This window comes from Arthrobacter sp. P1_B3 (genome assembly GCF_056406615.1).
Genome location: NZ_JBFTZV010000001.1, coordinates 338,354 through 451,066, shown reverse-complemented (window position 1 = coordinate 451,066; position 112,713 = coordinate 338,354). Strand labels below are relative to the sequence as shown.

The window sequence follows — 112,713 nt, the reverse complement described above, 5'->3', positions numbered from 1 at the left end:
GGAATTCCGGACACCTGCAAGGCCGACGTCGGACTTCTCCTAGGGCGACTTCCGAGGCAAGGCAGCAAGCCGCGCGTGCCTGTGGCTGGCGCAGGGGCTTTCAGTCAAATGACAGTGGGGCAATAAATCCAAACAAGTCTCCCCCGGGTGTTCCTTTTGGCCCTTCCCCCGAGCCAAAACACCGGATTACCGTTGAGTCGGCACCACGGCCCGCGGAACCACGGGCGTCAGGGCCGGGATCAGGCGAACAGGCATCGAGGGACTATCGGCGATGGGCTTCACGCAGCGGGTTGAGGACACTGGCGGCGACGACGTCGCGACCGCAGGAGGCAGGGGCGCCAACCTGGGAGAGCTCACCCGTGCAGGCTTCCCCGTCCCGCCCGGATTCGTCATCCTCACTGGCAGCGGCCGGTCCGGTACCTCTACGGCTCCGAATCAGTCTCAGCGACGTTTAGAGACTAGGACCAGGAAGTGACTATGAGTGTTCAACACGAATCCGGCCGCAATGGAGCGGCCACGCTGCGGCGGCACGTCCTTCCGACGGAACTGGGCTCCTGCACGGTGCGGGTCCAGCAGGGCACCGGAAGCCGGTGTCCCGCGCCCGGCACAGCGGATGTCTACCTTCACGGCGCCGCGGGATCCTGGACTTCCTTCCCGCCGTTATTATCCGCGGCGCCAGCCCATGACCGTGTGCTGATTGATCTGCCGGGCTGGGGCGAATCCACGAAGGGTGCCCGGCTGGAGCATTTCAGCATCGAGGCGATGGCACAGGTTGTCACCGAAGTTTTGAACTCGCTCGGCTACCGGCGGTGGAACCTGGTGGGCCACTCCATGGGAGGCTTCCTGGCATTGCACATTGCCGCGGCCTGGCCGGAGAGGACGGCCAGCGTCGCCACCATTTCGGCCACTACATTCGGCGTGTCCGAGGCGGCCCGGCGGCCTCTGCACAGCCTTTCAAGCTTCCCGACGTTTGTCGGCCTGCTGCTGCTCATGCGCTCCATGGCGGCCCTGGGCCCGGCGGGGCCGGCGCTGGTCCGTGCAGTCGGCAGCACACCCGTGACGGGACTGGTATTGTCCCCCTTCTTCGCAGAACCCGCAACCATCCCGGCGGGCGTGCTTCGCGGGCTCGGCGACGACGCCCGGCCGGCCAGCTTCTCCGCAGCAGTCCGGGCCGCGGCGCACTACGACTTTGGCCAGTGGCGCGGCATCAGCTGCCCGGTACTCGCGACGCGCGGGGACAGCGATTTGTTCACGCCTCCTTCTGACCTGAACCGGCTGGCCGAAATAGTCCCGCACGCCCAGCTCGTCACGATCCCGCGTTGCGGACACTTCGCCAATATCGAGCGGCCCGAGTACCTGCAACGGCTGCTCGATGACCTGCGGTCGCCATGAAGTGTCCGCTAAAGATGAATGCCCTGGGCCCGGGAGGGGTCCGCGGAGGAAGGTAGCGAAGGCATGGTTGCAGCGTTGTCGGGCAAGGTCGCCTTGGTAGCAGGGGCCACGCGCGGCGCGGGCCGCGGCACCGCCGTCGCCCTCGGCGAGGCGGAAGCGGTGGTGTACTGCACCGGCCGCACGACCTCCAGCCACCGCTCCGACTACAACCGGCCCGAGACGATCGATGAGACGGCCGGCCTCGTCAGCGCCGCGGGCGGCACCGGGATCGCCGTCGCGGTCGACCATCTCGTACCGTCCGAGGTCGAAGCCCTGGTCCAAAGGATCGACGAGGAACAAGGCCGGCTGGATATCCTGGTCAACGACATCTGGGGTGGCGAGGACTTCATTGAATGGAACACGCCGCTCTGGGCGCACAATCTGGACGCCGGGCTGCAGATGCTCCACCTTGGCCTCGACACCCACCTCATCACCAGCCACTTCGCGCTCCCGCTGCTCGCCCGCCGCCCCGGCGGCCTGGTGGTGGAGATGACCGACGGCACCGGCGAGTACAACGCGCGGCACTACCGGGTGTCGGTGTTTTACGATCTCGTCAAGACCGCGGTGCTCCGCCTGGCGTTCAGCCAGGCCGAGGAGCTGAAGTTGTCCGGGTGCACGGCGCTGGCACTGACGCCCGGCTGGATGCGCTCCGAGATGATGCTCGAACACTTCGGCGTCACCGAGGCGAACTGGCGGGAAGCCGCCAGCACGCAACCGCATTTTGCCGCGATCTCGGAAAGCCCGCTGTTCGTCGGGCGCGCGGTCGCGGCCCTGGCGGCGGACCCCAACGTGCTCAGCCGCACGGGCGGCTCATATTCCTCCGGAGCGCTGGCGCGCGAGTACGGTTTCACCGACACCGACGGCTCGCAGCCGGACTGCTGGAGATACCTCGTCGAAGTCCAGGAAGCGGGACTCGACGCCGATGCCGCCGGCTACCGCTGACCGCTGACTCCGGGCCCCCACCCTCGTGCGCCGGCGGCAGCCAGCCCGGGCACAGCGCGGGCGGACAAGGCCCCACCCCGGCGGAAGGACTACGATCTGGAGCATGAAGCAGACGTGGGAACCATCCCAGGACGGCGTCCTGGTTCTTCCGTCCGGCCGGAGCGTCCGCGGCCGGGGGCTGCACTACGCGCTGCCCGAGGGCCCGCTGCCTGATTTCGGCCTCTACCTGCTGGGCAAACAGCCGCCCCGGGTGGAGTGGGAGTCCAGATGGCTGCTGTGGCCCGACCTGCGGCTGCCGGCCGACGAGCATGACGCCTTCGACGCATTCCGCGAGGCCTGGCGCCGGGCGGCGGCCGAGCGGGTTGAAGTGGCCTGCTGGCGCGGCATCGGCAGGACCGGAACCGCACTGGCCTGCATCGCCATCCTGGACGGAGTCCCGCCCGCCCAGGCGGTGTCCTACGTCAGGCGCAAGTACCGGCGTCGGACGGTGGAGACTCCGGGGCAGCGGCGGTACGTCGCCCGCTTTCACGCGGACACGCCGTAGGCCGGCTCAGTAGGCCAGGTCAAACAGTGACGACGGCCTTGCCGCGGAGGTGGCCATCGCGCAGGTCCCGGATTGCCGCCGGAGCGTCCGCCAGGGCATAGCACTTGCCGATAACCGGGGTCACCGCGCCCGCCTCGATGAGCCCGGTCAGGAACCGGAGGTCCTCCGCGCGCTCTGCGGACATGACGCCCGTGAGCCGCTGGCCGACAAACACGGAGAGCAGAGCCGCGCCGAGCGAGCGTCCAATGCCTCCGGCCAGCCGCCCTCCGCCTTCCCCGCCGACGATCGCGAGCGTTCCCTTCGGCTTGAGCGCCCGCCGGAGGACGGCGACCGGGCGGTTGCCGGCGGTGTCGACAATGAGGTCGAACTGCCTGGCCCCGTCCGCGAAGTCGTCATGTTTATAGTCGATGACATGGTCCGCGCCGATCGAGCGGACCAGATCGGTTTTCGCAGTACTGCACACCCCCGTCACCTGCGCCCCGAACGCCTTGGCGAGCTGCACCGCATACGCGCCGACACCGCCGGCCGCGCCGATGACGAGGACCTCCTGCCCGGCCTGGACCCTGCCGGCGTCCCGGAGCGCCTGGAGGGCCGTGACGGCGGAGATCGGGACGGCGGCGGCCTGCTCGAAGCTGAGGTTCTTGGGCTTCAGCGCGAGCCGGGCTTCCTTTGCGCACGCGTATTCGGCGAAGGATCCCTCGCAGGTGCCGTACACCTCATCCCCCGCGCGAAAGCCGACGACGTTCCGGCCGACAGCCTCCACCTGGCCCGCCACGGCCCGGCCCCGGATGCGGGTCTTCGGTTTCCTCAGCCCGTAGCCGACCGCACGGGTCAGGTACGGAAGCCCCGTCATGAGGTGCCAGACGCCCTGGTCGACGCCGGCGGCCCGTACCCGGATCAGCACGTCGTCATCGCCGGGCACGGGGGCTTCGGTCTCGCGCAGTTCCAGCACTTCAACGGAACCGTAAACATCCTGAACGATCGCTTTCATGGTGTTTCTCCTTCAAAGTCGGGGTATTGGAAGACGTCATCGAGCGGAACTTTGAGAACGTGGGCGATCTGGAACGCCAGTTCAAGCGACGGCGAGTAGCGGCCTTGTTCAATCGCGATGACCGTCTGGCGGGTCACACCGATACGTTCGGCGAGCTCCGCCTGGGTCAGCTCGCCGCTTTCGAAGCGCAGGCGCCGGATGGAGTTGGTGACCCGGGTCGGCTTCACCACGGCTGGAAGCCCTTGCGGTAGGCGACCACCTTGGCCACGGATCCCAGGATTGCCGAAAGGACGAAGGCCAGGTAGATGACGTTGGCGATCCAGAAGTGGTCGAGCTCGGCCATGGCCAGGAGGAGCGCCGTCACGGCCCCGACGACGAGGAAGGACTGGCCGATGTACTCGCCGAAGCGGTAGATCTCCTTGTCCCGCTGGTCTTTCATGCCGGCGTCCTTGGCGGACAGGGCCCGGATCGCCAGATGGAGCACGATCGAGAGGCCGATCGAAGCGCCGACCGTCCACAGCAGCGGCGCCACGTACGGCACTTCCGTGAGCGGCATGGTGCCGGCCAGACCAAGAACGACGGCGAGGTACGCGGTGTAGGTTGCGGCCGCAAGCACCCCCATGATCCAGGCGCTCTTTTCTTCAAATGACATCTGCCGCTCCCGCGCAACCAAATCGATGTAAAACAAACCTGACATCCTAAAAGTAAAGAAAACCTGACATGGTGTCAAGAGTTTTCGACTCGCTTTAGGTTTGGGTCCGACGGCGGCGACCGTGCCGCCCTCGATCCGACCGCGCTTGGTCCCCGCGCGGAGTTTCCCCACCTTTGCCACCACGACGCCGGCACGCGCCGCCATCGCGGGACCACACGCCGCAAGGCCCCGCCAAAGGTGGGGAATCCCGGCGGCGGGGACGCCGCACAGTCTGAAATCAAAGACACGAAGTACCCGTGAGACTCATCACAGCAAGGCCGGACATGGTCTGCTGGATAGCGATCCCCCTCCCAATGACGAGAAGGTATTCGCATGCAACAAGCCCAAACCGCCACGAAGCCGGCACCTGACGAAGCAGGCACCGGCAGCGCCGTCACCACCGTCGGCGCAGCCGTTGACTCCGTACTCAGCCGGGGACTCAACGTCCGCCACATCCGCTTCATGGCGCTGGGATCGGCGATCGGCACGGGGCTTTTCTACGGCTCCGCCTCCGCCATCCAGAAGGCCGGGCCCGCCGTCTTGCTTGCCTACATGATCGGCGGCGCCGCAGTCTTCATGGTGATGCGGGCCCTGGGCGAAATGGCGGTGCGGCACCCGGTATCCGGGTCCTTCGGCCAGTACGCGAGCCGTTACCTGGGGCCGCTGGCCGGGTTCGTGACCGGCTGGACCTATGTCTTCGAGATGGCGATCGTGGCCATCGCGGATGTCACGGCCTTCAGCATCTACATGGGATTCTGGTTCCCCGACGTGGAGCGCTGGGTCTGGATCCTGGCCATCATCTTCTTCCTGGCGGCCCTGAACCTGCTCAGCGTCAAGGTGTTCGGTGAGCTGGAATTCTGGTTCTCCCTGATCAAGGTTGCGGCCATCATCGCCATGATCGCGGGTGGGGCGGCGATCATCGTCTTCGGTTTCCAGGCCGGCGGCGCCACCGTGGCGCCCGGGCTTGGCAACCTCGTGGACCACGGGGGCGTGTTCCCCAACGGGTTCGAAGGGCTCCTGGCCTCCTTCGCCGTCGTGATGTTCGCGTTCGGCGGCATAGAAACCCTCGGCATCACCGCCGGTGAAGCCGCCGACCCGAAAAAGGTCATCCCCAAGGCAGTCAACACCGTTCCCGTCCGGGTCCTGCTGTTCTATGTGCTGACCCTCGGCGTGCTGATGAGCCTGTTCCCGTGGGATGAAATTGGCAGCAACGGCAGCCCCTTCGTGCAGATCTTCAGCGGTCTGGGCATCCCGGCAGCGCCCCACATCCTCAACGCCGTCGTGATCACGGCGGCGCTCTCGGCAGTCAACAGCGACATCTTCGGCGCCGGCCGGATCCTCTTCGGCCTTGCCCGGCAGGGCCACGCCCCGGCGAGCTTCGGCAAGGTCTCCCGTCACGGGGTGCCGTGGATGACCGTGGTGATGATGACCGGCATCCTGCTGGTGGGAGTGGTCCTGAACGCCGTGATCCCGGAGGACGTCTTCCTGCTGATCGCCTCGATCGCCACCTTCGCCACCGTGTGGGTCTGGGCCATGATCCTGGCCTCCCATGTCGCCATGAAACGCGAGATCGCCCGCAAGTCCCTGCCGGCGTCGGAGTTCCCCTCACCGTGGTGGCCCGCCGCCTCCGTGCTGACCATCGCGTTCATGGCCCTCGTGATCGTGATTCTGGGCGTCTTCGAGGACACGCGCGTGGCGCTGTACGTGGGCGCCGTCTGGCTCGGCGTCCTGGTACTCGCCTACCGGCTCTGGGTCCGCGGCCACGGCCGGGCGCGGGCGGAACTCGTGGATGAAACGGCCCAGCTCCCGCAGGTTCCCGCCGGGCGGTAAACGGCGCCTCCCCCTCAGGGGCCGCTCCCGGGAGTGGCCCCGCGGGGTTAAGATCAGGCATGGTCCCCGTGCCCAACGTCCTCGCCTTTGCCCTCGCCTCCCTCGTGCTCATCGCCGTCCCGGGGCCCAGCGTGCTGTTCGTGATCGGACGGACCCTGGCCCTGGGACGCAGGGGCGGGCTGTTGAGCGTCCTGGGGAACGCTGCCGGCGAGGTGGTGCAGATCGCCGCCGTGGCCCTGGGCGTCGGCGTGGTGCTGGCCCAGTCCGTGCTGCTGTTCAGCGTGGTGAAATTCGCGGGCGCCGCCTATCTTGTCTACCTCGGGATCCAGGCGATCCGGCACCGGGGCGGCGGACCGGCGACGGCATCGTCCTCGAACCCGTCCTCGACCGCCCGCGTGCTCCGGGAGGGCTTCATCGTGGGTGCGACCAACCCCAAGTCGATTGTGTTCTTCGTGGCCGTGCTTCCGCAGTTCGTGGACTACTCCGCCGGCGCGATTCCGGTGCAGCTCGGAACCCTGGGGGCCATCTTCTTGCTGATTGCCCTGGTCTCAGACAGCACGTGGTCCCTCGCGGCGGGAACGGCCCGGCACTGGTTTGCCCGCTCGCCCCGGCGGATCGCCGCGCTCAGCACCACCGGCGGCGTGATGATGATCGGCCTGGGCGGCACGCTCGCGCTCGTGGGCAACTCTGCGGAGTTCCAGCCGGGCAATTAGCCGGGCAACCCGGCCGGCAAGCGAGCCGCAACCCAGCCGTGCCGGCGACCGGCTACCGCGCGGACCAGCCGCCGTCCATCGTGTAGCTGGCGCCGGTGACCATGCCGGCGTCGTCCGATGCCAGCCACGCCACGAGGGACGCCACTTCCTCGGGTTCCACCAGCCGCTTGACCGCCGATTCGGTCAGCATGATCTTTGCGAGGACCTCGGACTCCGGAATGCCGTGCACCTTGGCCTGGTCCGCGATCTGCGACTCCACCAGGGGTGTCCGGACGTAGCCGGGGTTGATGCAGTTGGACGTGACTCCGTGCGCCCCGCCTTCGAGTGCCGTCACCTTACTCAGGCCTTCCAGTCCGTGCTTGGCCGAAACATAGGCGCTCTTGAACGGCGAGGCCCGCAGCCCGTGCACGGAGGACAGGTTGATGATCCGGCCGAAGTTGTTGGCGTACATGTGCGGCAGCGCGGCCCGGATCAGCAGGAACGGCGCCTCGAGCATGAGGGTGATGATGCGGCGGAAGTCGGCCGGATCGAACTCCTCGATGGGGCTGATGCGCTGGATTCCGGCGTTGTTCACCAGGATGTCGCAGTCCAGGCTGAGCGTCTGGAGGGATTCAACGTCAAGTAGGTTGACGGCCCACACAGTGCCGCCGACCTCGTCGGCGAGTGCTGCGGCGGCGGACTCGTCCACGTCCGCGATCACCACTTTGGCCCCGCGTGCCGCCAGGGCGCGGACGCTGGCTGCGCCGATCCCGCCGGCGCCGCCGGTGACCAGGGCCTTGCGTCCGTTCAGCGTGTTTTCCATAACTCAGCCTTCCATATCTAAAGATTCGATGAGGCGGCCGGCTCCAGCGKGGCTGGAGCCGGCCCAAACTCAAGCGGCCCAGTTACTCAAGCAGCCCAGTAACGCAAGCGGCCCAGTTACTCAAGCAGCCCAGTAACGCAAGCGGCCCAGTAACGCAAGCAGCTCAGCGCATGGCTGCTACGGGCAGGCCTTCGCGTTCGGCGTCGGCCCGGTCCACGTCCTCCAGTGCGATGCCCTTGGTTTCCTTCAGGCTAAGCACTGCCACGGTGGTGATGGCGCAGGCGACCACCAGGTAGATCGCGGTGGGCAGCCACGAGCCGGTGTCCTTGAGCCACTGGGTGGCCAGGAGCGGCGCCAGCGAACCGGCGAAGATCGAGGTGACCTGCGAGCCCAGGGAGACCCCGGCATAGCGCATCCTGGTCGGGAAAAGCTCCGACATCAGGGCCGGCTGGCCGGCATACATGAAGGCGTGCAGGCACATGCCGATCGTGACGGCCAGGACGATGATCACCGGATTGCGGGTATCGAACATCGGGAAGGCGAAGAACGGCCAGGTGGCGCCGGCGATGGCCCCGACAAGGTAGACCGGCTTCCGGCCCCAGCTGTCCACGAGGCGCCCGACCTGCGGGATGACCAGGAAGTGGATGACGTGGGCGATCAGCAGGGCCAGCAGCAGCGAGGAGGTGTCGTACTTGTGCACGGACTTCAGGTAGACGATCGCGAAGCTGACCACGAGGTAGTACATGATGTTTTCCGCGAACCGAAGGCCCATGGCCTGCAGGATGCCCTTGGGGTATTTGCGGATGACTTCACGGACGCCGTAGCTGACAGACTGCTCTTCCTCCAGCTGGGCCTTGGCCTCGAGGAAGATGGGCGATTCGGAGACGTGGGTGCGGATGTAGTAACCGACGAACACGATCACGGCGGAGAGCCAGAACGCCACACGCCAGCCCCAGCTGAGGAAGTCGGCGGCGCTGAGCACGTTGGACATGATGAACAGGACCAGGGTGGCCAGCAGGTTGCCCACGGGAACGGCGGCCTGGGGCCAGCTGGACCAGAAGCCGCGGGACTTGTTGGGGCTGTGCTCGGCGACGAGCAGAACAGCGCCGCCCCATTCGCCGCCGAGGGCGAAGCCCTGGATGAAGCGCAGGAAGACCAGCAGCGCCGGGGCCAGGTAGCCGATGGAGGCGAAGCCCGGGAGGCAGCCCATCAGGAAGGTGGAGACACCGATGATGATGATGGTCAGCTGCAGGGTGGGCTTGCGGCCGAGCTTGTCGCCGATCTGGCCGAAGACAATGCCGCCCAGCGGGCGGGCCACGAAACCGACGGCGTAGGTCAGGAACGCCTGGATGATGCCGTCCAGCTCGTTGCCGGTGGCGGGGAAGAAGTACTTGCCGAACACCAGGGTGGCGGCGGTGGCATAGAGGAAGAATTCGTACCACTCGACGACGGTTCCCACCATCGAAGCTGCGACGATTTTCTTGAGCCCGGAACCCTTGGATGCGGGTGCTGCGGGGGTTGTTGCAGAGCGTTCGTTTACGCTCATCTGGTTCTCCTTAGTGTCATCGGTGACACGCGCTGTGACGCACAGCACTGAAATGGCTCCATTGAGTATTGCCGCACATTTACGGCGATTCAATGGCCAAACTGGCACCCGGCATGTGCAGAATTGCAGATATGAACGCCAATCCCGATGACCTGTTGGTCCTGCTCGCGGTGTCCCGTTCGGCGAAATTTACGACGGCGGCCCAGACTCTCGGACTGAACCACACCACCGTCTCCCGGCGGATCGCTGCGCTGGAGAAGGCGCTGGGCGGCCGCGTGCTCTCGCGCGCGTCCGGCGGCTGGGAGCTCACCGAGCTCGGTGCCGAGGCCGTGCGGGTGGCCGAGCAGGTCGAGAGTGCCGTGCGCACCCTGGAGCAGCCCGGGCACACCCCGGACCCCATCACCGGCGTCGTCCGGATGACCGCGACGGACGGCTTCAGCGCCTACATCGCCGCCCCGGCCGTGGCCCGGCTCCGCCGCGACCATCCCGGCCTCAGCGTGGAGATCATCACCGTGACGCGCCGGGCGCTCCAGCAGCGTTCCGGCCTGGACATCGAAGTGGTGGTCGGCGAGCCGCAGGTGCACCGGGCAGAGGCCGCGCAGCTCGGCGAGTACATGCTGGGAATGTACGCCTCCCGCGGCTATCTGGCCGAGTACGGCACCCCGGCCAACGTGGAGGAACTGACGGCCCACTCGCTGGTCTATTTCGTGGATTCGATGCTGCAGGTGGACGATCTGGACGCCCCGCGTCGGCTGGTGCCCACAATGCGGGACGGGCTGAGCTCCACCAACGTCTTTGTCCACGTGGAGGCCACCCGCGCCGGCGCCGGGATCGGGTTCCTGCCCTGCTTCGCGGCCGACCTGCATCCGGACCTCGTCCGGCTCCTGCCCGAGGAATTCGCGGAGCTGCTCCCCTACTGGATGGTGCTCCGGCCCGATTCGATGCGCCGGCCGGCAGTGGCAGCCCTCGTGCAGGCACTGCGGGAACAGACCGCGGCGCACCGCGATGCCCTGCTGGGGCGGGGAGCCACCACATCGATTGCTCCGTAGGCGCCGTTATGGTGCCGCAAAAAGGGCGTTACGGAGCAGTCGGCGGCTCAGCAAGGGTCTCAGCAGGCGGTTCAGCCGGGGTTGAACGTGCCGGGTCGTGGCGGACGGCGGCGCCTGCCGCGAACGCCCGCACCTTCCCGTCGTTCCAGATGTGGGCCGGCACCGCTCCGCCGAGCAGGCGCCGCGCGAGGCCGGGATCGTCGTCGAACGGGCTGTCGCTGCCGGCCATGATCATGTTGCCGTAACGCCGGCCCTTGAGCATGGCCGGATCCGCGATGATCACGGTGTGGGCAAAGGCGTCGGCGATGGTGGCGGCGTCTTCGCGGGCATTCCTGAGGTCAGGGGCGTCGCCGGAGTTCACCACGTAGATCCCGCCGGGTGCCAAGACGCGCTTGGCGTGCTCGGTGAATTCCCGGGTTGTCAGCGGCCGCGGGGTCAGCGAGCCTGCGAAGACGTCGCGGATGATCAGGTCCCGGGTCTGCGGGGTCAGGCTCTCGGTGACTTCCCGGGCTTCTCCCACGCGCAGGCGCAGCAGCGGGGCCTTGGGCAGGTCAAACCAGCCACGGACGTAGTCGGCGAGCTTGCCGTCCAGCTCCACCACCACCTGGCGGGCGTCCGGATAGGCGGCGTGGAAGTAGCGGGCCAGTGAGCATGCTCCCCCGCCGAGGTGCAGGGCGCGGAGCTTTGGCTTCGAATCGCGCGGCCAGCGCGACTCGACAAGGGCGGCGATCCAGCGCATGTATTCAAAGTCCAGGAACAACGGGTCTGCGAGATCAATGTGCGAGCTCATGACCCCGTTGATGCGCAGGAGCCAGCCGGTGGAATTGTCCTGGTCCGGGATCAGCTCGCAGTCCCCCGTGTCGATGTAGTACACCCCGGCCACAGGACCGGCCGGCCGGGAACCTTTGGGCACTTCCACCACTCCGGGTTCCGCGGTTCCGGTGCTTCGCCCCCTGCCCCGCTTGGCCATCAGCTATCCCCCGCATTGTGCATGTTTCAACCCTAGTTCACCGGCAGTGGTTCACCGGCAGGGGTGCCCCGGACCCCGATCCCCGGCTGGAGTGGCCCCGCGCGGCCGGACGCTGGCCGTCCGCTGGCCGTCCGCGGGACCAAAGCCCCTACCCATTCCCGGATCGCAGGGTTCTACTGGGGCTGCACATACTGCCGGGCGAGGGGGTGCGTCCGCCGAGCCGGGAGGAAAAATGTCGGCACCCGCAGGGCAGCAGGGCGGCATCGTGGCGGTCGGCTACGGCGGGTCCGAGGCCGCCCAACTCGCCGTTCGCTGGGCCGCCGGCTACGCGGCCGCCGCCGGCCTGAACCTCCGGGTGGTCCATGCCTGGGTGTGGCCGGTCTTCACCAAGAACCTGGGCCCTGTCAAAGGCGTGGCCGGCAGCGGGCTGCGGCACTCCGCGGAAGCCATCCTCGCCGAGGGCATCGAACTGGCCCGCGCCACCGCCCTCGAAGCGGCCGGAGCCGCGCCGCCCGGCGTCGAGGGTGCCGTTCCCGATCGTGCCGTTCCCGAAAATGCGACGGAACACGCGGCCCCCGCCGTCGACGGCGTCATGGAGGCCGGGCTCCCGGCACCGGTGCTGCGCGACGCTGCCCGGGACGCACGGCTGCTGGTGGTGGGCAGCCGTGGCCTTGGCGCCGTCCTGGGCCAGGTGGCCGGCTCGGTCTGCATCGATCTGGCCGGATCGGCACCCTGCCCGGTGATGGTGATCCGGCGCCCGCGCCGCCCGCATCACCCGGTCGTCGTGGGAGTTGACGCCTCGCCCCGCAGCCCAGCCACCGTGGCCGAGGCCATCGCGCTGGCCGAAGTCCTCGGCGCCCCGCTGCAGCTCGTCCACGTGGATCCGCTCCGGGCCGGGGCACGGGAGGAGCACGGCCGCCATGCCCGGCTCCACGGCCAGGAGCTGCTGGACCGGGCCGTCGCTGAGGCCCGCGGGCTGGCATCCGGCCTGGAGGTTTCCGGGGCCCTGCGCGAGGGCCATGGTGCCAGGGAGCTGCTCGACGCCGCGGACGACGCCGACGTCCTGGTGCTCGGGACCCACAACCCCTCGGCAGGACCGGGGAACACGGTCTCCGCCGTGCTGCACAAGGCGCACTGCAACGTGCTGGTCACCCGCTAGCCGCCGCAAATGTAACCAATTCGGACCTGGGGATGCTGCAGAGAAGGAGGCCGCGGTGCGAGCCTGGCGAGTTGGACTTCCGGGGCCCATGTCCAGCGGTCCCCTCGTCGCCGCCGACTGCCCGGATCCTGTGCCGGGACGCGGAGAGGTCCTGCTGAAAGTGCGCGTCTGCGGTGTGTGCCGCACGGACTTACACCTGGCCGAGGGCGACCTCCGGCCGCGGCACCCCGGGACCATCCCGGGACACGAGGTGGTGGGTGAGGTGATCGGACAGGGACCGGGGGCGGCCAGGTTCGGCCTCGGCGAACGGGTGGGCGTTCCCTGGCTGGGCGGCACCTGCGGCGCCTGCCGGTTCTGCGTGCGCGGCCAGGAAAACCTCTGCCTTTCCCCCACCTTTACCGGCTGGGACCGCGACGGCGGCTACGCCGAGCTCATCACGGTGGCCGAGAACTTCGCCTACCGGATCCCGGAGACGTTCAGCGACGAGGAGGCCGCGCCCCTCCTGTGCGCAGGCATCATCGGCTACCGTGCCCTGAGCCGGGCGGAGCTGCCGATCGGCGGCCGGCTGGGCATCTATGGCTTCGGCGGATCCGCGCATCTGGCAGCACAGATTGCCCTGTACCGGGGTGCCCGCGTCTACGTCATGACCCGGTCCGCGGAGGCGCGCAAGCTGGCCCTGGATCTGGGCGCCACGTTCGCCGGCGGGGCCGAGGAGCAGCCGCCGGATCCGCTGGATGCCGCGATCCTCTTTGCCCCCGCAGGCGGGCTCGTGCCGATTGCGCTGCGCGCCCTGGACCGCGGCGGGACGCTCGCCGTCGCGGGCATCCACCTGAGCGACATCCCGCCCCTGCACTACACCGACGAGCTCTTCCAGGAGCGCCAGCTGCGCAGCGTCACGGCCAACACCAGGGCCGACGGCGAGGAGTTCTTCCGGATCGCCGCCGAGATCCCGCTCCGTCCCACCACCGTGGCCTACCCGTTCGAGGCCGCGGACCAGGCCCTGCGGGACCTCGCGGAGGACCGGATCACGGGGGCGGCCGTGCTGCACATGGAGCCGACCTAGCCCGGGTGGTCCCGCGCCCGCCGCCGTCGAAATCGCCGGAACGGTGCGGGCTCGCCTGACACACAGGGACGTTGCGGCGATCTGGCAGGTATCCGGCGAACTCGCGGCGACGCGGGCGCAAAGAGCGTCGAAGTAGGATTCAGTAGTGAAGGACAGGCCGTCGAAGGCAGAACTTTCGTGAAATTCGTGCTGCGGTATCCGCTCGTCACGGGGACATTCCTTGCGCTGCTGGCGGTGGTGGCCATGTTGGCCGCTGGCCACGAAGGCATAGCCCGGGTCGCCGCGAGCGCCTATGCCCTGACCGTGGCGGCCTACCTCGCCGTCGGGATGGCGCGCCGGCTGGCAGGTGGGCAGTGGGGCATCGACATCCTGGCCGTGACCGCAATCGTCAGCACGGTGCTGGTAGGTGAGTACATCGCCTCGATGATTATCGTCCTCATGCTCGCCGGCGGTACGGCCCTCGAAGACTACGCCGCCGGGCGGGCCAGGGGCGAACTCACCGCGTTGCTCGAACGCGTCCCGCAGACGGCACACCGGGAGCGCAACGGCAGCGCCGCCGCCGGAACCCCCACAGACGGCCAGAACGAGGACGTCGCCGCCACCGACGTCGAGATCGGGGACATCCTGCTGGTCAGGCCCGGCGAGGTGGTCCCGCTGGACGGCGTCCTGCTCTCCGATTCCGGGTCGTTCGATGAATCCTCACTCACAGGGGAAAGCCTGCCGGTGGAACGGTCCGCCGGGGACGGCCTCATGAGCGGGTCGTTGAACGGTGAGGTCGCGGTCCGAATGCGCGTCACGGCACGCGTGGAGGATTCGCAATACAGCAGGATCGTCGCCCTCGTTAAGGAGGCGGCGGATAGCAAGGCTCCCATGGTCCGGCTGGCCGACCGCTATGCCGTTCCGTTCACCGCCCTCGCGTACGTTCTCGGCGCCGTGGGCTGGATCGTCAGCGGCAGCCCGGAACGATTCGCCGAGGTCCTCGTTGTGGCCACCCCGTGCCCCCTGCTGATCGCCGCGCCGGTGGCGTTCCTCGGCGGGATGAGCCGCGCCGCGCGCTCCGGCATCATCGTCAAGTACGCCGGAGTGCTCGAACAGCTAAGCCGGATCAAGACGGCCGCCTTCGACAAGACTGGAACCCTCACGTACGGCCGCCCGGCCCTGGTCGGCATCCGGACCGCCGGGAGCCGCACGGCCGACGAGGTCCTCCAGTTGGCGGCGTCCGCTGAACAGTATTCTTCGCACGTCCTGGCCGCATCGGTGATGGACGCGGCCAGGAACCGCGGGATGGCCTTCTCGTCCGCCACCGAGGCCACGGAAGTCGCCACCCACGGGGTGCGGGCCCGGTTCAACGGCCGGGACGTCGTGGTGGGCAAGCCGGCGTTCGTGGCGGAGTGGGCATCCGGCGTGACGGAGGCGAAGCTCACCAGCGGCGAGCTCGCCATTTACGTCGGTGCCGGCGGCGAATTCGTGGGCTCGCTCGTGATGAGCGATCCCATCCGCAAAGAGGCCCGCCGCACCCTCGGCGAGCTCAAGGCGCTGGGCGTGGGCCGGACGGTCATGCTGACCGGCGACGCGCTCGCCACGGCCCGGCACATCGCGGAGGAGGCCGGGCTCTCAGACATCCGCGCCGAGTGCCTCCCGCCGGACAAGGTCGAGGCCGTCAAATCGCTGCCGGACCGTCCGGTCATGATGGTCGGCGACGGCGTCAACGATGCCCCGGTCCTGGCGGTCGCCGACGTCGGAATCGCCATGGGCGCCCGCGGCTCGACGGCGGCCGGCGAATCCGCCGACGTCGTGATCATCCTCGACGACCTCTCCAAGGTGGCGTCGGCCGTCCGGATCGGACGGCGCACCGTGCAGGTGGCCCTGCAGAGCATCTGGATCGGCATCGGGCTGAGCGTGGTCCTCATGCTGGCCGCCGCCGCGGGGTACGTGCCGGCCATCGCCGGCGCACTGACCCAGGAACTGGTGGATCTCGCCACGATCCTGAACGCCCTGCGCGCCCTCGGCCCCGGCCGCCGTCGAAATCGCCGGAAAGCTGCGGGTTCGCCGGGACGTTACGGCGATGTGGCCGGTATCCGGCGAACTCGCGGCTACCGGGACACTGGAGCTAGTCGTTGGCGGCGCTGATCCCGAACTGGCTCTTCAGCCGCACGCGGGCGCCGCGCTCAACCAGCGTGGGTATGTATGTCCTGATCCGGCCTTCGTTCAGGGCGTCGAATTCCTCGCCTACAATCCCGGCGATGTGCATCCGCGGAACGTGCGGAAACCGGGCGGCCAGGCGGTCGACAACCTGATCAATGCTGGGTTCTTTCGCATCGTCAGTCACTCCTTCAGTGTGGGGCGGAGCGGTCCCGGCGTCAACGAAATCCTCAGCCGGCAGGCGGAGGCGGCAACGGGCCCAGGCTCCGCAGGTACGTGCCAAAGCCGTGCGGTGCCCGGGCGTGGGTCCGGCCGGAGGTCAGGACCCGGGTGCTGTCCGTCGCCGTGACCGTAAAGGCGCGGCTGCGGAGGCTGTGCACCAGGGTCCGGTCTTCTTCGGACGTGACCCGTGCGAACCCGCCGGCGGTCAGGTAGGCCGAGGCCCGGACCCCGAAATTCGCGCCGTAGATGTGGGGATGGTCCTCGTGGAAGGGGTGACGTTCGCGCCAGCGCCGGAGCAGCTCAGGGTCCATCCCGGCGGGGTCCGGTTCCACGGATCCAAGCACAGCGTCGGCCCCGGCTTCGGCGAACTCTAGCTGGCGCACCAGCCAGTTCTCCGGCACCCGGGAATCGGCGTCGGTGTTGGCCAGCCAGGTCCGGCCTGCCCAGGGCGGCGGCGTCCAACGCTCGCCGGGCGGCCGCCGCCGTGGCACGCCGATGCCGGAGGCCCGGACGCCCGCGGACCGGCTGGCGCCGGCGCTGCGGCAGCTGACCTCCAGCGCGCTGATACGCGGGTCCGTGGCAGCGTAGGCAGCGGTGATGGCGGCGGAGCCATCCGTACAGCTATCCAGCACCACGGTCACGCGGGTGTCGACGTCGGGCCGGACCTTCTGCAGGGCGTCCGCGGACCGCTGAACGGCCTGCAGTGCCTGCCCAAGGTGGTCTTCTTCGTCGTGCGCGGGCATGACGACGGCGACCCGGTCGATGCGGTGCCCGCGCGGCAACGGCAACGCCGCCATCCGGGTCACCCCGTCCGTTCGGGGGCGCGGTCCGGCTCAGTGTGAGGCGCGGTGTCCGGGGCGGTGCCCGGCTCGGTGTGAGTCGCGGTGTCCGGTGCGGTGTCCGGTGCGGTGTCCGGTGCGAGGAACACTTCGAGGACGAAGTCGCGTTCCTTGTAGATCCCGCCGCCGGTCCAGCCCAGGTGCCGCCGGGCCGCTGCGTGGACCGAGTCGCCGTCGAGTTCCCAGCCGGAAACGGGGTGCCGCCAGTGGCACAGCGCGAGGGTCCCGCCAGGCATGAGAGAGCCCTCAATCCGGTCGAACAGTCCGGCGAGCTCTGCCGGCGAGAGGTAGTAACCCACCTCTGAGACCACGATCAGATCGAATGATCCGTCCGGCCACTCGTGCGGGACTGTCAGGTGCCGCGTCGTTGCCGCGGGCAGGTGGGCGAGCCGCCGGGCGGCGCGGTCCAGGGCGGTGCCGCTGGCGTCAACGGCGAGGAAGCTTCCGCACCGCGGCGCGAGCTCCGCGCTCAGGGTCCCGATCGAGCAGCCGATCTCCAGCCCGGCCGTGTAGCTGTCGCCCGGCAGCGCGGCCAGCGTGAGGGAACGCTTTCGCTGCTCGTACCAGCTCGAGGTGTACTGCCAGGGATCCTCGTCCCTGGCGTGGACCGCATCGAAGAGCCGCTCCGCGTCCCCCGCGGCGTAGGGGCGTGCGGATCCGCCCTCGGCCGGGGCTTTCGCCTCAGCGCCGGATCCGCCTTCGGCCGGGCCGTCCGCCGGATGCCAGGCAAATGTCTCCCAGGTCCGCTCAAAGTGCGCCAGGAAGTCCGGAGGCAGGAGCACCTCGTCGCCCGGCAGCCCGGAGAGCGGCTGCACCTGGGACGTATGCGCCGCCATGGCGGCAACCTTGGCCTGCAGCTCTGCCGGGCGCAGCGGCAGCCGGAACCAGCCCCGCCATGCCCCGCCGGCCGGGTCTTCCGGTCCATCTGGTGCCGCCCACAGCCAGTACCAGATAGGGTATTCGAGCAAAGCGTAGCCCGCCGCGGCGCTGAGCTCTGCGGCAACGGATCCGAGGACGTCGTGGTCGGAGTGAGCGTCGGAGCGGTACGGCGCCACGAGAACTGTCTTGTCGGCGGTGCGCCCGCACGCGGCCGACGCCTCGCGGACCGCGGCCCGGATCTGCTCCCGGTGCCCGGCGAGTTGTCCGTCGGGCAGGCCAAGGCACTGCCAGTTCCGGTCCCCACCGCCGCCCCCGGAAAGGCGTTCCAGGGCATCACCGAACTCCTGCAGCCGGACCGCGGCGAGCTGTTCCGGCGTCGTCGTTGGCGAGCCGGGATGCGATCCTTCCCCTGCCGTGCACAGCAGCACGCGGACCGTGGCGCCGACGGCGTGCAGCCGGGCCAGCAACCCGCCGGCCCCGAGCGATTCGTCGTCCGGGTGCGCGGCCAGGACAATGAAGGCCCGGCCGGCGAGTGCAGCGTCATCCAGCGGCAGTTCCGGCAGCCCGGCGGCACGGCTGCCGGCCCACGCGGCCTCGCTGGTCCCGGCATCGTTGTGGGTGAAATTCACCATGGGTTGCTTCCTGTCAGCGTCAGGGTGCCCAGTTGCGCGTCGTCGCGCATGGCGTGGTGCTGGCGGATGTACAGGGCGAGATCGGCCATCCGTTTTCCGTAGCGCTCGTCGAAGGCGAGCGGGGCCGGCCCCAGATTTTGGCTCACGAGCGTCTGGACGCGTTCGACGGCGGCGGCCACGCTTCCCCGCACGCGCAGGGCTTCCTTCCACGCGCCGCGGTCCGAGAGCTCCCCGGCGTCGATCCTCGCGGCCGTTCCGGCCAAGTAGGCGGTCAGTGCGGCAAGCGTCCGGTCAATCTCGCCGAGATGGGCCAGGGCTATCTGGTCCGGCTCCCGTCCGCCGTCGGCTGCTTGCTGCAAGGAGGCGGTGAAGCTGCGCGCCACCGCGACGGCGCCGCCCAGCCAGCAGGCGGCCACGCCCATGCCGCCCCAGGCGAAGCCCGGGCGCCGGTAATACCAGCCGGCGCCGCCGAGGGGCACGGCGGGGACGGCCTCGAAGTGGACGGTGCCGCTGGGAATCTCGCGCAAGCCCCGGCTGGTCCACTCCGGATTCGCGAAGCTCACGCCGTGCGCGTGGAGGTCGACGGCGAAGGCCGCCCGGTCCCCGTTCTCCAGATGGGCCGTCAGCACGGCATGGTCCAGCTGCGCGGCGAGCGAGCACCAGGGCTTGGACCCTTGGAGGATCCACCCGCCGGCGGATTCCTTGGCCTCAAGCCGCAGGGCGGGCGCCTCGGCGGCGAACACCCCCCAGGTCCCCTCGAACTCGGCGCCGTCGGGATTCGGGAAGTCGCCGCCGTCCTGTGCCGCCTTGCCTGCGGCCTGGGCGAGGATCGCCACGGCGTCCAGTTGCGGTTCCAGCACGCGTCCGGCAGCGACGTCGACGGCGGTCACGGAGGCCAGAATCTCCCACAGGAACGCGGTCCGGCCGTCCCCGGGCTTCGGCGCCGTCGCCGCTGCCGCCTTGGCCAGGTCCAGCAGCGCCGGGACATCGCCGACGGCGGCGTGTGCCTCGGACAGCAGGGGGCTGAGCGCGTCCAGGGCGGCGGCCGCGGAGCTGATCCTGACAGGTAGGGGGTAGTGGGCGGTGGGGATCCCGTTCATTGCGACTGCCTGTGTTCCTTCGGACTGGGCGGATTCGGGCTGTGCGGAAGGCGTGTGGGCTGGCTACGTGGCTGGAGTCCTGCGCGTCCGCGGCCGCGCCGCCATCGCTGGCGCCGTCGACAAGCAATCTAAGCATACTTAGCACTTGTTGCTGGCCGGCCGGCCCCACGCATGCGATGCCACCGGCGCTCGTGCGCCCTGGCGGACAACCTCCTGCACCTAGCGGACGATCGCGAGGGCGAAGCCGTCCCAGCCTTTCGAACCCACGGTCTGCATGACGGTGCCGTCCAACCGCGGGTCATCGCCCAGCATCTGGAGCGTGCTGATGATTCCGGGGGCGTTCACCGGGTCCATCGACGCGTCCAGCACGGCGCCTTCCCACACGACGTTGTCCACCACGATGGTGGTGCCGGGCCGGCCAAGCCGGATGGCCCAGTCCAGGTAGTGGGGGCTGTTTTCCTTGTCGGCATCGATGAACACGAAATCGAAGGGCGGTCCCGCCTCGCTTTCCAGCTCCTGCAGGGTGTCCAGTGCCGCGCCGACCCGGATGTCCACCTTGTGGCCCAGGCCGGCGTCGTCAACGTTCGCGCGCGCAACGCGGGCGTGCAGGGGGAGGTACTCGCAGGTGACCAGACGGCCGTCGTCCGGCAGCCCCTGGGCCATCCAGATGGTGCTGAAACCGGCCAGCGTGCCGATCTCCAGGACGCGGCTGGCACCGGAGAGCTGGACCAGCAATTTCAGGAGTTTGCCGGCGTTGGGGGCCACTTCGATTGGCGGCATGCCGGCCTCGAGGGCGCTGGTCACGGCGCGCTTGAGCGAACTATCCGGGCGGACCACCGCGTCGGAGAGGAAGTTCTCCACGGCGACCCAGCCGGGGGTGGACTGATGCTCGATCATGTCCCCAGTGTTCCAGCCGCCCGCGCCCGGCGGTAGTCTCCGGGCGCGGTTTCCGTCCGGTTTTGGGCCGGATTCCGGCGTGCGGACCGGCGCTAGGTTTCCGGCGTGGTTGGAATTTGCGGCCCGGTGCCGCCGGGGCCCTGCCCGTCGATGGCGTTTTCGAGCCGCTCCACCTTGCCGGTCAGCTCGCCGCTGTAGCCGGGCCGGATGTCCGCCTTGAGGACCAGCGAGACGCGGGAACCATAGGCGCCGACCGCGTCTGTGGCCCGCTTGACCACGTCCATGACCTCATCCCACTCGCCCTCGATCTCGGTGAACATGGAACTCGTCCGGTTGGGCAGACCCGACTCGCGGACGATCCGCACCGCGGCCGCGACGGCGTCATGGACCGACGCGTCGCCGGGCGCCTGTCCGTTGGCGGGGTCACCGGAGGGTGCTACGGAGAATGCGACCAGCATGTGGTGGTTCCCTTCACTCAGTTCGGACAGCGGGGCGAAAATTCCAGGGCTGTCCGACACTAGTCTTTCACGGGATTCCGCCCCGACAGCGCCCGGGCGAACCGTCGAAACCGTCACATAAATCACTACCCGCCGGTAACAGGTTCGCGCACCCGTCGCGTTGCTAACCTAGGCAAATGAACCGGGCAGTAGATCGCAGGCCGCTCCGCGCAGATGCCGCGCGCAACGTGGACAAAATTATCGCCGCGGCCCGGCAGTGCTTCCGCGAACACGGCCCCGAGGTGCCGTTGCAGACCATTGCCGTCACCGCCGGGGTGGGTCCGGCCACCCTCTTCCGGAACTTCGCCGACAAGGAAGAACTGGTGCTCGCTGCCCTGAACAGGCAGCTCCGGCTTCAGGTGGATCCGGCCATTGATGAGGCGCTGGCCGATCCGGACGCCGCAGCCGGACTCTTTCGGGTCATCGATGCCACGATGCGTGTTGCCAGCGAAGAGGCCAACCTCCTGGGAGCTGTTGCCGGCCGGCGCGGCCTGCTGGCGGGGATCACCGGCGGCCTGGTTGAATCCATCGCGGTGCTGCTGGGCCGTGGCCAGGGCCAGGGCACCCTGCGCAACGATATTTCCATGACAGACATGATCCGCCTGCTGGCCATGCTGATCGGCGCCGTCGACACGATGGAGCCGGGCTCCGACGCCTGGCGGCGCCCCGTGGCGCTGGTCGAGGACGCCATCCGGACGGAGCGGCCGGACCGGGCATTGCCACCGCAGGCCCCGCTGCCGGGCACCGCGTTCGACTCCGTTCTCGGCTAGGGCCGCCGTTCTTGGCAGAGTGGATAGGATCTAGCCCATGGGATGGGAAACCCTTGCCGGGGTAGTCGGCGGTGTACTGGTGGTCTATGCGGTCCTGCTGTTGCTGCTGTGGGGCTATGCCCGCCGGCACCCCGAGACCGTCACCATGAAGGATGCTTTGCGGCTGCTGCCGGACCTTCTTCGGCTCATCCGGCGCTTGCTGGCCGACCGTTCGGTGGCGGTGGGGGTCCGGGTCCGGCTGGCGCTCCTGCTCGTCTACCTGGCCTCCCCGATCGACCTCGTACCGGACTTCATACCGGTGATCGGCTACGCGGACGACGTCGTGATAGTGGCTCTGGTGCTGCGCTCGGTGGTAGCCCGCGCGGGGGGCGACGCCGTCCGGCGCCACTGGCCTGGAACCCCGGAGGGCCTGGCCGTCATGCTGCGGCTCGCCGGGCTCGGGACGCCAGTCTAAGCGTCCTCGGCCGGCTTTTCCTTGGCTTCGAGAAGGTGGTGCTGCAGCTTCTCTTCGGCTTCCCGGCGACGGCGGGACATTTCGCGCATTTCCCTGGTGGACTCAGCCCCTCCAGAAACGAACGGCTCGTGCTGCTTGGACCTCTGATCCTTGCGTGGCTCCGCGACCTCCTGCTCCGCAGCTTCATGCTCCGCAGCTTCATGCTCCGCAGCCGGCTGGTCGGCAGCCGCCTGCTCGCCGTCGTGTTCGCTCATGTTCGAATGCTCCCACGCGATCCCCGCGCCAAGTAGGGACTAAAGACCATTCCGGCCGTACCGCAATCGGATCGCCGAGCAGCACCGCTAGGGGTCCCCTGGGCGGGTCAATCCCAGCCCAGCAGCCGGAGCCCGGCGGCCGCCGCCGCGCCGGCGATCACCACCACCAGGAACGGCGCCCGCAACCACAAAGCGATGCCCGCCGCCGCCAATGCACCCAGCCGCGCGTCCAGGACAAGCGACTGGCCCGAGGCGACGGCATTGACCACCGTCAGGGACGCCAGCAGCCCGATCGTCATGGTGCCGGCAATCCTGGACATCCGCGGGTTGCGGAGCAGGCTGGCTGGCACCAGGTAGCCCAGCAGCTTCCAGGTGTAGGCGAGCAGGCAGGAGAGCAGCAGCCACATCCAAAGGTTCATGCGTCGTCTCCAGTGCGATCGCGGTGGTCGCCGGCGGGGTCGTGGTGGTGGTGCACGTGGTTCTCCGCGTAGGGATCGACGTCCGGTTCCAGGCCCTCGTCGCTGCGGCCGTGGCTGAACCAGCCGATTCCGGCCGCGACGACGGCGGCGACGAGGATCGGCACTCCCGGGGGCACGAACGGCACGGCCAGCACGGTGGCCAGCGCACAGACAACCGCGATGGCGACAGGCTCCCTGCCTTTCAGGCGGGGCCAGAGCAGGCCCAGGAAGGCCGCCACGGCGGCGCCGTCGAGCCCCCACTGTTTGGGATCCCCGAGTGCCCCGCCGGCCAGTGCGCCGAGGGCCGTGAACAGGTTCCAGAGGACGAAGACACCGATTCCGGCTGTCCAGAAGCCGCGCTTCTGCTCGTCCGGGTCCGTCTGCCCCGTGCTGGTGGCGGTCGACTCGTCGATGGTCAGCTGGGCGGCGGCAAACTTGCGCCACCCGCGCGGCTGCAACAGGGCGTTGATCTGCATGCCGTAGATGCCGTTGCGCATGCCCAGCAGCGTCGCGGCGCCCATCGCGGCGATTCCGGACCCGCCGCCGGCCACCACGCCGATGAAGGCGAACTGGGATCCGCCGCTGAACAGCAGCAGGCTCAGGGCCATGGTCTGCCAGAAATCCAGGCCCGAGGTGACGGACAGTGCGCCGAAGGAGACGCCGTAGAGACCGGTGGCAATGCTGATCGACAAGCCGATCCGCACTGCCGGCGACTGCAGGATTTTCACGGGCGCGGGTTCCGCCGCGTCAGAGTCCAGGCCCACGCGATGAGGGGCGCCTGGAGCGGGAGCCGCAAGGTATGCACGCGTCGCGCGCGCGGCGTGCCGTCTGCCCCGTAGGCCCGGCGCAGGGCGTCCACGTGGCCGGAAAGAAACGCGGTGAACAGTGCCGTGACGGCGCCGGCGGCGGCCCTCCGGGTGGCCGGGATCAGGAGCCCGACGGCGACAGCGGCTTCCAGCAGCCCGCTCGCCGCCACCCATTCCTCCCGGGACAGGACGGCCAGGGGGCCGTTCGGCTGCTCACCGGAGTCGTCCCGGCACAGGATGTCGGGAACCACCGGGTGGAAAAATTCGGGTTCGCGGAAGTGCTTGGCGGCGCTCGTGAGCAGCAGCGCGCACATCGCTGCCGCGGACAGGGTCTGGAGGTCCGGGCCGGACCAGCGAAATGGCATGCAACCACTCAACCACAGCGGTCACTCCGGCCGTAATCCGCCGGGGCGCGCAACGGTTTCCGCAGGAATCCGCCCCAGCTCCGCAGCGCGGCCGGGCTCTTAGCGGAGGGGCGGACTGACCGACATCAGCTGGGACAGGACCTGGGCCGGCCAGTTTGTGGTGATCTCGTGGATCCCCAGTTCCCGGCACCGTTCGACGTCGTCCTCGGCGTCGACCGTCCACACCCGGAACCGGAGCCCCGAGGCGAGCCAGCGCTGAACGGTGGGGGCGTGCGCGCGGACGTACCCGATTCCGGGGCCGGCAATGCCCGCCTCAGCCCCATCCAGGATCCGTTCGCCCTCCGCCTGGGCGGCCTTCATCACGTTGGCCAGGGCTCCGCCGGTCAGGGCACCGAGGCCCAGTTCCTCCCTGATGTCCGCCACATTGACGTTGTCCACGAGTTGGCAGACGGCCCCTGCCGGCACGGACTCGAGAAGGTGCTTGACGGAGTCGGGGCTAAAGCTCATGAAGGAAACGACGATCTTGTCCAGCATCGACGTCCGCGGATTCCAGCCTTCGTCCCTCAGGACCTCGAGGACGCGGTCCTCGAGTCCGAGCTGGTACGGGCTCGGGTGCTTGAACTCGATCGCCAGTCCGATCCCGCGGCCCGCCCCGCGCAGGATGTCGATCAGTTCCGGCAGGGTCAGGAGCTGCTCGGACTTGGCACCGTAGGCTTCCGGGATCCGGGCTCCCTTCCAGGAGGAGAAGTCCAGCGGCCGGAGCTCTTCCAGGGTCCGGTCGGCCACCTGGCCGGTGCCGTCCGAGGTGCGGTCCAGGGTGGCATCGTGCAGGAGCACCACGTGCTGGTCCCGGGTCAGGTGGACATCGCATTCCACACCGTCGGCGCCGTCGGCGATTGCCTGCAGGTACGCGGCCCGGGTGTGCTCGGCGAAGGCTCCGCTGGAGCCGCGGTGGGCATAGACCAGAGGACGGGCGGCGGCGGACTCGTCAGTCGTCATGGTGCCACGTTAGCGGACGGCCCGTTTCCGTGGCGGGACTAGGCTGGGCTCATGCAGGTGAATACTGAGCCAACATCCCTGACCGGTGCCGCGGGACTTCCGGGCGGTGTCCGCCCGGATGGTCCCCCCGGACAGCGTGCCGCTGCGTCCAGCGACGCCGAGAAGGCCGCGGCGCTGCGCCGGATGAAGCTCCTGGCCCTGGCGCTCCTGATCGTCATGGCCGTGATCTTCGTCGTCGCGTTTGCCCTGCAGAAGCAGTATCCGGGGCTCGAGTACGTCCGCGCCGCGGCCGAGGGCGGCATGGTGGGTGCCCTGGCGGACTGGTTTGCCGTTACGGCCCTGTTCAAGTACCCCATGGGAATCAAGATCCCGCACACCGCGATCATCCCGCGCCGCAAGGACCAGATCGGCGCCTCGCTGGGCGAATTCGTGGAGACCAATTTCCTCTCCGAACAGGTGGTCCAGGAAAAGCTGGCGTCCGCGGACATTGCGCGCAAGGCCGGCGCCTGGCTCTCCAGCCCCGGCGGCCCGGACCGCGTCGCCAAGGAGGGTGCCGCCGTCATCCGCGGCGCGTTCAAGGTCCTCAACGACGACGACGTCAAGGCCGTGATCGAATCCATGGTCCGCAAGCACCTGCTCACCCCGCCGTGGGGGCCGCCCGTGGGCCGGCTCGCTGAGCGGATCTTCGACGACGGGCACCACCACGCACTGGTGGACGTGCTCGTGGACCGGACGGTGGACTGGGTGCGGGACAACCAGGAGACGGTCAACAGGTTGGTCACCGACCGGTCCCCGACGTGGGTACCGTCGTTCGTGGACGGCCTGGTTGGGGACAAGGTGTACGTGGAGATCCTCAAGTTCACCCGCGCCGTACAGTCCGATCCGCAGCATCAGGTCCGCCTGTCGATCGATAAGTACCTCAAGGACCTGGCGCAGGATCTGCAGCATGATCCGGTGATGATCGCCCGTGCCGAGGGCATCAAGGCGCAGGTGCTCGGCGACCCCGAGGTCCGGGAGCTCGCCTCCCGCACCTGGGACACCATCAAGACGGCCCTGCTCACCGCCGTCGATGACCCGCACAGCGAACTGACCGTCAAATTCAAGGCAGCCATACATGACTTCGGCACCCGGCTGGTGGTCGATCCCGAGCTCGCCGGCAAGGTGAACGCCTGGATCGGCGACGCGGCGGGCTACCTCGTAAAGACCTACCGCTCGGACATCGCGGGGGTCATCACGGACACCGTGGCCCGCTGGGACGCCGAGGAAACGTCCCAGAAGATCGAACTGCAGGTGGGCAGGGACCTGCAGTTCATCCGGATCAACGGCACGGTGGTGGGCGCCTTGGCCGGGCTGGCCATCTTCACGGTGGCCAACATGCTGTTCGGCTAGCTACCCTCCGGTCCCGGCTCCGGTCAGGCAGCGGCGACCTCCGCCTTGGTCCGGCCCTGCATGGCGAAGATCGTGAAGGCCAGCGCCCCGAGCGCTGTCACCACGAGCAGCAGCAGCCCGATCGCGTAGCTGTGCGCTGCGGCGTCGTAGGTGGCACCCATGATCAGCGGCGGGAAGTAGCCGCCGAGTCCTCCGGCGGCGCTGACCACCCCGCTGATGCTGCCCACTTTGCCCTGCGGCGCGAGCACACCCACCCAGGCGAACACCCCGCCTGTGCCCAGGCCGAGCGCGCCGGCCATGGCGACGAACGTCAGGCCGGCGGGGACGTCGCCGTCGGGCTGCAGGTTCACCACCCAGGCGAGCGCCGCGACGCCGGCGAGCGCTACGATCACCACTGGCTTGGGGCCGACCTTGTCCGCGAGCACCCCGCCCAGGGGCCGCGCCAGCACGGCGGCCAGCGCAAACCCTGCGGTGCGGGCGCCGGCCGCGCTGGGATCGAAGCTGTAGACATCCCGGAGGTAGGTGGGCAGATACGTGGCGAAGGAAACGAAACCCCCGAAGAGGACGGCGTAGAGAAAGCACAGCTTCCACGTGACCGGGGTCTTCACGGCGTCGAGCAGCTTGGGCATCACGGGCGCGTTGCTGCGGGTCCAGCCCGGCGCCTCCTTCATTCGGAACCAGATGAGGGCGGCCATGCACGCCAGGATCGCGGCGATCAGCACGTGCGTGGGAACGTAGCCGATGCTCGCGACAAGCCGCGGGTTCAGGAAGGCCGCCAGCGCCGTTCCGCCCATGCCCGCGCCGAAGACACCGGTGGCAAAGCCCCTCCGGGCGGGCTCGTACCAGGCGCTGACGAAGGGGATCCCGACGGCGAAGACCGTGCCGGCGACCCCGAGCAACAGTCCGGCGCCCAGCACCAGCGCGAAGGAGTCGATGGTGCCGCCCACCGCCACCAGCAGGATCGGGATGATGGAGGCCAGCAGGACAAAGGTGAACATGGCGCGCCCGCCGTACTTGTCCGTCAAGGTGCCGACGACGATCCGTCCCAGCGAGCCAACGAAGACGGGCATGGCCACCAGCACCCCGGTGGTGGCCGGATTGAGGTGCAGGTTCTGGGTGTAGTACGCGCCGAGCGTGGCGATGGAGTTCCAGGCCCAGAAGCACGCCACCGACGCCGAGGTGGCGAGTGCCAGGTTGAGCGTCCGGCCGGCGGGGGCGGCGACGAAAGGGGACACTGCTCCGGCCACGGTGGTCTCCTTTTCGGTTCGGCAACGTTCGGTTCGGCAACGTTCAGTTCAGAATGCAGTTCAGCAGTGCAGGTCAGGAATCGCAGGTGTTCACCGGTTCCTGGTGTCGCGGTCCCGGGTCCCGACGGCGGACCAGCCCCGCCGCGCGCCGACCGGGTTCCGGGCACCGGCGGCGCCGGCTGTCCCTTTGGCTCCGGCTCCGCCGGTGTCCCGGTCCCTCGAGCGGTAGACGATGTAGGGGCGGAAGAGGTAGTGGAACGGTGCCGTGAAGGCGTGGACCAGCCGGGTGAACGGCCAGATCACGAACAGCGCCATGCCCACCAGGGTGTGCAGGTGGAAGGAAAACGGCGCCCCGGCCATGGCCGCGATGTCGGGCTGGAAGATGAACAGCGAGCGGAACCACGGGGCGACGGTCTCGCGGTAATTGTGCCCGTGCTCGCCCTCAAAGACGCTGGCCAGCGTGGTCCACAGCCCGAAGACGATCGCCGCCGTCAGCACCACGTACATGGTCTTGTCATTCCCGGTGGTGGCCATGAAGACGGGCCCGGTGGTGCGGCGGCGGTAGATCAGCAGGATGATCCCGCCCAGGGTCCCTACCCCGGCCACACCGCCGACGAACAGAGCGTTGAAGTGGTAGAACTCCTGGCTCATCCCAGCCGCTTKGGTCCACGCCATCGGAATGACGAGACCGAAGAAGTGGCCGGCGATCACGGCGAGCAGGCCGAAATGGAACAGCGGGGACGCGATCCGCAGCAGCCTGGACTCGTACAGCTGGGAGGACCTCGTGGTCCAGCCGAACTGATCGTATTTGTAACGCCAGACCAGCCCGCCAACAAGGACCACCACCATGACGTACGGCAGCACGCCCCACAGCAGGATATCCAGTGCGGAGATGTCGACGGCGGATCCGGTCTCGGCTTCGAATGCCAGCATGGTCAGGCCCCCTTCACGGGCAGCAGCCGCGGATCGTAGGGGTCCAGGCCCACGGCCTCGGTGGGTGGGCCGTAGCCGGCCATCCGCATGACGGCCTGCTCGTCGGCCGGTGATTTCCCCGACAGGGTGGCGCAGACGGCCTGCAGGATCCGGGCGTGCGGGAGCTCGTCCCGGAGCAGCCCGAAGCGGAGCATCTCAAGGCTCGCCCGGAAGCGCGTCAGCAACTCGCGGCCGGCCGCGAGGTCCACCAGCGCGGCGTATTCGAGGACCATCGGGAGGTAGTCCGGCAGTTCGCCGTGCGTGTCCACCAGGATGTCGCTTTGCCGATAGGTCTTCTTGAAGTTGCCCAGGACCTCGCCGCGGCGCCGGGTGTCCCCGTCAGTCCAGTAGGACAGGTGCAGGGCGTGGCGCTTGCCGAGGTCGAACTCGCGCACATACTGGGCCTGGATCTGAATGGGCGGTGTGGACTCCAGCCGGTCCAGGACCTCCACGAAGTCCGCCGCGGCCCCCGGGAACTCGGCCAGCGCGGCCCGCATCAGCGGAACCCGGCCGATCAGTTCCTCATCCGGGTAGGACAGGCACCACGCCGCGGCGAGGTAGAGGACCTGCTGGCGGCGGGTCATGGCTGTTCCCCCGCCGGAGGAGAGTCCGGGGAGTCCTCGGGGGCCGACGGTTTCATGGGAGGCGGTTTTTCCGGAAACAGCCCGGAGGGGGCGCCTGTGCCGTCCCAGTTCAGCAGGTTCACCCTGCCGCGCAGGGTGCTTTCGCCGGGCGCGGAGCCGGAGGTCTGCCGGTCGCGGAGGGCGTTGAAGGTTTCCACCGCCACCGGGACGGGCCTGCCGCTGGCTTCGCCGAACGGGGCCGAATCCTGCATGCCGGGCCCGCCCTCGAAATCGAGCGAACAGCCCATCTCTTCGAGGTCGTGGGCCTGCTCCACATGCGCCTTCGGGATGACGTAGCGCTCCTCGTACTTCGCGATCGCCATCAGCCGGTACATCTCGTACATGCTCTGGCTGTCCATCCCCACGGCCTCGGGGACGGCGTCGTCCGGGTCGTTGCCGAGGCTGATGCCGCGCATGAAGGACCGCATGGCCGCGAGCTTCCTGAGCACCGCGGCGACCCGTTCAGTGTCTCCGGCGGTGAAGAGTTCGGCGAGGTATTCCACCGGGATGCGCAGCGCGTCGATGGCGCCGAAGAGGTTGCCGGCGTCCTCGCCGTCGTGCCCCTGGTCGCGCAGCAGGTCCACAACGGGCGAGAGCGGCGGCACGTACCAGACCATCGGCATGGTCCGGTATTCCGGGTGCAGCGGCAGGGCCACCTTGTAGACCTTGGCCAGGGCGTAGACCGGCGAGCGCCGGGCGGCGTCGATCCAGTCTTCCGGGATATTCTGGGCCCGGGCCTCGGCCTGGACGGCTGGGTCGTTCGGGTCCAGGAGCACGTCCATCTGGGCGTCGTAGAGTTCCTGGGGGTCAGTGACGGACGCCGCAGCGGTGACGGCGTCGGCGTCGTACAAAAACAGCCCCAAATACCGCAGCCGTCCCACGCAGGTCTCCGAGCAGACCGTCGGCAGCCCCACTTCCACCCGCGGGTAGCAGAAGGTGCACTTCTCGGCTTTGCCGGTCTTGTGGTTGAAGTAGATCTTCTTGTAGGGGCAGCCCGTGACGCACTGGCGCCAGCCGCGGCACTTGTCCTGGTCCACCAGCACAATCCCGTCCTCCACGCGCTTGTAGATCGCTCCCGAGGGGCACGAGGCCATGCAGGAGGGGTTCAGGCAGTGCTCGCAGATCCGGGGGAGGTAGAACATGAAGGTTTGTTCGTAGGCGAACTTGATCTTGTCTTCGGATTCCCGCCGGACCTTTTCCACGATCGGATCCAGGTGGCCGTTCTCGGCGGAGCCGCCCAGGTCGTCGTCCCAGTTCGCGGACCAGGTGATCTTGGTGTCCTCCCCGGTGATCAGGGACTTGGGCCGGGCGACCGGGAAGTCGTCGCCGAGCGGCGCGTCCACGAGGGTTTTGTAGTCGTAGGTCCAGGGCTCGTAGTAGTCCTTGAGCTCGGGCTGGACGGGGCTGGCGAAGATCCCGAAGAGCTTCTTGACCCGGCCGCCGGCCCTGAGCACCAGCTTGCCGCGCTTGTTCAGCGCCCAGCCGCCGTGCCACTTCTCCTGGTCTTCGTAGCGGCGCGGATAGCCCTGGCCGGGGCGGGTCTCGACGTTGTTGAACCAGACGTATTCGGTGCCCGCACGGTTGGTCCAGGCCTGCTTGCAGGTCACCGAACAGGTGTGGCAGCCGATGCATTTGTCCAGGTTCATGACCATGCCCATTTGAGCCATGACACGCATCAGTACTGCACCTCCTGGGAACGACGCCGGACGGTGGCCACCATGTCGCGCTGGTTTCCGGTGGGGCCAAGGTAGTTGAACGCGTAGGCCAGCTGGGCGTAACCGCCGATCAGGTGCGAGGGTTTGACCAGCAGCCGGGTCACGGAGTTGTGGATGCCGCCGCGCCGGCCGGTGGCCTCGGACTTCGGCACGTCGATGGTGCGTTCCTGCGCGTGGTGCACGTACACCACGCCGGCCGGCATCCGGTGGCTGACGATCGCCCGGGCCACCAGGACGCCGTTGATGTTCAGGCACTCCACCCAGTCGTTGTCCTTGACCTCGATGGTTGCCGCGTCGGCGGGGCTCATCCAGACCGTGGGTCCGCCGCGGGAGAGCGAGAGCATCAGCAGGTTGTCCTGGTATTCGGAGTGGATGGACCACTTGGAGTGCGGGGTCAGGTAGCGGACCACCACCTCCATGGAGCCGTCCTGGCCGAGTCTGGGCTCGCCGAAGAGCCGGTGCATGTCCAGCGGCGGCCGGTAGATCGGCATGGCCTCGCCGATGTCCCGGATCCAGTCGTGGTCGAGGAAGAAGTGCATTCGCCCGGTCAGGGTGTGGAAGGGCTTGAGTCGTTCCACGTTGATGGTGAAGGGTGCGTAGCGCCGGCCACCGGTCTCGGAGCCGGACCATTCCGGCGAGGTGATCACCGGCACCGGGGCGGCCTGGGTCTGGGCGAAGGTGATGAATTTTTCCTCGGAGCCCTCGGCCAGGTCCGCCAGTTTCTTCCCGGTGCGGACTTCCAGGTCCTTGAAGCCCTGGACTGACAGCGCGCCGTTGGTGGTGCCGGAGAAGGCCAGGATGGCCTCCGCCATTTTCGCGTCAGTGTCGATCGCCGGCCGGCCGTCCGCGGCGCCGCCGAGCATCACCCCGTTGGAGCGGCTGAGCCTCTCCAGCGGCCCCTGGAGTTTGTAGGTGACGTTCTTGACGGTGAAGCCGAGTTTGTCAGCCAGCGGCCCGACGGCGGCCAGCTTGTCGGCGATGGCGGTGTAGTCGCGCTCCACGACGGAAAAAATGGGCATGTTCTGCCCCGGGACCGCGGGAATGGACATGTCCCGCCAATCCCGCACGATCCCGCCCGGCTGGGCGAGCTGGCCAGGTGTGTCGTGCTGCAGCGGCACGCTCACCAGGTCCCGGCGGACGCCCAAGTGGGTTTTGGCCTGCCGGGAGAACTCCTGGGCCAGCAGGTGGAAGGCGTCGAAGTCCGTTTTGGTCTCCCACGGCGGGTCGATCGCGGGGCTGAACGCGTGGACGAACGGGTGCATGTCGGTGGAGGACAGATCGTGCTTCTCGTACCAGGTGGCGGCCGGGAACACGACGTCGGAGAGCAGGGTGGTGGAGGTCATCCGGAAGTCCGCTGAGACCAGGAGGTCCAGTTTCCCTTCCGGTGCCTGCTCGTGCCATTTCACGTCCTTGGGCCTGAGCCCCTCGGCATGGTCCGGGCCCAGGACATTGTTGTGGGTGCCCAGCAGGTTCCGGAGGAAGTACTCGTTGCCCTTGGCCGAGGAGCCAAACAGGTTCGAACGCCACAACACGAGGGTCCGCGGCCAGTTTTCCGGGGCGTCCACGTCCTCGATTGCCGGATTCAGGGTACGGTTCTTCAGCGCGTCAGCGATGTAGCCGGGAGTATCCTTCGCGGTGCCGGCGCCGACGGCGGCTTCCGCCTCGTCCGCGAGGTCCAGCGGGTTCCGGTCGAACTGCGGGTAGAACGGCATCCAGCCCAGCCGCGCGGACTGGGCCAGCGCGTCCGCGGTATGCATGCCGTCCAGGCTTCCGGTGGAGAGCGGGGACTTCAGCGCGTCCGCGGAGTAGCCGTCCTGCCGCCACTGGTCCGTGTGCATGTACCAGTAGCCGGTGCCGATCATGGTCCGCGGGGGCCGGGACCAGTCCAGTGCGTTCGCCAGCGACAGCCAGCCCGTGACGGGCCGGGTCTTTTCCTGCCCCACGTAGTGTGCCCAGCCGCCGCCGTTGCGGCCCATGCAGCCGGTCAGCATCACGAGGGCCAGCACGGCGCGGTAGGTGGTGTCGCCGTGGAACCACTGGCAGATCCCGGCGCCCATGATGATCATGGACCGGCCCTTGGACTGCTCGGCGTTGCGGGCGAATTCGCGGGCCACCCGGATGCAGGCCTGTGCCGGGACGGAAGTGATCTCCTCCTGCCAGGCCGGGGTGTAGGGCGTCGCGGCGTCATCATAGCCGGCGGCCCACTCCCCCGGGAGCCCGTCCCGGCCGACCCCGTACTGGGCAAGCATGAGGTCGAACACGGTGGTGACCAGCTGGCCATCCAGTTCCAGGACGGGAACACCGCGGCGGAGCACGCTGCCGTTCCCGCCGGCGTCCTCGAAGCACGGCAGCAGGATCTCGGCGCTGTCCCCGGAGACCTCGCGGAGCGACAGGGCCGGTTCGATCCCCTCAAGGTCCAGGTTCCATTTGCCCTCGCCGCTGCCGGAGTAGCGGAACCCCAAAGAGCCATTCGGCACGGCCGGACGGCCGGTGGCTTTGTCGAACAGGACGGTGCGGAAGGCCGCGTCCTCGGCCCCGGCCTCGTCCGGAAGATCCTTGGCGGTGAGGAACTTGGCCGGGGTGAGGGAGCCGTCGTCGCGCCGTTCCAGCCGGACCAGGAACGGCAGGTCGGTGAACTGGCGGACGTAGTCGGTGAAGAACGGCACGTCGCGCTCGACGAAGAATTCCCTGAGCATCACGTGCCCCATGGCCATCGCCAGCGCGGCGTCCGTCCCGGCCTGGGCGGGCAGCCATTCGTCGGCGAACTTCGTGTTGTCCGCATAGTCCGGGCTGACCGTGACCACCTTGGTGCCGCGGTACCGCACCTCGGCCATCCAGTGCGCGTCCGGGGTGCGGGTCACGGGGACGTTGGAGCCCCACATCATGAGGTACCGGGCGTCCCACCAGTCCCCCGATTCCGGGACGTCGGTCTGGTCCCCGAACACCTGCGGGCTGGCCACGGGCAGGTCCGCGTACCAGTCGTAGAAGGACGTCATCACCCCGCCGATCAGCTGGATGAAGCGGGTCCCGACGGCGTGCGAGACCATGGACATGGCCGGGATGGGCGAGAAGCCGGCGCAGCGGTCCGGCCCGTAGGCCTTGATGGTGTGCACGTGCGCGGCGGCGGCAATTTCGATCGCCTCCTGCCAGGAGACGCGCACGAGGCCGCCCTTGCCGCGGGCCTGCTGGTAGCGGCGGCGCCGCGCCGGGTCCCCCACGACGTCGGCAAAGGCCAGCACCGGGTCACCCAGCCGCGCTTTGGCCTCGCGGTACATCTCGACGAGGACACCCCGGGCATAGGGAAAGCGCACCCGGGTGGGCGAATAGGTGTACCAGGAGAAGGCCGCCCCGCGGGGGCAGCCCCGCGGCTCGTATTCCGGGCTGTCCGGGCCCACCGAGGGGTAGTCGGTCTGCTGGGATTCCCAGGTGATGATGCCGTCCTTGACGTACACCTTCCAGGAGCACGAGCCCGTGCAGTTCACCCCGTGGGTTGACCGGACCACCTTGTCGTGGCTCCACCGGTCCCGGTAAAAGATGTCGCCCTTGCGGCCGCCTTCCCGGAACACCGCCCTGCCGTCGTCGGTCTGGTCCCATTTCGTGAAAAATCGGCCCAATTTCAACATTGCATCCGAGGCGGGTCCGTCCAACCCCGCGGCGCCTCCGGCAGTCATGCCTTCAAGCTAGGATGCACTTTCTGGCCCGGATAGGGCCTTAGGACACGGTGCGCACGCCGGCCGGTGCCGGTTTGGGGGCTGCCTGGCTGCGGGTCAGGCGAAACTCTCCAGCTCCACGCCGGCGGCCTCCAGCGCGGCCCGCACGGCGGCGGCAACGCTGACGGAGCCGGGTGTGTCCCCGTGCAGGCAGAGCGAATCCGCCCTCACCGCGATCACCGATCCGTCCACCGCCTCGACCTCGCCCTTCGTGGCGAGCCTGACGGCCCGCTCGGCGACCTGTCCGGCGTCGAGCAGCACGGCGCCTTCCTCCGTGCGCGGCACGAGGGTGCCGTCCGGGAGGTAGGCGCGGTCGGCGAAGGCTTCGGCGAAGACGGGGTGTCCGGCGTCCCGGGCGATTTGCAGCAAGGCTGAGCCGGGGAAGCCCAGGACGGGCAGTCCGGGATCGTAGGCCTGGATGGCGGCGATCACTGCGGAGGCCTGCTCGGCGTCGCGCACGGTGCGGTCATAGAGCGCCCCGTGCAGCTTGACGTAGTCCACCGAGGCGCCCACGGCATGGGCAACGCCGTCGAGCGCGCCGAGCTGGTACAGCACCGCGCCGAACAGGTCATCGAAGGTCATGTCCAGCGAGCGCAGGCCGAAGCCGGCCAGATCCGGGTAGCCAAGGTGGGCGCCGACGTTGACGTCGAGCTCGTAGGCGGCCCGGCAGGTGTCGAGCATGGTCACAGGGTCGCCGGCGTGCATCCCGCAGGCCACGCTGGCGCTCGTGACAAGCGGAAACATCGCGGCGTCGTCGCCCATGGTCCAGGTCCCGAAGGACTCCCCCAGATCAGCGTTCAGATCCAAAACGTGCCGCCGCCCTTCGTTGGGGTGTTCGGGGTGCCGTTGTTCGGGGTGCCGCTGTCCGGCGTCGTCCCCGGTGGCGTGTCCAGGGAAGTTTCGTAGAGCGCGAGCGGCCCGGTGGTTTCTGCCAAGGCCTGCAGTTCTCCCGGGATCGTGTCCGGGATGGGCCCGAAGGCTTCCTTGGCGTTCGCCACGACCGCATGGCCCATCACCCGGTTGCCCACTCCGCCTACGACGGCGCCGATGCCGAAGGGCAGGGCACGGCCCAGCCAGGCTGTGCCCTGGGTCTTGAGCAGGGAGCGCAGGAACATCGTCTGGATCTTGGCCCGCACGGCACCGAAGCCGGCGAGGGGGACGCGCCGGGTGAAGGCCGCGGTCCAGGCCTGGGTGGGCCCCTTGCCCCGGCCCGCCGCCTGTCCGCTCAGCGAGCTCAGCAGCTGGGTGCCTTCCTCTCCCAGCATGATCGCCATGACCAGGGTGCTGGCTCTGTCCGGATCCACCATCCGCACGCCGTGCAGTTCAGCGAGCGCTGTGGAATACAGCGCGGTGGCTTCGAGGAACCCGACGGCTGCGGCGGCCGAGAGACCGAGTGCGGCGGCAGTTCCGACGCCCGGAATCACGGCCGCCCCGCCCACCAGCGCGCCGCCGCCGGTGACGGCCAGCAGGTAGTCGCGTTCCAGGATGGCGGCGAGCTGCGCCGCGGTGGCGTGCGGGTGCCTGCGCTGGAGCCTGYGGATATTGGCCAGCACCAGGGGCCGCTGGACTTCAACCGCGCGCAGGAGCACCTTGTGCAGGCCGGGCCGGGGCTGGCCTGCGGCGTCGAACATCGCGCTGTGGGCTGTTTCCTGGGCAATCTTCATTGCCGGGTTGCTGCGCTTGGCCATGATCGCCTCTCGTCGGAACCATAAAACTAAGTGCACTTAACACTACACACGGGCCGGCCAGACCCAGCCCCGGGGCCGGCGCACCCCTCCGGTCCGGCCAGGTGGCCGGCTACTAGACTGGGCCCATGCCCGCCCTGCGAGCCCTCAGCCCCTTCGCGCACCAGGAGTACCGCGTGCTGATCACGGCGCTGGCCATCTCCATCTTCGGTTCCGGGATGTGGGCCGTTGCGATGGTCTACGAGGTGATCTATCTCGGCGGCGGTCCGCTGGAACTCTCGCTCGTGGCCGCGGCGGGCAGCGTCGGGCTCGTGGCGTTTCTGCTGGCCGGCGGCATCGCCGCGGACCGCGTCCCCCAGCGGCTGCTGATCATCGCGGTCGAGGGCGCCAACCTCGCCGTCATCGCCAGCATCAGCGCGCTGGCCATGGCCGGTTTGCTGCAGCTCTGGCATCTGGCGGTGGGGGCCTTCGTGCTCGGCGTCGGGGCGGCGTTCTTCTTCCCCGCCTATTCCGCCATCCTGCCGCGGATCCTGCCGCCCGAGGACCTGCTGGCGGCCAACGGCCTGGAGGGGACCATGCGGCCGATCCTGCAGCAGGCCGCCGGGCCGGCCGTTGCCGGGGTCCTGGTGGCGGCCATGTCCCCCGCGTACGCCGTCACCGGTGTGGCGGTCTGCCACCTGCTGGCTTTCTGCATCCTGAACTTCCTCCACCGCCAGCCCGCGGCAGGGGCGCCGGGCACAGTGGGCACCGAGGGTACGGCCAGCGGCGGGGCCAACGTTTCAGGCCAGACGCGGGCCAAGAAGTCCTTGCGCCACGACCTCCGCGAGGGCGTCAGCTATACCGTCCGCACGCCCTGGCTGCTGTGGACCCTGCTCTGGGCCTGCATTTCAGTGCTGTTCCTGATAGGCCCCATCGAGGTCCTCATCCCGTTCGTGGTCCGGGACCAGCTCGGCGGGGACGCGCGCATGTTCGGCTTCCTGCTCGCCATCATGGGCGTCGGCGGCGCCGCAGCCTCGCTGGCCACGGCCTCTTTTCCCCTCCCGCGCCGCTACCTCACCGTGATGATGGTGTCATGGGGATTGGGAAGCCTGCCGATCGCCGCCATCGGAATCATGGACAGTTTCTGGGCCGTGGCCGCCGCACTGTTTGTCTTCGGCGCCACCGGCAGCGTGGGCATGGTGATCTGGGGAACCCTGCTGCAGCGCCGTGTCCCGCCGCATCTGCTGGGCCGCGTCTCGAGCCTGGACTTCTTCGTGTCGCTGGCCCTCATGCCGGTCTCCATGGCACTGGCCGGACCGGCCGCCGAAGTCTTGCCGCTGTGGCTGATCTTCCTCGTCGCGGGAACCGTGTGTCCGGTGATGGCCGCCGTCGCGATGGTAGTGGCGCGGATGCCGGCCGACGAGCTGGCCCATCCGCTCGCCGGCGGCGCCGAAGAGGCCCGCGAAACAGAACAATCCAGCGGCGCGGAAGAACCCGCCGAGGACGGCCTGGCGGGCAGTTAAGGGCGGATCGACGCCGCCGATCCGCCCTCATCTGCCCCCGCGGCGACCGCCGCAAACCGGACGCCCGCACCGTCAGGGCACCGGCGCCTCAGGCCGCGGGGGCTCAGACCGCGGCGCGCACCACCGGGATCGACGCCGTGGGAAGGCCGCTGGGGAAGATGGTGGGCTCCGGGTCCGTGACGGGCGCCAGCGGAACCCGGGCCGGGTTGCCGTCGACGGTGAGCAGTTCCCCGCGCACGTCGACCTCCAGCGGCGCGCCCTCACGGACGGTCAGGCTGATCGAGCCCTGCTCCAGCCCGATGTGCAGGAGCCTGCCCTGGATCTTCAGGTGGAACTCGAGTCCGTCCCATTCTGCCGGCAGCCGCGGATCTAAGTACGGTACCGCGCCCTGGTCCCGCAGACCGGCGAAGCCGCTGACCAGCGAGCTCCACACCCCGCCGGTGCTGGCGATGTGGACGCCGTCGATCGTGTTGCCGTGGGTGTCGTCGAGGTCGATGAACAGGGCGTGGGTGAAGTGGTCCAGCGCAGCCTTGCCGTAGCCGACCTCGGCCGCCATGATGCCCTGGACACAGGCGGACAGCGTGGAGTCGCCGGTGGTGATGGGGTCGTAGAAGTCGAACGCTCGGCGCTTTTCCTCGGCCGTGAAGTCCTGCCACTGCAGGAACATGGCCAGCACGCTGTCCGCCTGCTTGAGGACCTGGTGCCGGTAGATCACCAGCGGGTGGAAGTGCAGCAGGAGCGGGTACTTGGACCGTGGCGTGGTCCAGTCCCACGGCTCCAGGGTCATAAAGTCGTTGTCCTGGGAGTAGACCTGGAGGTCTTCGTCGTAGGGCAGCTGCATCCGGTTGGCGGCCTGTTCCCAGAACTCGCGTTCGGCGTCGTCGATCTCCGGGTGGTCCAGCGCCGCCGCGGCGCGCAGGTTAAACCGCGCCATGACGTTTGTGTACAGGTTGTCGTTGACGACGGCGGTGTACTCGTCGGGGCCGGTGACGCCGTGGATGTGGAAGAGCCCGTCCTTGCCGAAGAAGCCCAGGGACGCCCACATCCGGGCGGTCTCTATCAGCAGCTCGGAGCCCAGGGTGTCCTGGAACTCGGTGTCCCCGCTGGCCCAGATGTACCGGTTGGTCGCGAACGCGATCGCGGCGGCGATGTGGAACTGCGCGGTGCCTGCCGCGTAGTAGGCGCTGGCCTCGAGTCCGTTGATGGTGCGCCAGGGGAAGAGGGCGCCGTCCACGCTGAGCTCCTTGGCGCGGATCTTCGCCTCGGGCAGCAGGTCGTGGCGGAATTCCAGGACCTGGCGGGCGTTGCCCGGGTTCGTGTAGGTCAGGTAGGGCAGCAGGTACACTTCCTGGTCCCAGAAGTAGTGGCCGTCGTAGCCGGAGCCGGATACGCCCTTGGCCGGGATGCCGGCCACATCGGCGCAGGCAGTGGCCTGTGCGAGCTGGAAGAGGTTCCACCGGATGCCCTGCTGGAGCTCGGTCTGGCCCGCCACCACGATGTCGCTTGTGCTCCAGTAGCCGCGGTAGTAGTCCTCGCTCTGGGTGAAGATCTCGCTGACCGGCTTGAGGCTGGCTTCGGCGCTGTCCGCGAGGTCCTCGGCGGCCTGGCCCACGGCGTAGCTGACGCTCTTCTCCAGCACGAACGGTACGTCCGCGCTGACGGCGAGCACGTAGCGGACGCTGCTGTCGTCCTGGTCCACCTGGGTGTCGAACGGCTGCACCCCGGCCGAGGTCCAGTGGTCCACGGCCATCCCGAGCCGCTGCTTGGATTCGGAGGCTTCCCAGGACAGGCGCAGGGAGCCGTCCCCGCCGTCGAGCCTCAGCGGCAGCAGCACGCGCCCGGCGTGGCGGCCGGCGCGGCGCGGATCGTGGGCGGAGTGGTCGTCCACCGGCTGGTCCTGGCGGTTGATGACCGAGGACGTGACGTCGGCGGAGATATCCCGGTCCGCCGCCACTTCGAGGCTGATGCCCAGCGCGCCGCGGGATTCGTAGCCGACGGCACGGCGTTCGGTGGTGGTCACGGCCGCGCCGGAGCGGCACTGCCACGTGATCCGGCACTCGTAGATACCCGTGGCGAAATCGACCGAGCGGCGGTAGTCCAGCACCGTGGACTCGTCCAGGCTCAACGGCTCGCCGTCGATGATGACGGTGAAGTTGTTGGCATCCGGGACGTAGAGGATCCGCTGGCCGGTGCGGGCGAAGCCGTAGGCGTTTTCCGCGTGCTTGATGTCCCAGGTCTCGTGGAAGCCGTTGATGAAGCTGCCGGGAAGTTCGGCATCAGCGGCGCCCCAATGCGCGCCGCGGATGCCCAGGTGCCCGTTGCCGAGGCTGAACAGGGTCTCCAAGGTGCCGGCATTGCCGGGGAGATGGACGGTCTCGACCAGCTGCCAGGGATCGTTGGGGAACCGGGCGCGGTCCGAGGTGATGAGAGCCATGGTTTTAGGGGGTTCCTTCGGCGGGAGTGGGCAGTGGGCTAGGCGGTGGGAGCCGGGAGGGATGAGGTGTTAGGCGGCGGAAGCCGTCGCAGAGCTAGAGCAGTTCGGCGAGGTCGTTGACCACAACCGTGGCCCCGGCGTCGAGCAGCGTCTGCCGGCCGGCTCCGCGGTCGACGCCGATCACCGAGCGGAAGTCTCCCGCGCTGCCGGCCTGGACGCCGGAGACGGCGTCCTCCACCACGACGCAGTCCTGGCTCGGCAGATCCAGGAGCCGGGCGGCGTATTCGTAGGTGGCCGGGCTGGGTTTGCCGGGCAGCCCCTGGGTGACGGCGATGACGCCGTCGACCACCACCGGGAAGTAATCGGAGAGCCCGGCAGCCTTGAGCACGGCAGGGGCATTGCGGGACGAGGAGACGACGGCGAGCTTGAGTCCGCGGGCCAGTGCTGCGTCGACAAGCCGGACGGAGCCCTCGTAGGGCTGGACTCCGCCGGCCTCGACGATGTCGTTGAAGACCTTGTTCTTGCGGTTGCCCAGCCCATGGACGGTGTCATGCGCGGGCTCGTCGTCCGCCGGACCCTCGGGCAGCACAATCCCGCGGGAGGCCAGGAAGTCCCGGACGCCGTCGAAGCGCGGCTTGCCGTCGATGTGGTCGAAGTAATCGCTCTCACGGTACGGCGCAGCCTCAGGGACCGAGGCCAGGAAGCCGTCGAAGAGCTGCTTCCAGGCCTGCTCGTGCACCACCGCGGTGGGCGTCAGGACGCCGTCGAGGTCAAAAAGGATGGCGGATGCGCCGGAGAGCGCACCGGCGAGGCCGGAGGTGTCGGGAACTACAGTCATGAGTCAAAGTCCTTTCAGACAACGGGCAGGCAAGACGGTTTGATCAAAGTTATGGTCTAAGGCAGTCAGTGCAGGGCAGTCGGTCCAAGCGCTGTCCGTTGCGACGGCGGCCCCGGCCTTTGCTGCTGTGTTTGGGTCCGTTCCGGCGGCGGGCACCGTCCGGATCAGCGGCGGCGCGTGCTGGTGCGTTCCAACAGTTTGGCGTCCAGCAGATGGTTCGACGGCGGACCGGCAAGGGGCGGATTGGGAAGTCCCGAGCAATGAAGTCTTTCAATCAGCAGGGTGGCCGCGAAAGCGCCCTGGTCGGCCACTGGCTGGGCAATAGTGGTCAGGCCCAGGAACCAACTCATCTGATGATCGTCTATTCCTATGATGGACACGTTTTCCGGCGCTGACAAACCGAACTCCCGCATCGCCATGAGCGCTCCGAAGGCTGTCTCGTCGCAGCCGGCGAAGATCGCGGACGGCATTCTGCGGTTTTCCACGAGCTCCACCATGGCCAGCCGGCCGCCTTCGATGCTGGAGCCGGCGTCGAGCACGAGGTCCGGATCGACCTCGAGGCCGTGGCCGGCCAGGGCCTGCTCGAAGCCCCGCCGCCGCTCGCTGGCGGTCACGAGGGAGGGCGCACCGGTTTCGCTGCCAGCGAGGATTGCAATGTCCCGGTGGCCCAGTTCCAGCAGGTGGTTGGTGGCGGCGCGGGCGGCTTCCGCGTTGTCGATCCCCACGTTGTCCCACGGCACGCCGTGCATCCCGACGCTGGCCACGGCGAGGCCCGACCCTGCGAGCGCGGCCATGTCGGCCTCACCGAGGCCGATGTTGAGCAGCAGCACACCGTCCACGCGCTGCGCCAGGCCCGCGAGGTCGCCGAAAAGCTTCTGCTGCACGCTGGGCCGGTTCCGGAGGCTGATCAGGACGGTGTCATAGCCGCTGTCGGCAAGGACTTCCTCGGCCGCTTCCACCGCCCGGGCAAAGAACCATGCCGTGGCGGTCGGGGCGATGATGGCCACGGAACCGGTGTTGCCGCCGGCCAGCCGGGATGCTGCCGCCGAGGCCTTGTAGCCCAGCTGGGCTGCCGCGGCACCGACCCTTGCCTTGGCTTGTGCCGAGACGTTGGGAAGCTGCCGGAGTGCACGGGAGACGGTGCAGATGGAGAGCCCGGAGAGCGCGGCGACGTCCTGGATTCTCACACGCGAGGTCTTGGCCTGCGGCACGGGCTCGACCCTTTCTCCCCCCGAAGTAGTGGGCCCGGTGTTCATGGCCGAGGTCGATTGTAAGCGCTTACAAATTTGGCATGCAAGTGGATGGTCCCATGTCGGGTGGGTGTTTGGGCGGCCGGCGGGACGGCGTCCAGGGCTGCGGGCGGGCGGCGGCTGCTCAGCGTCTGGTCAGCGCAGGACGTAGTGCCGCAGGAACGCACTGACGTCCACGAGTTCGGCCTTGGAAATCGAATGTCCCATGCCGGGGTACGTCCGGGCCGTGAGCTGGGTGTTCTGCTCCAGCCACTCCTCGGTGTGTTCGGCGGCGGCGTCGTTAATCACGACGTCGGCCCTGTCCCTGCCCCAAAAGAACGGCGGGCGGGAGGTGAAGGATTCGCTCATAGTCAGGAGTTCGTTGTCCAGGACAAAACCCGAGAGCCCGACCACCGCGCGGAACTGGTCAGGCCGGAGCCGCAGAAGCGTGCTGGCCATGGCCATCCCCTGCGAAAATCCGAACAGGCTGACGCTGCTGTGCCGGGACTTGACGGACTCGATCCAGGCGAAGACCGCGTTCGTGGAGGCGATGACGTCGGCGAAGTCGTGGGTGAGGAAGTAATCCAAAAGGAACCAGCCGTGGTGGTCTCCGATGTCCTTGGGCCCGCGCAGGGCAGCGCAACTGAACTCCGGCGGCAGGGAACCGAACAGCTTGGACATCCGCAACTCGTCCGTGCCGTAGCCGTGCAGCATCACCAGCAGCGGCGTGCCGGCGCGTTCGTGTTCGGGTTTTGACCAGACGACCGTCTCCATGGGCCCAGCCTATCCAGCGCGGGCTCGGGCTCCGCGCAGCATGCTTGGCGCAGCGTCCTTGACCGGCCCCGAGTTCCGCCGCGGAAGCGGACTTCTGCCCCCCGGATCCGCGGCGCGGCCGTCCGATTACGGGCCGGATGTCCGGAATCGGCGCGGAAATATCCCGGCCGGTCCGGGGGTGATTCATTGAAACAGCAGGGTCGGGGTTGTAGCGTGACGCTGGACAGCATGCTTAGCATCACCAAACTGCCCCTGCAGGCACCAAGGAGATCGTCTTGAGAATCGGTTCCGCAATCTTCCTCATCGCCATCGGCGCTATCCTTGCCTGGGCCGTCGCCCCGGGGCTGATCCCCAACGTGAACCAGGCCATGATCGGCTACATCCTGATGGCGGTCGGCGTGATTGGGCTCATCGCCTCGCTCGTCCTCGCCTCCCCCGGACGCGGCCGCACGCGCCGGGTCAGCGAAAGCCGCACGGTCGTGGACCCCAACACCGGCGAAACCATCACCCGCAATGAGAGCCGCGACGCGGGCCTCTGAGACTTTCCCGTGCACCCTTCGCGGCGCGGAATCCAACGACCCGGAAGCCGGGCCGGACCTTGAGGTCGGGCCCGGCTTCCGCCATGCGGGCTGTTTGTTCCCACCGCTGGACATGTCCCACGGCCCCACCCCAGGGAACACATGCCCAGCCCGGAGGCGCCCAGCCCAACGCAGCACATGCCCAGCCTTTCAAGCGAGCCGTGGACATAGTGCCATCATGCCCACTCCCCGCCCCAACCACTGGACATGTCCCGCAGAACCCGCCCCGCAGCCACCCCGGGCGGAGCACATGTCCCGCCCCCCGGAGGAGCCATGGACATAATCCCAACCTGCCCACTCCCCGGCCCGAACACTGGACATGTCCCGCAGAACCCGCCCCGCAGCCATCCCCGAACAATGGACATGTCCCCCGCCGCGGACACAACTTTCTGCGTTCATGTGGTTTTTCATTGACAAACCAACACGAACGAAGATAAAGTCAAACAATTCCACTTCATGTGACGGGAGTCACCGAAGCGGCGGGAACGGGTTTTCGAAATACGGAAGCCCGGGCAAGAACAAAAACCAAGTCAGACGCAGTACGCAATGGAGGGTAAGTGTTCGCCGAAGAGCGCCAGCAGCTGATCGTGGGGCTCATCTACGCCAGCGGCCGGGCCAGCGTCACGGACCTGGCCGAACGCTTCAGCATCACCACCGAAACCGTCCGCCGGGACCTCGCCGCCCTGGAAGCCGCCGGCAGCGTCCGCCGGGTGCACGGCGGCGCTGTTTCCCCCGACCGCTTCAGCACCACGGAGGAAAGCATCCTCGAGCGGACCGTTCAGCGGCAGCCCGAGAAGATCCGGATCGCCGAGGCCGCTCTTGCCCTCATGCCCCCGGGCCTCACCGGCAGCATCCTGATCGACGCCGGCTCCACCACGGAGGCCCTCGCCGAGCTCCTGTCCGCCCGGGCCGCCGGAGCCGCCGCAGCCGGCAGTCTGCCCGGACCCGGGTCCGACGCCGAACTCGTCGTCATCACCCACTCCCTGCCCATCGCATCCAGGCTCTCCGGCGAACCCGGCATCGCCCTGCACCTGCTCGGCGGCAAAGTCCGCGGCCTGACCCAGGCCGCTGTCGGCCAGTCCACGGTGGAGGCCGCGCGCCGGATCCGCCCGGACATCGCCTTCATCGGCACCAACGGCATCCATGCAGCCTTCGGGCTGAGCACACCCGATCCTGAAGAAGCCGCTGTCAAGGCTGCCTTCGTCCAATCAGCGCGCCGCATAGTGGTGCTGGCTGATTCCTCCAAGCTGGACGCGGAGACGCTTGTCCAGTTCGCCTCGTTAAAAGATCTGGACACCGTGATCACAGACACGCAACCCAGCCGGGAACTCGCCGACGCCCTTGCGGAAGCCGGAGTGGAGGTGGTGGTCGCGTGATTGTCACCCTCACCGCCAACCCCAGCCTGGACCGCACCGTAGCGCTGCCCGGCCCGCTCCTCCGCGGGGAAGTTCAGCGGGCCATCTCCGTCCGCCAGGAATCCGGGGGCAAGGGAGTCAATGTCTCCCGCGCCCTCGTCGCCTCGGGGCTCAAGACAATTGCTGTCCTCCCCGGCTCGGAGGCCGACCCTGTCCTCACGGGCCTGCGGGAGACCGACGTTCCGTTCGCGGCCCTCCCGATTGGCGAGCCGCTGCGCAGCAACGTGGCCCTCACGGAGCCCGGCGGCGTCACCACCAAGATCAACGAACCCGGACCGGTCCTCAGCGCGGATCAGCAGGAGGCCCTGATCAGCCTGTTGCTGGACCACGCACGCGGTGCCGCCTGGGTGGTCCTGGCCGGCTCGCTCCCACCCGGGGTTCCAGCCGACTTCTACGCGACCGTCACGCGGCGGCTGCGTTCCCTGTTCGACGGCGAGACCGCACCTCGGGTCGCCGTCGACTCATCCGGCGAACCCCTCGCCGCAGCGGTCTCCGGCGACACCTCGGGAAAACCGGACCTCTTGAAACCCAACGCCGAGGAACTGGTGGAACTGGCTGCCGCAGCCGGGTTCGCCACGAACAAGTCCGCCGAGGAGCTCGAAGCGGACCCGGAGGCTGCAGCAGCGGCCGCCTCCGCCGTCGTGCGCTCCGGAGTGGGTGCTGTACTGGCCACCCTCGGTTCCAAGGGCGCCGTTCTTGTGACGGCCGACGGCGCGTGGCTGGCCACGCACCCGCCGGTCACCGCGGTCAGCACTGTCGGCGCCGGCGATTCCTCGCTGGCCGGATACCTGCTCGCATCCAGCCAGGGCGCCGCCCCGGTCGATTGCCTCCGTCAGGCGGTGGCCCATGGTGCCGCCGCCGCTTCCCTGCCTGGCTCCACTGTCCCGGCAGTCAACCAAACCACCCCTGATGCCGTAACCATCACGGCCCTCCGGAAGGATTGACAGTGACACAGCTCATTACTACCGAACTGGTCGAGCTCGACCAGAATCTGGGCAGCTCGCCCGAGGACGTGATCCGGCATCTGGCAGGCAGAGTTGCAGCCACCGGACGCGCCACCGAGGCCGAAGGCCTCTTCGCCGACGCCTTTGCCCGGGAATCGAAGACCGCCACGGGAGTCCCGGGCGGCATCGCGATCCCGCACTGCCGCTCGACGGCGGTCACCGAACCCACCCTGGCGATGGCGCGGCTGTCCCAGCCGGTCGACTTCGGCGCCAAGGACGGGCCCGCGGACATTATCTTCTTCATCGCCGCTCCTGAAGGCGCGGACCAGGACCACTTGAAGCTGCTGTCGAAGCTGGCGCGGTCACTGATCAAAAAGGACTTCACGGCCAGCCTGCGCGCCGCGACCTCCCAGGCGGAGATTGTCGAGCTCGTCGACGCCGCCTTGGCGGACAAGCCGGCCGCCCACACCCCTGCCGAAGCGACCGGCGCCGCTTCCGCGGCCGCCGCCTCAGCCACTGTCGCGGGTGCTGAGGGAGAAGGTGCCGGCGCAGCGAAGGCCAAGAGGCCCAAGCGCCTCGTCGCCGTCACAGCCTGCCCCACCGGCATCGCCCACACCTACATGGCCGCCGACTCGCTGGTTGCCGCGGCCAAGGAAGTCGGCGTGGACCTGCAGGTGGAAACCCAGGGATCCTCCGGCGCCAAGGCCCTTGACCCCGCCGTGATCGCGGCCGCCGACGCCGTGATCTTCGCCGTGGACGTGGATGTGCGCGGCAAGGAGCGCTTCGCCGGCAAGCCGGTCATCAACGCGCCGGTCAAGCGCGGCATCGACGAACCGGACAAGATGGTCGCCGAAGCACTCGCCGCCGCGGACAATCCGCACGCCCACCGCGTGCCGCACTTCGGCGCCGAGGAGCAGGCCGAGCTCGCGGCCGAGGAAAAGAGCGAACACATCGGCACGAAGCTGAAGAAGGCCCTCCTGACCGGTGTCAGCTACATGATCCCGTTCGTGGCCGGCGGCGGTCTGCTGATCGCCCTAGGCTTCCTGTTGGGCGGCTACGACATCACCGCCTTCGCGGACAAGATCCTGGCGGAAAACAGCCTCTTCAACCTGCCCACCGTGTATCCGGAACTGGCGTGGGGCCCGCTGGGCGCATACCTCGGTGCCGTGATGTTCAAGATTGGCGCCCTGTCCCTGGGCTTCCTCGTACCCGCACTGGCCGGCTACATCGCCTACGCCATCGCTGACCGGCCCGGCATCGCCCCGGGCTTCGTGTCCGGCGCTGTTGCCGTCTTCATGGGCGCAGGGTTCCTCGGCGGCATCGTGGGCGGCCTGATCGCCGGCTACGTGGCACATTCGATCGGCAAGCTCAACGTGGCCCGCTGGCTGCGCGGCCTGATGCCGGTGGTCATCATCCCGCTCATAGCGTCGCTCGCGGCTTCCGGCCTGCTGTTCGTGTTCCTGGGCGCCTACATCGCCCGGGTCACTGTCGGGCTCAACGAATTCCTGTCCGGCCTCACCGGTGCCAGCGCCATCGCCCTGGGCGTCATCCTGGGCCTGATGATGTGCTTCGACCTCGGCGGTCCGGTCAACAAGGTGGCCTACTCCTTCGCCGTCGCCGGCCTGGGTGCAGCCTCCATCACCAACCAGGCCCCGTGGCAGATCATGGCAGCCGTCATGGCCGCCGGCATGGTCCCGCCGCTGGCCATGGCACTTGCTGCGACCGTGCTGAACAAGAAGCTCTTCAGCCTCGCGGAACAGGAAAACGGCAAGGCCGCCTGGCTGCTGGGCGCCTCGTTCATCACCGAAGGCGCCATCCCGTTCGCCGCCGCCGACCCGCTGCGCGTCATCCCCGCCAGCATGCTCGGCGGAGCCGTGACAGGCGCCATCTCGATGGCGGCGGGCGTGGGGTCCAAGGCCCCGCACGGCGGAATCTTCGTCTTCTTCGCGATCGATCCCTTCCTGATGTTCGTCGTCGCCATTGCGGCCGGTACCGTCGTGAGTGCCTTCGCCGTGATCGCGCTCAAACGCTGGGCAGTCAAGAAGCCGGTTGATACGGTGGAAACGGTTCCCGTAGCCGCCTGAACCAGTGCATGATTCTTTCAAGCAAACACCCACAGCTGATAAACACAGAAGCTGACTTCAAGGAGCAGAAATGACCGAACGTAACGCCACCATTGCCAGCCGCGTTGGGCTGCATGCCCGTCCGGCAGCCATCTTCGCCGAGGCTGCAGGCGAGTTCGACAACCTCGAGATCACGATCGCCCGCCTGGGCGAGCCGGAGGACGAGGCCATGGACGCCGCCAGCATCCTGTCGCTGATGAGCCTGGGCGCCTCCCACGGCGAGGTTGTGGTGTTGCGTGCCAAGGGCGAAGGCGCCGACGCGGCACTGGACCGCCTCGTGCAGATCCTTGAGACGGATCACGACGCCGAATAGCCTCACCTTCCGGCCCCGCGCCGGAACACCGGCAGCTTCAGAAGGCCCGGCCGCCCCCGATGAGGGGCCGGCCGGGCCTTCGCGTTGCCGGGCCACCCCTGTGGCTGCGCCGGCTTGAACTGGCTGGATTGGCTGAATTGGCTGGGCTGGCTGGGCTGGCTGCGCGGGAGACCGTGATTTTTGTCAGTGAGCTTAGTGAATGCTTGTCACGGCTCCGCGGCGCGGCTAGTTTGGAATCCCCGGCGGCACCGTCCGCGGGCCGCCGCCCAAGTGGTTCCCGGCCGAAGGAGATGATCGCGCAGCCATGCCAACAAAGAAGGGCGAGCCCCGCGGCTCAGAAAGCCCCAGCATCAAGGACCCCGAGCTCTACGAGAAGCTGCTCGAGGACGGCGCCTCCAAGCAAAAAGCCGCCAGGATCTCCAACGCCGCCGCCAAACGGGGCCGTTCCTCAGTCGGCCGCAAGGGCGGCAAGGCCGGAGACTATGAGGACTGGACAGTGCCGCAGCTGAAGGCACGCGCCAAGGAGATCGGCCTCACGGGCTACTCTGCCAAGAAGAAGAGCGAGCTCATCTCCGCCCTGCGGAACTCCTGATTAGCGTGCGCGACGGCGCCAGCCGGCTTCCGGGCTCAGGCACCCTTTCGGGCCGTCTTCGCGGCCGTCGCTGTGGGAGCCGCCGCCGTCTTGGAAGCCGCAGTCTTGGCAGAACCAGCCCTGGTGGAGGCCGCCTTGGTGGCTGTGGACTTGGACGCCGGCGTCTTCGCGGCTGCCTTGGGGGCGGCCTTGGCCGCCGGTCCGGAAGCCCCGGCCGGCGCCTCCGCGGCACCTCCCCCTCCGCCGCGCTTTTTCTCGATGCTGCGTTTGAGGGCTTCCATCAGGTCGATCACTTCGCCCTCGCCGGCCTCGGCAGGGGCGCCGAAGGTCTCCTCCGTATCCAGCGACTCCCCCTTGTCCAGCTTCGCCTCGATCAGCTGGCGCAACTGCTCCTGATAGTCGTCCGTGAACTGGTCCGGCTCAAAGTCGGAGGCCATCGAATCGACCAGGGCGGCGGACATCTCGCGTTCCTGCGCCGAGATCCGGATGGAGGTCTCGAGTGCGGGAAAGCTGGCTTCGCGGACTTCGTCGGCCCACAACAGCGACTGCAACACCAGGACCTCATCGCGAATCCTCAGCGCGCCCAGCCGCGTCTTGTCCCGGAGCGCGAACTGCACAACTGCCACACGGTCCGTGTCCTCCAAGGCCCGCCGCAGCAGCACATAGGCCTTGGGCGACTTGGAGTCGGGTTCAAGGTAGTAGCTTTTTTCAAACATCATGGGATCGAGCTGATCGGCCGGAACGAACTGGACCACTTCGATTTCGTGGCTGTTTTCCGCCGGGATGGACTTGAGCTCGTCGCGGGTCAGGACCACCGTGCGGCCATCGTCCTCATACGCCTTGTCGATGTCCTCGTAGTCGATGATCTTGCTGCAGACCTCGCAACGGCGCTGGTAGCGGATCCGGCCGCCGTCGGCGTTGTGGACCTGGTGGAGGCTGATGTCGTGGTCCTCGGTGGCGCTATAGACCTTGACCGGCACGTTGACCAGCCCGAACGCTATTGCGCCTTTCCAGATGGCTCTCATGGATCAAGTGAACATCACAGTTGCGCGGAGGTGAAGGGTTTTGCCCAACGGTAAAGAGCGCGTCCGGGTGGACGGACGCGAACTGGTGCTCACCAACCTGGAAAAAGTCATGTACCCGGAGACGGGCACCACCAAGGCCGACGTCCTGGCCTACTATGCCGCCGTCGCACCAGTGCTGATCCCCGCGGCCCGCAACCGGCCGGCCACGCGGAAGCGCTGGGTCCACGGCGTCGGGACCGCCGATGCCCCCGGGGAGATGTTCTTCCAGAAGAACCTGGACCATTCAACGCCCGGCTGGGTGCCCCGCGCCGCCATCACGCACAAGGACCGGACCATCCAATATCCCCTGGTCAATGATCCCGCCACCCTGACCTGGCTGGCCCAGATCGCGGCCCTGGAGATCCACGTGCCGCAGTGGCGGGTGGACTCCCACGGCAATGCCTTGCCTCCCGACCGGCTGGTGCTGGACCTGGACCCCGGCGAGGGTGCGGGACTGGCGGAGTGCGTGGAGGTGGCCCGGCTGGCCCGCACCATCCTGCAGGACGTGGGCCTGGATCCCGTGCCCGTAACGAGCGGCAGCAAGGGCATCCACCTCTACGCCGCCCTGGACGGATCCCAGAGCTCGGACCAGATTTCCGATTTCGCCCACGAACTGGCCCGCTCGCTCGAAGCAGACCACCCGGATCTGGCCGTCAGCGACATGAAGAAGACCCTGCGCGCCGGCAGGGTGCTCGTGGACTGGAGCCAGAACAACGCCGCCAAGACCACCATCGTGCCGTACTCGCTGCGCGGCCGGCCCCGGCCTACGGTGGCCGCACCGCGCACGTGGCGGGAACTCGGCTCCCCCTCGCTGCACCACTTGGACTTCCAGGAGGTAATGAAACGCGTCGCCGCCGGCAAGGATCCGTTCGCTCCCGTCTCCGGCGGCCGGCACGACGGCGGAGCCGCCGCGGCCCACGCGGCGGAACACCCACCCGGAGGACGGACCGAGACATCTCCCGAGCAGGCCGGCAACGGCGGCGACACCGACCCGCGGCTGGACGAGTACCGCACCAAACGGGACCGGGCAGGCACGCCAGAGCCCTTCACGGCGGAACGGCACCAGGCCGGGGACGACGGCGGGACACGGCAGGAGAAATTCGTCATCCAGGAGCACCACGCCAGGCGGCTTCACTACGACTTCCGGCTCGAACGCGACGGGGTGCTGGTGTCCTGGGCACTGCCCAAGGGCGTCCCCACCAGCAAGGCCAAGAACCACCTCGCGGTCCAGACCGAAGACCACCCGATGGACTACGCCGACTTCGAAGGTGACATTCCCCAGGGCCAGTACGGCGCCGGGACGGTCAGCATCTGGGACCGCGGATACTACGAATGCGAAAAGTGGATCGCCGGCAAGGAGGTCATCGCCACCCTGACCGGAGCGGAGGGCGGCGGCCTTGGCGGGCCCCGCAGGTTCGCCCTGATCCACACCGGTCAGGCCAACGACCAATGGCTCATCCACCTGATGGACCCGGCGGGCTCGGCCAAAGGCCACCCCGGCGCGCGGCGCCCGTCCGGCACAGCGGACGACGCCGACGACGGCGGCGGCGGCCACGTCGAGGGCGAAGTCGAGGGCGACGACGGAGCGGACGCCGGCACCGGCGCCGAACCGGCCCCCGACGCCTCCGGGTTCAGTCCGATGCTGGCCACGTCCGGGACCCTGGCGGACCTGCCGGACCTGGACTGGCAGTACGAGCTCAAATGGGACGGCGTGCGGGCCCTGGTCATCGGCGACGCCACCAGAATCCGGCTCATCAGCCGGAACGGCATCGACATGTCCGTGAGCTACCCCGAACTCACGGACCGGGCCCGTTGGCCGGAACAGGGCTTCGTCGCCGACGGCGAGATCATCGCCGTCGGGCGCTCCGGCCGGCCGGACTTCGGCCTGCTGCAGAGCCGGATGAAACTCAGCAAGGCCGCCGACGTCACCAGGGCGCAGGAGTCGACGCCTGTGCGGCTGATGCTGTTCGATCTGCTCTTCGACGCCGGCCAGGACCTGCGCCGCCTGCCGCTGAGTGAGCGCCGGCACCGGCTGGAGCAGTTCTTCCGCCCTTCCGCCGGCCCGGTGGAACTCTCCGGCGTGATTGAYGGCGACGCCGCGCACATCCTGGAAAGCGTCGCCGAGCTGGGGCTGGAGGGTGTCATGGCCAAGCGGACAGACGGGCGCTATGTCGGCCAGCGCAGCCGGTCCTGGCTGAAGCTCAAGATTGAGCGGACCCAGGAGGTGGTGGTGGGCGGCTGGCGGCCCGGAAAGGGCGAACGCGGGGATTCCGTTGGCTCGCTGCTGCTGGGAATACCGGACGGCTCGAAGCTACGGTACGTGGGGCGGGTGGGCAGCGGCTTCAGCGACCGTGAACTCAAGGAACTCAGGCAACAACTGGACGCCCTGCCGCGGAAGACCTCCCCGTTCCGGGAGGTGCCCCACGCCGACGCCGCAGACGCCAACTGGGTGAGTGCAAAACTCGTCGGCGAGGTCACCTTCGGGGAATGGACCGGCACCGGGAAGCTCCGGCACCCGGTGTGGCGCGGCTGGCGCCTGGATAAGACGCCAGCCGACGTCGTGGTCGACCCTGCCGCCGGCCCCTAGTTAGGGGGCCGGTTGTGATGGGGCTAGTCGTGGTGGGGCATCTGTGGACGGCTTTGCCGGTGCATGGCTCCAGTGGCCACCTGCTGGCCTTGCCGCCCGCGGGCGGTATCGCGGTCCTTGGGGTGACGCTGCTTGCCACTGCCGTCCGGCCATTGCTGTCCTTGGCCCGCCCCGGGGGGAGCATGGTGCAGGGTCTCCGGTCCGGGCGCGTCAGCCATGGACTGCGCCAGATGGCCCGCGACCTCGGGCTCGATTTCTTCTCCGAATTGATGGTCCGCCATTGATCTTCCTTTCCGCTGTAATAACCGCTGTGAAGTGAAGTGTCCATCAATCGTAGGACTGCACGGATGAGATGTCTGTAGTGGCTGTGGCTGACTCTCCATTGGCCCGAATTCCGCCCAAAAATCCGCGTTTGCAAGGGCTGGTGCGGAAAATTTTGGCCGCGGCGCCGCCGGGATCGCCGGTTCCCAGTAATCGCGCGGCGAAACGGGGCAAAAGAAAATAGCGGAGTGGCCCCAAATGCCACCCGAAATGAGCGATCATACGGCACCAAACTCGGAAACTCCAGAGAAATCCCGTAAAATTGAAAGCCTGCCCAGAGCGGGGCAGCTACAAGTCGCAAGCAAATGACCTCCATAGGAGTGGCCCAAATGCCCACAGACCGAAGCACGACCGACTCTTCAGCAGGCGTTATTAACGCCAGCGGAACCAACCAAGGCGCGCCCAAGGGTGTGAAGAAACCAAAGCTACGTCGCCGTCGACTCCGCGAGTCCGACGTCAACGTTGTCGACCAGCCGATGCTCAAGAAGGCGCTCGGCGGCACCATCGTGGGTAACACCATGGAGTGGTACGACGTCGGCGTGTTCGGCTACCTGATCACCACCATGGGACCGGTGTTCCTGCCGGAGGCGGACAAGTCCGTCCAGACCCTGTTCCTGCTGGGAACCTTCGCCGCCACCTTCATCGCCCGCCCCCTCGGCGGAGTCGTGTTCGGCTGGCTTGGCGACAAGATCGGCCGCCAGAAGGTCCTTGCCACGACCCTGATGATCATGGCCGCCAGCACCTTTGCTGTCGGGCTCCTGCCCGGCTACGCGCAGATCGGCATCTGGGCTGCGGTCCTGCTGGTCCTGTTCAAAGTTATCCAGGGCTTCTCTACCGGCGGTGAATACGCCGGCGCCACGACCTTTGTGAGCGAGTACGCCCCTGACAAGCGCCGCGGATTCTTCGCCAGCTTCCTGGACATGGGCAGCTACCTCGGCTTCGCCCTTGGCGCAGCCCTCGTGTCGGTGCTGCAGCTGACCCTCGGCCAGGACACCATGGAGCAGTGGGGCTGGCGCATCCCGTTCCTCATTGCCGGCCCGCTCGGCCTGATCGCCGTGTACTTCCGGAGCAAGATCGAGGAATCGCCGCAGTTCCAGGCAACCCTGGATGCCCAGGAGAGCCTCGCCAAGGACGCAACCGCCTCGGACACCGCAGCCTCCAAGGGCCCGGTGGGCATCGTGAAGGCGTACTGGCGCTCCCTCATCGTCGCGATGATCCTGGTAGCGGCAGCAAACACCGCCGGCTACGCACTGACCTCCTACATGCCGACGTACCTCACGGAGTCCAAGGGCTACGACGAGCTGCACGGCACGCTGCTGACCATCCCCGTGCTGGTCATCATGAGCCTCTGCATCCCGCTGACCGGCAAGCTTTCTGACCGGATCGGCCGCCGCCCCGTGCTGTGGATCGGCGCCATCAGCACGGTGGTCCTGGCCACCCCCGCGTTCCTCCTGATCGGCATCGGCGAAGTCTGGTCCACGTTGGCCGGCCTTTCCCTGATTGCATTCCCGGTGACGTTCTACGTGGCCAACCTGGCTTCGGCCCTGCCGGCCCAGTTCCCGACGGCAAGCCGCTACGGCGCCATGGGCATCGCGTACAACTTCTCGGTGGCCATCTTCGGCGGCACCACTCCGTTCATCGTTGCTGCCCTGATCACCGCAACCGGCAACGACATGATGCCGGCCTACTACCTGATGGCCACCTCGGCGATCGGCGCCGTAGCGATCTACTTCCTCAAGGAATCCGCCCAGATGCCGCTGCCTGGCTCCATGCCGAGCGTGGACACCCAGGCCGAGGCCCGGGAACTGGTCGCGACGCAGGACGAGAACCCGCTGATCGACCTTGAGCACATGGATATGCCCATGGTCGCACCGGCCACCGCAGGGCGCGGGGAAGCCGAGAAAGTTCCGGCCTCAGTCTGACCTGCCCGGTCCGACCGGTCCCGGCAGCGGTAGCCCAGGCTACGTAGCTGACAGCCCCGCCCTTCGAGGCCTGTTCCGTATGTTTACCCGTTGGGGGAGCATCCGGAACAGGCCTTAGGCGTGTCCACACCACTTTCAGTCCCCGGGGACCCGGGGCCCCGGGGACCCGGGGAAAAACACCGAAAACGGAGAGGCAGTTGTGATGACCCTGCTGCACCACATCCGTTCGCTGCACAGCCTGGCCCCGGCCAACAAGGACCACGTGTCGGCCTGGCGGGTGGCGATCAGCGTGGCCGTTCCGTCGTTGGTGCTGTTGGCGGCAGGGCGCCCCGAGCTGACCGGCTACGCCGTTTTCGGCGCGCTGACGGGCATGTACGGCCGCACCGAGCCCCATCAGCTCCGGCTCCGCCACCAAGGCCAGGCGGCTGTCCTGCTGCTCAGCGGTGTGGGGGTCGGCGTCTTCCTCTCCGTCCATCACATTCATTCGTGGGCCCTGGTGATCGCGGAGGCCGCGTTTGCCGGCGTGGCTTCGCTGTTCACGGACAGGACGGCCCTAAAACCGGCCGGCCCCTTCTTCGGGATCCTGGCCCTGGGCGCGTGCGCTTCTGTTCCGGCCGCAGTCCCTTGGCAGACGGCTGTTCTCATCGCCGCGGGATCGGCCGCGTTCTCGATCGTGATCGGCTTTGGCGGCTGGTTCCGGGGCCGCACCTGGCAGCGAGGTTGGCGGCGGGACGTCACGGTGCTGAGCGGGGCAGGCCGCCGGGCGGTGTGGCTGCATGCCGCCCGTTACGTGAGCGCTGTCGCCGCCGCCGGGACCCTCGGGGTCCTCAGCGGCAGCGGCCACCCGCATTGGGCCATGGCCGCGGCGGCGGTGCCGCTTTCCGGCGCGGACCTGCCCAGCAGCGTGTACCGCGGCGTCCACCGGATTGTCGGCACCCTCGTGGGCCTGGTGGTGGTTGCAGCCATCCTGTTCCCGTGGCCGGGCTCGCCGCTGCTGGCCTTCCCCGGACAGGAGGCCGCCGTCTTGGTCTGCCTGGTGATCGTCCTGCAGTTCAGCACCGAACTGTTCATGACCCGGCATTATGGCCTGGCCATGGTGTCCTTCACCCCGGTGATCCTGCTGGTCGGACAGCTGGCGGCGCCGACCGATCCCGGCGTCCTGATAGCCGAACGGGCCGTAGAGACCGGCGTGGGCGCCGCCGTCGGGATTCTGGTGGTCGTGCTCGGCGCGGGCGCCTGGCTATGCCCTGATGTGCCCGGCGCCTACTTGGCGCGCCGCGCCGGCCCGGCGACGAGCTTTGACGGCAGCACCCGTGAAACCGAGGTCAGGACCTTGTAGCGCTTGCTGGGGATGGAGACGGCCTTGCCCTTAGCGTTGTCCGCCAGGCCCTCGCTGACCACTTGCCGCGCCTCGAGCCACATCCAGCGCGGCGTCACGGTCTTGTCCATCCCCATCCGGTCGTGGAACTCGGTGTGGGTGAAGCCGGGGCACACGGCGGTGACCTTCACCCCGCGCGCAGCGTAGGCCATGTTGGACGAGCGCGAGAAACTCAGCAGCCAGGCCTTCGCTGCGGAGTACGTTCCGCGGGGCAGGAAGGCCGCCACGCTGGCGACGTTGATGATCCTGCCGGACCGGCGCGCGAGCATGCCCTGCAGGGCGGCGTGGCTGAGCTCCATGGCGGTTTCGACATGGAGTTTCAGGTGCTTCTTCTCCTCGGCAATGTCGTTGTCCTCGAAGGACCGCAACAAACCGATTCCCGCATTGTTGACCAGGATCTCCACCGGCCGTGCGGGATCGGTGAGGCGGGCGACGACGGCGGCAATCCCGGCGTCGTCGGTCAGGTCCGCGGCGATCGTCTCCGCCCCGGCCCCGTAGCTGTTCTCCAGCTCCGCCGCAGTGGCCGCGAGGCGGCCAGCGTCCCGGGCCACGAGCACCACGCGGTGGCCCTGTTCGGCCAATTGGCGGGCGAACTCGGCGCCCAGGCCTGCCGTGGCGCCCGTAATGAGAGCGGTGGTGTCCGGAGTGGACGCTGTTTGTGGATTCATAGCGACAGCCTAGCGGTGTACCGGCTCAGGCAAAGGCCGTGTCCGACGCCACTTCGTCCCCCGTCTGGCCGTCGCCCTCCGCCAGGCCGTCACCATCGGCCAGGTGGCGGTTCTGAAGCTCTTCGGCCGCGAGTTCATACCAGGTGTGCGCTCCGTACGACGGACTGCTGGTGTCGAGGTGGCGGTACAGGGCGTCGGCGAGCCGGCACAGGGCAGTGTCGGACAGGGCCCGGACCGTGGCCGCCGGATCCAGTGTGTCCTCGAAGTACTCCGAAAGCGCCAGCCCGTCCATGGCGCCAAGGTCACTGACGATGCCGGCCTCCGTGGCCAGCGGAATGTTGGCAGCCCCAAGCCCGGAGTCCAGGCCGGAGTCCAGGCCCGTGTCGAGCCCGGAGTTGAGACCGGCGTCGAGTCCGGCGAGGACTTCGGCGTCGGCGCCGACGTGGAGGAGGCAGATAGGCAGCTCAGCCGGTTCCTCGAGGGTGAGGCGGAATGGCACGGCCGCTCCGGGGTCCACGGCATCCTGGGGCTCCGGAAACGGCAAGGGGCTGGCATCCGCGAGCCGCCGGAGGTCCAGCAGCACATCCGGGTCCAGGTGGGACGTGCCGTGGAGGTCGACGATCACCTCGTCCCCGGCACCGATGCGGCCGGCGCGACGCACGATATGCATGAGGGCAGCCGAATCCGACGGGGCGACGCAGCCGGTAATTTCGAGCGTGACACGGGCGGGATCGATGTCCATCCGGACAAACACACGCAGTTTATGGTTCATGGGGTTCTCCAAAGGGACCTGTCCAAGAGCCAACTGCATAACTCTGCTCAAACTTTACGAGGTTGTTCTCCGGCTCACAAGCGGGCCCGGCACCCGTACAGATCCGGGCCTGCCGGATCAGGCGTTCAGGCCCCCTCAGGTACCCGCTCGGGCCAGTCCACATACTGGTGGTACGACTCATGTTTGCGCAGGTAGCGGTACATGAACGGGCAATTCGGGATGATCCGCTTGCCGGAGGCAACGACGTCATCGAGGGCGAAGTGCGCCAGCACCTTGGCGAGCCCCTGGCCCTGGAACTGCTCAGCCGTATCCGTGTGGATGAAGTCGATATGGCCCGGCCTGTCGATGAAACGCACCTGGACGGCCAGCTTGCCGCCGACACGGAGTTCGTAGCGGTGCAGCTCGTCGTTTCTGATGGTGGAGACGTCCGGGGCGAAGGTGTCTTCCGTGGTTGCCGAGTTCTCCGTCATGGTTCGACATTGGCACTTAATGGCGGGCGTGGCAATGGCGGTTCAGATCCGCTCTGCCCGTCATGTGGGGTGGTCAGCCGGATAGGAATCCGTCCCAGGAGCACGACGGCGAGCGCGAAGCAGGCGGCACCCCCGCCGAGGAGCCCAAGCATGAGCCCGTTGAGCGCCGCGTTGACCGCCGGGACAAAAACGGCGACCGCGGCCAGCAGCACGGCGGCCGCCGGGCGGCTCTGCGCCGGGCCGGACGCCGTCGGCCGCTCCTCCAGCCTGCCAAACAGCGCCAGCACCGGCAGCAACAGCGCGATGACGCCCATCAGCACCAGGGGCCGCCCCCACCACCAGGCCGCGCTTCCTCCGGCCGGCTGGGGAAAATCCGTCAGCAGCAGCAGCCCGGACATCGCCGCCAGCAGGGGCAGGTGCCACAAGTAGACGGTCATGGACCGCCGGCCGGCCACGCCCATCATCCGCCGCACGCCGGCCAGGGACGCGATCCGGGACAACCCCGGCCGGAAGAGCTGGAGGGCGGCGGCCTGGGAGATGCCCAGGAGCAGCAGCGTCACGTTGGGCGGATTGAGGTTCACCAGCATGTTCCCGGAGTACAGCCGCAGCAGCACTATCAGCCCCAGCAGCATGTTGCTGGCAACCATGATGCCAAAATGCGCCGGCCGGCCCGGCAGCAGCCGCTCGCCGTCTGCCACGATGAATCCGAGCTGCTGCACGGCGCACCACACGAACACCATGTTCAGGTAGGCCAGCGGCGGCAGCACTCCCCGCAGGCAATCGACCGCCACCACCAGGGAGGTCAGCCCGGCGAGGGTCAGCCACGGCGCGCGCGAGTGGAGAGCCGCCAGCCAGGGAAGGTTGAGTTGCGCGGCGAGGTACGCGGCCAGGAACCACAGCGGCATTCCGGCTCCGCTGGTCAGCAGCTCGATGACCTGGGCGTCAACCCCTGCCAGGCGGGCCGCCGACAGAGCGATGAACATGACAGCCAGCAGGACGGCAGCCGGACGGATCAGGCGCAGCAACCGGCCCTGCATGAAATCGAAGGCGTTGCCGCCCCTGGCGCGCAGCCGCTGCCAGGAGTGCAGACCGGTGATCCCGCCGGCCACAAAGAACAGCGGCATGATCTGGAAGACCCACACCACCGGCTCAAACCAGTGCTGATCGCCCAGGATGTTCTCGGTGGTCACGGTGCCGTCCGGGTGCAGGACCGGGCTGACCATCATCGTGTGCGCGACCACCACCAATGCCAGGCAGAAGAACCGGACAAGGTCGATCACCGGGTCGCGGTCCGGCATCGGGGCCGGGCCGCCGGCTGACCGCTGCTGTGGAACCATGGCGCCCCCTGGGAAGGCCGGCTGTGTCGCATCATTGTCGGCCCTGGGGCGCCTTGACGGCCAGAGCAGTTTGGCCCAGTTCCGTGCCGGTGTTCAGGCGCTAAGCAGCTCCAGCATGCCGAGGGAGGCCAGGATCATGGTTCGATCCCAGCCTCCCGTTCCGCCGGTTGCGGGTTGAACAGGCCGTCAGCGGGAGAGTGTGGCCAGGGCAGTTGCGGCGAACGTCCGCGCTGATGCATCCCAGTGGCCCAGCAGCGCCTGGAGGTTCTCGCCGTCGGCCCGGTGGGCGGCGGTCTGTTCCTCAAGGACCGCCAGGACGCCGGTGCGCAGCTCGGTGTTGAAGTTGACCTTGCCCACGTTCATGGCGGCGGCCTTGACCAGTTCCTCGGCCGGGATGCCCGAGGCGCCGTGCAGGACCAGCGGAATCCGGGTCCGCACGGCGATGTCCTGCAGCACGTCCCAGCGCAGCCGGGGCTCCCCCGTGTACTTGCCATGGACGTTGCCCACGGCTACGGCGAGCAGCTGCGCCCCGGTGCGGGCCACGAAGTCCTCCACCTGGGCGGAGTCGGTGAGGCCGGCGGGTTCCTCCGCCACGTCGGTCCCGAAGGCCCGGTCCTCGTCACCGGCGAGTCCGCCAAGTTCGGCTTCAATTACGACGTCGGCGCTGCCCTGCGCCGCCAAGGCCGCCCGGACGCCCTGGACCAGGGCGATGTTGTCCTCATAGGGCAGCGAGGACCCGTCGACCAGCACCGAGTCGGCCCCGGCGCTGACGGCGTCGGCGATCACCTGCGGGTCGGTGGCGTGATCGAGCTGCACGGCAATCGGAACGCCGGCGGCGTCGGCGAGTCCGCGGAGAGCGGCGATCAGCCGCAGCCCGTTGGGCGTGGCCGCGGTCTTCGGCGCGACCAGCAGGATGGCGCCCCGGCCGGATTCCTCGGCCGCCGCCACCACGGCGAGCGCGGTGGTGAAGTCGTAGCAGGTGAAGGCAGGGACAGCGGAGCCCTGCTGGAGGGCTGAGGCCACAAGGTGATCGAGTTGGGTACGCATCAGGCGCTCAAGCCCCCCACCAGGATCCAGGCCACGAACGTCAGCGCGAAGCCGGCGAGCCCGAGAATAGTCGTCAGCACCGTCCAGGTCCTGAGGCCGTCGGAGACGGTCAGGCCGTAGTAGCGCACGACGGTCCAGAATCCGGCGTCGGTCACGTGGGACAGGCCGAGGGCACCGAAGCCGATGGCGATCACAATCACGGCGATCTGGGCCGGCGAGTAGCCGCCGCCGGCAACGGCGGAGGTCAGCAGGCCGGTGGTCGTGACGATCGCGACAGTGGCTGAGCCCTGGGCGGCGCGGAGGGCAAGGGAAATGATGAAACCAAGAACGATGACCGGCAGGCCCAGGTGGTCCAGCGTCTGGGACAGGGCTGCACCGATACCGGAGGTCCGCAGGACCTCGCCGAACACACCGCCGGCCGCGACGACCATGAGGATGGACGCGATGGGAGGCAGCGCGCCTTCGAAAATTTCGCCGGTTTCCTTCAGTGACCAGTTGCGACGGACGGCCAGCAGGAAGAAGGAGAGTGCCACGGCCACCAGCAGGGCGAAGAACGGGTTGCCGATGAAGGCGGCCAGGCCGTACCAGCCGTTGTCCTTGGGAATGGTGAGGGTGCCCAGGGTGCCGATCAGGATCTGCACGATCGGGGCAGCGATGAGGAAGATGATCAGGGCCGGACGCGGCGGGGCAACGGCGTGGGCACCTGGACCTTCGTGGCCCACGCGCACCAGGGAGTCTGAACCGTACTCGTCCACCTGGGCTTTGACGGCGGGCAGCAGCTCGTAATCCCTGCTGTTCATGATGCTGGCAACCCAGTAGGACAGGAAGCCGAGCGGGATGCAGATGAGCAGCGAGATGAGGGTGATCAGTCCGATGTCGGCGCCGAACACCCCGGCACCGGCCACGATGCCCGGGTGCGGAGGCACAGCCACGTGAATGGACAGCATGATGCCGGCCATGGGGAGGCCGAACTTGACCGGGTGCACGTTGGCGATCTTCGCGAAGGCGTAGACGATCGGTACGAGCACGATGATGCCCACCTCGAAGAACACCGGGATTGCCACAAGGAAGCCAACCCCGGTGAGGGCCACGGCCACTCGCCGGGCGCCGAGCTTGGCGGTGAAGTGCGCCGCGAGGGACTGCACGCCGCCGGAGACCTCGATCATCCGCCCCAGGATCGCGCCGAGCGCGATCAGGAGGGCGACCTTGCCCATGGTGCCTCCCACTCCAGCGGCAACCACGGTGAACACGTCTTTGAGCGGGATCTGTGCGGCCACGGCCACCAGGATGCTGACGGTCAGCAGGGCCACGAAGGCCTGGATCTTGAACCGGATGATCATCATCAGCAGCAGGGCGACGCCGGCAGCCGCGATTGTCAGCAGCAGCGGAGTTCCCAGCTCCACGGCCGGCTTGATGACGGGCGCGTCGGCCGCGCGCACCATCAGGGAATTGAGCAGGGGGGTCATGAAGAGGCGTCTCCTTCGACAGGAAAGTCGCCCGACGAGTCAGTCGTCGGGACCAGGGGCGGGGAGGGGCCCGACGACGGCGGAGGGGGGACCGCCGTCGTCGGGGGTGGGATGGCTGGTTAGGCGGTGCGCTTGGTGGGCGCGAGGACCTTGATCACGGCGGAGTCATCCGCGGCGGCCAGGCCCTGGGCCTGGCCCAGGAGGTAGAGCTGCTCCGCGGCGGCGGCCACCGGGGCGGCGAGGCCGGCCGCGCGGGTGGCCTTGCCGACGATCCCCATGTCCTTGACGAAGATGTCCAGGCGGCTGAGGACCTCGGCGCCGTTTTCCGTGTAGGCCTCCAGGATGCGCGGGCCGCGGTTGGAGAGCATGAAGGAGCCCGCCGCGCCGGCTTCGAGGGCGGCGAGGGTCTTGGCCTGGTCCAGGCCGAGGGCGTCGGCCAGGGCCATTGCCTCGGCGGCGGCGGCGATGTGGATGCCGCAGAGCAGCTGGTTGACGGTCTTGAGGGCCTGGCCGTCGCCGGGCTTGTCGCCGACCACGGTCAGGGTGGAGGCCAGCAGCTCGAGGGCCGGGCGGGCCTTTTCCTGGGCCTTGGGCGATGCGCCCACCACGATCAGCAGGTCGCCTTCGCCGGCACGCTTGGGGCCGCCGGAAAGCGGGGCATCAACCAGCTCGACGCCGTATTCGGCCAGGCGGTCCACCGTGGCGGGGATGGCGTCGGTGCCCACCGTGCTGCCCAGGATCACGACGGAGCCCGGTTTGAGCACGGAGGCCACGCCGTTCTCGCCGAAGAGGACATCGTTGAGCTGCTCGCCGTTGCGCACTGCCAGCAGCAGCGCATCGGCGCCTTCCGAGGCTTCCCGGGCGGAGGCGAACGTGCGGATGCCGGCCTCTTCAGCCAGCTTCAGGCGCGGCTCGGCGATGTCGAAGCCGTGGACGGTGAGCTGGCTTGCCAGGCGCGTGGCCATCGGCAGGCCCATGGCGCCAAGGCCCAGGACGGTGACGGTGTAGTTGCTGGTCATGGTGTTCTCCATCGAATGACGTGTTGTGGCGTGCGGTGTTGAGCAGAAGATGTTGGTCAGAAGGTGTTGCTGAGCTTGCGCGTGACATCGGCGAGGGACTGGTCATCGCCCACGTTGCCGGCGAAAACGATGTAAGGGATGCCCTTGGCCGGGCCGTCCACCGGCTCCCACAGGCTGACAATGCCCGGCAGCATGGGCCCGCGGACAATGGCGTGCCGGATCTCCAGGCCGTGTGCGGCCACGTCCGAGGACGTGATGCCGCCCTTGGCGATCACGAAGCGGGGCGGGAAGGTCTTGAGCGTGCGGTTCACCACGGCGACGACCGCGGCGGAGACGGTGCGGGCGATCCGCAGGCTTTCGGCGGCGTCGGCGGTCTTGATCAGGAGCCGGCTGGTGTGGACGATCACGTCGCCGCCGCGGAGGGCCGTGACAACCGTGTCGACGGTTTCGTCCAGGTACTCCCGCGCGCTCTCGCCGAGCAGTTTTTCGACGTCGATCTCCACGATCCGGGCCGCGCTGTGCTGCTCGGTGAGGGCGTTGAGCTGGCGGGTGGTGACGCCGACGTGCGAGCCGACGACGATCAGGCCGCCGGCAACCGAGGGGGTGTTGCCCGCATAGGCTTCTTCGCCGCTGAGTTCGGTGCGGATTTCCTGTCCGATCCGTGCCCGGACGAACGGCGGGCCCACACGGTAGAGGAGCTTCTTGCCGCGGCGTTCTGCTTCTTCCAGGCCCAGGGACAGGGCGCGCAGATCATTTTCGGTGACGATGTCTGCCACGATCGGGGTGGAGTCCGTGGCGGCGTCGATGGCGTCGGCGATGGCCTTGGCGGAGATGTTCGGATCGGTGGAGGCCCGGATGATGTCCAGATCCAGCACGATCACCGAATCCGCGGGGAACCGGCCGTTCGATTTCTCCTCAACGTACTTGGCCATCTCCGAATTCGCGAAGCCGAAGCTGGCGTCCCGGGCGAATTCGGTCTCGGCCACGGGGGTGAGCTGTCCGGCGTCCTCGCCGGTGCCGCGGGTGAAGTGCACGCCGCCGATCGTCACGCGGCCGGCGTCGGGGAACGCGGGAACGATCACGACGCCGTCCGTCGTCTCGCCGTTGACGGCGGTGACAGTGGCGGCGATGACGTCGGGTTCGAGCGGGTAGTGGCCGCGGAGCGTGGAATCGCTGCGGCTGACAAAGCTGAGCCGCAGCGCGGGGTCCGCGGATGCGGCGGCCGCGAGGGCATTCCGGACGATTTCCTCATTGCGGGCGGCCGCCTCGGCAGGGTCAAGGCTGCGCGTGTTGGTCAGCACGTAGACCGCGCGCTGGCGCTGGCCGTTGACTTCGTAGCCGAACGCCCAGGCGAAGTCCGCCACGTCCCAGCGGGTGAGGACCGGCAGGTTCGACACGGACTGGGTGCCGGTGGGGTCGTCGTCGAGCACTACCAGGACGCGGGGAGATGCCTCGGACGAGGCAGCCACGCTGTCTGCCACTAGCCGGGCGGGGATCTGTACTTCCGCGGGGAAGGCGGCCAGCACGTCTGCTTCGAGGGGCACTATGCACTCCATTGTGTGGGGATCAATCGGTGGAAACCTGCGGCTCTACGGGAGCCACAGAATTGAGTAAATGTAAGATGTCAGACATTTTATTTCTGGGTGTTAGTGTGGCATATGGCACAACGACGCGCAAGTAGACTTGGCCATCAGGAGCACGCCATCAGGCAAAGCCGGGTCGCTGGACGGGGAGAATTGGCTAGGAAATCGCTGGTCGGCGTTGTGGCCGACGAACTGCTGGACCGGATCATTGCCGGCGAGTTTCCGCCCGGCGCGAGCGTCCCCGGCGAACTTGAGCTCAGCTCCCGCCACGAAGTCAGCCGAATGACCGTGCGCGAAGCCATGAAGACCCTTGAAGCCCAGCGGATTCTCAGCGTGGAGCGGGGCCGCGGCACGTTCGTGAACCCGGTCAACCGCTGGGGCTCCCTGGACGCTGTGCTGCGGGCGGCCTCGGAGGGCGAGAACGACGCCTCAGCCGCCATTCAGCTCATTGAGCTGCGCCGGATGCTGGAGACGGGCGCCTGCGAACTGGCCGCCGGGCGGATGGCGGATACGGACATCGAGGCCCTGCGCGCGCAGGTCGAAAAGATGCGGCTCGCGCATGAGAACAACGATCTTCCGGCGTTCGTCGAGGCGGACCTCGCCTTCCACGACCTCATCCTGCAGGCCTCGGAAAACGTGTTCGTCGCCGTGTTGTTCGAACCCTTGCACCGCGTGCTGGAAAAGCGGCGGACGGAAACGTCCAAGGTGCCCCAGATCCAGGAGCATGCCATCGGGCACCACCAGAACATCGCGGATGCGCTGGCCTCACGCGACCCGCACCGCGCCCGTGACGCCATGGACGCCCATATGCAGCAGACCCTCGACGACCTGAAGACGTTCGTGCTGGCCGAGGGGACCGCCTGACGCGAAACCGCGCTTCGCCGGATGCCCGGCTCAGGCGAGCGAGAGGAAGAGCTTCTCGAGCTCGGCCCGGTCCAGAGTGGGGTCGTCCTGCTGCATGCAGCGCTGCAGACCCGTGGCGATGATGGAGAATCCCGCCTTGTCCAGGGCGCTCGAGACGGCGGCCAGCTGCGTCACGACGCTCTTGCAGTCACGGCCCTCCTCGATCATCCTGGTGACTGCCGCGAGCTGTCCCTGGGCGCGGCGAAGCCGGTTGATGACAGGCTTCATGTCGGTGGGATCGAGTTCCATTGGTTCCTCCGGTTCGATGCGTCGGGCTTCACATCATACCCCCCTGAGTATTTTGGCCGCCTGGCGGCCGAGGGGCGCGGTGCGGGCGCGGACGCCTCCAGGATGCCTCGCTAGGGGCATAAGTACCTAGCGCGGCATGGAATATCGGCGTAATGCTGGTGATGTGAACGCCGCCAGGTTCCTTGAACCGGACGCCGGCCATACCGGCGTCAATATCCCCGCCGCGGGGCCGTGGCATTCAGGGGATCAGAGCTCCGCACAAGGGCATTCCGGCATCCGGCGTTCGCGGCCCTGGAGCCGGTACGTCGCCTTGGGGGATTCGTTTACGGCTGGCGTCGGCGACCCGGAACCGCTGAGCCCCGGCGGCATGCGGGGGTGGGCCGACCGCATTGCCGAGGAACTCGGTGAGGGCCGCGGCGAGTTCGGGTACGCAAACCTTGCCATTAGCGGACTGGTCCTGCGCGAAATTCTCGACCAGCAGCTCGGACCGGCCCTGAGCCTTAAGCCGGACCTTGTCACCCTCTCAGCCGGCGGGAACGATCTCGTGTTCCATCGCGGCGATCCGGACCGGATGGCCGCCGCGCTCGACGACGCCGTGGCGGCACTCTCGGCCACCGGGGCCACGGTGGTCCTGTTCACCGGCCCGGACTGGGGCGAGACGGCCGTGTTCGGACACATCCGGGGGAAGGTCGCGGTATTCAATGAACATATCCGCGTCATCGCCGCCCGGCACGATGTCGTTATCGCTGATCTGTGGGCATTGCGGCAACTGAGCGATCCGCGGATGTGGGACCCGGACCGCCTGCACTTTTCGCCGCTGGGGCACCACACCATTGCGGCCATGGTCCTGGACACGCTCAGCGTGCCACACCGCCTGCGGCCGCTGGAGCCCAAGCCCATGCCGCCGGGCAACTGGCGGGAAGCCCGGACCGGTGACCTGGCCTGGGTGGCGCACTACATGCTGCCCTGGGTGGTGAGCCGGATCAGGCCGCGGGCGGACGCCCTGCCGCGGCAGGCCAAACGCCCGCTGCCGGGTCCGCCTCCCGGGGTTCCCGACTCCGGGCACAAACCCCTAGTCCGGCCGGGTTCAGTCGGCTAGTCTGCAGGAACGGCCCACAGCCGGGAATCGATGGCGATCACGAGGAGCGAAGTTGTCTAATCACACTTACAGCATTTCTGAAATTGTCGGAACCTCGAACGAGGGCGTCGATGCGGCCGTCCGGAACGGCATCGCCGAGGCCGCCAAGACCCTCCGAAACCTTGACTGGTTCGAAGTCAAGGAGATCCGCGGCCACCTTGAAAACGGGCAGGTCGCCGACTGGCAGGTCACCATCAAGCTCGGGTTCCGCCTGGAGCGCTGAGCCCAGCCTCCGGAGCGGCGGCGGCACGCGCTGGCACGCCTTCGGAGAAACCCCGCAACACGTCAGGGCAGAGGAGGTCAGGACGGAGAGGAACGCTTCATGCGCTACACGCATCTTGGCCGCTCCGGCCTGACGGTCTCGCGCCTGTGCCTGGGGACCATGAACTTTGGCCCGCAGACCGAGGAGACCCAGGCCTTCGCCATCCTGGACACCGCCCAGGCCGCCGGCATCAATTTCGTCGATACCGCCAACGTGTACGGCGGCTCGAGCCACCGCGGGTGGACGGAGGAAATACTCGGCCGCTGGTTCGCCCAAGGTGGCGAGCGCCGTGAACGCACGGTGCTCGCCACCAAACTGTTCGGCACCATGACGGACCGGCCCAACGAGTCCAAGCTCTCGGCCCTGCACATCCGGCGGGCGCTCGATGCCAGCCTGAAACGGCTGCACACGGACTACATCGATCTCTACCAGTTCCATCATGTGGACCGGAACACGCCCTGGGAGGAGATCTGGCAGGCTATCGAGGTCGCCGTCCAGCAGGGCAAGATCCTGTACTCCGGCAGCAGCAACTTCGCCGGATGGCACATCGCCCGCGCCCAGGAAACCGCCGCCCGCCGGAATTACTACGGGCTGGTCAGCGAACAGTCGATCTACAACCTGCTGACCCGGGGCGTGGAACTGGAAGTCATCCCTGCCGCCCAGCAGTACGGACTGGGGATCCTGCCATGGTCGCCGCTGCACGGTGGCCTGCTGGGCGGAGTGCTGAAGAATGAGGCCGACGGCGTCCGCCGCATCGCGGGCCGCGCCCTCGATGCGCTCAAGTCGCACCAGAAACAGATCCGGCGATACGAGGACTTCGCCGCCGAACTGGGTCAGGACCCGGCGGACGTGGCCCTGGCGTGGCTGCTCCACCAGCCGGCAGTCACCGCTCCGATCATCGGCCCGCGTACCCTCGATCAACTCGAAGGCTCCATCAGGGCGCACAAGCTGAAGCTCGACGCCGACGCACTCAAGCGCCTTGACGAGATTTTCCCTGGCCACCGCACGGCCCCCGAAGACTACGCATGGTAGGCGTCGGGCATCCCAGCGAACAACTGGACTACCGAACAACTGAACGACGCCCGAACAACGCCCGCACACGGCATGAACTTCCGTGAATCGTCCGGCCACAGTTGGCTGTTTTGGCACCCCGCCGCTCAAACCCACGACAGGCCGGGTGGCTCTTTGATACTAAGCATGATTAGTATTGAGGCAGAAGGATGAAGCGCACCCGGCGATCCGGGTGCCTCCTCTATGAAAGAAGAAGGAACGAAAAAATGGGTTTTCTCGCATTTCTGATTCTGGGCCTCATCGCCGGAGCAATCGCTAAGGCCATCCTCCCGGGCCGTCAGGGCGGTGGCATTATCATCACCCTGATCCTCGGCGTCGTCGGCGCCCTCCTGGGCGGATTCATCGGCAGCGCACTGTTCGGCGTGGGCATCAATGAGTTCTTCTCGCTGTCGACCTGGCTGCTGGCCATCGGCGGTGCGATCATCGTCCTGCTCGTTTACGGCATGATCAGCAAGCGCTCAGCCCGCTAACACGGAGACTGACCGGAAACCGGTCCCGGGATATTCCCGGGGCCGGTTTTTTGCACTACTTTGACAGGGAAGGTGGCCTGCGGACCGCTTGAGTCGGCCCCGCCACCCCTGTTCAGAAACGTCTACTTTTCACCTACGTCAGGGAGCAGGAGTACAGCATGAAAGGCAAACTTCTTTTCGGCATCGGAGTGGCAGCAGGATATGTCCTGGGATCCAGGTCCGGCCGCGCCGCCTATGACCAGCTCAAAGCCCGGAGTGCAGAACTGTGGCGCAGCAAGCCCGTCCAGGACAAGGTGGCCGCGGCCACCGAAACGCTCAAGGACAAAGCCCCCGAGGTCTCCGAGCAGCTCGGCGAGGCCGCCCGCCGCGCGGGTACTGTCATCAGCTCCGCCGTTCACCGCGATGCCGGACACGGGAGCACCTCCGCGCCCACGCAGGGCACAGCCACGCCCGGAACGCCCGTGACTGTGGCCCCTGATGTCCATTCCGACCCGGCGCTCACCGATCAGCACGGCCAGGACTGGTCGGACGAGGGCGGCGCCACCCCGGCGGGTCCGGCCACCAGTGTGGGCGGGGACAAGCTGCCCTAGGCGTTCCCGGCAGGGACCGCCTGAGCCTCCCTCGGGCAGCTACCGCCCGCCGGAACGCACCAGCGCGCCGGCCACCACCGTCGCCCCCAGCTCCTCCGAGCGCAGAACGCGGGCCGCCAGCCCGTGCCCGCGAAATATTCCGGCCGTCTGTGCGGCCTGCCGGCGGCTGGTCTCTATCAGCACATGGCCGCCGGGCACCAGCCACTCCCGCGCGCCGGCGGCGACCCGCCGCTGTACCTCCAGCCCGTCGGCGCCGCCGTCGAGGCAGGCCCGCGGCTCATGCACGCGCGCCTCCTGTGGCATGGTTTCAATGTCCGCCGAGGGAACATAGGGGGCATTGACGGCCAACAACCGGACGCGCCCCCGAAGTCCAGCGGGGAGCGGAGCATAGAGATCGCCTTCGTGGACCTCCCCGCCCAGTGGCAGGACGTTGGTGCGTGCACATGCCACGGCCGTGGGGTCGATATCCGCGCAGTGGAGTTCGGCGGGGCCGGCCAGCGCGGCAAGCGCCGCGCCGACAGCACCGGATCCGCAGCAGAGATCGACGACGACGGGCGCCGCGCGGCCAGGACCGGGCACTATGCGCCAGGTGCCCAGCAGCGCGGCGGCCTGCCGGACGAGGAATTCCGTCCGGCGCCGCGGCACGAAGACTCCGGTATCGACCGCGATGCGGAATCCGCAGAACTCCGCCCAGCCGAGAATGTGTTCCAGGGGCAGGCCGGCAACCCTCCGGCTGGCCATCGCCTCGAGTGCCTCCGGCGTCGGGGCTGCGTCGATCAGCAGGCGGGCTTCGTCTTCGGCAAACACGCAGCCGGATGCACGGAGCCTGGCCGTGAGGGTCTCGTGCGGGGAAAGATGGCGGATTGCTGGCATGGGAGCGCCTTTCGGTCGGGTGTCAGACGCCCTCACCGTGAGCTGGCCGCAGCCGGCGCTGGGAGGGCACCCTTTCTGGACTTGCGTGAACGGGACCCACCTCCTTTTGCTGCAGTTGCTCGGACTCCCCCATGCTACCGAAGGCGCAGGTTCCCAGGTGATTGGGCCCGCGGTGATTGCTGCTGCGGTTCGTGACGTTTGTTTGGGACGGTTGTTTGCTGGGGTGCCGCACCTTGGCCGGGCGGCTGGCAGGATGTCAGCATGGACTCCATCCCTGCACACGGCCTCATCTGGACCGGCTCCTACACGGCAGACTCTGGCGGCAGCGGCGCGGGGATCGGCGCGGTTGCCACGGCGGCCGACGGCACCCTGCACTGGCTCGGTGTCGCAGCGGCGGCCGACTCTCCGTCCTTCCTGGCGGTACACCCCTCACTTGAAGTGGTCTACGCCGTGGCCGAGCAGGCCAGGACTGTCCGGGCCTACCGCCGGGACGGCGCGTTTGGCCTGGAGCCCGCGGGCCCCGCATGGCCGGCCGGTGAGGCGGCCTGCCATGTCGCCGTCGAGCCCTCCGGCAGGTTCCTCGTGGTGTGCTGCTGGGGCGACGGCCAGGTGTTGTTCTATGGGCTCGACGCCGACGGCGGGATCACGGCCCGGACCGCCGCGACGGAATCACGCGACCCCTACGGTGACGCTCCCGACGGCAGTGCCCCCGAACAACAAAAGCGGCCAAGCCGCGCCCACGCCGCGCTCATGCTGGCCGACGGCCGGGTGATGACCACCGATCTAGGCCACGACCTCCTGCGGATCTGGAAGGTCCGCCCCGGGCCGGGGCTGGCTTTGGGACCGGTCCTGGACCATGAGGTGGTCCTGCCGCGGGGCAGCGGCCCCAGGCACCTGGTCCAGCACCCGGGCGGCAACGTCTTTGTGGTGACCGAGTATTCAATTGACGTTGCCGTGGCCGGGCTGTCGCCGGAGTCCGGGGCCTTCCGGCTCGGTTTCGTCGGGTCCGCCACCGCCGGCGGGGCGCTGCCGGGAGATTCGGCGGCCGAGATCGCGCTGGCGGCCGACGGCAGGCACGCCTACGTGGGCGTCCGTGGCTCGAACCGGGTCAGTGTGCTGGAGGTGGGGGCCGGAGGCGCGGCGCTGCGTCCGGTGGCCGATGTCCCCAGCGGCGGCAACTGGCCCCGGCACCACCTGGTCCGCAATGGCCTGCTGCACGTCGCCCACGAACGCTCCGGCGACGTCGTGACGTTTCCCCTGGACGCGGAATCAGGGCTGCCGGAAAGTCCCGCGGACCGGCTCCCTGTGGCCTCCCCTACCGCGCTGGTGCCGGCCCGGCCCTCAACGCGAGATTGAGGGACTGACGCCCGCGTGATCCTGTTCGAGACCGTTCGGCTGGAAACCACCGTTCAGCTGGAAATCACCGTTCGGCTGGAAATCACCGTCCAGCTGGAAACCGCAGGGGCAGCGCCACACAGCCGGGAGGGCCAAGGAAGGGTCGGCTGGCCCGAACGAGTAGGAGGACATGGCGCCCGGCTCCGGCGAGCGCCACTGCATGGGTGCGCCGCAGTGCAGCGGGGCCCAGGGCGAGGGAACCGTTGCCGGGTTCCCGGCAAGGGTTGCGGATTCAGCCACGTCGCCTACTCTCGTCTGATGTCGAAAATCAAGTAGTAAGCATACATATGAATAGTTAAACGAGCTAGTTGCGCCGCTCGTCGCCAATGGCCGCGCCCATCCGGCGCAGAAACGTAATGACCACCCAGGCGTCCTCGGCGCTCATGGACTCGGCCACCTCCATTATCCGCCGGTGCATGTGGCCGAGCATGGCGCGGACTTCGGAATCCGTCTCCACCGTAGGCACGATCACGAGCGAGCGCCGGTCGGTCGGGTGCGGCTCGCGCCGGACATGCCCGCTGGCCACCAGCCGGTCGATCAGCGACGTCGTGGAAGCGGTGGTGATGCCCAGGACGCGGCTGAGGTCCTTCGGCCCCACCCGTTCGCCGGTCGCCTTGGCCCGCAGCAGGTAGCGCAGGGCCAGCAGGTCCGTCTCGCCCATCCCCATCGAATCGCGGGTGGACCGCCTGGTCGCCACCTCCGAGATCCGATAGTCGCGGAGAGCCTGCAGGATGGCCGCAGGGGGGTCCAGGCTGCCATCGGGGCCATACCAATATCCGGAGGCGCCGTGGGAGTCCATCCGCCAAGCCTAGCGGAACTGGTAAGTAGCCTGCCGTGCAATCCAGGCCGACGGCGGGCACAAAAAACCCCGGCCTCCTGTTGCCAGGAAACCGGGGATTTTTCCACTCTTCGCTAAAGAGTGGGCCCTGTGGGGATCGAACCCACGACCCACGGATTAAAAGTCCGATGCTCTACCAACTGAGCTAAAGGCCCCAGCCGATAGCTCCGAACCAGCGGATAAATCCGCTGCTGCGGCGCGTTTCAGCCCAGTCCATTTCTGGACGTTAACACTGTACCCCAGACCTGGGCCGGCTTTTTTCACATTGCCCGGACCGGCGTCGTCGTCGGTCCGGGCGTCACCGGCAGCAGCGCCGGCCCATCCTCGATTCCCTTGCGGCACTGGAGTAGCGTGGGGGCATGAGCGAGCAAGCAGGATCAAGCGCCCCCGCCCCGCGGCACCACAAGCCGAAACCCTTCGCGCCGATCGACTTTGAGCCCTTCGCCGGCGGGGCCGATCCCGCCCGAGTCTCGGAGGCGGCCCATCTGGCCGCGCAGGCGCTGGTGCGCCGCGGCCGCGACAGTGACGATCCCAAAGTCACCAAGCGGCTCGTGAAGCTTGCCGATGAGCAGGGCCTGGAAGCGATCGCCGAAATGTGGGCCGAAAGCCCCGCCCGGTCCCTCCCCGGCGCGCTCTGGCGCCTGTACGCCCTGCGGGCCGCCACCATCCAGGATCCCGAGCGGATCTCCGTCTACTTCAAGGCGGGCAAGGACACGGCCCAGGTTTCGCATGTGGTGGCCGGCGCCGCCGAACCGCCCGGCGCGGATGAGATGAAGTCCATGGCGGACGCCATTCTCTCCGGGGCGTTCGACGGCGAATTCGACGTCGCACTGGAACGTTCTGCCGCATTCTGCCGCGTGGTGGCCCTGGGCCAGGCGACGCTTGCCGACAACGCCGAGCACAGCAACGAGAACCACGCCAGCAAGCTCACCCGCAACTCGCATCTTCTGGTCAAGACGGCCGAAGACCTCGAGCACGCCGCCAATGCGTGGCGGCTCGGCGAACTGGACTGAAGGGCCAGCCGGCCGGGCGGCGGGCACCCGGCCGCCGGGCCCGCACCACCGGCGGCCACGCACGGCAGGGGCAGGCTGTCAATGTTGACTTGCAAGAACCTACGTAGAAAACTGAAAGCGGTGCCGAACCGCGAAACCCCCGGGCTTCAACATTTAGCCGCCTAGAGCGGCCTACCGCCGAGAGGCGTATCCGGTTCGGCACCATTTTCATGTCCTTTTTAGCTGCCCTATTAGCGGCCGTTTGAGCTGCCCTTTTAGATGCGTTCCTGCCTGCGCCGTCATATGCCGCGTCCCGCCGGTCCGGGCCCAACACGGACGGTAAGGTAATGCGTATGCGCTGGTCTCCGTCAAGTCACACGGCCGGCCGACTCCACCCGCGAGCCCCTCTTCGGAAGACCGGTGACACCACGTGAAGCTGCGCCTGTTCCCGCAAGAGTCCGCCGGACTGAACCTGCTCTCCCAGATGGCGCGCCAGATCGTGCTGGCGGCTGGCACACTCTCGGAGATCCTCGGCGCCCCGGCCAGTGAGCATGCCCGGCTCGTGGAAGACATGCACAACCATGAGGCCAAATCGGCGGAACTGCACTTTGCCCTCCTGACCCACATGCGGACCAGCTTCGTAAACCCGCTGCCCCGCGAGGACATGTACACGCTGTCCCGCTTCCTCAACGAGGCCATGGAGAAGCTCGACGCCGCCGCCGAGCTCGTGTCCCTCTACAAGCTCGAACGGCTGCCCAAACGCGCCGCGGACCAGCTGGAAATCATCAGCCGCCAGGCCGAACTCACGGTCGAGGCCATGCGGCAGCTGAACAATCTGGACGACCTTGAGGACTACTGGATCGAGATCCTGCGCCTGGCCAAACGTGCCGAACGCACTCACCGGGTCTGGGTCGCGGACATGCTCCACGAGATGAAGGCGATGCAGTACGCGCGCAACCGCGATGTCGCGAACCAGCTCGTGGAAGTCACGAAGGACATGCGCCGGATCGCCACGCAGGTGGGCAGCATCATCGTCAAGGAATCCTGACGTGGTGATGTTCTTCCTTGCCCTGGTGCTGCTCAGCGCCGGGGTCTTCGCATTTCTCAACGGCTTCAGGGATGCGTCCTCGTCGGTGGCCCTGGCCGTGCGGACGCGGGCGCTGACTCCAACAGTGGCGGTGCTGCTGGCAAGCCTGTTCAACTTCATCGGCGCCAGTCTCAGCGCCGCCCTGACGCTGGCCGTGAGCCAGGCGTGGCTGTCACTGCCGCCGGGCACGAACGGCCTGACGATCCTCCTGGCCGGGCTGCTCAGCGCTATCTTTTGGGGCCTGTACTTGTGGTGGCGCGGCATCCCGGCGTCCTCCACGCACGCCCTGGTCGGCGGGCTCGCCGGGGCGGGGGTCGCGAGCGTCGCCGTCGGCGGTAACCCCGTGACGGGCGTTGACGCCTCGCTCCTGTCCCAGGTGGTGATCCCGCTGCTGGTCTCACCGGTGATCGCATATGTCGGGTCGTTCCTGCTGGTCTGGCCTGCCGGCTGGGCCGGCCGTTACACGCCGCCCAACGTCGTCAACACCCGCTCCCGGCGGGCCCAGGCCATCGCTGCCGGCGCCGTCGCCTTCGGCCACGGGCTGCAGGACGGCCAGCGCACCAGCGCGGTGGTGATCCTGGCGCTGCTCGCGGCCGGGCTCTCCGACGGCRGATCCGTGCCCGTCTGGGTGGCCCTGCTGACGGCCGTCATGATGGCTGCCGGGACCCTGGCAGGGGGCTGGCGGATTTCGTACACCATCGGCTACCGGCTGACCCGGATCGACCCCCTGCGCGGCTTTGTCGCGCAAATGTTCAGCACGGTAATGCTGCTCGTGGGCGCGATCGGGCTGCACTGGCCCGTCTCCACCTCGCACACGGTGACGGCGGCAACCCTCGGCGCCGGCGCCAACCAGAATTTCCCGGACACCAACCGCCGGCTGGTGATCCGCATCCTGGCGTTCTGGGTCCTGACCCCGATTGCCACCGCCGGCGCCGCGTTCGTCCTTCAGCTGGCGCTCTCGCCGGTGGCCCGCCTGTAAGGGCCTCGCCGGTTATCCGAAGCGGCCGGAGACGTAGTCCTCGGTGGCCTTCTCGGTCGGGTTGCTGAAGATCGTCGGGGTGTCGCCGAACTCGATCAGCTTGCCCGGCTTGCCGGTACCGGCAATGTTGAAGAAGGCCGTCTTGTCCGACACGCGGGCAGCCTGCTGCATGTTGTGGGTCACGATCACCACCGTGTACTGGTCCTTGAGCTCGTTGATGAGGTCCTCAATGGCCAGCGTCGAGATCGGGTCCAAGGCGGAGCAGGGCTCGTCCATGAGGATCACCTGGGGCTCCACGGCTATAGCGCGGGCAATGCACAGGCGCTGCTGCTGGCCACCGGAGAGTCCGGAGCCGGGCTTGCCCAGACGGTCCTTGACCTCGTTCCACAGGTTCGCCCCTTGCAGGGAGCGCTCCACCAGGACATCGGCCTCGCCCTTGGAGATCTTCGTGTTGTTCAGCTTCACGCCGGCCAGCACGTTGTCCCGGATGGACATGGTGGGGAACGGGTTGGGTCGCTGGAACACCATGCCGATCTGGGAACGGACCGTGACCGGGTCAACGCCGGGCCCGTACAGGTTGTCACCGTCCAGCAGCACCTCGCCCTCAACCCTCGCACCGGGGATGACCTCGTGCATGCGGTTCAGGGTGCGCAGGAAGGTGGACTTGCCGCAGCCCGAGGGGCCGATGAAGGCAGTGACGGATTTGGCCTCGATGTTGATGTTGACGTCTTCGACGGCCAGGAATTTGCTGTAGTAGACGTTCAGGTCCTTGACGTCGATGCGCTTAGACATGGTGTTCCTTCACTTGCTGGAGGTATGGGCGGCGGGCGCGGCGGTGGCCTAGCGGCCTGTCTTGGGGGCGAACATGCGGGCGATCAGGCGGGCGCCAAGATTGAGCAGCATCACCAGGATGATGAGCACCAGGGCCGCGCCCCAGGCCCGCTGGGAGGACGGATCCGGGTTGGACGGCGAGGTGGGGTTCAGGATTTGGGTGTAGATGAACGTCGGCAGGGAGGCCATCCAGCCGCTGAACACGTTGGTGTTGATGGTGGTAGCGAATCCGGCGGTGACCAGAATCGGTGCGGTTTCGCCGATCACGCGGGCGATCGCCAGGGTGATGCCGGACGCGATGCCGGAGATCGCCGTCGGGAGGACCACTTTGAGGATGGTCCGCCACTTGCGGACGCCGAGGGCGTAGGCGGCCTCGCGGAGTTCGTTCGGCACGATCTTGAGCATTTCCTCGCTGGAGCGGACCACCACCGGGATCATCAGCACCGAAAGTGCGACGGCGGCAACGGCGCCTGTCTTGGTGCCCGGGCCGACCACGGCGAAGAAGGCGGCCGCGGCGAACAGGCCGGCGACGATCGAGGGGATGCCGGTCATGACGTCCACGAAGAAGGTGATGGCCCGGGCCAGCGCGCGGTCCTCGCCGTATTCCACGAGGTAAATCGCGGTCAGCAGGCCCACGGGGACCGAGATGATGGTGGCGAGCACCGTAATCAGCAGTGTGCCCATGAGCGCGTGGTAGATGCCGCCCAGCAAGGGGGCGCCTTCCTCGACCGTCTTGTTGTCGAAGGCGCCGGTGACCCCGTTCATGGAGGTGGTGAGGAATCCGGGGTCCAGGAGCCCGGGGAGCCCGTTGACCAGCACGGTCCAGATCACCGAGAACAGGGGCAGCAGGGCAGCCAGGAAGGCGCCCACAACCAGGCAGGTGGCCAGCTTGTCCTTGGCTTTGCGGGCGCCTTCCACAACCAGGCTCCAGCCCACCAGGCCGGCGGCGAAGAGGATGGCGGAGACGATTGCCCAGCCGAAGGCATTGAAGCCGATCAGCGCCAGGATCGCCGCGCCGAGGACCAGGGCAACGGCCAGGACAATGTACGGCGCAGCCTTGGGCAGCTGGCCCTTGGTCAGTGCCGAGCGCTTGCGTACCGGAGTCAGGGTGGAGGTCATTTAGTTGGCTCCCGAGAATTCTTTGTGCCGGGTGATAATCCCGCGGGCAATCATGTTCACGCCGAGGGTAATGACGAACAGCACCAGGCCGGCGGCGATCAGCGTGCTGACCTTGAGCCCGCTGGCCTCGGGGAAGTTCAGGGCAATCTCGGCGGCGATGGTCTGGTTGCCGCTCTGGATCAGGCTGGCGGTCAGGGCTCCGGAGGACAGGACCAGCGCCACGGCCATGGTCTCGCCGAGGGCCCGGCCTAGTCCCAGCATCACGGCGCTGATGATTCCGGGCCGGCCGAACGGCAGCACGGTCATCCGGATCATCTCCCAGCGGGTGGCCCCGAGCGCAAGCGCGGCCTCTTCGTGCAACTTGGGGGTCTGCAGGAAAATTTCGCGGCTCAGGGACGTGATGATCGGCAGGACCATGACGGCGAGCACGATCCCGGCCGTGAGGATGGTCTTTCCGGTGGCAGAAGCGGGACCCTGGAAGATCGGCAGCCAGCCCATGTTGTTGGCCAGCCAGTTGTAGGCCGGGGAGATTTCATGGGCCAGGAACGCAACGCCCCAGGCACCGTAAACCACGGAAGGAATTGCTGCGAGCAGGTCAATCACGTAGCCCAGGCCGGAGGCGAGCTTGCGAGGTGCGAAGTGCGAGATGAACAGCGCGACGCCGATCGCGATCGGCGTCGCGATCACGAGGGCGATCACCGATGCGATGAGGGTGCCGATGACGAGCGGCCAGATGTAGGTGAAGAATCCTTCGCCGCCCTGGATCTTGTCCGGCGAAGCCACGAGGGCCGGGAACGCCTGGATAACCAGGAACAGTGCCACGCCGAAGAGCACGACGAGGATCAGACACCCTGCCGCCAAGGTGGCTGCGGAAAAGACTTTGTCACCGACGTGGCCTGCGCCCCGGGACTTGGTCAGGGAGGTGGTGGTCACTTCACGGCCCTTCGGTTTGGATCGGGATCCGGCTGCCGGCTGCGGAAAGCCCCGCGGCCGGCGCCCGGCAAATCTTGATGTATGGAACAAACGCGTCGGTTCCCTGCTCCATGGCGGCCGCCGGTGACGGCCGCCATGATGCAGGGAACCTTGATTAGGCTCGTGTTTCCACTATGCCTCGCGGTGCAGCGTAACCCTAGGCCTTGGCCTTGACGGTTTCGACGGCAGCGATTGCCTTGTCCTGGAGGGTCTTGGACAGCGGCGCCGACTTGGCGGCGTCGGCGGCGGACTGCTGGCCCGCGTCGGAAGCGGCGTACTTGACGAACGCCTTGACCAGGTCAGCGGTGGCCTGGGTGTCGTAGGTGGTGCAGACGATGTGGTACGACACCAGAACGATCGGGTAGGCGCCTGCGACCGTGGTGGTGCGGTCCAGCTTGATGGCGAGGTCGTTGGCGCTGCGGCCTTCAACCGGCTTGCCCTCGTCGACTGCCTTGGAAGCGGCATCGGCGGAGATCTTCGTGAAGGAGTCGCCGACCTTGATCTGCGCGGTACCGAGCTTGCCGCTCACAGCGGAGTCGTCGGCGTAGGTCACGGCGCCGGGGGTGTCGGTGACAGTCTTGACGACGCCGGAGGTGCCCTTGGCGTTCTCGCCCTTCAGGCTCGCGGGCCAGATGCCGGCGGCCTTGTCGGTCCAAACCTCAGGGGCGACGGCGGCGAGGTAGTCCGTGAAGTTGGTGGTGGTGCCGGAGTCATCGGAGCGGTTCACCGGGGTGACCTTGAGGTCCGGAAGCGTGACGCCCGGGTTCAGTGCCGCGATGGCGGGGTCGTTCCAGTTGGCGACCTCGCCGCGGAAAATCTTGGCAACGGTGGGAGCGTCAAGCTTCAGGTCCATGATGCCAGGCAGGTTGAAGGCCACGGCGATCGGGGAAATGTAGACCGGGATGTCGATGGCCCCGTCGGGACCGCACTTTTCCTTGGAGCTGGCGAGCTCTTCATCCTTGAGGTAGGCATCCGAGCCGGCGAACTGGGCCGAGCCGTCAAGGATCGCCTTGCGTCCGGCGCCGGAACCGTCCGGGGAGTACTGCACATTGGCGCCCGGGTTGGCTGAAGCAAAGTTGGTCTTCCAGACATCCATGGCTGCGCCCTGGGCGGAAGAACCGATACCGGTCAGGGTGCCGGTGACCGCGGGACCCGAGGCGGACGGCGCCGTGGTCTGGGCCGTGTTGGTTGCGTTGTCCGAACCGCAGGCGGTCAGCGCGAGTGCGCCGACGGCGATTACAGCGATAGCCGCGTTGCGGCCGAAGCGGAGTGCCTTCACTGAGTTGTACCCCTTCCAGGGCTGTGAGTGCCGGGCCAGGAGAAGGCCCGCAGGGATGCGTACGGTTTGTACCTTTACCGACCGTAGGTGGCCCAGGTAAAGAGAATTGCGGACCAAAGTGAACAGCCGGTTAACGACGCAGGGCTATTGGCTTACATATGCCGGGCAGGCATTGTGTTCTGTGCGTCACAGTCGTATCGGCTTCAGTGTGATGGCGGGTGCTGTCCCGGCTGATTGGCCCGGGCTCCGTCCTGCCGCGAACGGCCTGCCGCGAACGGCCGCCCCCGGGCAGCAAATAGACTGGAGGGCATGGCCTCCGCGACTGGACTCACCGCAAGCGCACGATTCCTGCGCGGCCGGGTCCGGACCGGCTTTGTCCGGAGCCGGAACTCCCTGGTCCCGGCCATCCAGATGACCGCTTGCGCCGTCGGCGCCTACGCGTTCGCCGAATACGTCCTGGGCCATTCCGCGCCGTTGTTTGCGGCGACGTCAGCCCTGATTGCCCTCGGGTTTTCCCGCGACCCCCGGCTGCGCCGCGTCATCGAGGTGGGCATGGGCTGCACAATCGGAATCGTGGTCGGGGACCTGCTGCTGCACTGGCTGGGCTCCGGAATCTGGCAGGCCGCCGTCGTGCTCCTTTTCTCCATCCTGCTGGCCAGGTTCCTGGACAGCGGGACGATCTTCACCACCCAGCTGGGCCTGCAGTCCGTGCTCGTGGTGCTCCTGCCCGCGCCCCTCGGGGGGCCTTTCACCCGCAGCATCGACGCCGTGGTGGGCGGGGTATTCGCGCTCCTGGTGACCATCCTCGTTCCCAAGGACCCCCGGCGCGAACCCCGCAGTGACGTCAAGAAGCTCCTGCACGAGCTCGCCGAGGTGCTGCGGGAATGCGCGTCGGCGCTGAGCTACAGCGACTCCACCCAGGCCTGGCATGCCCTCATCCGGGGCCGGAACTGCCAGCCCCTCGTCGACGCCATGCGCCAGTCGCTGCGCGCCTCCGGCGAAGTGGCAACCCTGGCCCCCGCCTACCGGCGGCACCGGGAAGAGCTGGACCATATGGAGCAGTCACTGGACTACATCGACCTCGCGCTGCGCAACAGCCGGGTCTTTGCGCGCCGCCTGACCAGCGCCATCAACCATGCGGCGCTCTCGGACGAGGCCACCCAGAACATTTCCGAGGTCCTGCAGGAGACGGCCGCCGCCGTTGACGAGCTCTCGCGCGGCCTGGCGGAAGTCCACGACGGCGCCCGCCGCGCCCACCTGCGCACGGCCCGGTCCGAGCTGCGGGAGATCGCCGTCCGCCTGCATCCGCGGATGCTGGACGTCCAGCTGCTTGAGGGCGAAACGGTGGTCATGCTGTTCCGCCCGCTCATGGTGGACCTACTGGAGGCCGCCGGGCTGGATTCCAAGGAAGCCCGGGACATTCTTCCCCCGCTGTAGCCCGCCCTGGCACTGCTGACCCCACCGCCGGCGCCCTTGGTTGTCGCTGGGCCCCGATAGTGTGGACCAATGGCTACGAAGACTTCCCGGGGGCCGAAGGCACCCGGCTACAAATGCGCCGAATGCGGCTGGACTACGGCCAAATGGGTGGGCCGCTGCGGCGAGTGTCAGGCGTGGGGCAGCGTGGAGGAGACCGGCACCGCCGTCGCCCGGACGACGGCGGCCACTACGGTCCTTGAACCGGCCCGCCGGATCGCCGACGTCGACGCCACCACTGCCGCTTTCCTGCCCACCGGGGTGGATGAACTCGACCGCGTGCTCGGCGGCGGGCTGGTGCCCGGCGCCGTCATCCTCCTCGCGGGCGAACCCGGGGTGGGCAAATCCACGCTGCTGCTGGATGTCGCGGCCAAGTTCGCCCGCACGGCGCAGGACGTCCTCTACATCACCGGTGAGGAATCCGCCGCCCAGGTCAAGCTCCGCGCGGACCGGATCGACGCCGTGGCCGAATCCTTGTATCTGTCCGCCGAAACGGACCTCGGGCAGGCCCTGGGGCAGGTGGAGAAGCTGGAACCGCGGCTGCTGGTGGTGGACTCCGTGCAGACCCTCAGCAGCGCCGACGTCGAGGGCAGCGCCGGTGGGGTGTCCCAGGTGCGCGAGGTCGCGGCCTCCCTGATCGCCGCGGCCAAGCGCCGCAACATGACCACGCTGCTGGTCGGGCACGTGACCAAGGACGGCTCCATCGCCGGGCCCCGGCTGCTGGAACACCTCGTGGACGTCGTCTGCCAGTTCGAGGGCGAACGGCACTCGCGGCTGCGGCTGCTGCGCGCCGTCAAGAACCGCTACGGACCTACCGACGACGTCGGTTGCTTCGATTTGAACGAGGACGGCATCGAGGGCCTCGCCGATCCCAGTGGACTGTTCGTTTCACGGACCAAGGAGCCCGTTTCGGGAACCTGCATCACGGTCACGCTGGAGGGCCGCCGCCCGCTGCTGGCCGAGGTGCAGGCGCTGCTCGCCGAGAGCGCCAGCTCCCAGCCGCGCCGCGCCACCAGCGGACTGGACAGCTCGCGCGTGGCCATGCTGCTGGCCGTCCTGCAGCAGCGCGCCGGCTGCCTGCTGCACAAGGACGACTCCTATGTCGCAACGGTCGGCGGGGTCAAGCTCAGCGAACCCGCCACGGACCTCGCCGTGGCCCTGGCGGTGGCTTCCGCCAAGGCCAGGAAGCCGCTCCCCCAGCGGCTGATAGCGTTCGGCGAGGTGGGCCTGGCCGGCGAAGTCCGTCCAGTGCCCGGCATTAATCAGCGCATCCAGGAGGCGCACCGGCTCGGCTTCACCCATGCCGTGGTGCCGGCCAGCCCGAACGGGCACGGCCCGGTTCCCGCGGGCTTTTCGGTCCGCGAGGTCGGCCACCTGGCCGAGGCGCTGGGGCTGCTGATCAGCTGACGCCGCGGAGGCCGCGGCGCGCGGGATGATGCGTGTCATCCAGGTCCGCTGAAACAGATAAGCTCTTGCCAAAGATACCCCCCGGGGGTATCTTTGGCGTAGCCGCAGATGACTGAACTTCCTTCAGGAGCACGCACCATGGAACACCGGCACAGCAGCCCAGGCGCGGACCAGGGCATCCAGAATCAAGGCACGCACCCGACGCCGCACGGTAACCATGCTGCGAAGCCGGGCGCCTCCCCCGCCGCCGTCCCTGCCACCGCAGGCTCCGCCGGGGACGACCACACCGTGCACAGCCACGGCCAACACGCCGGGCACAGCGTCGCCATGTTCAGGGACAGGTTCTGGCTGACGCTGGCCCTGGCCGTGCCGGTGCTCTTCTTCAGCCCCATGTTCGCGGAGCTCCTGGGCTACGCACCTCCCGCCTTTCCCGGCTCTGCCTGGATCCCGCCCGTGTTCGGTACGGTGATCTTCCTTTACGGCGGCCGGCCGTTCCTCAAGGGCGGGCTCAATGAACTGAAGACCCGTAAGCCGGGCATGATGCTGCTGATCGCCATGGCCATCAGCGTCGCCTTCATCGCCTCCTGGGTGACCAGCCTCGGCATCGGCGGTTTCGATCTCGACTTCTGGTGGGAGCTGGCGCTGCTGGTCCCCATCATGCTGCTGGGCCACTGGATCGAGATGCGCGCCCTCGGCTCGGCCCAAGGCGCACTGGACGCCCTGGCGGCGCTGCTGCCCGATGAGGCGGAACGTGTCACGGACGCCGGCTTGGAGACTGTCAGCGTCTCCCAGCTCCGCGCCGGGGACACCATCCTGGTCCGCCCCGGCGGCCGGATGCCGGCCGACGGCACGGTCAGCGACGGCCAGGCCGACTTCGACGAATCGATGATCACCGGCGAATCAAAGACCGTCCTGCGAACACCCGGTGATCCCGTGGTGGCCGGTACCATCGCCACGGACAGTTCCGTGCGGGTCCGGGTGTCAGCCATCGGCGAGGACACCGCCCTGGCCGGGATCCAGCGCCTCGTGGCCGAGGCACAGGCATCCTCCTCCCGGGCCCAGGCCCTCGCCGACCGGGCTGCGGCGTTCCTCTTCTACTTCGCCGCCGGCACCGGCGTCCTGACCTTCATCTTCTGGACCCTGATGGGCAGCGTCACCGACGCCGTCACCCGCACTGTGACCGTGCTCGTGATCGCATGCCCCCACGCGCTGGGGCTTGCCATCCCGCTCGTCATCGCCATCTCCACTGAGCGGGCGGCCCGGGCGGGCGTCCTGATCAAGAACCGGATGGCGCTGGAGCGCATGCGGACAGTCGACGTCGTGCTGTTCGACAAGACCGGAACCCTGACCAGGGGCGAGCCGGAGCTCAAGGAGGTCGCCGCCGCAGGCACGGGCACAGCAGCCGGCCAGGACGCAGTGCTTGGACTCGCGGCCGCCGTGGAGGCGGACAGCGAACATCCGCTGGCCCGCTCGATCGTTGCCGCCGCCCGGGACCGGGGACTAAAGATTCCGACGGCGGACGGGTTCACCTCGCTGACCGGCCGCGGAGTCCGCGCCACGGTCGATGGCCGCACGGTCCAGGTGGGCGGCCCGGCCCTGCTCCGGGAGCTGGGTTTGCAGGAACCGCGGTCTTTGGCCGCCACCACCGGCGCCTGGCTGGAGCGCGGCGCGGCGGTGCTCCACATCGTCGACGGCGGCACAGTCGTGGGCGCTGTCAGCCTCGAGGATGCCGTGCGGCCCGAGTCCCGCCAGGCCGTCCGGGCCCTCCAGGCACGCGGCATCAAGGTGGCCATGGTCACCGGCGACGCCCGCCAGGTGGCGCACGCCGTCGCCGCGGAACTTGCCATCGATGAAGTGTTCGCCGAGGTCCTCCCCGCCGACAAGGACAAGAAGGTGGCGGAACTGCAGGGCCGCGGACTGAAAGTGGCCATGGTGGGCGACGGCGTCAACGACTCCCCCGCACTGGCACGGGCGGAGGTGGGGATCGCGATTGGCGGCGGCACGGATGTGGCAGTGGAATCCGCGGGCGTGGTCCTGGCCGGCAACGATCCGCGGGCCGTGCTGTCGATGCTGGATCTGTCCAAGGCGAGCTACCGGAAGATGTGGCAAAACCTCGTGTGGGCCACCGGATACAACATCATCTCGGTGCCGCTGGCGGCCGGGGTCCTCGCCTTCGCGGGGATCGTCCTCTCCCCCGCCGCGGGCGCCGTGATGATGTCGGCGTCGACCATTGTGGTTGCCCTCAACGCCCAGTTGCTGCGCAGGCTCAAGCTCAACCCGGCCGCTGTCGGCTGACCGCAAGGACGCCCCCATGCCGGAAACCAGCCGCCGCGAGTCATCCTTCGGGAGATCCTATGCCCGCGTGGGTCCGCGGATGGATGCCCGCGGGGCAACGGAGCACCGCCGGCGGCTCGTGGCAGCGGCTCACGGCGTCGTCATCGAAATCGGGGCGGGCTACGGGGCCACCTTCGCGTTTTACCCTTCAGCGGTGACCGGTGTGCTGGCCCTCGAACCGGACCCCACGCTCCGGGGGCTGGCCCTCGCCGCCGCGAGCAAGGCACCGGTGCCTGTCAGGGTGAAAGACGGCGTGGCGGAAGCGCTGCCGGCGGCGGACGCCTCGGTGGACGTCGTCGTCTCCAGTTTGGTGCTGTGCAGCGTGGCGGACCAGTCCGCCGCGCTGGCGGAGGTGGTCAGGGTCCTGCGCCCCGGCGGCTTGCTGCTGTTCTATGAACACGTCCGCTCCGCACACCGCGTCCTGGGCGCCGCCGAAGACCTGGTCACCCCGCTATGGAGCCGGGTGGCAGGCGGCTGCCACCCGAACCGCGACACAGCCGCCGTGATCGCCGGGGCCGGCCTCACCGTGCAGGGCCTCGAGCGCTTTGGCTTTTCGGTCCTCCCCGGCAACCCGCGGCTTGCCCACGTTCTTGGGATGGCGAGCAAGTCCTGAGCCCCCGGCCCGCATACGCCGTTACAACGGAGGGGGCGCACGACAGAGGGGCGCCTGCCGCGATGGCAGACGCCCCTCTGGTCAATCATTTAAACCCGGCATTCAAACCCGGCGTTCAAACCGGGCCGCTGGGCCCTGGAAGTTGGGCCCGGCCGGCTAGGCCTTCTTCGGAGGCAGGGCCAGCTTGAAGACCTTGGCCCACGTGGAACCGACCTGCTTCAGCAGCGGACCCGTGGTGTACGGCAGTCCGTAGCGCTTGCAGATCTCCTGCACCTTCGGTGCCACTTCCGCGTAGCGGTTCGAGGGCAGGTCCGGGAACAGGTGGTGCTCGATCTGGTGCGAGAGGTTGCCGGTCATGAGGTGCATGAACTTGGAGCCGGAGATGTTGGCCGAGCCGATCATCTGGCGCACATACCAGTCGCCGCGGGTCTCGCCTTCCACCATTTCCTCGGTGAAGGTGTCAGTGCCTTCGGGGAAGTGGCCGCAGAAGATCACCGCGTGCGCCCACACGTTGCGGACGGCGTTGGCGGTCAGGGTGCCGTAGAGGGCCTGTTTGCCGGAACCGGTCAGCATGGCGACGGCGGGCGTGGCGGCGTAGTCCTTGGTGAACTGCGTCAGGGCCTTGCGGCCGAGGGCCTTCAGGTCCTTGGTCAGGGCTTCCTTGGATTTCCGGCCCTCTTTGTAGTCCACCAGTTCGAGGTCGTAGATCGCGATGCCCCACTCGAAGACGGGTGCCAGCAGTGCGTTGTAGAGCGGATTGCCCAGGTTGAAGGGCGTCCATTCCTGGTCCGGATCCATCCGCAGCAGGTTGTATCCGATGTCGTTGTCCTTGCCGACCACATTTGTCCAGCGGTGGTGGAGATCGTTGTGGGTGTGCTGCCAGGAGCGTGCGGGGGTGACGAAGTCCCATTCCCACGTGGTGGAGTGGATGTCCGGGTCCCGCATCCAGTCCCACTGGCCGTGCAGGATGTTGTGCCCGAGTTCCATGTTTTCCAGGATCTTGGCGAAGCTCAGCAGTGTGGTGCCGGCGATCCAGGCGGGCTTCTTCTTGCTGACCAGCAGCAGGGCACGGCCGGAGAGCTCCAGGCCGCGCTGGATCTTGATCATCCGCCGGATGTAGGCGGCGTCAGATGCGCCGCGCTTGGCGAGGATGTCGTCCTTGATGGCGTCGAGTTCGCGCCCCAGCTCCGCCACCTGCTCGTCGGAGAGGTGGGCGGCCGCGGGCGGGCGCAGCAACGGGCTGCCGGTCTCGGCCAGGGCGCCGGGCCGCGTCTTCGCGGCCGTTCGCACCTCTGCTGCTGGGGCGCCGGCGGCTGACCCGTCTGTACCGCCTGCGGCGGTGGCGTCGTTGTCGGAAATATCCGGTTTGTTGGAAACAATCGTCATGCGGTGATACTCCTCAGAGGTCGAGGTTAACGGGGCCGGCGGCTGCCGACACGCACGTCTGGATTAGTTGGCCGGGCTCGCCGTGCACTTCGTTCGTGCGAAGGTCACGGACCTGGCCGGCACGCAGCGGGATGAGGCAGCTGTGGCAAATGCCCATGCGGCAGCCGCTGGGCATCAGGATGCCGGCGTCCTCGCCGACATCGAGCAGCGGGGTGTCCCCGTCTGCCTCGACTTCGCGGTCGGAGGCCTCGAAGGTGACCAGTCCGCCGTCGTGCCCGGCACCGCCGGCGAGGCTGGTGCTGAAGCGTTCGATCGTCAGGGTGCCCGCCCGGGCCGCCGCGGCCTGCTGAGCGTCCTCGGCTTCGGCTTCCCACAGCGCCTCGGCGTCGTTGAGGAAGCCTTCCGGGCCGCATGCGTAGGCGGCGCGCTGGCGCCAGTCCGGGCACAGCCGGTCCAGGTCGGCGGCAGAGGTGAAGTCCAGCCGTCCGCGCTCCCCGGTGAACCAGTGCGTGACGCGCAGGTTGGGGAACTGGTCGGCGAGCTCGGCGAGTTCTTCACGGAAGATGGTGTCCGCGGCGGTGCGGGCGGTATGGATCAGGACGACGTCGGAGTCGGGGCGGTGCGGCACGAGGGTGCGGATCATCGACATCACCGGCGTGATTCCGCTGCCGGCTGTGAGCATGAGCAGCGGGCGCGGGTGTTCCGGCAGGACGAAGTCGCCCTGCGGAGGCGCCAGGAACAGGACGTCGCCCGGTTTGGTGCCGCGCACGAGGGCCCCGGAGACGGCGCCCATGTCGGTAACGGTGATTGCCGGATCCTGTCCGGCGGGGGCGCTGAGCGAATAGGACCGCCAGTGGCGGACGCCGTCGAGCTCGACGCCAATACGGGCCCACTGGCCGGCAAGATGCGCTTGCCAGCCGCGGCCGGGACGGAAGAAAATGGTGGCGGAATCGGCCGTTTCTGGAACCACCTTGGTAACCACGCCGCGCAATTGGCGGGCGGAAAACACAGGATTGAACAGCGACAGAATGTCTTCTGGAGCTAGGGGGGTGGTCAGTAGAGATGCGGCGCGCGCCAGCTTACGGAGCCGGATCATTCACCAAGCTTATGTCAGATTGGGCCATACTTCTTCACCCAAGGCATACGATCGACTCGAGAAAACTATCCCGCCGCAACAACTCATCGGATTGTCCATGAACGCATCCCCTGCCAGGGAGCCCGCCGGCCCCGCCCCCGCCTACGATCCGCCATGGCTGGCCCTGCCGCGGGAGGTCAGCGACATGCTGCGTCCCAGGATGCCCGGCATCGTCGAGGCGATCATCGAGGCCGTCCCCCAGCTCGTTCCGGCGTACGCCAGGCCGATTGAGGGGCGCTTCGGCAGGGGCCTGAGAAGGGGCGTGGCCGCGGCGCTGGACCGGTTCCTGCAACTGCCCGGGACCCGGCTGCCGGCGTTGTCCGAGGAAAGCCGGGAGCTGGTGGCCGGGCTGGGCAGCGGCGAGTTCCGGCAGGGGCGGAGCATGGACGCGCTCCTGAGCGCCTACCGGATGGGTGCCCGCGTGACCTTCCGGGAAATGTCCAAGGTTTCCGTGGAACACCACCTGGGCCAGGGCGTCGTGGTGGATCTGGGCGAATCGATCCTCGCGTACATCGATGAGCTGTCGGCGGTCAGCGCCGAGGCCTACGCCTTTGAACAATCCGAACGCGCCGGAGCGGTGGACCGGCGACGCACAGAACTGCTGGACCTGCTCCTGCTCGGCCAGGCCGACGAGGCGGCCCTGCGCCAGACGGCGGCGATGGCGGACTGGTCCCTGCCCCAGCGCATGGCGGTGGTGACGCTTCCGCTGGACCGGGCAGCCGGGCTGCGGCTGCGCCTCGGTCCAGGCACCCTAGTGATTGAGCGCGAGACCGACGTCGTGGCCCTGGTTCCGGCGCGGAAATCGCAGTCCGCCCGGGAGGACCTGGACCGTGCCCTGAAGGGGCGCGGCGCCTCCGTGGGGCCGTCCGGCGGCTGGGAGAGGGTTCCGGATTCACTGCGGCTGGCCGTGCTGGCGGCCGCGGCGCTGCCTCCGCGCGAAGGGCCGGACGATCCCCCGATCTGGGCCGACGAGCATTTGGCGCAGGTGATTCTCGGAGCGGAGCCCTCGGCAATCACCGAACTGGCCACCCGGCGGCTCGCGCCGCTCGAAGGGCTCCGGCCCGCGCAACGCGAGCGGCTCGCCGAAACGCTGCTCTCCTGGCTGCGGCACTGGGGCCAGCGGGCACCTGTGGCCGCCGAGCTCGGGATCCACCCGCAGACCGTGGGCTACCGGGCCGCGCAGCTGCGCGAGCTCTTCGGCGACGCCCTCGAGGATCCAACGGCGCGCTTCGAACTCGAACTGGCCCTGCACGCCGGCCGGCGGTAGGCGGCCGGGCGAGGCCGGCGTTCGACGTCGGCACCGACTTCGGGGGCCGGCGGCGGGCAGCAGCGGCCGGCGAGGCCGGCGCCCGGCGGCGGGCCCCGGATTACCCGGCGAGCGCCCGCCGGCTGTGGAGCCGCAGCTCCAGGTCGTGCATCACGAGCGCCGCCAGGTCCTCCAGCGCAGCGGTGTCCTCATCGCTGAAGTCTCGGGGCTCACGGTCCAGGATGCACAAGGTGCCCAGGTTGTAGCCGTCCGGAGTGCGCAACGGCACCCCTGCATAGAACTGCAGGCCGAACTCGCCGGCCACGAGAGGGTTGGACAGCGTCCGGGGATCGTTGATGGCGTCCCGGACAATCCAGGCATCCCCTTGCAGGACGGCGGAGGCGCACAACCCGGGGTCCCGGCCGATCTCGGTAACGTCCGTGCCGTGGTGGGACTTGAACCAGATCCGGTCATGGTCCACAACACTGACAATTGCCACGGGCACCGAGAACATGCGTGCGGCCAGCGCCGCGATCCGGTCGAAGGCGCCATCCGCGGGAGTGTCGAGGATCCCGTACCGCCCGACCGCCTGCATCCGCCCGTCTTCGTCGGTCAGCAGCGCGGCCGCTTCCCTGCGGTGGCGACCCGCGCCATTGATGACTTCCTGGCGCAGGGCCAGGGACACTTCCCGGGCCGGCGGGCGGGCCGCCGGATCCCTGTCCAGCATGGAGGTCAGCAGGACCGACCACAGGGGCGCCAGCTCTTCGGGGATGTGCGGGTCCTGGAGCAGCCGGGCCAGGGCGGACTGGACCGGCGCGCCGGGGTACGCCATTTTCCCGGTCAGGCCTTCCAGCAGGACCAGCCCCAGCGAATAGACATCGCTGGCAGGGCCGGCCGGTTCACCGGCGGCCTGTTCGGGGCTGAGGTAGGCCGGGGTGCCGGAGCTGTCGTCGGGGTCGCCGCAGTGGCCCTCGCGGACGGTGATGGCCACGCCGAAGTCGCTGAGTTTGGCGCGTGGACGCCGGTCCTCGGCGCTGTAGTCCACCAGCAGGATGTTGGCCGGTTTGACGTCCCGGTGGATGATGCCGTGGTGGTGGATGTGCGCCAGTCCGTCGGCGAGATCGTGCCCGATCAGCGCCATGTGGGCCGCCGAAAGCGGGCCCTCGGCCGAGCGGCGCCGGAGGTCGGGGCCGCGGACGAGTTCCATCACCAGATAGCTGAGCCGGCGGCTCGGGTCACTCAGGTCGGTCCCGGCGTCGAACAGTGTCACGAGGGCGTGGTGGGCCATCCCTGCCAGGATCCGCACTTCCTCGCTTTGCCTGCGGGTCCGTTCCTCGTCCACAGTGCCGTCGCGGAAAAGTTTGACCGCCACTTCGCGTCCCAGGACCTCGTCCGTGGCACGGTACACACTCGATTGGCTGCCCCGGCCAATGAGTTCTTCGATCCGGTAGCGCCCGCTGAGCAGGAAACCGGGGTCCATGGTTGTCAAAAGGTCTACGTGGTCCCTCTAATGGGGCCGCCGCTGGAATCGGGCGGATCAGTCCAAAGCCGGAAAACTGATCCCGGCACCCGCATCATAAGCAAGCTTACTTATGATAGCGCGGAAACCGGATTTCGGAAGACGTCCGGGCGGTCTTCCGGCCCGGCGTCCTGCCGCTATTTCGCGGGGTTGTGGGTCCCGATCGGCACCAGGGTGAGGTCAGGGTGGTTCTTTTCGATCCGGCGCAGGGCCCAGACGTCGTTGAACAGGGCCAGATATTCCCCGTCAGAGCGCAACAGGACTTCGGCGCCGGGGACGTTGGCCAGCGCCGGCATGGCGTCGGCGGTCGAGATCCGGGCCATGGAATACGGGAGTCGTTCCAGCCGCATCGGGGCGCTGAAGTCGTGTGCCATGCGGTCTTCGACGACTTCGAACTGCATGGGGCCGACGGCGGCAAGGACGGGCGCCTGGTCGCCGCGGATATCGGAGCGGAGCACCTGGATAACGCCCTCGTGCTCGAGTTGTTCGATGCCGCGGCGGAACTGCTTGAACCGGCTAGGGTCCTTGGAGCGCGCCACCTGGAAGTGCTCCGGGGCGAACAGCGGGATCGCCGGGAACTCCACCGGCTGGTCCAGGAACAGGCTGTCCCCCACCCGGAGGGAGGAGGCGTTGACGAGGCCAACCACATCGCCCGGGAATGCCTCGTCGATCACCTCGCGTTCGCGGCCGAAGACCTGCTGGGCGTATTTGGTGGCGAAGGATTTCCCTGTCCGGCTCTGGGTGACCACCATGCCGCGCTCAAACATGCCGGAGCAGACCCGGATGAAGGCAACGTGGTCCCGGTGGGCCTTGTTCATGCCGGCCTGGACCTTGAAGACGAATCCGGCGAACGGGGCATCGACCGGGCGGGGCTCGCCTTCGACGTCGGGCCGCGGGGCAGCGGGCGGCGCAAAGTCGACGAGGGCGTCGAGGATTTCCTTTACGCCGAAGTTCAGCGCGGCCGAGCTGAAGAGGATCGGCGTCGCCTTGCCGGCATGGAAGGCCTGGACGTCGAACGCCAGGTTGGATTCGATGACCAGCCCGGCCTCGTCCACGGCGTTGGACCAGTCCTCGCCCTGGCTGGCCGCGGCCTCGTCCGGGGTGAAGTATTCGGTGAGGGCGATGTTGGCGCCGGAGTTGTTCCGCTTGAACTGCGCGAAGCGGTCGTTGCGCAGGTCCCAGACGCCCCGGAAGTCGCCGGAGATGCCCACGGCCCAGGTCAGCGGCATGGGCTGCAGTCCGGTGCGCTCGGTGATCTCGTCCATGAGGGCCAGGGCGTCCAGGCCGGGCCGGTCCCACTTGTTGATGACCGTGATGATGGGCAGGTTCCGCTGCTTGCAGACCTCGAAGAGCTTCATGGTCTGGGTTTCCAGGCCCTTCGCGGCGTCGACCAGCATGACGGCGCAGTCCACGGCTGCGAGCACGCGGTAGGTGTCCTCGGAGAAGTCCGCGTGGCCCGGGGTGTCCAGGAGGTTGATGACGGTGTCCCGGTAGCCGAACTGCAGGGCGGCGGAGCTGATGGAGATGCCGCGGTCCTTTTCCATCTGCATCCAGTCCGAGACCGTTTCCTTGCGGTTGGCCTTGCCGCTGGAGGCGCCGGCCGTGCCGATCACCTTTGCGTGCAGCGCAAGGGCCTCCGTCAGGGTGGATTTGCCGGCGTCGGGGTGCGAAATGACCGCGAAAGTCCGGCGCCGGGCCGCCTGCTTGTGAATCTCCTGGACTCGGGCGGGGCTGAGGACTTCTTGAGACACGATGCTACTTTCGCTGCGGCTGTGGACGGGTCACGGCGCGGAGAGCCCGCGGTACACCCAAGGACTCAAGTTTATCGCAGGCCGCGGACCGCGCACGAAGCGGCGGCCATTCAGCGCCAAAATGCCTTCGCGGACGGGACCCGGGACAGCCGTTCCGGGGGCTTCCGGCGGCATGCCGCAATGGACCACTTTAAGGCTTGCCTGTGCGGAAGTTGCGGTACTTTGCCCCTATCATGGGGAGAGCGGGGAACTGAGTACTTTTGATCCTGCCGGGGGACCCTGGAAACCGGCGCACTTGCAGGCTCTCGCCTGCACCTTTGAAGGGGAAATCTATGGCTCGGAGCCCTGAAGATGCGCTCAAGGCGACTCTGGCCAGGGTGGCACCGGGCACAGCCCTCCGCGACGGCCTGGAACGCATCCTCCGCGGACGGACCGGCGCGCTGATCGTGCTGGGCATCGACAGGACCATCGAGTCCATCTGTTCGGGCGGCTTCGAGATCGGCATCGACTTCTCCCCCACCCGGCTGCGGGAACTGGCGAAGATGGACGGTGCCATTGTCTGCGACAAGGATGCCAGCAACATCCTGCGCGCGGCGGTCCAGCTCGTCCCGGACTCGAGCATCGAAACGCAGGAATCGGGCACCAGGCACCGGACCGCGGAACGAGTGGCCATCCAGACGGGTGTCCCGGTCATCTCAGTCAGCCAGTCAATGCAGATCATCGCCCTGTACGTGCACGGACTACGCCACGTCCTGGAGGGCTCCGAGAAAGTCCTGGCCCGCGCCAACCAGGCCCTGGCAACCCTGGAACGCTACCGCTCGCGCCTGGACCAGGTGACCAGCTCGCTCTCCGCCCTGGAAATCGAGGCCATGGTGACGGTCCGCGACGTCGCGGTCACGCTTCAGCGCCAGGAAATGGTGCGCAGGATCTCCGAGGAAATCTCCCAGTACGTCCTGGAACTGGGCGAGGACGGCCGCCTGCTCTCCCTGCAGCTGGACGAGCTCACCGTGGGCCGCGGCCCGGGCAGCGACGTCATCATCCGCGACTACTCCGGCCCGGCCGCAACGGCGGAGGACATCGACGACGCGGTCAAAGCCCTTGTCAGCCTGGGCCCAACCGAGCTGATTGACCTCGGCAAGATCGCCGGGATCGTCGGCTTCGCCGGCGGCGAGGCCAACCTCGACGCCGTCGTCCAGCCGCGCGGCTACCGGCTGCTCTCCGGCCTTAAGGCCGTGCCGAAGGCAGTCGCCGACCGGCTCGTCGACCACTTTGGCGGCCTGCAGTTCCTGATGGCGGCAACGATCGATGACCTCATGACCGTGGACGGGATCGGTGACCAGCGCGCCAGGACCGTCAGGGAAGGCCTGAGCCGCATGGCCGAGGCCAGCCTGCTGGACCGGTTCCTCTAACCCCCTCCAACACCCGTCGGTTGCTCCCCGCCGGCCCCCTCGCCTCGCAAGCTCGGCCAGGGAACCCTGCCGGCGTGGGCCCAGATGCCCTTTTGATCGCCCAAAAGGGCACCTACCGACGGGGGTTAGCGGGGCTGACTGGGGTTAGTTGAGTTGGAACACGGCCTTGGGGCTGGTCTTGTTCGCCAGCCGGGCGGTGAAGACATAGTAGGCGCCGCCGGCACCGGGCTCGGCCTCGACGGGTTCGCAGCCCTGCACCGTGCGGTTGCGCTGCCACGGGAAGTTGGCGGTCTCGCTCTTGCCCGGCGCAATGGTCTTCGTCAGGTCCGTGCTCTCCGCCTGACAGTCCTTGGAAGAGAAAATCCGGTCCGAGCCGCTGGTGATCATGTATTCCATCTGGGAAGTGCCGATGTTGACCTCGCACGGCACTTTGTTGTTGTTAGTCACCTTGAGGCTCAGCAGCGGCTTCTCCCCCGCGGCATAGACCTGCTTGTCGGTGGCAGCTGTGACTATCACCAGGTTCTGCTCGCAGCCATCGCCCGATGATGCGGCGGGTGACGCCGAAGGATCCCTGGACGCCTTGGGGCTACCGGACGCGGACGCGGCCGGCAGGCTCGCCGGCGCCGCTCCGGACGGCTGGTCGCCAGAAGACTGGCCGCCGCTCATGGCACTCGAGACCGCGACGAAGCCACCGAAGACCACGGCGATGACGAGCAGCAGGACCAGGCCAGCAAACAGCCGGCGACGGCGGTATACCGGGCGGAGTGGTGGCCGTCCGGTTTTCCGCCCGGATTGTCCTGGGGGCGAACCTTTCGTCCTCGAACCGCCCGTTCCTGAATTGCCTTGCCTGACCATTCTTCTAGCCTAGAGAACCGTGCGGGCTATGGCGCCCGACCACGCCGCGGGACCTGCCGCCGTCCCGATCCGTTACCCCGATCTATTACGCTGAATGGATCGAAACTCTAACCCCAACGCCCCCCGTATCCGCTCCGGCACAGCGGCAACCCCTGCCCGCCGGGCCGCGCGCCCGCGCCGCCGATCTCACCGCGCTTCATGCCGCCTTGGACGACTGGTTCGCAGCCAATGCAAGGGAACTGCCATGGCGGGCTGCGGAGTGCACGCCCTGGGGCGTGCTGGTCAGCGAGGTCATGCTCCAGCAGACGCCGGTGGTCCGGGTCCTGCCGGTCTGGGAGGAATGGCTGCGCCGCTGGCCGGAGCCGTCCGATCTGGCGCGCGAGCCCGCCGGGGAAGCCGTCCGGTCCTGGGGCCGGCTGGGGTATCCCCGGCGCGCCCTGCGCCTGCACGCGGCCGCCGTCGCCATCAGGGACAGCCACGACGGCGCCGTCCCCGACGCCTACACCGAGCTCCTGGATCTCCCCGGCGTGGGCAGCTACACGGCCGCGGCCGTCGCGGCGTTCGCCTACGGACGCCGCGAAACAGTGGTGGACACGAACATCCGCCGGGTCCATGCGCGGCTTCTCACCGGCTCGGCCCTGCCGGCGCAGGCCCTGACCGCTGCCGAAATGCGGCTGGCGGCGTCCCTGCTCCCGGACGACCCCGGCGCCTCGGTGCGCTGGAACGCCTCCGTCATGGAACTCGGTGCACTGGTCTGCACGGCGCGGGCCCCCAAGTGCGGCCAGTGCCCTGTCCGGGAGTCCTGCGCCTGGCTGGCTGCCGGCGAGCCGCCGCCAACGTACACGCCCAAGGGACAGGCCTGGCACGGCACGGACCGGCAGGTGCGCGGCGCCGTGATGGCCGTCCTGCGCGTAGCCGAGGACCCCGTGTCGCCGGTGCTGTTCCACGAGGCCCCTGCGGACCTGGGCTTCGAACCGCAGGGAATCGGGATCCCGCTCGCGGCCCTGCACCGGCTCAACGCGGCTCCCGAGCAGCTGGAACGGGCGCTGGCCGGCCTGCTGGGCGACGGCCTCGCGGAACTGCACCGGGGCGGCTTCCGGCTTCCGGGCTGAGGATCTACGCTGGAGCATGCGCAAGCTGGCGGCCGCGGCCGCACTGGCCCTCACCGCCGTCCTGGTAACCTCGTGCCGGCCGGAGGCCGCCTGCCCGGCGATCGCTCAGGCGCCCGTCGTGTCCCTGACCGTGGACCGGGAATACGCACCGTCGGTGCGGACCATCCACCTTTTGGCCTGCCAGGACGGCCGCTGCAAGGAAGCGGACCTGGAACTGGTTCCCGGGAGCACCACCGTGGACCAACGCTGCGAACCCGGCCGTTACGGCGGCGACGGCGTCTGTTCGGCCACGTCTTCGCCCGACGGCACCCTGACCGGCATGTTGATGATGGAGACGCTGACGGCCAGCCCCATCGGGGTGACGGCCACGGGCACGGATACCGCCGGGAACCCGCTGCCGGCACGGACCGCGGCCTTCACGCCCCGCGCGGCGCAGCCGTTTGGCGAGCAGTGCGGAACCTTCATCACGGCCGGCGTGGTGCTGGACGCGGCCGGCCTTCGGCAGGCACCCTAACCCCGGCACCCCGGAACCCCAGCCCCGGACGCTCGGCCAGCCAGACCCGCACGGCCCGCCAGGTTTGCCTGCGAAATCCAGGCCCCGCCTACGGTTCTCCGAACCCCGAACTGACCAGGCGCTCCAGGTAGCCGACCGCCTTGGCGGCGTCCGGGCCGCTGGCCTCCACATGCAGGACTGTTCCCTTGCCCGCGGCGAGCATCATGAGCTCGGTCATGGAGGCGCCATCGGCGCCGTTGACGGTCACGTCGGCGTCCATGGCGGACAGGCCGCCGGCAATCTTCGCCGCCGGCCGGGCGTGCATGCCAGCCTGGTTGACGAGCTCGAAGTCCCCCGTGGCGTCCGGCGGCTGCTGGTGTACGTGCTCGGCCTCCGCGGGGTGGGCCGGGGGCCGGTAGACGGCCTCGGCCGCGTCCTTCACCGCCGCCGCTTCGGCCCCCGCCTGGGCAGCCACCGCTGCTGCAACCAGTCCTTCCACCAGGGGTGCGTCCGCGAGCAGCACCGATCCCGGATCCGGCGCGAACTCCGCTGCGGACTCGGCCGTCATCACGGCGGATCCGAGGTCCGTGAGTACCACGACGCCGTCACCGGCGGCCTGCTCGAGCGCAGCCATGACCTTCTCCAGGCTCGTGCCGATCCGGCCGTCGTCGGTACCACCGGCGGGGAGGATCAGGACGTCGGGGGCCATCTGGGCAGCGAGCTCGGCGGCGCCGTCCGCGATCTTGGCGCTGTGCGAGACAACGACTAGCCGGACTGTCATTCGGCTGCCCCGGCGGCGGCGCGCAGGATCAGTGCGCTGGAGACCGCTCCCGGGTCACGGTGGCCGATGCTGCGCTCCCCGAGGTAGCTGGCGCGGCCCTTGCGGGCGAGCATCGGATCCGTGGACACGGCGCCGGCTTCGGCGGCCTCCGCCGCGGCAAGCAGCACCTTCCGGACGTCGCCGTCGCCAGCCGCGGCAGCGGCGGCCTCGATCGCGGGCGTCCACGCGTCCACCATGGTCTTGTCCCCGGACTCGGCCTTACCGCGGACGACGATGCCGTCGCGGGCGGCCTGCAGGGCGGCGGCCAAGGTGGCGGCGTCGACGTCGGAGGTGTTGCCCAGCGCTGTGGCGGCCCGCAGGAATGCCGTGCCGTACAGCGGACCGGCCGCCCCTCCCACCTTGGACATCAGCGTCATGGCCGTCAGTTTCAGGGCGGCGCCCGGGGTTTCCGGCGGTGTCTCGGCGAGTTTGTCCATCACGGCCTTGAAGCCGCGGTCCATGTTCTCACCGTGGTCCGAGTCCCCGATAGGCCGGTCCAGCTCGATCAGCTCCACCCGGTGATCCGCCATGGCCTGCGCCGAAAGGGTCAGCCAGCGCACGGCCCAGCCGACATCCAGCCCCACCGTCAGACGCCCCAGCGGAGGGCCGGAGTGTGGACGGGAGCGTCCCAGAGCGACGTCATTTCGTCATCGAGGCGCAGGACCGTGATGGAGCAGCCCTGCATTTCCAGGGACGTGATGTAGTTGCCCACGAGGGAGCGTGTCACGGTGACGCCCTGCTCCGCCAGTCTCTGCGCGGCCCGGCGGTACACGATGTACAGCTCGCTTGCCGGGGTGCCGCCCATGCCGTTGACGAAGAGGAGCACCTGGTCCCCGGAGCTAAGTCCGAGGTCGCTGACCACCGGGTCCAGGAGGCGGTCGGTGATGCCGTCGGCGTTTTCCATGGCAATCTTGTGCCGTCCCGGCTCGCCGTGGATGCCGATCCCGATCTCGATCTCGTTTTCCTCGAGCTCGAAGCTGGGGACTCCCGCGTGCGGAACGGTGCAGGCGGACAAAGCAACGCCCATGCTGCGCACGTTCTGGTTGACGCGGTCACCGATCGCGGCGACGGCGTCCAGGTTGTCGCCGCGTTCGGCGGCCGCCCCGGCGATCTTCTCGACCAGGACAGTACCGCCGACGCCCCGGCGGCCGGCCGTGTACAGCGAATCCTGCACGGCGACGTCGTCGTTGACCAGGACGGTGCGGACCTCGACGCCTTCTGCTTGCGCGAGTTCGGCGGCGGTTTCGAAGTTCAGGACGTCACCGGTGTAGTTCTTCACGATGTGCACGACGCCGGCGCCGGAGTTCACGGCCAGCGTGGCCGGCAGGATCTGGTCCGGGGTGGGCGAGGTGAACACGGCGCCCGGAACGGCGGCGTCGAGCATGCCCATTCCCACGTAGCCGCCGTGCAGCGGCTCATGTCCGCTGCCGCCGCCGGAGACGAGTCCGACTTTCCCCGCCACGGGCGCGTCTTTGCGCACGATGTATTTCGGGTCCGGAAAGACGGTCACGAGGTCGGCGTGTGCAAGCCCGAACCCTTCCACTGACTCGTCGACCACGGCTTTGGGATCATTGATGAGTTTCTTCATGGCGGTGCTCCCTGGATGGTGTCCTGGCTGCTTGCTTAGACCCTACTACCGGGGCACGGCCGGCGGTAGGCTCCCGATTCCCTCGGCCCGGGGGCTCCTGGCGGGGCTTCGAATCCCGGACCGGCGGGTTGTTGCGGTGCGTTCCTGCGGATGCTTCAGGCTTGTTTGTCGGCCCACGCCGGGAAATGCGGCCAGGCGTCGACGCCCAGCCATGAGAACGGCGGCGCTGCGAGCCGGCCTTTGCGGGCGCGGGACGTGGCCGGTGGCGCTGCGGCCGCAGGCGCCGGGCCAGCGGTTTGTCCCGTCACGGGAGCACCCGTGCCGGGCGAGGAGCGGTTGGTGGATTCTACCGGTGGCGCTTCCAGCGGCTGGCCGGGCAGCTGGACCGGCGGCACTGCCGGAGCGCTGGCTATTGTCCTGTGAACGGCGGAGAAATCGGGAAAAATCACGTCTTTATGCAATTTTTTGCCTCCGAAAGTATGGCGGCCCACCCCCTGGGCCGGGATCAGTTTATCCACCAAATTTATTGAAGGGAAGCCCCGGGCGGACGTCGTGTTCCAGGCGGCTGCGGGTGCCGGCCGGAATCCGCCGAAAGTTCCCCGGACGGGCACAGCCGGCGGGCGCTACAGCTCCTTGATCATCCTGGTGTTGCCGAGCGTGTTCGGCTTGACCCGGGCCAGGTCCAGGAACTCGGCCACGCCTTCGTCATGCGAGCGCAGGAGTTCGGAGTACACCACGGGATCGACCGCGCTCTGGTCAGCCATGACTTCAAAGCCGTGTTTCTTGAAGAAATCCACTTCGAACGTCAGGCAGAAGACGCGCGAGACTCCCAGCGCGCGGGCATCCCCCAGCAGACGCTCCACCAGCGCGTGGCCCACGCCCTTGCCGCGCCAGGCATCCGAAGCCGCGAGGGTGCGCACCTCGGCGAGATCCTCCCACATGACATGCAGCGCTCCGCAGCCGATCACCTCGCCGTCTTGCGATTCGGCGATCCGGAATTCCTGCAGGCTTTCGTAGTAGGCCACGGTTTCTTTGGCCATGAGGATCCGCTGGTCGGCCAGCGGCGCCACGAGCGTCTTGATGGCGCCAACGTCGCCGGTGCGGGCAGGGCGGATGCGGATCGTCTCAGTCGCGGTCTCAGTCACGGTCTCAGTCACAGCCCAATCTTACGGGTGCCCCGGGTCCGGCCGGCTCGCGGCCGGTCCCGGGGACGGAGTGTCAGAGACCCAGTTCGTCGGGGACGGGAATGTCCTTGTCCAGCAGGTTCCTGGCCAGGAAGTGCTCCACCACGCCGTACCAGACCTTGGCGTGCTGCGGCTGCAGGATCCAGTGGTTCTCGTCCGGGAAGTACAGGAAACGGTGGTCCGTTTCGCCGTTCCCGTCTGCCGCCAGTTGTGACTTGGCGAGCAGCTCGTACCAAAGCCGGAGCCCCTCACCGATCGGGACACGGTAGTCCTTGTCGCCATGGATGACCAGCATGGGAGTCCGGATGTTTTCCACGTGCAGATGCGGGGAGTTCTCCAGCGCCATCTCGGCCGTCATCTCCTTGAGCCAGTACTGCGCGGCGTCGGTGGTGGGACCGAACTGGTCGAGGGCCCAGAGGCTGGCGTGCGTGACGATTGCCTTGAAGCGGTCCGTATGCCCGGCTACCCAGTTGGCCATGTACCCGCCGAAGGAACCGCCCATGGCGGCGGTACGCGTCTCGTCGATGTCCGGGCGCTGCACGACGGCGTCGGTGATGGCCATCAGGTCGGTGAAGGGAGCCTTGCCCCATTCCCCCCAGCCGCGCTGGATGTGCTCCTGGCCGTAGCCGGTGGAGAGGGCAGGGTCCGGGAGCAGCACCGCGTAACCGCGGGCCACCAGCAGCCACGGGTTCCAGCGCCAGGTCCAGGCGTTCCAGGATCCCAGCGGGCCGCCATGGATCCACAGCAGCAGCGGGGCCGGGCTCGCGGCGGACGCGCCCTCGGGCAGGGCCAGGTACGCGGGCACACGGGCGCCGTCGGCCGCCGTCGTCTCCACGCGCTCCAGCGTCCCCGTGAAGTGCGGGCGCTCAGCGGGTGCGGGCAGGCGGACGACGCCGCCGCCGGCGAGGTCGATCCGCACAGGTTCGGCGGGGAATTCGTAGGAGCTGCGCAGGGCGTAGGCGCTGCGTCCGTCCGGCGAGACGACGACGTCGGTGTACGCGGCGGCGTCGTCCGTCAGGCGGAGCACCTGGCCAGCCTGGCCCGGGTCCCCCGCGACACCGATCCGGAATACCGGCGATGCGCCGTCCTCGTCGGCGGTGACCAGCAGGGCCGATCCGTCCGGCAGCCACGCGGCGGGGCGGGCCCAGCGGTCCCAGTCATGGGCGAGCGGCGTCAGGGCGGCCTCGCCTGTTGCCGGGCCGGCGACGTCGAGGAGGTGCAGCTTGACCTGCGGGGCCGCCAGCGGCGTGGTGTCGCTTTCACTGACCACCACCAGGCTCCGCCCGTCCGGACTGACCGGGCCCGGGAAGTAGCTCAGACCTTCCGTGTCCAGCAGAACCGTCCGGGTGCCGGTGGCGACGTCGATGGCGACCAGCACGGAACGTGAATCGGCGTTCGCGAGGGGCTTGGCGAAGCTGCTGTAAATCATCGTGCCGTCCGGGCTGACCACCGATTCGGCGTCCCTGAGCCGGGTGCCGGCGTCGGGCGTCAGGTTGCGGAGCTTCAGCGGCGGCGCGGCGTCGACGGTGGTCGGCTTACCGGCCTCCACCGGCTCGCCGGGTTCGACCGCGAACAGCCGCGGCTGCGCCGGGCCCAGGTCCGCGTCCCAGTAGCGGACGGGGTAGCCGCTGTGCAGGATGGCCGCGACCTTGTTGTCTTTGCGCGCCTTGCGGCGTTCTTCGTCATTGTCCTCGTCCGTGGAGCCGGCCAGCACCGAGGCCGCGACCACCACGGTGTCGGCGTCCTTGGCGGCGTGGACCCCGCCGATTCCGCCGGCGCGGGACAGGGCCACCCGGGCTTCGCCGCCGTCGGCCGGGAGTATCCAGAGGGCGCTGACGGGGTCAGCCTCGGGGCTCTCCGGATCGGGACGGGCCGAGGTGAAGTAGAGGTCGCCGTTGGCGGCAAACACCGCACCCGCCTCCCCCTTGGCGCTGCGCGTGATCCGGCGGGCCTTTTTGACCCCGCCCGGGTCCACTTCCCACAGCGCGGTGCAGTATTCGGTGCCCTTCGCGCCGAGTGTCGCCACAGTGGTGACCAGCCGGTCACCGTCCGGGCTCAGCGTTAAACCACTCACTTTGGGGATGGCGAGGTAGTGGTCCAGATCATGGAAGGGGGTCTCGGGTTGTTCGCTCAGGGTCTCTGAGTCCTTGGCAGCCATGCACCGATTCAACACTGTATGTGGCATCGATCACAGAAAGTTCACTGAGAGTGAAACGGTGCTTTCAGAGTACGAGCGGGCACTCCGGTCTAAGCACGTGCGATCACCGCCGGGACGCGCAGGCGCCACAGACCCGCGTATGAGGCGCTACAGGTCAGCGAATTGACGACGATGGCCGCTACGCCCGGCCCCTTAGCGGCCATCTCTGGCAAATGGCCCAGACACGTGGGGCGCTGGCAGCCCCGGTCCCCAGAACCCCCACGGAGCGCGGCCCGGGAAGAGCAAACGCGAAGGCCCCGCCGTCCTTGACAGGACAGCGGGGCCTTGGTCTTGATGCTTAGACGCTCGGAGCGATCTCCGGGATGCGCGGCTTGGCGTTGCCGGCGAAGGTGAACTTCGCGTCGTCGCCTTCGCCCTCCACATCCACCACCACGATGTCGCCGGAGTGCAGTTCGCCGAAGAGGATCTTCTCGGAGAGCTGGTCCTCGATCTCGCGCTGGATGGTGCGGCGCAGCGGCCGGGCACCCATGGCGGGGTCGTAGCCGCGGGTTGCCAGGAGCACCTTGGCCGCGGACGTGAGCTCGATGCCCATGTCCTTGTCCTTCAGGCGCTTCTCGAGSCGGCCAACGAACATGTCCACGATCTCGATGATCTCGTCCTGGGTCAGCTGCGGGAAGACCACAACATCGTCAACACGGTTCAGGAACTCGGGGCGGAAGTGCTGCTTGAGCTCCTCCGTGACCCGGGCGCGCATCCGGTTGTAGCCGGTCTGGGTGTCCGTGCCGGACTGGAAGCCCGTGGCAACACTCTTGGAGATGTCCCGGGTGCCGAGGTTCGTGGTCATGATGATCACGGTGTTCTTGAAGTCCACCACGCGGCCCTGGGAGTCGGTCAGGCGGCCGTCTTCCAGGATCTGCAGCAGCGAGTTGAAGAGATCGGCGTGCGCCTTCTCCACTTCATCGAACAGGACCACGGAGAACGGACGACGGCGGACCTTCTCGGTCAGCTGGCCGCCTTCCTCGTAGCCAACGTAGCCCGGAGGGGCACCGAAGAGCCGCGAGACCGTATGCTTCTCCGAGTACTCGGACATGTCCAGGGTGATCAGCGCGTCTTCTTCGCCGAACAGGAACTCGGCGAGGGCCTTGGCGAGCTCGGTCTTGCCGACGCCGGTGGGGCCGGCAAAGATGAACGAGCCGCCCGGACGCTTGGGGTCCTTGAGCCCTGCACGGGTGCGCCGGATCGCCTGGGACAGGGCCTTGATGGCCTCGTCCTGGCCGACCACACGCTTGTGCAGCTCATCTTCCATCTTCAGCAGGCGCGAGGACTCTTCCTCGGTCAGCTTGAAGACCGGGATGCCAGTGGAGTTCGCCAGCACCTCGGCGATCAGGTCCTCATCAACTTCGGAGATGTCGTCCATGCCGCCGGTCTTCCACTGGCGTTCCTTCTCGGCGCGCTCGGCAATGAGCTTCTGCTCCTTGTCGCGCAGCGACGCGGCGCCTTCGAAGTCCTGCGCGTCGATCGCGGATTCCTTCTCCAGCTTCATGGCGGCGATCTTCTCGTCCATGACCTTGAGCTCGGGCGGGGCGGTCATGCGGCGGATGCGCAGCCGTGCCCCGGCCTCGTCGATCAGGTCGATCGCCTTGTCCGGCAGGAACCGGTCCGAGATGTAGCGCTCGGAAAGGGCCGCCGCCGAGGCGAGGGCGCCGTCGGTGATGGTGACGCGGTGGTGTGCCTCATACCGGTCGCGGAGGCCCTTGAGGATCTCGATCGCGTGCGCAACGGAGGGTTCCTTGACCTGGATCGGCTGGAAGCGGCGCTCCAGGGCGGCGTCCTTCTCGATGTGCTTGCGGTATTCGTCCAGCGTGGTGGCACCGATGGTCTGCAGTTCGCCGCGGGCCAGCATGGGCTTCAGGATCGAGGCCGCATCGATGGCGCCTTCGGCGGCTCCGGCACCCACCAGGGTGTGGATCTCATCGATGAACAGGATGATGTCGCCGCGGGTGCGGATCTCCTTGAGGACCTTCTTCAGGCGTTCTTCAAAGTCGCCGCGGTAGCGGGAGCCGGCCACGAGGGACCCGAGGTCCAGGGTGTACAGCTGTTTGTCCTTGATGGTCTCAGGGACGTCCCCGCGGACGATCGCCTGGGCCAGGCCCTCGACGACGGCGGTCTTGCCGACGCCCGGCTCGCCGATCAGCACGGGGTTGTTCTTGGTGCGGCGGGAAAGGACCTGCATGACGCGTTCCATTTCCTGCTCGCGGCCGATCACGGGGTCCAGTTTGTTCTCGCGCGCCGCCTGGGTCAGGTTGCGGCCGAACTGGTCCAGGACCACGGAACCGGCGGGGGTGCCCTCGGCCTGGCCGGGGCCGACGCCGGCGCCGGTGGCCTCCTTGCCCTGGTAGCCCGAGAGCAGCTGGATGACCTGCTGGCGGACCCGGTTCAGGTCGGCGCCGAGCTTGACGAGCACCTGGGCGGCAACGCCCTCGCCCTCCCGGATGAGGCCGAGGAGGATGTGCTCGGTCCCGATGTAGTTGTGGCCCAGTTGCAGGGCCTCACGCAGCGAGAGCTCCAGGACCTTCTTGGCGCGAGGGGTAAAGGGGATGTGGCCGGAGGGGGCCTGCTGGCCCTGGCCGATGATCTCCTGGACCTGCTCGCGGACACCGTCGAGCGAAATGCTCAAGGATTCAAGGGCTTTGGCGGCAACACCTTCACCCTCATGGATCAGACCCAAGAGGATGTGTTCGGTACCAATGTAATTGTGGTTCAGCATGCGTGCCTCTTCTTGGGCAAGCACAACTACGCGACGGGCACGGTCCGTAAATCGCTCAAACATTTCGCCACACTCCTAGCTACGACGTACTTTGATGCTACGTGGCCGGGTTCCAGATTTGGGGCTTGTTCGCCACAGGGGAAACCGGAGGGTTTGCGCGCCCCTGCCCGGACCCCGTCCCCGGACGGGGCGGGAACCGTCCGGAAGCCTTCCCGGCGGGCGCAACCGGATGTCCCGGGCGGGACCCTCCGCCCCTTCCCGGCGGGCGCAACCGGACGTTCCGGCCCGGCCCGTCGGCGGGCCGGCGTGCGGTACGGGCGCACGGGCGCACGGGCGCACCGCCGTCGGCATGCAAATGCCCCCGCCAGATAACGGGGGCATTGGCATTTGACTGCGACTTCATTGGGACTTGATTGCGACCTGTTACTGGGTCCTGATACGGCACCCTGACGCGCGGTCCCGGCTAGGAATTAGCCTTTTGGTACGCTTCCTGAATTTCAGCCTGGATACGTCCGCGGCTGTTTACCGCATAGCCGTTGTCCCGTGCCCACTGACGGATCTGGGCAGAGTCCTGATTCCGTCCGCTGGAAATTTTCGTACGCGTGGCGCGTCCGCTTGACGTCTTGCGTGCGTGCACCACAAAACGCTCCACCGCGGAGCGCAGTTCTGAAGCATTGCTTGACGACAGGTCTATTTCGTAGCTCACGCCGTCAAGGCCAAACCGGACAGTTTCGTCCGCGGATCCCCCATCCAGATCATCAACGAGGATGATTTTTACTTTCTGTGCCATAAAGGACTCTCTTTCCAAAGATCGAGCGTTTAGAAAAGCAGGATGTATCTGGAATAAGTATCCTCCGCGTTACAGCAGGGAGTCAAAGCGCAAAACTCTGTTCAAAGGAAAACCACAGGCGGCAATAGGGGACTATTACTTTCCCGGGTAATTAGCCCCCGAGGGCCCGGAATCCTGCTCCTTGGTTTGAGCTACCGCTCGCGTTTCCGCTTCGGCATGGGCGCGGGCTTCTGCCTGCCGCTCTGATTTGTCGGCATTGAATATGGATTTCATGGCAAACCAGAAAAGCAGGCCCACCACGATGGGGGGCAGCAATACGGCGATATAGTCCATGCTCAGTGTCCTTCAGGCTTCAACAGGGGGAAGAGGATCGTTTCGCGGATGCCGGCGCCGGTGAAGAGCATCACGAGGCGGTCGATGCCCAGGCCGATCCCGCCCATGGGCGGCGCGCCGTACTCGAGCGCACGGAGGAAGTCTTCATCCAGCTGCATAGCCTCCACGTCGCCCGCGGCGGACCGGCGGGACTGTTCGGTGAGGCGTTCGCGCTGGATCACCGGGTCGATCAGTTCGGAGAACGCCGTGCCCCGCTCCATGCCGCCGATGATGAGGTCCCAGGCCTCGATCAGGCGGCCGTCTTCGCGGTGCTGGCGGGCCAGCGGCTGGGCGGACGGCGGATAGTTGTAAACGAACGTGGGGTTGAGCAAAGTGGGCTCCACCAGTTCGCCGAAGAGTTCGACGACGAGCTTCTCGGCTTCCCAGCCGGCGTCGACCTTGACGTCGTGCTTGGCGGCCAGTTCCAGCAGTTCGGCAACCGTGGTGTCCGGGGTTACTTCCTGGCCCACGAATTCGGACAGTCCCGGGTAGACGGCCAGCCAGGTCCAGTCACCGTCGAGGTTGATCTCCCCGGCTTCGGTCTGCAGCACGCGGCCCACACCGGCGGCGTCGGCGGCGTCCAGGATGATCTCCTTGATCCGGTCCGCCATGACGAACTGGTCCGCCCACGCCTCGTAGGACTCCAAAGTGGTGAACTCGGGACTGTGCGTGGAGTCCACGCCTTCGTTGCGGAAGACCCTGCCCATGTCATAGACGCGGTCGATCCCGCCGACCACCGTGCGCTTGAGGTAGAGCTCGGTAGCGATGCGCAGCGTCATCTTCTGGTCGAAGGCGTTCATGTGCGTCTCGAAGGGACGGGCCGTGGCGCCGCCGTGAACCAGCTGCAGCATGGGGGTTTCGACCTCGACGTAGCCCTGGCGGTGCAGGGTTTCGCGGATGGAACGGGTGATCGCGGCGCGGGTGTAGACCATCTCGCGGGCTTCGTCGCGGACAATGAGGTCCACGTAGCGCTGGCGGACGCGCGTTTCTTCGTTAAGCCCGGCGTGCAGCACGGGCAGCGGGCGCAGCGCTTTCGAAGCCATGGTCCAGGAATCCGCCATGACGGACAGCTCGCCGCGGCGCGAGGAGATGACCTCGCCCTTGATGAAGACGTGGTCGCCGAGGTCCACGAGGGACTTCCACTCCGCGAGCGCCTCCTCACCGATGTTGGCCAGGCTCAGCATGACCTGCAGCCGCACAGCCTTCCCGTCCACTCCGCCCTCCTGGAGGGTGGCGAAACACAGCTTGCCCGTATTGCGGATGAAGACAATGCGGCCGGTCACGCCGACGACGTCGCCGGTGGTTTCATCGGCCTGGAGGTAGGCGTATTTCTCCCGGATTTCCGTGAGCGAGTGTGTGCGTTCGACACCCACCGGATAAGCCTCGACGCCGCGTTCAATCAGCTTGGCGCGCTTCTCCATGCGGATGCGGGTCTGCTCGCTGGCATCGTGCGGCTCGGCGGCGGTGTTCGGGGCGGGGGTGTTTTGGGAAGTCACAATCCCCAAGTTTACCGGGGATTCCACCGGGGCGGGTTCCGCCCGGCTATGGCCACGGCGGAATAGACTCAGGCTGTGGAGACGCGGAGGATCAGCACCGACGACGGCGAGGGGCACCTCGAGCTGCACTCCTTCCGTCCGGCTGCCGGCCCGGCTCCGGCGCCAGCACCCGCCCCGGGACCCGCGCCAGGTTCGACGCCCGGACGGCCGCCCGCGCCAGGCATCGTCGTCGTGCACGGCACCATGATCACCGCCGCGCTGTACCGCCCGTTCGCGCGGAAGATCAGCCGCCTGTTGGGCCGCCCCGTGCACTGCTACAACCGGCGCGGGCGCGCCGGGTCCTCCCCGCAACCGGCCGGTTACTCGGTGGCCACGGAGGTCGGTGATCTGGCGGCGGTGATGCGGGAAACGGGATCGAGCGACGTGGTGGCGCACAGCTACGGCGGCTTCGTGGCCCTGCAGGCGGCACGGACGGTGCCGATCCGCAGGATGGTGACCTATGACGCGGCCGTGTCCCTCTCCGGAAACCTCACCCACCGCTGGCGGCCCGAACTGGAGCGTTCAGTTGCTGCCGGGGAACTCGACGAGGCCTGGGCGCATCTGGTCCAGGGCATTGAGGTGGGCGGACCGGTATCCAAGCTCCCGCTGGGCGCGCTGCGGATGCTCAGCATCCTCTCCGCCCGGACCAACATGGGCGCCGAGATGCGCAAACTGCTGCCCACCGCCGTCGCGGAGATGCGGGCGGTGCTCGACGCCGACGCCGAACTGGACGACTTCGCAGCCGTGACCACCCCCACGCTGCTGCTCAGCGGCGGCTGGAGCCCGGAGTACTTTACCGAGACCGGCCGGCAACTTGCCGCCGCCGTCCCTTCCTTTGAATTTGCCGTGTTGCCAGGGCAGCTCCATGAAAGCCCGCTCCGGCCCGGGATCCGACTGCCCCGGGCAACTGCGCGTTTCCTCCTTGCCGGCGAAGGACACCTGCGGCCCCTCCCGGCGCCCAGGCGGCGGCTCAAGCTGGGCCACTGACGGGTGCGCCTTACAATCGGTGGGCGACCCTTTCGAAAGGACCCCCTTGGCCAAGCTCTACTTCCGCTACGGCGCCATGAACTCCGGCAAATCTACGGGGCTGCTGCAGGCGGCGTTCAATTATGAGGAACGCGGGCAGCACGTTCTGCTGGCCAAGCCGGACGTGGACACCAAAGGCGACTCCGACGTCGTGTCCCGCCTGGGCATGACCCGTTCGGTGGACTTCCTGATCCCCGCCGGCGCGTCGGCCCGCGAGCTCTTCACCGCCCAGGCCCACGGGGACGATCCCGACGCCCTGCTGCAGCACGTGGACACCCCGCCGGTGGCCTGCCTGCTGGTTGACGAGGCCCAGTTCCTCGAACCGGAGCAGGTGGACGATCTTTTCCGCATCGCGGTCCTGGACAACGTCCCCGTCCTTGCCTACGGCATCCGAACCGACTTCCGGACCCGCGCGTTCCCCGGTTCCCTTCGGCTCCTGGAGATTGCGCACACCCTCGAAGAGCTCAAGACCATCTGCCGCTGCGGACGGAAGGCCATCTTCAACACCCGCCGGATCGGGGACCAGGTGGTCTTCGACGGAAACCAGGTTGCGATTGACGGCCAGGACGTCTGGTACGAGTCGCTCTGCGGCGCCTGCTACCTCGAGGTCTCCGGCGGCCGCCTGGGCAACTAGCGCCAGCGCGCCGGCGCAATGCTGTACCCAATTGAACTGCGGCCTACTGAACTGCGGCTTACTGCACTGCGGCCTACTGAGTTGCGGCTTACTGCACTGGGGCGCGGCCTCGGCTAGGCTCGGAGCATGACCCGCGAGAACATCAGAACCCCCGACGGCGGAACAATCGAGCTTTTCAGCACGGGCGCCGAGCTCGCCTCGGCGGGTTCGGGCATCGTCGTCGTGCCGGCCTCGATGGTGACGGCCGCCGACTACACGCGCTTCGCGCAGAAACTCAGCGCGTCACTGGGCCGGCCGGTGCACACCTTCAACCGTCGCGGCCGCGGCTCCTCCTCCCCGCAGCCGGAGGACTACACCCTGGACGTGGACATCCACGATCTCGACGCCGTCATGAAGCACACGGCCAGCACCGACGTCTTCGGCCATAGCTTCGGCGGGGCGGTGGCCCTGCACGCGGCCCGCACCCTGCCGGTGGAACGGCTCGCCGTGTACGACCCCGCCGTGTCCGTCAACCACAGCGTGACGGCGGACTGGACGCCCGAATACGAGCGGGCGACCGCAGCTGGCGACGACGACCGGGCCCTCGCCGTCCTGCTCAGGGGCTTGGAGACCGGCAGCGCCCTGTCCCGGATGCCGCTGTCCATGCTGACGCTGGCGAACAAGCTTTCGGCGGGCACTCCGATGGGCAAGCAGCTGCGCGACCTGATGCAGACCGGTGTCCGCGAGATTAAGGCGATCATCGCCGCGGACATGCCGGCCGAACCGTTCCTGGAACTGCCGCTGGAGACGCTGATCATCGTGGGCGAGAAGAGCCCGGCATACTTCGGCGTGGCCTGTGCCCAGATCCACGACGTCCTCTCCGGTTCCAGCTATACGATCCTGCCGGGCATGGGCCACGACGGTGTCAACAAGGCGCCGGACAAACTGATCGCAGAGCTCAGCGCGTTTTACGCGGGCTGAGCCTCTAGTGGGCGGCCGGGTGCGGCGCGCCTTCGGTCTTGCGCATCATAGTGGACAGCACGACGGCGGCGACCGCTATGACGGCCGCGGTCAGGAAGGCCGCATGCATGCCGGCAACCATGCCCGAGGCTTCGGACACGAAGGCATAGATCGAGACCAGGAGCGCCGTGCCGGCCGCGCCTGCCACCTGCTGCAGCGTGCTCATGACGGCCGACCCGTGTGAATACAGGTGCGGCGGCAGCGGGTTCAGGCCGGTCGTGAAGGCGGGGGTGAACAGCAGCGCCAGGCCCAGGCTCAGTGCCACATGCAGGGCAATGATCCACCCCACCGGCGACGCGGCGTCCAGCATGGAGAACTGCCAGAGGGACAGCACCATCATGATCGACCCCGTCACTGTCAGCGGCAGGGGCCCGATCTTGTCGAAAACGCGGCCGATGAAGGGCCCCAGCAGGCCCATGGCGAGGCCGCCGGGCAGCAGCACCAGGCCGGTCTCAAGTGAGGTCAGGCCGCGGATCTCCTGCAGGTACAACGGCAGCAGAATCACGGCGCCGAACAACGCGATCATGGCCACAACCAGCAGCAGCACGGACACCGTGAACATCCGGAAAGTGAAGGCGCGCAGGTCCAGCAGGGGTCCGTCGGTTTTCTGCAGCTTCAGCTGGCGCAGGACGAACACCGCCAGGGCCACCACGCCGACGGCCAGCGACAGCACCGCCGGGGTACGGGATCCGGCCTGGCCGCCGCCGATCTGGCTCAGGCCGTAGACGAGGCCGCCGAAGGCCGGGACCGTTAGCACCACCGAAAGGGCGTCCAACCGCGTTTTTTCGGTTTTGCCGATGTTGGTCAAATACTTGGCCCCGATGGCCAGCGCGGCGAGGGCAATCGGCAGCACGAAGACGAACATGAACCGCCAGGAAAAGTGCTGGAGGATCAGGCCGGAAACCGTGGGGCCCAGGGCCGGCGCTACCGAGATGGCGATGCTGACGTTTCCCATGACGGCGCCGCGGCGTTCCAGCGGCACGAGTGTGAGGATGGTGGTCATCAGGAGCGGCAGCATGATGGCGGTGCCGCCGGCCTGGACGATGCGGGCCAGCAGCAGGACTTCGAAGCCCGGCGCGAGGGCGGCCAGCAGTGTGCCGCCGGAAAAGAGTCCCATGGCCAGCATGAAGACGGCACGGGTGCTCAGGCGCTGCAGGATGAACCCGGTGGTGGGAATGACGACAGCCATGGTGAGCATGAAGCCGGTGGAGAGCCACTGCACGGTGGGCGCATCGATGTTCAGGTCCACCATCAGCCGCTGCAGGGCCACGTTCATGATGGTTTCGTTGAGGATCACCACGAAGGTGGCCACCAGCAGCGTGACGATGATGGTGACGGACTCCCGGGACATCTTCGCCGGCGCGGTTGGCGCCGTCGTCGCTGCTGCAGACGCGGCAGGCGCTGCGAGGGCCGGGGCAGCGCCCCGTGCGGGATCGCCGGCGGCGTTGGAAGAGATGTCTGTTGACATGGGAATTCCCTCAGGGAGTTGGGTGTGGGTCCGGTGAGCGTCGGCGCTGCTGCAGATTCCAACAGTCTAGGCCCCGGGGGCATTCCCGTCGCCGGAAAACCAATGTGGGGTATGTGTCAGGAGTTCAGGGGCGCGTTGTCGATGAGGCGGACGGGACCGACCTTGGCGGCGATGATCGCCAGCCCCTCGCCGCGGAACGGGGTGTCCCTGCAGTTTTCCGCAAGGGGCTCGAGGGTGCGCGGATCCACCACTTCGAAGTAGTCCAGTTCCACGAGCGGCTGGGACCGGACCAGGTCCTGCGCGGATTCGATGTCCAGCGGCTCATGCGCGTTGGCGCGCTCCCCGATGAGCCGCAACGCGCGGGAGAGCACCAGGGCGGCCTCGCGCTGGTCCTCGGAGAGGAAGCGGTTGCGGCTGGACAGTGCCAGGCCGTCGGCCGAGCGCACGATGGGCACGGGCACGATCTCCACAGGGAAATTCAGGTCCGCCACCATGCGCTGGACGAGCGCCAGCTGCTGCGCGTCCTTCTGGCCGAAATAGGCGCGGTAGGCCGGCTGTCCGCCGCCGGGCAGGCCGGTCCCCGGGAAGCCATAGTGGAGCAGTTTCGCGACGACGGTCAGCGCGCCGTCGAAGTGGCCGGGCCGGGACGCGCCCTCCCATTTTTCCCCCAGGGGTCCCGCCGTGATCCGTACCAGGGGTGCCCCGCCGGGGTAGACCTCCTCGACGCCGGGCGCGAACGCCAGGTCCACGCCCTCGGCGTCGAGCAGCGCGAGGTCGGCATCGAGCGCCCGGGGGTAGCGTTCCAGATCCGTGGCCTCGCCAAACTGCA

General features: G+C 68.1%; 106 protein-coding genes and 1 tRNA gene (1 of these 107 running past the window's edge). 43 read left to right on the top strand and 64 right to left on the bottom strand.

Going from position 1 to position 112,713, the window contains the following annotated elements:
• Positions 1-477 precede the first annotated feature (477 nt).
• The 3 genes from AC1D2F_RS02125 (at position 478) to AC1D2F_RS02115 (ending at position 2,917) form a co-directional block, all read left to right on the top strand.
• Positions 478-1,392, top strand: a complete 915-nt coding sequence (locus tag AC1D2F_RS02125) for an alpha/beta fold hydrolase (protein ID WP_229993952.1) — start codon at positions 478-480, stop codon at positions 1,390-1,392.
• A gap of 63 nt (positions 1,393-1,455) precedes the next feature.
• Positions 1,456-2,373 carry an SDR family oxidoreductase gene (locus AC1D2F_RS02120; RefSeq protein WP_229993953.1) on the top strand — a complete coding sequence of 306 codons (918 nt, stop codon included), beginning with the start codon at positions 1,456-1,458 and terminating at the stop codon, positions 2,371-2,373.
• 103 nt (positions 2,374-2,476) lie between these two features.
• Positions 2,477-2,917 carry a protein-tyrosine phosphatase family protein gene (locus tag AC1D2F_RS02115; protein ID WP_229993954.1) on the top strand — a complete coding sequence of 147 codons (441 nt, stop codon included), beginning with the start codon at positions 2,477-2,479 and terminating at the stop codon, positions 2,915-2,917.
• Positions 2,918-2,936: 19 nt separating this feature from the next.
• On the opposite strand, the gene AC1D2F_RS02110 is transcribed toward AC1D2F_RS02115, so the two are convergent.
• From AC1D2F_RS02110 to AC1D2F_RS02100, 3 genes are read right to left on the bottom strand one after another with little or no spacing between them, the layout of a single operon-like run.
• Positions 2,937-3,908, bottom strand: coding sequence for an NAD(P)-dependent alcohol dehydrogenase (locus tag AC1D2F_RS02110; RefSeq protein WP_229993955.1), 972 nt, complete (start codon positions 3,906-3,908; stop codon positions 2,937-2,939).
• Entirely contained in the window at positions 3,905-4,138 is a 234-nt protein-coding gene (locus AC1D2F_RS02105; RefSeq protein ID WP_090579051.1) for a helix-turn-helix transcriptional regulator, read from the bottom strand. Before AC1D2F_RS02105 ends, AC1D2F_RS02110 begins: the two co-directional genes overlap by 4 nt.
• Complete coding sequence (locus tag AC1D2F_RS02100; RefSeq protein WP_364746953.1) at positions 4,132-4,560, bottom strand: hypothetical protein; 429 nt, start codon at positions 4,558-4,560, stop codon at positions 4,132-4,134. The genes AC1D2F_RS02105 and AC1D2F_RS02100 overlap by 7 nt, the downstream gene beginning before the upstream one ends.
• 372 nt (positions 4,561-4,932) lie before the next feature.
• Between AC1D2F_RS02100 and AC1D2F_RS02095 the strand changes: the two genes are divergently transcribed.
• Complete coding sequence (locus AC1D2F_RS02095; RefSeq protein ID WP_229993957.1) at positions 4,933-6,429, top strand: amino acid permease; 1,497 nt, start codon at positions 4,933-4,935, stop codon at positions 6,427-6,429.
• 59 nt (positions 6,430-6,488) lie between these two features.
• On the top strand, positions 6,489-7,142 hold the full coding sequence (locus tag AC1D2F_RS02090) for a LysE family translocator (protein ID WP_229993958.1): 654 nt from the start codon (positions 6,489-6,491) through the stop codon (positions 7,140-7,142).
• Between the two features lie 52 nt (positions 7,143-7,194).
• Here AC1D2F_RS02090 and AC1D2F_RS02085 read toward each other — a convergent pair whose 3' ends face one another.
• Both AC1D2F_RS02085 and AC1D2F_RS02080 read right to left on the bottom strand, forming a co-directional pair.
• Positions 7,195-7,944, bottom strand: coding sequence for a 3-hydroxybutyrate dehydrogenase (locus AC1D2F_RS02085; RefSeq protein ID WP_229993959.1), 750 nt, complete (start codon positions 7,942-7,944; stop codon positions 7,195-7,197).
• Between the two features lie 163 nt (positions 7,945-8,107).
• The gene (locus AC1D2F_RS02080) at positions 8,108-9,490 is read right to left on the bottom strand and encodes an MFS transporter (RefSeq protein WP_476966070.1); all 1,383 of its coding nucleotides are present in this window, start codon (positions 9,488-9,490) and stop codon (positions 8,108-8,110) included.
• A 131-nt stretch (positions 9,491-9,621) separates the two neighbouring features.
• Here AC1D2F_RS02080 and AC1D2F_RS02075 point away from each other — a divergent pair, with 131 nt between their 5' ends.
• On the top strand, positions 9,622-10,539 hold the full coding sequence (locus tag AC1D2F_RS02075; RefSeq protein ID WP_229993961.1) for a LysR family transcriptional regulator: 918 nt from the start codon (positions 9,622-9,624) through the stop codon (positions 10,537-10,539).
• Between the two features lie 28 nt (positions 10,540-10,567).
• Here the strand turns inward: AC1D2F_RS02075 and AC1D2F_RS02070 are convergent, their stop codons facing one another.
• A complete protein-coding gene (locus tag AC1D2F_RS02070; RefSeq protein WP_229993962.1) occupies positions 10,568-11,509 on the bottom strand; it encodes a spermidine synthase in 942 nt (313 codons plus the stop codon).
• 232 nt (positions 11,510-11,741) lie between these two features.
• Here AC1D2F_RS02070 and AC1D2F_RS02065 point away from each other — a divergent pair, with 232 nt between their 5' ends.
• The 3 genes from AC1D2F_RS02065 to AC1D2F_RS02055 all read left to right on the top strand — a co-directional run bounded on the left by AC1D2F_RS02065 (position 11,742) and on the right by AC1D2F_RS02055 (position 15,861).
• On the top strand, positions 11,742-12,668 hold the full coding sequence (locus tag AC1D2F_RS02065; RefSeq protein WP_229993963.1) for a universal stress protein: 927 nt from the start codon (positions 11,742-11,744) through the stop codon (positions 12,666-12,668).
• A gap of 55 nt (positions 12,669-12,723) precedes the next feature.
• Positions 12,724-13,731, top strand: a complete 1,008-nt coding sequence (locus AC1D2F_RS02060; RefSeq protein WP_290369362.1) for a zinc-dependent alcohol dehydrogenase family protein — start codon at positions 12,724-12,726, stop codon at positions 13,729-13,731.
• Between the two features lie 177 nt (positions 13,732-13,908).
• Positions 13,909-15,861 (top strand): heavy metal translocating P-type ATPase, encoded by a 1,953-nt coding sequence (locus tag AC1D2F_RS02055; RefSeq protein WP_229993965.1) that lies wholly within the window; start codon positions 13,909-13,911, stop codon positions 15,859-15,861.
• Here AC1D2F_RS02055 and AC1D2F_RS02050 read toward each other — a convergent pair.
• The 6 genes from AC1D2F_RS02050 to AC1D2F_RS02025 form a co-directional block, all read right to left on the bottom strand.
• Entirely contained in the window at positions 15,842-16,060 is a 219-nt protein-coding gene (locus AC1D2F_RS02050) for a three-helix bundle dimerization domain-containing protein (protein WP_229993966.1), read from the bottom strand. The two genes, AC1D2F_RS02055 and AC1D2F_RS02050, sit on opposite strands and share 20 nt — an antisense overlap.
• Before the next feature lie 43 nt (positions 16,061-16,103).
• Positions 16,104-16,892, bottom strand: a complete 789-nt coding sequence (locus AC1D2F_RS02045) for a glycosyltransferase family 2 protein (RefSeq protein ID WP_229993967.1) — start codon at positions 16,890-16,892, stop codon at positions 16,104-16,106.
• A 5-nt stretch (positions 16,893-16,897) separates the two neighbouring features.
• Complete coding sequence (locus tag AC1D2F_RS02040; RefSeq protein ID WP_476966069.1) at positions 16,898-18,445, bottom strand: PIG-L family deacetylase; 1,548 nt, start codon at positions 18,443-18,445, stop codon at positions 16,898-16,900.
• Positions 18,439-19,545, bottom strand: a complete 1,107-nt coding sequence (locus tag AC1D2F_RS02035; RefSeq protein WP_229993969.1) for an acyl-CoA dehydrogenase family protein — start codon at positions 19,543-19,545, stop codon at positions 18,439-18,441. The genes AC1D2F_RS02040 and AC1D2F_RS02035 overlap by 7 nt, the downstream gene beginning before the upstream one ends.
• A 219-nt stretch (positions 19,546-19,764) precedes the next feature.
• A complete protein-coding gene (locus AC1D2F_RS02030; RefSeq protein ID WP_229993970.1) occupies positions 19,765-20,442 on the bottom strand; it encodes an O-methyltransferase in 678 nt (225 codons plus the stop codon).
• 92 nt (positions 20,443-20,534) lie between these two features.
• The gene (locus tag AC1D2F_RS02025) at positions 20,535-20,900 is read right to left on the bottom strand and encodes a thiamine-binding protein (RefSeq protein WP_229993971.1); all 366 of its coding nucleotides are present in this window, start codon (positions 20,898-20,900) and stop codon (positions 20,535-20,537) included.
• A gap of 176 nt (positions 20,901-21,076) precedes the next feature.
• Here AC1D2F_RS02025 and AC1D2F_RS02020 point away from each other — a divergent pair, with 176 nt between their 5' ends.
• Entirely contained in the window at positions 21,077-21,709 is a 633-nt protein-coding gene (locus AC1D2F_RS02020) for a TetR/AcrR family transcriptional regulator (protein ID WP_229993972.1), read from the top strand.
• A gap of 37 nt (positions 21,710-21,746) precedes the next feature.
• Entirely contained in the window at positions 21,747-22,163 is a 417-nt protein-coding gene (locus tag AC1D2F_RS02015) for a YkvA family protein (protein WP_229993973.1), read from the top strand.
• Here the strand turns inward: AC1D2F_RS02015 and AC1D2F_RS02010 are convergent.
• The 5 genes from AC1D2F_RS02010 to AC1D2F_RS01990 all read right to left on the bottom strand — a co-directional run bounded on the left by AC1D2F_RS02010 (position 22,160) and on the right by AC1D2F_RS01990 (position 25,045).
• Positions 22,160-22,417: a hypothetical protein gene (locus AC1D2F_RS02010; protein WP_229993974.1), complete on the bottom strand. Its 258-nt coding sequence runs from the start codon at positions 22,415-22,417 to the stop codon at positions 22,160-22,162. The two genes, AC1D2F_RS02015 and AC1D2F_RS02010, sit on opposite strands and share 4 nt — an antisense overlap.
• A 107-nt stretch (positions 22,418-22,524) precedes the next feature.
• Positions 22,525-22,836, bottom strand: a complete 312-nt coding sequence (locus AC1D2F_RS02005) for an AzlD domain-containing protein (RefSeq protein ID WP_229993975.1) — start codon at positions 22,834-22,836, stop codon at positions 22,525-22,527.
• Positions 22,833-23,603: an AzlC family ABC transporter permease gene (locus tag AC1D2F_RS02000; protein ID WP_229993976.1), complete on the bottom strand. Its 771-nt coding sequence runs from the start codon at positions 23,601-23,603 to the stop codon at positions 22,833-22,835. Before AC1D2F_RS02000 ends, AC1D2F_RS02005 begins: the two co-directional genes overlap by 4 nt.
• Positions 23,600-24,046 carry a DoxX family protein gene (locus AC1D2F_RS01995; RefSeq protein WP_229993977.1) on the bottom strand — a complete coding sequence of 149 codons (447 nt, stop codon included), beginning with the start codon at positions 24,044-24,046 and terminating at the stop codon, positions 23,600-23,602. The genes AC1D2F_RS02000 and AC1D2F_RS01995 overlap by 4 nt, the downstream gene beginning before the upstream one ends.
• Positions 24,047-24,145: 99 nt before the next feature.
• The gene (locus tag AC1D2F_RS01990) at positions 24,146-25,045 is read right to left on the bottom strand and encodes a glycerophosphodiester phosphodiesterase (protein ID WP_229993978.1); all 900 of its coding nucleotides are present in this window, start codon (positions 25,043-25,045) and stop codon (positions 24,146-24,148) included.
• 183 nt (positions 25,046-25,228) lie between these two features.
• On the opposite strand from AC1D2F_RS01990, the gene AC1D2F_RS01985 reads away from it, so the two are divergent.
• Positions 25,229-26,434, top strand: coding sequence for a DUF445 domain-containing protein (locus tag AC1D2F_RS01985; protein WP_414645521.1), 1,206 nt, complete (start codon positions 25,229-25,231; stop codon positions 26,432-26,434).
• A gap of 23 nt (positions 26,435-26,457) precedes the next feature.
• On the opposite strand, the gene AC1D2F_RS01980 is transcribed toward AC1D2F_RS01985, so the two are convergent.
• From AC1D2F_RS01980 to AC1D2F_RS01950, 7 genes are all read right to left on the bottom strand, one after another.
• On the bottom strand, positions 26,458-27,681 hold the full coding sequence (locus tag AC1D2F_RS01980) for an MFS transporter (protein ID WP_229993980.1): 1,224 nt from the start codon (positions 27,679-27,681) through the stop codon (positions 26,458-26,460).
• A gap of 90 nt (positions 27,682-27,771) precedes the next feature.
• Positions 27,772-28,614 carry a respiratory nitrate reductase subunit gamma gene (narI, locus tag AC1D2F_RS01975; RefSeq protein WP_476966068.1) on the bottom strand — a complete coding sequence of 281 codons (843 nt, stop codon included), beginning with the start codon at positions 28,612-28,614 and terminating at the stop codon, positions 27,772-27,774.
• Between the two features lie 2 nt (positions 28,615-28,616).
• Positions 28,617-29,237: a nitrate reductase molybdenum cofactor assembly chaperone gene (narJ, locus tag AC1D2F_RS01970; protein ID WP_229993982.1), complete on the bottom strand. Its 621-nt coding sequence runs from the start codon at positions 29,235-29,237 to the stop codon at positions 28,617-28,619.
• Positions 29,234-30,952 (bottom strand): nitrate reductase subunit beta, encoded by a 1,719-nt coding sequence (narH, locus tag AC1D2F_RS01965; RefSeq protein ID WP_476966067.1) that lies wholly within the window; start codon positions 30,950-30,952, stop codon positions 29,234-29,236. Before narH ends, narJ begins: the two co-directional genes overlap by 4 nt.
• Entirely contained in the window at positions 30,952-34,662 is a 3,711-nt protein-coding gene (locus AC1D2F_RS01960; RefSeq protein WP_476966066.1) for a nitrate reductase subunit alpha, read from the bottom strand. Before AC1D2F_RS01960 ends, narH begins: the two co-directional genes overlap by 1 nt.
• Positions 34,663-34,758: 96 nt before the next feature.
• Positions 34,759-35,508, bottom strand: a complete 750-nt coding sequence (locus tag AC1D2F_RS01955; protein WP_229993985.1) for a 5-oxoprolinase subunit PxpA — start codon at positions 35,506-35,508, stop codon at positions 34,759-34,761.
• A complete protein-coding gene (locus tag AC1D2F_RS01950; RefSeq protein ID WP_476966065.1) occupies positions 35,499-36,389 on the bottom strand; it encodes a hypothetical protein in 891 nt (296 codons plus the stop codon). The genes AC1D2F_RS01955 and AC1D2F_RS01950 overlap by 10 nt, the downstream gene beginning before the upstream one ends.
• A 125-nt stretch (positions 36,390-36,514) precedes the next feature.
• Here AC1D2F_RS01950 and AC1D2F_RS01945 point away from each other — a divergent pair, with 125 nt between their 5' ends.
• A complete protein-coding gene (locus AC1D2F_RS01945; RefSeq protein WP_229993987.1) occupies positions 36,515-37,888 on the top strand; it encodes an MFS transporter in 1,374 nt (457 codons plus the stop codon).
• A gap of 103 nt (positions 37,889-37,991) precedes the next feature.
• On the opposite strand, the gene AC1D2F_RS01940 is transcribed toward AC1D2F_RS01945, so the two are convergent.
• The 4 genes from AC1D2F_RS01940 to AC1D2F_RS01925 all read right to left on the bottom strand — a co-directional run bounded on the left by AC1D2F_RS01940 (position 37,992) and on the right by AC1D2F_RS01925 (position 43,163).
• Complete coding sequence (locus tag AC1D2F_RS01940) at positions 37,992-40,322, bottom strand: glycoside hydrolase family 65 protein (protein ID WP_229993988.1); 2,331 nt, start codon at positions 40,320-40,322, stop codon at positions 37,992-37,994.
• 94 nt (positions 40,323-40,416) lie between these two features.
• Positions 40,417-41,160, bottom strand: coding sequence for an HAD family hydrolase (locus AC1D2F_RS01935; RefSeq protein WP_229993989.1), 744 nt, complete (start codon positions 41,158-41,160; stop codon positions 40,417-40,419).
• Positions 41,161-41,324: 164 nt separating this feature from the next.
• Positions 41,325-42,416 carry a LacI family DNA-binding transcriptional regulator gene (locus tag AC1D2F_RS01930; RefSeq protein ID WP_476966064.1) on the bottom strand — a complete coding sequence of 364 codons (1,092 nt, stop codon included), beginning with the start codon at positions 42,414-42,416 and terminating at the stop codon, positions 41,325-41,327.
• A gap of 129 nt (positions 42,417-42,545) precedes the next feature.
• Positions 42,546-43,163: an alpha/beta hydrolase gene (locus AC1D2F_RS01925; protein WP_229993991.1), complete on the bottom strand. Its 618-nt coding sequence runs from the start codon at positions 43,161-43,163 to the stop codon at positions 42,546-42,548.
• Positions 43,164-43,438: 275 nt separating this feature from the next.
• Between AC1D2F_RS01925 and AC1D2F_RS01920 the strand changes: the two genes are divergently transcribed.
• The 6 genes from AC1D2F_RS01920 to AC1D2F_RS01895 all read left to right on the top strand — a co-directional run bounded on the left by AC1D2F_RS01920 (position 43,439) and on the right by AC1D2F_RS01895 (position 49,128).
• Complete coding sequence (locus AC1D2F_RS01920) at positions 43,439-43,702, top strand: DUF6458 family protein (RefSeq protein WP_229993992.1); 264 nt, start codon at positions 43,439-43,441, stop codon at positions 43,700-43,702.
• Between the two features lie 596 nt (positions 43,703-44,298).
• Complete coding sequence (locus AC1D2F_RS01915) at positions 44,299-45,117, top strand: DeoR/GlpR family DNA-binding transcription regulator (protein WP_229995964.1); 819 nt, start codon at positions 44,299-44,301, stop codon at positions 45,115-45,117.
• On the top strand, positions 45,114-46,100 hold the full coding sequence (locus AC1D2F_RS01910) for a 1-phosphofructokinase family hexose kinase (protein ID WP_229995965.1): 987 nt from the start codon (positions 45,114-45,116) through the stop codon (positions 46,098-46,100). The genes AC1D2F_RS01915 and AC1D2F_RS01910 overlap by 4 nt, the downstream gene beginning before the upstream one ends.
• A 2-nt stretch (positions 46,101-46,102) precedes the next feature.
• On the top strand, positions 46,103-48,184 hold the full coding sequence (locus AC1D2F_RS01905) for a PTS fructose transporter subunit IIABC (RefSeq protein ID WP_229995966.1): 2,082 nt from the start codon (positions 46,103-46,105) through the stop codon (positions 48,182-48,184).
• Positions 48,185-48,254: 70 nt separating this feature from the next.
• Positions 48,255-48,536 carry an HPr family phosphocarrier protein gene (locus AC1D2F_RS01900; protein WP_229995967.1) on the top strand — a complete coding sequence of 94 codons (282 nt, stop codon included), beginning with the start codon at positions 48,255-48,257 and terminating at the stop codon, positions 48,534-48,536.
• Between the two features lie 304 nt (positions 48,537-48,840).
• Positions 48,841-49,128, top strand: coding sequence for a DUF7218 family protein (locus AC1D2F_RS01895; protein WP_364746923.1), 288 nt, complete (start codon positions 48,841-48,843; stop codon positions 49,126-49,128).
• 35 nt (positions 49,129-49,163) lie between these two features.
• Here AC1D2F_RS01895 and ku read toward each other — a convergent pair whose 3' ends face one another.
• On the bottom strand, positions 49,164-50,153 hold the full coding sequence (ku, locus tag AC1D2F_RS01890; RefSeq protein ID WP_229995969.1) for a non-homologous end joining protein Ku: 990 nt from the start codon (positions 50,151-50,153) through the stop codon (positions 49,164-49,166).
• A 40-nt stretch (positions 50,154-50,193) separates the two neighbouring features.
• Here ku and AC1D2F_RS01885 point away from each other — a divergent pair, with 40 nt between their 5' ends.
• Entirely contained in the window at positions 50,194-52,779 is a 2,586-nt protein-coding gene (locus tag AC1D2F_RS01885) for an ATP-dependent DNA ligase (protein ID WP_364746921.1), read from the top strand.
• A gap of 23 nt (positions 52,780-52,802) precedes the next feature.
• Here AC1D2F_RS01885 and AC1D2F_RS01880 read toward each other — a convergent pair whose 3' ends face one another.
• The gene (locus AC1D2F_RS01880; protein WP_229995890.1) at positions 52,803-53,060 is read right to left on the bottom strand and encodes a hypothetical protein; all 258 of its coding nucleotides are present in this window, start codon (positions 53,058-53,060) and stop codon (positions 52,803-52,805) included.
• A 369-nt stretch (positions 53,061-53,429) separates the two neighbouring features.
• On the opposite strand from AC1D2F_RS01880, the gene AC1D2F_RS01875 reads away from it, so the two are divergent.
• Positions 53,430-55,022 carry an MFS transporter gene (locus tag AC1D2F_RS01875; protein ID WP_229995891.1) on the top strand — a complete coding sequence of 531 codons (1,593 nt, stop codon included), beginning with the start codon at positions 53,430-53,432 and terminating at the stop codon, positions 55,020-55,022.
• Between the two features lie 202 nt (positions 55,023-55,224).
• Positions 55,225-56,361 carry an FUSC family protein gene (locus tag AC1D2F_RS01870; protein ID WP_476966063.1) on the top strand — a complete coding sequence of 379 codons (1,137 nt, stop codon included), beginning with the start codon at positions 55,225-55,227 and terminating at the stop codon, positions 56,359-56,361.
• Here AC1D2F_RS01870 and AC1D2F_RS01865 read toward each other — a convergent pair.
• The 8 genes from AC1D2F_RS01865 to AC1D2F_RS01830 form a co-directional block, all read right to left on the bottom strand.
• On the bottom strand, positions 56,286-57,068 hold the full coding sequence (locus tag AC1D2F_RS01865; protein ID WP_476966062.1) for an SDR family NAD(P)-dependent oxidoreductase: 783 nt from the start codon (positions 57,066-57,068) through the stop codon (positions 56,286-56,288). The two genes, AC1D2F_RS01870 and AC1D2F_RS01865, sit on opposite strands and share 76 nt — an antisense overlap.
• A gap of 25 nt (positions 57,069-57,093) precedes the next feature.
• Positions 57,094-57,840: a hypothetical protein gene (locus AC1D2F_RS01860; RefSeq protein ID WP_476966061.1), complete on the bottom strand. Its 747-nt coding sequence runs from the start codon at positions 57,838-57,840 to the stop codon at positions 57,094-57,096.
• 125 nt (positions 57,841-57,965) lie between these two features.
• Entirely contained in the window at positions 57,966-58,310 is a 345-nt protein-coding gene (locus AC1D2F_RS01855) for a GNAT family N-acetyltransferase (RefSeq protein ID WP_229995895.1), read from the bottom strand.
• A complete protein-coding gene (locus AC1D2F_RS01850) occupies positions 58,307-59,647 on the bottom strand; it encodes an acyltransferase family protein (RefSeq protein ID WP_229995896.1) in 1,341 nt (446 codons plus the stop codon). Before AC1D2F_RS01850 ends, AC1D2F_RS01855 begins: the two co-directional genes overlap by 4 nt.
• A 186-nt stretch (positions 59,648-59,833) precedes the next feature.
• Entirely contained in the window at positions 59,834-60,694 is an 861-nt protein-coding gene (locus AC1D2F_RS01845) for a class II fructose-bisphosphate aldolase (protein ID WP_229995897.1), read from the bottom strand.
• A complete protein-coding gene (locus AC1D2F_RS01840; RefSeq protein WP_229995898.1) occupies positions 60,694-62,160 on the bottom strand; it encodes a GntP family transporter in 1,467 nt (488 codons plus the stop codon). The genes AC1D2F_RS01845 and AC1D2F_RS01840 overlap by 1 nt, the downstream gene beginning before the upstream one ends.
• Before the next feature lie 119 nt (positions 62,161-62,279).
• Positions 62,280-63,179, bottom strand: a complete 900-nt coding sequence (locus AC1D2F_RS01835; RefSeq protein WP_364746914.1) for an NAD(P)-dependent oxidoreductase — start codon at positions 63,177-63,179, stop codon at positions 62,280-62,282.
• Positions 63,180-63,235: 56 nt separating this feature from the next.
• Complete coding sequence (locus AC1D2F_RS01830; protein ID WP_364746912.1) at positions 63,236-64,723, bottom strand: four-carbon acid sugar kinase family protein; 1,488 nt, start codon at positions 64,721-64,723, stop codon at positions 63,236-63,238.
• Positions 64,724-64,915: 192 nt separating this feature from the next.
• On the opposite strand from AC1D2F_RS01830, the gene AC1D2F_RS01825 reads away from it, so the two are divergent.
• A complete protein-coding gene (locus AC1D2F_RS01825; protein ID WP_229995103.1) occupies positions 64,916-65,626 on the top strand; it encodes a FadR/GntR family transcriptional regulator in 711 nt (236 codons plus the stop codon).
• A 30-nt stretch (positions 65,627-65,656) separates the two neighbouring features.
• Here AC1D2F_RS01825 and AC1D2F_RS01820 read toward each other — a convergent pair whose 3' ends face one another.
• The gene (locus AC1D2F_RS01820; protein ID WP_229995104.1) at positions 65,657-65,914 is read right to left on the bottom strand and encodes a metal-sensitive transcriptional regulator; all 258 of its coding nucleotides are present in this window, start codon (positions 65,912-65,914) and stop codon (positions 65,657-65,659) included.
• 163 nt (positions 65,915-66,077) lie between these two features.
• Between AC1D2F_RS01820 and AC1D2F_RS01815 the strand changes: the two genes are divergently transcribed.
• The 5 genes from AC1D2F_RS01815 (at position 66,078) to AC1D2F_RS01795 (ending at position 69,445) form a co-directional block, all read left to right on the top strand.
• Positions 66,078-67,013, top strand: a complete 936-nt coding sequence (locus tag AC1D2F_RS01815) for an SGNH/GDSL hydrolase family protein (RefSeq protein WP_476966060.1) — start codon at positions 66,078-66,080, stop codon at positions 67,011-67,013.
• Positions 67,014-67,065: 52 nt separating this feature from the next.
• The gene (locus AC1D2F_RS01810; protein ID WP_011690139.1) at positions 67,066-67,275 is read left to right on the top strand and encodes a dodecin; all 210 of its coding nucleotides are present in this window, start codon (positions 67,066-67,068) and stop codon (positions 67,273-67,275) included.
• Between the two features lie 99 nt (positions 67,276-67,374).
• The gene (locus AC1D2F_RS01805) at positions 67,375-68,346 is read left to right on the top strand and encodes an aldo/keto reductase (protein ID WP_476966059.1); all 972 of its coding nucleotides are present in this window, start codon (positions 67,375-67,377) and stop codon (positions 68,344-68,346) included.
• A 245-nt stretch (positions 68,347-68,591) separates the two neighbouring features.
• The gene (locus AC1D2F_RS01800; RefSeq protein ID WP_018774889.1) at positions 68,592-68,855 is read left to right on the top strand and encodes a GlsB/YeaQ/YmgE family stress response membrane protein; all 264 of its coding nucleotides are present in this window, start codon (positions 68,592-68,594) and stop codon (positions 68,853-68,855) included.
• A 158-nt stretch (positions 68,856-69,013) separates the two neighbouring features.
• Entirely contained in the window at positions 69,014-69,445 is a 432-nt protein-coding gene (locus AC1D2F_RS01795; RefSeq protein ID WP_229995107.1) for a YtxH domain-containing protein, read from the top strand.
• 39 nt (positions 69,446-69,484) lie between these two features.
• On the opposite strand, the gene AC1D2F_RS01790 is transcribed toward AC1D2F_RS01795, so the two are convergent.
• Entirely contained in the window at positions 69,485-70,318 is an 834-nt protein-coding gene (locus AC1D2F_RS01790) for a putative protein N(5)-glutamine methyltransferase (protein ID WP_476966058.1), read from the bottom strand.
• A 261-nt stretch (positions 70,319-70,579) separates the two neighbouring features.
• On the opposite strand from AC1D2F_RS01790, the gene AC1D2F_RS01785 reads away from it, so the two are divergent.
• Entirely contained in the window at positions 70,580-71,674 is a 1,095-nt protein-coding gene (locus tag AC1D2F_RS01785) for a lactonase family protein (RefSeq protein ID WP_229995109.1), read from the top strand.
• Here AC1D2F_RS01785 and AC1D2F_RS01780 read toward each other — a convergent pair.
• From AC1D2F_RS01780 to AC1D2F_RS01770, 3 genes are all read right to left on the bottom strand, one after another.
• Positions 71,660-71,953: a hypothetical protein gene (locus AC1D2F_RS01780; protein ID WP_476966057.1), complete on the bottom strand. Its 294-nt coding sequence runs from the start codon at positions 71,951-71,953 to the stop codon at positions 71,660-71,662. The genes AC1D2F_RS01785 and AC1D2F_RS01780 overlap by 15 nt on opposite strands.
• Positions 71,954-72,017: 64 nt before the next feature.
• Positions 72,018-72,512, bottom strand: a complete 495-nt coding sequence (locus AC1D2F_RS01775; RefSeq protein ID WP_229995111.1) for a MarR family winged helix-turn-helix transcriptional regulator — start codon at positions 72,510-72,512, stop codon at positions 72,018-72,020.
• A 121-nt stretch (positions 72,513-72,633) separates the two neighbouring features.
• Positions 72,634-72,706 (bottom strand) — tRNA-Lys (locus AC1D2F_RS01770).
• 204 nt (positions 72,707-72,910) lie between these two features.
• Here AC1D2F_RS01770 and AC1D2F_RS01765 point away from each other — a divergent pair.
• The 3 genes from AC1D2F_RS01765 (at position 72,911) to AC1D2F_RS01755 (ending at position 75,609) form a co-directional block, all read left to right on the top strand.
• Positions 72,911-73,564, top strand: coding sequence for a hypothetical protein (locus AC1D2F_RS01765; RefSeq protein ID WP_229995112.1), 654 nt, complete (start codon positions 72,911-72,913; stop codon positions 73,562-73,564).
• A gap of 409 nt (positions 73,565-73,973) precedes the next feature.
• Positions 73,974-74,591 (top strand): DUF47 domain-containing protein, encoded by a 618-nt coding sequence (locus tag AC1D2F_RS01760; protein ID WP_229995113.1) that lies wholly within the window; start codon positions 73,974-73,976, stop codon positions 74,589-74,591.
• Between the two features lie 7 nt (positions 74,592-74,598).
• On the top strand, positions 74,599-75,609 hold the full coding sequence (locus AC1D2F_RS01755) for an inorganic phosphate transporter (RefSeq protein WP_476966102.1): 1,011 nt from the start codon (positions 74,599-74,601) through the stop codon (positions 75,607-75,609).
• Positions 75,610-75,621: 12 nt separating this feature from the next.
• Here AC1D2F_RS01755 and pstB read toward each other — a convergent pair whose 3' ends face one another.
• The 4 genes from pstB to pstS all read right to left on the bottom strand — a co-directional run bounded on the left by pstB (position 75,622) and on the right by pstS (position 79,810).
• Positions 75,622-76,401 (bottom strand): phosphate ABC transporter ATP-binding protein PstB, encoded by a 780-nt coding sequence (gene pstB, locus AC1D2F_RS01750; RefSeq protein WP_229995114.1) that lies wholly within the window; start codon positions 76,399-76,401, stop codon positions 75,622-75,624.
• A gap of 48 nt (positions 76,402-76,449) precedes the next feature.
• A complete protein-coding gene (gene pstA, locus AC1D2F_RS01745; RefSeq protein ID WP_229995115.1) occupies positions 76,450-77,559 on the bottom strand; it encodes a phosphate ABC transporter permease PstA in 1,110 nt (369 codons plus the stop codon).
• Positions 77,560-78,492 (bottom strand): phosphate ABC transporter permease subunit PstC, encoded by a 933-nt coding sequence (gene pstC / locus AC1D2F_RS01740; protein ID WP_229995116.1) that lies wholly within the window; start codon positions 78,490-78,492, stop codon positions 77,560-77,562.
• Between the two features lie 196 nt (positions 78,493-78,688).
• A complete protein-coding gene (gene pstS / locus AC1D2F_RS01735) occupies positions 78,689-79,810 on the bottom strand; it encodes a phosphate ABC transporter substrate-binding protein PstS (RefSeq protein WP_229995117.1) in 1,122 nt (373 codons plus the stop codon).
• 309 nt (positions 79,811-80,119) lie between these two features.
• Between pstS and AC1D2F_RS01730 the strand changes: the two genes are divergently transcribed.
• The 4 genes from AC1D2F_RS01730 (at position 80,120) to AC1D2F_RS01715 (ending at position 85,637) form a co-directional block, all read left to right on the top strand.
• Positions 80,120-81,247, top strand: a complete 1,128-nt coding sequence (locus tag AC1D2F_RS01730; RefSeq protein WP_229995118.1) for an FUSC family protein — start codon at positions 80,120-80,122, stop codon at positions 81,245-81,247.
• 69 nt (positions 81,248-81,316) lie between these two features.
• On the top strand, positions 81,317-82,690 hold the full coding sequence (gene radA, locus AC1D2F_RS01725) for a DNA repair protein RadA (RefSeq protein WP_229995119.1): 1,374 nt from the start codon (positions 81,317-81,319) through the stop codon (positions 82,688-82,690).
• A 138-nt stretch (positions 82,691-82,828) separates the two neighbouring features.
• A complete protein-coding gene (locus AC1D2F_RS01720) occupies positions 82,829-84,985 on the top strand; it encodes a copper-translocating P-type ATPase (RefSeq protein ID WP_229995120.1) in 2,157 nt (718 codons plus the stop codon).
• Positions 84,986-85,001: 16 nt separating this feature from the next.
• Complete coding sequence (locus tag AC1D2F_RS01715; RefSeq protein ID WP_229995121.1) at positions 85,002-85,637, top strand: class I SAM-dependent methyltransferase; 636 nt, start codon at positions 85,002-85,004, stop codon at positions 85,635-85,637.
• Between the two features lie 156 nt (positions 85,638-85,793).
• Here AC1D2F_RS01715 and AC1D2F_RS01710 read toward each other — a convergent pair whose 3' ends face one another.
• Together AC1D2F_RS01710 and AC1D2F_RS01705 are read right to left on the bottom strand one after the other, a co-directional pair.
• A complete protein-coding gene (locus AC1D2F_RS01710; RefSeq protein ID WP_229995122.1) occupies positions 85,794-87,023 on the bottom strand; it encodes a fatty acid desaturase family protein in 1,230 nt (409 codons plus the stop codon).
• A gap of 13 nt (positions 87,024-87,036) precedes the next feature.
• Positions 87,037-88,119, bottom strand: a complete 1,083-nt coding sequence (locus AC1D2F_RS01705; protein WP_229995123.1) for a ferredoxin reductase — start codon at positions 88,117-88,119, stop codon at positions 87,037-87,039.
• A gap of 97 nt (positions 88,120-88,216) precedes the next feature.
• Here AC1D2F_RS01705 and AC1D2F_RS01700 point away from each other — a divergent pair, with 97 nt between their 5' ends.
• A complete protein-coding gene (locus tag AC1D2F_RS01700) occupies positions 88,217-89,425 on the top strand; it encodes a PucR-like N-terminal domain-containing protein (protein WP_476966056.1) in 1,209 nt (402 codons plus the stop codon).
• Between the two features lie 100 nt (positions 89,426-89,525).
• On the opposite strand, the gene AC1D2F_RS01695 is transcribed toward AC1D2F_RS01700, so the two are convergent.
• Positions 89,526-90,884 (bottom strand): protein kinase domain-containing protein, encoded by a 1,359-nt coding sequence (locus AC1D2F_RS01695; RefSeq protein ID WP_229994142.1) that lies wholly within the window; start codon positions 90,882-90,884, stop codon positions 89,526-89,528.
• 176 nt (positions 90,885-91,060) lie between these two features.
• Positions 91,061-92,674 (bottom strand): peptide chain release factor 3, encoded by a 1,614-nt coding sequence (locus AC1D2F_RS01690; protein ID WP_229994141.1) that lies wholly within the window; start codon positions 92,672-92,674, stop codon positions 91,061-91,063.
• Between the two features lie 332 nt (positions 92,675-93,006).
• Between AC1D2F_RS01690 and disA the strand changes: the two genes are divergently transcribed.
• Positions 93,007-94,083: a DNA integrity scanning diadenylate cyclase DisA gene (gene disA / locus AC1D2F_RS01685; RefSeq protein ID WP_229994140.1), complete on the top strand. Its 1,077-nt coding sequence runs from the start codon at positions 93,007-93,009 to the stop codon at positions 94,081-94,083.
• Positions 94,084-94,227: 144 nt separating this feature from the next.
• Here disA and AC1D2F_RS01680 read toward each other — a convergent pair whose 3' ends face one another.
• Positions 94,228-94,938, bottom strand: coding sequence for a hypothetical protein (locus AC1D2F_RS01680; RefSeq protein WP_229994139.1), 711 nt, complete (start codon positions 94,936-94,938; stop codon positions 94,228-94,230).
• Between the two features lie 275 nt (positions 94,939-95,213).
• Here AC1D2F_RS01680 and AC1D2F_RS01675 point away from each other — a divergent pair, with 275 nt between their 5' ends.
• Both AC1D2F_RS01675 and AC1D2F_RS01670 read left to right on the top strand, forming a co-directional pair.
• Positions 95,214-96,050, top strand: a complete 837-nt coding sequence (locus tag AC1D2F_RS01675; RefSeq protein WP_356815756.1) for an HhH-GPD family protein — start codon at positions 95,214-95,216, stop codon at positions 96,048-96,050.
• 16 nt (positions 96,051-96,066) lie between these two features.
• Entirely contained in the window at positions 96,067-96,564 is a 498-nt protein-coding gene (locus AC1D2F_RS01670; protein ID WP_229994137.1) for a hypothetical protein, read from the top strand.
• A gap of 88 nt (positions 96,565-96,652) precedes the next feature.
• Here AC1D2F_RS01670 and dhaM read toward each other — a convergent pair whose 3' ends face one another.
• From dhaM to lysS, 10 genes are all read right to left on the bottom strand, one after another.
• On the bottom strand, positions 96,653-97,324 hold the full coding sequence (gene dhaM / locus AC1D2F_RS01665; protein ID WP_364746897.1) for a dihydroxyacetone kinase phosphoryl donor subunit DhaM: 672 nt from the start codon (positions 97,322-97,324) through the stop codon (positions 96,653-96,655).
• Positions 97,321-97,947: a dihydroxyacetone kinase subunit DhaL gene (gene dhaL / locus AC1D2F_RS01660; RefSeq protein WP_229994135.1), complete on the bottom strand. Its 627-nt coding sequence runs from the start codon at positions 97,945-97,947 to the stop codon at positions 97,321-97,323. Before dhaL ends, dhaM begins: the two co-directional genes overlap by 4 nt.
• Before the next feature lie 2 nt (positions 97,948-97,949).
• On the bottom strand, positions 97,950-98,951 hold the full coding sequence (gene dhaK, locus AC1D2F_RS01655; RefSeq protein WP_476966055.1) for a dihydroxyacetone kinase subunit DhaK: 1,002 nt from the start codon (positions 98,949-98,951) through the stop codon (positions 97,950-97,952).
• Positions 98,952-99,106: 155 nt separating this feature from the next.
• Positions 99,107-99,400 carry a hypothetical protein gene (locus AC1D2F_RS01650; protein WP_229994133.1) on the bottom strand — a complete coding sequence of 98 codons (294 nt, stop codon included), beginning with the start codon at positions 99,398-99,400 and terminating at the stop codon, positions 99,107-99,109.
• A 174-nt stretch (positions 99,401-99,574) separates the two neighbouring features.
• Positions 99,575-100,108, bottom strand: a complete 534-nt coding sequence (locus tag AC1D2F_RS01645) for an amino-acid N-acetyltransferase (RefSeq protein WP_229994132.1) — start codon at positions 100,106-100,108, stop codon at positions 99,575-99,577.
• Positions 100,109-100,169: 61 nt separating this feature from the next.
• A complete protein-coding gene (locus AC1D2F_RS01640) occupies positions 100,170-102,293 on the bottom strand; it encodes a S9 family peptidase (protein ID WP_476966054.1) in 2,124 nt (707 codons plus the stop codon).
• A gap of 337 nt (positions 102,294-102,630) precedes the next feature.
• Positions 102,631-105,123 carry an ATP-dependent Clp protease ATP-binding subunit gene (locus tag AC1D2F_RS01635; RefSeq protein ID WP_229994130.1) on the bottom strand — a complete coding sequence of 831 codons (2,493 nt, stop codon included), beginning with the start codon at positions 105,121-105,123 and terminating at the stop codon, positions 102,631-102,633.
• A 400-nt stretch (positions 105,124-105,523) separates the two neighbouring features.
• Positions 105,524-105,850, bottom strand: a complete 327-nt coding sequence (locus tag AC1D2F_RS01630; RefSeq protein WP_229994129.1) for a histone-like nucleoid-structuring protein Lsr2 — start codon at positions 105,848-105,850, stop codon at positions 105,524-105,526.
• 135 nt (positions 105,851-105,985) lie between these two features.
• Positions 105,986-106,183 carry a hypothetical protein gene (locus AC1D2F_RS01625; protein WP_229994128.1) on the bottom strand — a complete coding sequence of 66 codons (198 nt, stop codon included), beginning with the start codon at positions 106,181-106,183 and terminating at the stop codon, positions 105,986-105,988.
• Between the two features lie 2 nt (positions 106,184-106,185).
• Complete coding sequence (gene lysS, locus AC1D2F_RS01620; RefSeq protein WP_229994127.1) at positions 106,186-107,718, bottom strand: lysine--tRNA ligase; 1,533 nt, start codon at positions 107,716-107,718, stop codon at positions 106,186-106,188.
• 75 nt (positions 107,719-107,793) lie between these two features.
• Here lysS and AC1D2F_RS01615 point away from each other — a divergent pair, with 75 nt between their 5' ends.
• The 3 genes from AC1D2F_RS01615 (at position 107,794) to AC1D2F_RS01605 (ending at position 110,377) form a co-directional block, all read left to right on the top strand.
• Positions 107,794-108,744 (top strand): alpha/beta fold hydrolase, encoded by a 951-nt coding sequence (locus tag AC1D2F_RS01615; protein ID WP_229994126.1) that lies wholly within the window; start codon positions 107,794-107,796, stop codon positions 108,742-108,744.
• A gap of 46 nt (positions 108,745-108,790) precedes the next feature.
• Positions 108,791-109,417, top strand: coding sequence for a thymidine kinase (locus AC1D2F_RS01610; protein ID WP_229994125.1), 627 nt, complete (start codon positions 108,791-108,793; stop codon positions 109,415-109,417).
• A 126-nt stretch (positions 109,418-109,543) separates the two neighbouring features.
• On the top strand, positions 109,544-110,377 hold the full coding sequence (locus AC1D2F_RS01605; RefSeq protein WP_229994124.1) for an alpha/beta fold hydrolase: 834 nt from the start codon (positions 109,544-109,546) through the stop codon (positions 110,375-110,377).
• Positions 110,378-110,381: 4 nt separating this feature from the next.
• On the opposite strand, the gene AC1D2F_RS01600 is transcribed toward AC1D2F_RS01605, so the two are convergent.
• Complete coding sequence (locus tag AC1D2F_RS01600) at positions 110,382-111,884, bottom strand: DHA2 family efflux MFS transporter permease subunit (RefSeq protein ID WP_476966053.1); 1,503 nt, start codon at positions 111,882-111,884, stop codon at positions 110,382-110,384.
• A gap of 116 nt (positions 111,885-112,000) precedes the next feature.
• Positions 112,001-112,713: the 3' portion of a pantoate--beta-alanine ligase gene (gene panC / locus AC1D2F_RS01595; RefSeq protein ID WP_229994122.1), read on the bottom strand. 190 nt of this gene lie beyond the right edge of the window; 713 of the gene's 903 nt are visible here — the last part of the coding sequence; its start codon lies off the right edge, out of view; its stop codon occupies positions 112,001-112,003.

What these genes read in the sequence shown, in the direction of transcription:
- AC1D2F_RS02025 (WP_229993971.1), bottom strand. Translation starts at nt 20,900, where the DNA reads ATGCTGGTCGCATTCTCCGTAGCACCCTCCGGTGACCCCGCCAACGGA.
- AC1D2F_RS02080 (WP_476966070.1), bottom strand. Translation starts at nt 9,490, where the DNA reads ATGAGCGTAAACGAACGCTCTGCAACAACCCCCGCAGCACCCGCATCC.
- AC1D2F_RS02070 (WP_229993962.1), bottom strand. Translation starts at nt 11,509, where the DNA reads ATGGCCAAGCGGGGCAGGGGGCGAAGCACCGGAACCGCGGAACCCGGA.
- AC1D2F_RS02100 (WP_364746953.1), bottom strand. Translation starts at nt 4,560, where the DNA reads ATGTCATTTGAAGAAAAGAGCGCCTGGATCATGGGGGTGCTTGCGGCC.
- AC1D2F_RS01845 (WP_229995897.1), bottom strand. Translation starts at nt 60,694, where the DNA reads ATGCGTACCCAACTCGATCACCTTGTGGCCTCAGCCCTCCAGCAGGGC.
- AC1D2F_RS01995 (WP_229993977.1), bottom strand. Translation starts at nt 24,046, where the DNA reads ATGCCATTTCGCTGGTCCGGCCCGGACCTCCAGACCCTGTCCGCGGCA.
- AC1D2F_RS01990 (WP_229993978.1), bottom strand. Translation starts at nt 25,045, where the DNA reads ATGACGACTGACGAGTCCGCCGCCGCCCGTCCTCTGGTCTATGCCCAC.
- AC1D2F_RS01640 (WP_476966054.1), bottom strand. Translation starts at nt 102,293, where the DNA reads ATGGCTGCCAAGGACTCAGAGACCCTGAGCGAACAACCCGAGACCCCC.
- ku (WP_229995969.1), bottom strand. Translation starts at nt 50,153, where the DNA reads ATGAGAGCCATCTGGAAAGGCGCAATAGCGTTCGGGCTGGTCAACGTG.
- AC1D2F_RS01895 (WP_364746923.1), top strand. Translation starts at nt 48,841, where the DNA reads ATGCCAACAAAGAAGGGCGAGCCCCGCGGCTCAGAAAGCCCCAGCATC.
- AC1D2F_RS01720 (WP_229995120.1), top strand. Translation starts at nt 82,829, where the DNA reads ATGGAACACCGGCACAGCAGCCCAGGCGCGGACCAGGGCATCCAGAAT.
- AC1D2F_RS01940 (WP_229993988.1), bottom strand. Translation starts at nt 40,322, where the DNA reads ATGGCTCTCATCACCTCGGACCGCGCCCGGTTCCCCAACGATCCCTGG.
- AC1D2F_RS02095 (WP_229993957.1), top strand. Translation starts at nt 4,933, where the DNA reads ATGCAACAAGCCCAAACCGCCACGAAGCCGGCACCTGACGAAGCAGGC.
- AC1D2F_RS02085 (WP_229993959.1), bottom strand. Translation starts at nt 7,944, where the DNA reads ATGGAAAACACGCTGAACGGACGCAAGGCCCTGGTCACCGGCGGCGCC.
- AC1D2F_RS02090 (WP_229993958.1), top strand. Translation starts at nt 6,489, where the DNA reads ATGGTCCCCGTGCCCAACGTCCTCGCCTTTGCCCTCGCCTCCCTCGTG.
- AC1D2F_RS01715 (WP_229995121.1), top strand. Translation starts at nt 85,002, where the DNA reads ATGCCGGAAACCAGCCGCCGCGAGTCATCCTTCGGGAGATCCTATGCC.
- AC1D2F_RS01900 (WP_229995967.1), top strand. Translation starts at nt 48,255, where the DNA reads ATGACCGAACGTAACGCCACCATTGCCAGCCGCGTTGGGCTGCATGCC.
- pstB (WP_229995114.1), bottom strand. Translation starts at nt 76,401, where the DNA reads ATGTCTAAGCGCATCGACGTCAAGGACCTGAACGTCTACTACAGCAAA.
- pstA (WP_229995115.1), bottom strand. Translation starts at nt 77,559, where the DNA reads ATGACCTCCACCCTGACTCCGGTACGCAAGCGCTCGGCACTGACCAAG.
- AC1D2F_RS02005 (WP_229993975.1), bottom strand. Translation starts at nt 22,836, where the DNA reads ATGAACCTTTGGATGTGGCTGCTGCTCTCCTGCCTGCTCGCCTACACC.
- AC1D2F_RS01625 (WP_229994128.1), bottom strand. Translation starts at nt 106,183, where the DNA reads ATGGACTATATCGCCGTATTGCTGCCCCCCATCGTGGTGGGCCTGCTT.
- AC1D2F_RS02010 (WP_229993974.1), bottom strand. Translation starts at nt 22,417, where the DNA reads ATGAGCGAACACGACGGCGAGCAGGCGGCTGCCGACCAGCCGGCTGCG.
- AC1D2F_RS01775 (WP_229995111.1), bottom strand. Translation starts at nt 72,512, where the DNA reads ATGGACTCCCACGGCGCCTCCGGATATTGGTATGGCCCCGATGGCAGC.
- AC1D2F_RS01820 (WP_229995104.1), bottom strand. Translation starts at nt 65,914, where the DNA reads ATGGAACTCGATCCCACCGACATGAAGCCTGTCATCAACCGGCTTCGC.
- AC1D2F_RS01765 (WP_229995112.1), top strand. Translation starts at nt 72,911, where the DNA reads ATGAGCGAGCAAGCAGGATCAAGCGCCCCCGCCCCGCGGCACCACAAG.
- AC1D2F_RS02035 (WP_229993969.1), bottom strand. Translation starts at nt 19,545, where the DNA reads ATGAACGGGATCCCCACCGCCCACTACCCCCTACCTGTCAGGATCAGC.
- AC1D2F_RS01870 (WP_476966063.1), top strand. Translation starts at nt 55,225, where the DNA reads ATGACCCTGCTGCACCACATCCGTTCGCTGCACAGCCTGGCCCCGGCC.
- AC1D2F_RS01875 (WP_229995891.1), top strand. Translation starts at nt 53,430, where the DNA reads ATGCCCACAGACCGAAGCACGACCGACTCTTCAGCAGGCGTTATTAAC.
- AC1D2F_RS01605 (WP_229994124.1), top strand. Translation starts at nt 109,544, where the DNA reads ATGACCCGCGAGAACATCAGAACCCCCGACGGCGGAACAATCGAGCTT.
- AC1D2F_RS02115 (WP_229993954.1), top strand. Translation starts at nt 2,477, where the DNA reads ATGAAGCAGACGTGGGAACCATCCCAGGACGGCGTCCTGGTTCTTCCG.
- AC1D2F_RS01700 (WP_476966056.1), top strand. Translation starts at nt 88,217, where the DNA reads ATGAACGCATCCCCTGCCAGGGAGCCCGCCGGCCCCGCCCCCGCCTAC.
- AC1D2F_RS01795 (WP_229995107.1), top strand. Translation starts at nt 69,014, where the DNA reads ATGAAAGGCAAACTTCTTTTCGGCATCGGAGTGGCAGCAGGATATGTC.
- AC1D2F_RS02030 (WP_229993970.1), bottom strand. Translation starts at nt 20,442, where the DNA reads ATGATCGAGCATCAGTCCACCCCCGGCTGGGTCGCCGTGGAGAACTTC.
- AC1D2F_RS01865 (WP_476966062.1), bottom strand. Translation starts at nt 57,068, where the DNA reads ATGAATCCACAAACAGCGTCCACTCCGGACACCACCGCTCTCATTACG.
- AC1D2F_RS01680 (WP_229994139.1), bottom strand. Translation starts at nt 94,938, where the DNA reads ATGGTCAGGCAAGGCAATTCAGGAACGGGCGGTTCGAGGACGAAAGGT.
- AC1D2F_RS01860 (WP_476966061.1), bottom strand. Translation starts at nt 57,840, where the DNA reads ATGAACCATAAACTGCGTGTGTTTGTCCGGATGGACATCGATCCCGCC.
- AC1D2F_RS01880 (WP_229995890.1), bottom strand. Translation starts at nt 53,060, where the DNA reads ATGGCGGACCATCAATTCGGAGAAGAAATCGAGCCCGAGGTCGCGGGC.
- AC1D2F_RS01695 (WP_229994142.1), bottom strand. Translation starts at nt 90,884, where the DNA reads ATGGACCCCGGTTTCCTGCTCAGCGGGCGCTACCGGATCGAAGAACTC.
- AC1D2F_RS01855 (WP_229995895.1), bottom strand. Translation starts at nt 58,310, where the DNA reads ATGACGGAGAACTCGGCAACCACGGAAGACACCTTCGCCCCGGACGTC.
- AC1D2F_RS01705 (WP_229995123.1), bottom strand. Translation starts at nt 88,119, where the DNA reads ATGATCCGGCTCCGTAAGCTGGCGCGCGCCGCATCTCTACTGACCACC.
- AC1D2F_RS01925 (WP_229993991.1), bottom strand. Translation starts at nt 43,163, where the DNA reads ATGGAGACGGTCGTCTGGTCAAAACCCGAACACGAACGCGCCGGCACG.
- dhaK (WP_476966055.1), bottom strand. Translation starts at nt 98,951, where the DNA reads ATGAAGAAACTCATCAATGATCCCAAAGCCGTGGTCGACGAGTCAGTG.
- AC1D2F_RS01630 (WP_229994129.1), bottom strand. Translation starts at nt 105,850, where the DNA reads ATGGCACAGAAAGTAAAAATCATCCTCGTTGATGATCTGGATGGGGGA.
- AC1D2F_RS02120 (WP_229993953.1), top strand. Translation starts at nt 1,456, where the DNA reads ATGGTTGCAGCGTTGTCGGGCAAGGTCGCCTTGGTAGCAGGGGCCACG.
- AC1D2F_RS01935 (WP_229993989.1), bottom strand. Translation starts at nt 41,160, where the DNA reads ATGACTGTAGTTCCCGACACCTCCGGCCTCGCCGGTGCGCTCTCCGGC.
- AC1D2F_RS02065 (WP_229993963.1), top strand. Translation starts at nt 11,742, where the DNA reads ATGTCGGCACCCGCAGGGCAGCAGGGCGGCATCGTGGCGGTCGGCTAC.
- AC1D2F_RS01730 (WP_229995118.1), top strand. Translation starts at nt 80,120, where the DNA reads ATGGCCTCCGCGACTGGACTCACCGCAAGCGCACGATTCCTGCGCGGC.
- AC1D2F_RS02020 (WP_229993972.1), top strand. Translation starts at nt 21,077, where the DNA reads ATGAACCGGGCAGTAGATCGCAGGCCGCTCCGCGCAGATGCCGCGCGC.
- narH (WP_476966067.1), bottom strand. Translation starts at nt 30,952, where the DNA reads ATGCGTGTCATGGCTCAAATGGGCATGGTCATGAACCTGGACAAATGC.
- AC1D2F_RS01800 (WP_018774889.1), top strand. Translation starts at nt 68,592, where the DNA reads ATGGGTTTTCTCGCATTTCTGATTCTGGGCCTCATCGCCGGAGCAATC.
- AC1D2F_RS01710 (WP_229995122.1), bottom strand. Translation starts at nt 87,023, where the DNA reads ATGACGATTGTTTCCAACAAACCGGATATTTCCGACAACGACGCCACC.
- AC1D2F_RS01790 (WP_476966058.1), bottom strand. Translation starts at nt 70,318, where the DNA reads ATGCCAGCAATCCGCCATCTTTCCCCGCACGAGACCCTCACGGCCAGG.
- AC1D2F_RS02040 (WP_476966069.1), bottom strand. Translation starts at nt 18,445, where the DNA reads ATGGTGAATTTCACCCACAACGATGCCGGGACCAGCGAGGCCGCGTGG.
- AC1D2F_RS01840 (WP_229995898.1), bottom strand. Translation starts at nt 62,160, where the DNA reads ATGACCCCCCTGCTCAATTCCCTGATGGTGCGCGCGGCCGACGCGCCC.
- narJ (WP_229993982.1), bottom strand. Translation starts at nt 29,237, where the DNA reads ATGACCCGCCGCCAGCAGGTCCTCTACCTCGCCGCGGCGTGGTGCCTG.
- AC1D2F_RS01835 (WP_364746914.1), bottom strand. Translation starts at nt 63,179, where the DNA reads ATGACCAGCAACTACACCGTCACCGTCCTGGGCCTTGGCGCCATGGGC.
- AC1D2F_RS02045 (WP_229993967.1), bottom strand. Translation starts at nt 16,892, where the DNA reads ATGGCGGCGTTGCCGTTGCCGCGCGGGCACCGCATCGACCGGGTCGCC.
- AC1D2F_RS01960 (WP_476966066.1), bottom strand. Translation starts at nt 34,662, where the DNA reads ATGACTGCCGGAGGCGCCGCGGGGTTGGACGGACCCGCCTCGGATGCA.
- dhaM (WP_364746897.1), bottom strand. Translation starts at nt 97,324, where the DNA reads ATGACAGTCCGGCTAGTCGTTGTCTCGCACAGCGCCAAGATCGCGGAC.
- AC1D2F_RS02110 (WP_229993955.1), bottom strand. Translation starts at nt 3,908, where the DNA reads ATGAAAGCGATCGTTCAGGATGTTTACGGTTCCGTTGAAGTGCTGGAA.
- AC1D2F_RS01785 (WP_229995109.1), top strand. Translation starts at nt 70,580, where the DNA reads ATGGACTCCATCCCTGCACACGGCCTCATCTGGACCGGCTCCTACACG.
- AC1D2F_RS01805 (WP_476966059.1), top strand. Translation starts at nt 67,375, where the DNA reads ATGCGCTACACGCATCTTGGCCGCTCCGGCCTGACGGTCTCGCGCCTG.
- AC1D2F_RS02015 (WP_229993973.1), top strand. Translation starts at nt 21,747, where the DNA reads ATGGGATGGGAAACCCTTGCCGGGGTAGTCGGCGGTGTACTGGTGGTC.
- disA (WP_229994140.1), top strand. Translation starts at nt 93,007, where the DNA reads ATGGCTCGGAGCCCTGAAGATGCGCTCAAGGCGACTCTGGCCAGGGTG.
- AC1D2F_RS01850 (WP_229995896.1), bottom strand. Translation starts at nt 59,647, where the DNA reads ATGGTTCCACAGCAGCGGTCAGCCGGCGGCCCGGCCCCGATGCCGGAC.
- AC1D2F_RS01945 (WP_229993987.1), top strand. Translation starts at nt 36,515, where the DNA reads ATGCCCGCCCTGCGAGCCCTCAGCCCCTTCGCGCACCAGGAGTACCGC.
- radA (WP_229995119.1), top strand. Translation starts at nt 81,317, where the DNA reads ATGGCTACGAAGACTTCCCGGGGGCCGAAGGCACCCGGCTACAAATGC.
- AC1D2F_RS01670 (WP_229994137.1), top strand. Translation starts at nt 96,067, where the DNA reads ATGCGCAAGCTGGCGGCCGCGGCCGCACTGGCCCTCACCGCCGTCCTG.
- AC1D2F_RS01985 (WP_414645521.1), top strand. Translation starts at nt 25,229, where the DNA reads ATGAAGCTCCTGGCCCTGGCGCTCCTGATCGTCATGGCCGTGATCTTC.
- AC1D2F_RS02125 (WP_229993952.1), top strand. Translation starts at nt 478, where the DNA reads ATGAGTGTTCAACACGAATCCGGCCGCAATGGAGCGGCCACGCTGCGG.
- AC1D2F_RS01600 (WP_476966053.1), bottom strand. Translation starts at nt 111,884, where the DNA reads ATGTCAACAGACATCTCTTCCAACGCCGCCGGCGATCCCGCACGGGGC.
- AC1D2F_RS02075 (WP_229993961.1), top strand. Translation starts at nt 9,622, where the DNA reads ATGAACGCCAATCCCGATGACCTGTTGGTCCTGCTCGCGGTGTCCCGT.
- AC1D2F_RS01930 (WP_476966064.1), bottom strand. Translation starts at nt 42,416, where the DNA reads ATGAACACCGGGCCCACTACTTCGGGGGGAGAAAGGGTCGAGCCCGTG.